Annotated in this window: 118 protein-coding genes (1 of these 118 running past the window's edge); 50 read left to right on the top strand and 68 right to left on the bottom strand. The window is 68.1% G+C overall.

What is annotated here, in order from left to right; genetic code table 11:
* The 3 genes from tuf to BMZ25_RS09170 form a co-directional block, all read right to left on the bottom strand.
* On the bottom strand, positions 1–1,172 hold a 1,172-nt coding region (tuf, locus tag BMZ25_RS09160; RefSeq protein WP_092692508.1), incomplete at its 3' end, for an elongation factor Tu.
* Positions 1,173–1,267: 95 nt separating this feature from the next.
* Positions 1,268–1,924: a hypothetical protein gene (locus BMZ25_RS09165; protein WP_092692511.1), complete on the bottom strand. Its 657-nt coding sequence runs from the start codon at positions 1,922–1,924 to the stop codon at positions 1,268–1,270.
* Positions 1,925–2,023: 99 nt separating this feature from the next.
* On the bottom strand, positions 2,024–4,411 hold the full coding sequence (locus BMZ25_RS09170) for a DNA topoisomerase IV subunit A (RefSeq protein WP_092693460.1): 2,388 nt from the start codon (positions 4,409–4,411) through the stop codon (positions 2,024–2,026).
* 131 nt (positions 4,412–4,542) lie between these two features.
* Between BMZ25_RS09170 and BMZ25_RS09175 the strand changes: the two genes are divergently transcribed.
* The 7 genes from BMZ25_RS09175 (at position 4,543) to BMZ25_RS09205 (ending at position 8,976) form a co-directional block, all read left to right on the top strand.
* Positions 4,543–5,055 (top strand): SH3 domain-containing protein, encoded by a 513-nt coding sequence (locus BMZ25_RS09175; RefSeq protein WP_092692514.1) that lies wholly within the window; start codon positions 4,543–4,545, stop codon positions 5,053–5,055.
* A gap of 69 nt (positions 5,056–5,124) precedes the next feature.
* Positions 5,125–5,955 (top strand): SDR family NAD(P)-dependent oxidoreductase, encoded by an 831-nt coding sequence (locus tag BMZ25_RS09180; RefSeq protein ID WP_092692519.1) that lies wholly within the window; start codon positions 5,125–5,127, stop codon positions 5,953–5,955.
* A gap of 86 nt (positions 5,956–6,041) precedes the next feature.
* On the top strand, positions 6,042–6,248 hold the full coding sequence (locus BMZ25_RS09185; protein WP_092692522.1) for a twin transmembrane helix small protein: 207 nt from the start codon (positions 6,042–6,044) through the stop codon (positions 6,246–6,248).
* A 1-nt stretch (position 6,249) separates the two neighbouring features.
* Positions 6,250–6,819, top strand: a complete 570-nt coding sequence (locus BMZ25_RS09190) for a cob(I)yrinic acid a,c-diamide adenosyltransferase (protein ID WP_092692525.1) — start codon at positions 6,250–6,252, stop codon at positions 6,817–6,819.
* A gap of 19 nt (positions 6,820–6,838) precedes the next feature.
* The gene (locus tag BMZ25_RS09195) at positions 6,839–7,177 is read left to right on the top strand and encodes a hypothetical protein (protein WP_092692528.1); all 339 of its coding nucleotides are present in this window, start codon (positions 6,839–6,841) and stop codon (positions 7,175–7,177) included.
* 114 nt (positions 7,178–7,291) lie between these two features.
* A complete protein-coding gene (locus BMZ25_RS09200) occupies positions 7,292–8,050 on the top strand; it encodes an electron transfer flavoprotein subunit beta/FixA family protein (protein WP_092692530.1) in 759 nt (252 codons plus the stop codon).
* Positions 8,050–8,976 (top strand): electron transfer flavoprotein subunit alpha/FixB family protein, encoded by a 927-nt coding sequence (locus tag BMZ25_RS09205; RefSeq protein ID WP_092692533.1) that lies wholly within the window; start codon positions 8,050–8,052, stop codon positions 8,974–8,976. Before BMZ25_RS09200 ends, BMZ25_RS09205 begins: the two co-directional genes overlap by 1 nt.
* On the opposite strand, the gene BMZ25_RS09210 is transcribed toward BMZ25_RS09205, so the two are convergent.
* Entirely contained in the window at positions 8,919–9,803 is an 885-nt protein-coding gene (locus BMZ25_RS09210; RefSeq protein WP_177190430.1) for a DUF6473 family protein, read from the bottom strand. The genes BMZ25_RS09205 and BMZ25_RS09210 overlap by 58 nt on opposite strands.
* 149 nt (positions 9,804–9,952) lie before the next feature.
* Here BMZ25_RS09210 and BMZ25_RS09215 point away from each other — a divergent pair, with 149 nt between their 5' ends.
* Positions 9,953–10,828 carry a 3-hydroxybutyryl-CoA dehydrogenase gene (locus BMZ25_RS09215; RefSeq protein ID WP_092692536.1) on the top strand — a complete coding sequence of 292 codons (876 nt, stop codon included), beginning with the start codon at positions 9,953–9,955 and terminating at the stop codon, positions 10,826–10,828.
* Between the two features lie 127 nt (positions 10,829–10,955).
* Here BMZ25_RS09215 and BMZ25_RS09220 read toward each other — a convergent pair whose 3' ends face one another.
* The 7 genes from BMZ25_RS09220 to BMZ25_RS09250 form a co-directional block, all read right to left on the bottom strand.
* A complete protein-coding gene (locus BMZ25_RS09220) occupies positions 10,956–11,831 on the bottom strand; it encodes a lysophospholipid acyltransferase family protein (RefSeq protein ID WP_092693461.1) in 876 nt (291 codons plus the stop codon).
* A 64-nt stretch (positions 11,832–11,895) separates the two neighbouring features.
* Positions 11,896–12,171, bottom strand: a complete 276-nt coding sequence (locus BMZ25_RS09225; RefSeq protein ID WP_092692539.1) for an HPr family phosphocarrier protein — start codon at positions 12,169–12,171, stop codon at positions 11,896–11,898.
* Positions 12,168–12,575, bottom strand: coding sequence for a PTS sugar transporter subunit IIA (locus BMZ25_RS09230; RefSeq protein ID WP_092692544.1), 408 nt, complete (start codon positions 12,573–12,575; stop codon positions 12,168–12,170). Before BMZ25_RS09230 ends, BMZ25_RS09225 begins: the two co-directional genes overlap by 4 nt.
* Entirely contained in the window at positions 12,572–13,498 is a 927-nt protein-coding gene (gene rapZ / locus BMZ25_RS09235; RefSeq protein WP_092692547.1) for an RNase adapter RapZ, read from the bottom strand. The genes BMZ25_RS09230 and rapZ overlap by 4 nt, the downstream gene beginning before the upstream one ends.
* Positions 13,495–13,965 (bottom strand): HPr kinase/phosphorylase, encoded by a 471-nt coding sequence (locus tag BMZ25_RS09240; protein ID WP_177190431.1) that lies wholly within the window; start codon positions 13,963–13,965, stop codon positions 13,495–13,497. Before BMZ25_RS09240 ends, rapZ begins: the two co-directional genes overlap by 4 nt.
* Entirely contained in the window at positions 13,962–15,680 is a 1,719-nt protein-coding gene (locus BMZ25_RS09245; RefSeq protein ID WP_092692559.1) for a sensor histidine kinase, read from the bottom strand. Before BMZ25_RS09245 ends, BMZ25_RS09240 begins: the two co-directional genes overlap by 4 nt.
* 3 nt (positions 15,681–15,683) lie before the next feature.
* A complete protein-coding gene (locus BMZ25_RS09250) occupies positions 15,684–16,385 on the bottom strand; it encodes a response regulator transcription factor (protein WP_092692562.1) in 702 nt (233 codons plus the stop codon).
* A gap of 358 nt (positions 16,386–16,743) precedes the next feature.
* On the opposite strand from BMZ25_RS09250, the gene BMZ25_RS09255 reads away from it, so the two are divergent.
* The gene (locus BMZ25_RS09255; protein ID WP_092692565.1) at positions 16,744–18,345 is read left to right on the top strand and encodes a phosphoenolpyruvate carboxykinase; all 1,602 of its coding nucleotides are present in this window, start codon (positions 16,744–16,746) and stop codon (positions 18,343–18,345) included.
* Between the two features lie 56 nt (positions 18,346–18,401).
* Here the strand turns inward: BMZ25_RS09255 and BMZ25_RS09260 are convergent, their stop codons facing one another.
* On the bottom strand, positions 18,402–19,151 hold the full coding sequence (locus BMZ25_RS09260; protein WP_092692567.1) for a sulfite exporter TauE/SafE family protein: 750 nt from the start codon (positions 19,149–19,151) through the stop codon (positions 18,402–18,404).
* Positions 19,152–19,322: 171 nt separating this feature from the next.
* Here BMZ25_RS09260 and BMZ25_RS09265 point away from each other — a divergent pair, with 171 nt between their 5' ends.
* From BMZ25_RS09265 to BMZ25_RS09275, 3 genes are all read left to right on the top strand, one after another.
* Positions 19,323–21,014: an acyl-CoA dehydrogenase family protein gene (locus BMZ25_RS09265; RefSeq protein WP_092693462.1), complete on the top strand. Its 1,692-nt coding sequence runs from the start codon at positions 19,323–19,325 to the stop codon at positions 21,012–21,014.
* A 102-nt stretch (positions 21,015–21,116) separates the two neighbouring features.
* Complete coding sequence (locus tag BMZ25_RS09270) at positions 21,117–22,145, top strand: SDR family oxidoreductase (protein WP_092692569.1); 1,029 nt, start codon at positions 21,117–21,119, stop codon at positions 22,143–22,145.
* Positions 22,142–22,525, top strand: coding sequence for an META domain-containing protein (locus BMZ25_RS09275; RefSeq protein ID WP_092692575.1), 384 nt, complete (start codon positions 22,142–22,144; stop codon positions 22,523–22,525). The genes BMZ25_RS09270 and BMZ25_RS09275 overlap by 4 nt, the downstream gene beginning before the upstream one ends.
* On the opposite strand, the gene recO is transcribed toward BMZ25_RS09275, so the two are convergent.
* The 13 genes from recO to folK form a co-directional block, all read right to left on the bottom strand.
* A complete protein-coding gene (gene recO / locus BMZ25_RS09280; protein ID WP_092692581.1) occupies positions 22,513–23,238 on the bottom strand; it encodes a DNA repair protein RecO in 726 nt (241 codons plus the stop codon). The two genes, BMZ25_RS09275 and recO, sit on opposite strands and share 13 nt — an antisense overlap.
* 47 nt (positions 23,239–23,285) lie before the next feature.
* Complete coding sequence (locus BMZ25_RS09285) at positions 23,286–23,909, bottom strand: hypothetical protein (protein ID WP_092692586.1); 624 nt, start codon at positions 23,907–23,909, stop codon at positions 23,286–23,288.
* Between the two features lie 130 nt (positions 23,910–24,039).
* Complete coding sequence (locus tag BMZ25_RS09290; RefSeq protein ID WP_092692590.1) at positions 24,040–24,372, bottom strand: DUF1491 family protein; 333 nt, start codon at positions 24,370–24,372, stop codon at positions 24,040–24,042.
* A gap of 11 nt (positions 24,373–24,383) precedes the next feature.
* Positions 24,384–25,298: a GTPase Era gene (gene era, locus BMZ25_RS09295; protein WP_092692593.1), complete on the bottom strand. Its 915-nt coding sequence runs from the start codon at positions 25,296–25,298 to the stop codon at positions 24,384–24,386.
* Complete coding sequence (rnc, locus tag BMZ25_RS09300; protein ID WP_092692596.1) at positions 25,291–25,980, bottom strand: ribonuclease III; 690 nt, start codon at positions 25,978–25,980, stop codon at positions 25,291–25,293. The genes era and rnc overlap by 8 nt, the downstream gene beginning before the upstream one ends.
* Positions 25,977–26,765 (bottom strand): signal peptidase I, encoded by a 789-nt coding sequence (gene lepB / locus BMZ25_RS09305; RefSeq protein ID WP_092692599.1) that lies wholly within the window; start codon positions 26,763–26,765, stop codon positions 25,977–25,979. Before lepB ends, rnc begins: the two co-directional genes overlap by 4 nt.
* 114 nt (positions 26,766–26,879) lie before the next feature.
* Complete coding sequence (gene acpS, locus BMZ25_RS09310) at positions 26,880–27,284, bottom strand: holo-ACP synthase (protein WP_092692602.1); 405 nt, start codon at positions 27,282–27,284, stop codon at positions 26,880–26,882.
* A gap of 31 nt (positions 27,285–27,315) precedes the next feature.
* Positions 27,316–27,798: a CAP domain-containing protein gene (locus tag BMZ25_RS09315; protein ID WP_092692605.1), complete on the bottom strand. Its 483-nt coding sequence runs from the start codon at positions 27,796–27,798 to the stop codon at positions 27,316–27,318.
* 101 nt (positions 27,799–27,899) lie between these two features.
* Positions 27,900–28,652: a pyridoxine 5'-phosphate synthase gene (locus tag BMZ25_RS09320; RefSeq protein ID WP_092692607.1), complete on the bottom strand. Its 753-nt coding sequence runs from the start codon at positions 28,650–28,652 to the stop codon at positions 27,900–27,902.
* A gap of 34 nt (positions 28,653–28,686) precedes the next feature.
* A complete protein-coding gene (locus BMZ25_RS09325; RefSeq protein ID WP_092692609.1) occupies positions 28,687–29,343 on the bottom strand; it encodes a DUF2062 domain-containing protein in 657 nt (218 codons plus the stop codon).
* A gap of 21 nt (positions 29,344–29,364) precedes the next feature.
* A complete protein-coding gene (locus BMZ25_RS09330; protein ID WP_092692612.1) occupies positions 29,365–31,485 on the bottom strand; it encodes a RelA/SpoT family protein in 2,121 nt (706 codons plus the stop codon).
* A 37-nt stretch (positions 31,486–31,522) separates the two neighbouring features.
* On the bottom strand, positions 31,523–31,879 hold the full coding sequence (rpoZ, locus tag BMZ25_RS09335) for a DNA-directed RNA polymerase subunit omega (protein ID WP_092692615.1): 357 nt from the start codon (positions 31,877–31,879) through the stop codon (positions 31,523–31,525).
* Positions 31,880–31,955: 76 nt separating this feature from the next.
* A complete protein-coding gene (gene folK, locus BMZ25_RS09340) occupies positions 31,956–32,546 on the bottom strand; it encodes a 2-amino-4-hydroxy-6-hydroxymethyldihydropteridine diphosphokinase (RefSeq protein ID WP_092692618.1) in 591 nt (196 codons plus the stop codon).
* 97 nt (positions 32,547–32,643) lie between these two features.
* On the opposite strand from folK, the gene BMZ25_RS09345 reads away from it, so the two are divergent.
* From BMZ25_RS09345 to rnhA, 5 genes are all read left to right on the top strand, one after another.
* Positions 32,644–33,225: a LabA-like NYN domain-containing protein gene (locus tag BMZ25_RS09345; protein WP_092692622.1), complete on the top strand. Its 582-nt coding sequence runs from the start codon at positions 32,644–32,646 to the stop codon at positions 33,223–33,225.
* Positions 33,226–33,250: 25 nt separating this feature from the next.
* Positions 33,251–33,688 carry a YqaA family protein gene (locus BMZ25_RS09350; protein WP_092692625.1) on the top strand — a complete coding sequence of 146 codons (438 nt, stop codon included), beginning with the start codon at positions 33,251–33,253 and terminating at the stop codon, positions 33,686–33,688.
* A 66-nt stretch (positions 33,689–33,754) separates the two neighbouring features.
* A complete protein-coding gene (gene ispH, locus BMZ25_RS09355; protein ID WP_092692630.1) occupies positions 33,755–34,711 on the top strand; it encodes a 4-hydroxy-3-methylbut-2-enyl diphosphate reductase in 957 nt (318 codons plus the stop codon).
* Positions 34,712–34,748: 37 nt separating this feature from the next.
* Positions 34,749–35,198, top strand: coding sequence for a DUF3429 domain-containing protein (locus BMZ25_RS09360; RefSeq protein ID WP_092692635.1), 450 nt, complete (start codon positions 34,749–34,751; stop codon positions 35,196–35,198).
* Positions 35,198–35,671, top strand: coding sequence for a ribonuclease HI (gene rnhA, locus BMZ25_RS09365; RefSeq protein WP_092692637.1), 474 nt, complete (start codon positions 35,198–35,200; stop codon positions 35,669–35,671). Before BMZ25_RS09360 ends, rnhA begins: the two co-directional genes overlap by 1 nt.
* A 115-nt stretch (positions 35,672–35,786) precedes the next feature.
* On the opposite strand, the gene fmt is transcribed toward rnhA, so the two are convergent.
* Genes fmt through def (BMZ25_RS09385) form a run of 4 tightly spaced genes read right to left on the bottom strand, consistent with a single transcriptional unit; the run spans position 35,787 to position 38,204 of the window.
* A complete protein-coding gene (gene fmt / locus BMZ25_RS09370) occupies positions 35,787–36,686 on the bottom strand; it encodes a methionyl-tRNA formyltransferase (protein ID WP_092692640.1) in 900 nt (299 codons plus the stop codon).
* A complete protein-coding gene (gene def, locus BMZ25_RS09375) occupies positions 36,683–37,180 on the bottom strand; it encodes a peptide deformylase (protein ID WP_092692645.1) in 498 nt (165 codons plus the stop codon). Before def (BMZ25_RS09375) ends, fmt begins: the two co-directional genes overlap by 4 nt.
* A complete protein-coding gene (def, locus tag BMZ25_RS09380; protein ID WP_092692647.1) occupies positions 37,177–37,683 on the bottom strand; it encodes a peptide deformylase in 507 nt (168 codons plus the stop codon). The genes def (BMZ25_RS09375) and def (BMZ25_RS09380) overlap by 4 nt, the downstream gene beginning before the upstream one ends.
* On the bottom strand, positions 37,683–38,204 hold the full coding sequence (gene def / locus BMZ25_RS09385; RefSeq protein WP_092692650.1) for a peptide deformylase: 522 nt from the start codon (positions 38,202–38,204) through the stop codon (positions 37,683–37,685). Before def (BMZ25_RS09385) ends, def (BMZ25_RS09380) begins: the two co-directional genes overlap by 1 nt.
* Positions 38,205–38,302: 98 nt before the next feature.
* Between def (BMZ25_RS09385) and BMZ25_RS09390 the strand changes: the two genes are divergently transcribed.
* Positions 38,303–39,496, top strand: a complete 1,194-nt coding sequence (locus BMZ25_RS09390) for a MalY/PatB family protein (RefSeq protein ID WP_092692654.1) — start codon at positions 38,303–38,305, stop codon at positions 39,494–39,496.
* 138 nt (positions 39,497–39,634) lie between these two features.
* Here BMZ25_RS09390 and BMZ25_RS09395 read toward each other — a convergent pair whose 3' ends face one another.
* Entirely contained in the window at positions 39,635–40,321 is a 687-nt protein-coding gene (locus BMZ25_RS09395; RefSeq protein WP_092692657.1) for a response regulator transcription factor, read from the bottom strand.
* A 155-nt stretch (positions 40,322–40,476) separates the two neighbouring features.
* On the opposite strand from BMZ25_RS09395, the gene ribA reads away from it, so the two are divergent.
* On the top strand, positions 40,477–41,565 hold the full coding sequence (ribA, locus tag BMZ25_RS09400; protein WP_092692661.1) for a GTP cyclohydrolase II: 1,089 nt from the start codon (positions 40,477–40,479) through the stop codon (positions 41,563–41,565).
* Positions 41,562–42,062: a L,D-transpeptidase family protein gene (locus BMZ25_RS09405; RefSeq protein WP_092692666.1), complete on the top strand. Its 501-nt coding sequence runs from the start codon at positions 41,562–41,564 to the stop codon at positions 42,060–42,062. Before ribA ends, BMZ25_RS09405 begins: the two co-directional genes overlap by 4 nt.
* Here BMZ25_RS09405 and BMZ25_RS09410 read toward each other — a convergent pair.
* Both BMZ25_RS09410 and BMZ25_RS09415 read right to left on the bottom strand, forming a co-directional pair.
* The gene (locus BMZ25_RS09410) at positions 42,053–42,706 is read right to left on the bottom strand and encodes a YggS family pyridoxal phosphate-dependent enzyme (RefSeq protein ID WP_092692671.1); all 654 of its coding nucleotides are present in this window, start codon (positions 42,704–42,706) and stop codon (positions 42,053–42,055) included. The genes BMZ25_RS09405 and BMZ25_RS09410 overlap by 10 nt on opposite strands.
* 100 nt (positions 42,707–42,806) lie before the next feature.
* A complete protein-coding gene (locus tag BMZ25_RS09415) occupies positions 42,807–43,715 on the bottom strand; it encodes a porin (RefSeq protein WP_177190432.1) in 909 nt (302 codons plus the stop codon).
* 247 nt (positions 43,716–43,962) lie between these two features.
* On the opposite strand from BMZ25_RS09415, the gene BMZ25_RS09420 reads away from it, so the two are divergent.
* The gene (locus BMZ25_RS09420; protein WP_092693463.1) at positions 43,963–44,451 is read left to right on the top strand and encodes a DUF3576 domain-containing protein; all 489 of its coding nucleotides are present in this window, start codon (positions 43,963–43,965) and stop codon (positions 44,449–44,451) included.
* On the opposite strand, the gene BMZ25_RS09425 is transcribed toward BMZ25_RS09420, so the two are convergent.
* Positions 44,408–45,694 (bottom strand): glycosyltransferase, encoded by a 1,287-nt coding sequence (locus tag BMZ25_RS09425; protein WP_092692681.1) that lies wholly within the window; start codon positions 45,692–45,694, stop codon positions 44,408–44,410. The genes BMZ25_RS09420 and BMZ25_RS09425 overlap by 44 nt on opposite strands.
* 178 nt (positions 45,695–45,872) lie before the next feature.
* Here BMZ25_RS09425 and leuS point away from each other — a divergent pair, with 178 nt between their 5' ends.
* From leuS to BMZ25_RS09445, 4 genes are read left to right on the top strand one after another with little or no spacing between them, the layout of a single operon-like run.
* Complete coding sequence (leuS, locus tag BMZ25_RS09430) at positions 45,873–48,431, top strand: leucine--tRNA ligase (protein WP_092692684.1); 2,559 nt, start codon at positions 45,873–45,875, stop codon at positions 48,429–48,431.
* Complete coding sequence (gene lptE, locus BMZ25_RS09435) at positions 48,418–48,936, top strand: LPS assembly lipoprotein LptE (RefSeq protein WP_092692688.1); 519 nt, start codon at positions 48,418–48,420, stop codon at positions 48,934–48,936. Before leuS ends, lptE begins: the two co-directional genes overlap by 14 nt.
* The gene (gene holA, locus BMZ25_RS09440) at positions 48,933–49,955 is read left to right on the top strand and encodes a DNA polymerase III subunit delta (protein ID WP_092693464.1); all 1,023 of its coding nucleotides are present in this window, start codon (positions 48,933–48,935) and stop codon (positions 49,953–49,955) included. Before lptE ends, holA begins: the two co-directional genes overlap by 4 nt.
* Positions 49,956–49,957: 2 nt before the next feature.
* Positions 49,958–50,554: a glutathione S-transferase family protein gene (locus BMZ25_RS09445; RefSeq protein ID WP_092692692.1), complete on the top strand. Its 597-nt coding sequence runs from the start codon at positions 49,958–49,960 to the stop codon at positions 50,552–50,554.
* Here the strand turns inward: BMZ25_RS09445 and BMZ25_RS09450 are convergent.
* Genes BMZ25_RS09450 through fghA form a run of 3 tightly spaced genes read right to left on the bottom strand, consistent with a single transcriptional unit; the run spans position 50,551 to position 52,491 of the window.
* Positions 50,551–51,174, bottom strand: a complete 624-nt coding sequence (locus BMZ25_RS09450) for an HAD family hydrolase (RefSeq protein WP_092692695.1) — start codon at positions 51,172–51,174, stop codon at positions 50,551–50,553. The two genes, BMZ25_RS09445 and BMZ25_RS09450, sit on opposite strands and share 4 nt — an antisense overlap.
* Before the next feature lie 46 nt (positions 51,175–51,220).
* Positions 51,221–51,661, bottom strand: coding sequence for a YaiI/YqxD family protein (locus tag BMZ25_RS21155; RefSeq protein ID WP_092692698.1), 441 nt, complete (start codon positions 51,659–51,661; stop codon positions 51,221–51,223).
* The gene (fghA, locus tag BMZ25_RS21160; RefSeq protein ID WP_092692701.1) at positions 51,658–52,491 is read right to left on the bottom strand and encodes an S-formylglutathione hydrolase; all 834 of its coding nucleotides are present in this window, start codon (positions 52,489–52,491) and stop codon (positions 51,658–51,660) included. The genes BMZ25_RS21155 and fghA overlap by 4 nt, the downstream gene beginning before the upstream one ends.
* Positions 52,492–52,663: 172 nt before the next feature.
* Between fghA and BMZ25_RS20835 the strand changes: the two genes are divergently transcribed.
* Both BMZ25_RS20835 and BMZ25_RS09465 read left to right on the top strand, forming a co-directional pair.
* Complete coding sequence (locus tag BMZ25_RS20835) at positions 52,664–52,831, top strand: hypothetical protein (RefSeq protein ID WP_177190434.1); 168 nt, start codon at positions 52,664–52,666, stop codon at positions 52,829–52,831.
* A 76-nt stretch (positions 52,832–52,907) separates the two neighbouring features.
* Positions 52,908–53,522: a TetR/AcrR family transcriptional regulator gene (locus BMZ25_RS09465; protein WP_092692705.1), complete on the top strand. Its 615-nt coding sequence runs from the start codon at positions 52,908–52,910 to the stop codon at positions 53,520–53,522.
* 13 nt (positions 53,523–53,535) lie between these two features.
* On the opposite strand, the gene BMZ25_RS09470 is transcribed toward BMZ25_RS09465, so the two are convergent.
* The 3 genes from BMZ25_RS09470 to BMZ25_RS09480 form a co-directional block, all read right to left on the bottom strand.
* The gene (locus BMZ25_RS09470) at positions 53,536–54,252 is read right to left on the bottom strand and encodes an NYN domain-containing protein (protein ID WP_092692708.1); all 717 of its coding nucleotides are present in this window, start codon (positions 54,250–54,252) and stop codon (positions 53,536–53,538) included.
* A gap of 124 nt (positions 54,253–54,376) precedes the next feature.
* A complete protein-coding gene (locus BMZ25_RS09475) occupies positions 54,377–54,862 on the bottom strand; it encodes a GNAT family N-acetyltransferase (protein WP_143071512.1) in 486 nt (161 codons plus the stop codon).
* The gene (locus BMZ25_RS09480; RefSeq protein ID WP_092692711.1) at positions 54,859–55,971 is read right to left on the bottom strand and encodes an S-(hydroxymethyl)glutathione dehydrogenase/class III alcohol dehydrogenase; all 1,113 of its coding nucleotides are present in this window, start codon (positions 55,969–55,971) and stop codon (positions 54,859–54,861) included. Before BMZ25_RS09480 ends, BMZ25_RS09475 begins: the two co-directional genes overlap by 4 nt.
* 55 nt (positions 55,972–56,026) lie before the next feature.
* Between BMZ25_RS09480 and BMZ25_RS09485 the strand changes: the two genes are divergently transcribed.
* Positions 56,027–56,293: an I78 family peptidase inhibitor gene (locus BMZ25_RS09485; protein ID WP_143071513.1), complete on the top strand. Its 267-nt coding sequence runs from the start codon at positions 56,027–56,029 to the stop codon at positions 56,291–56,293.
* On the opposite strand, the gene BMZ25_RS09490 is transcribed toward BMZ25_RS09485, so the two are convergent.
* Complete coding sequence (locus tag BMZ25_RS09490; RefSeq protein WP_092692714.1) at positions 56,281–56,775, bottom strand: MarR family winged helix-turn-helix transcriptional regulator; 495 nt, start codon at positions 56,773–56,775, stop codon at positions 56,281–56,283. The genes BMZ25_RS09485 and BMZ25_RS09490 overlap by 13 nt on opposite strands.
* 216 nt (positions 56,776–56,991) lie before the next feature.
* Here BMZ25_RS09490 and BMZ25_RS09495 point away from each other — a divergent pair, with 216 nt between their 5' ends.
* Positions 56,992–58,638, top strand: a complete 1,647-nt coding sequence (locus tag BMZ25_RS09495; protein WP_092692717.1) for a DUF6504 family protein — start codon at positions 56,992–56,994, stop codon at positions 58,636–58,638.
* Positions 58,639–58,683: 45 nt separating this feature from the next.
* A complete protein-coding gene (locus tag BMZ25_RS09500; protein ID WP_092692720.1) occupies positions 58,684–59,031 on the top strand; it encodes a DUF2794 domain-containing protein in 348 nt (115 codons plus the stop codon).
* Here BMZ25_RS09500 and BMZ25_RS09505 read toward each other — a convergent pair.
* The 3 genes from BMZ25_RS09505 to BMZ25_RS09515 form a co-directional block, all read right to left on the bottom strand.
* Entirely contained in the window at positions 59,012–59,851 is an 840-nt protein-coding gene (locus tag BMZ25_RS09505) for a C40 family peptidase (protein ID WP_092692725.1), read from the bottom strand. The genes BMZ25_RS09500 and BMZ25_RS09505 overlap by 20 nt on opposite strands.
* Positions 59,848–61,233: a leucyl aminopeptidase family protein gene (locus tag BMZ25_RS09510; protein WP_092692730.1), complete on the bottom strand. Its 1,386-nt coding sequence runs from the start codon at positions 61,231–61,233 to the stop codon at positions 59,848–59,850. Before BMZ25_RS09510 ends, BMZ25_RS09505 begins: the two co-directional genes overlap by 4 nt.
* A 68-nt stretch (positions 61,234–61,301) precedes the next feature.
* On the bottom strand, positions 61,302–61,670 hold the full coding sequence (locus BMZ25_RS09515; protein WP_092692735.1) for a hypothetical protein: 369 nt from the start codon (positions 61,668–61,670) through the stop codon (positions 61,302–61,304).
* 151 nt (positions 61,671–61,821) lie between these two features.
* Here BMZ25_RS09515 and BMZ25_RS09520 point away from each other — a divergent pair, with 151 nt between their 5' ends.
* On the top strand, positions 61,822–62,472 hold the full coding sequence (locus BMZ25_RS09520) for a carbonic anhydrase (RefSeq protein ID WP_092692737.1): 651 nt from the start codon (positions 61,822–61,824) through the stop codon (positions 62,470–62,472).
* A 1-nt stretch (position 62,473) separates the two neighbouring features.
* On the opposite strand, the gene BMZ25_RS20840 is transcribed toward BMZ25_RS09520, so the two are convergent.
* From BMZ25_RS20840 to BMZ25_RS09540, 5 genes are all read right to left on the bottom strand, one after another.
* On the bottom strand, positions 62,474–62,629 hold the full coding sequence (locus BMZ25_RS20840; RefSeq protein WP_177190435.1) for a hypothetical protein: 156 nt from the start codon (positions 62,627–62,629) through the stop codon (positions 62,474–62,476).
* Positions 62,630–62,875: 246 nt separating this feature from the next.
* Positions 62,876–63,838, bottom strand: a complete 963-nt coding sequence (locus BMZ25_RS09525; RefSeq protein ID WP_092692739.1) for a lytic transglycosylase domain-containing protein — start codon at positions 63,836–63,838, stop codon at positions 62,876–62,878.
* Between the two features lie 117 nt (positions 63,839–63,955).
* Positions 63,956–64,978 carry an aspartate-semialdehyde dehydrogenase gene (locus BMZ25_RS09530; RefSeq protein ID WP_092692744.1) on the bottom strand — a complete coding sequence of 341 codons (1,023 nt, stop codon included), beginning with the start codon at positions 64,976–64,978 and terminating at the stop codon, positions 63,956–63,958.
* A 72-nt stretch (positions 64,979–65,050) separates the two neighbouring features.
* Positions 65,051–65,854, bottom strand: a complete 804-nt coding sequence (locus BMZ25_RS09535; RefSeq protein WP_092692750.1) for a metallophosphoesterase family protein — start codon at positions 65,852–65,854, stop codon at positions 65,051–65,053.
* Positions 65,854–66,789, bottom strand: coding sequence for a diacylglycerol/lipid kinase family protein (locus BMZ25_RS09540; RefSeq protein ID WP_092692753.1), 936 nt, complete (start codon positions 66,787–66,789; stop codon positions 65,854–65,856). Before BMZ25_RS09540 ends, BMZ25_RS09535 begins: the two co-directional genes overlap by 1 nt.
* Positions 66,790–66,928: 139 nt before the next feature.
* On the opposite strand from BMZ25_RS09540, the gene BMZ25_RS21290 reads away from it, so the two are divergent.
* Positions 66,929–67,051, top strand: a complete 123-nt coding sequence (locus BMZ25_RS21290) for a hypothetical protein (RefSeq protein WP_268874205.1) — start codon at positions 66,929–66,931, stop codon at positions 67,049–67,051.
* Between the two features lie 13 nt (positions 67,052–67,064).
* On the opposite strand, the gene BMZ25_RS09545 is transcribed toward BMZ25_RS21290, so the two are convergent.
* The 3 genes from BMZ25_RS09545 to BMZ25_RS09555 form a co-directional block, all read right to left on the bottom strand.
* Positions 67,065–67,805 (bottom strand): metallophosphoesterase family protein, encoded by a 741-nt coding sequence (locus BMZ25_RS09545; protein WP_092692756.1) that lies wholly within the window; start codon positions 67,803–67,805, stop codon positions 67,065–67,067.
* Between the two features lie 106 nt (positions 67,806–67,911).
* Positions 67,912–69,507, bottom strand: coding sequence for a phosphoglycerate dehydrogenase (gene serA / locus BMZ25_RS09550; RefSeq protein ID WP_092692759.1), 1,596 nt, complete (start codon positions 69,505–69,507; stop codon positions 67,912–67,914).
* Between the two features lie 92 nt (positions 69,508–69,599).
* A complete protein-coding gene (locus BMZ25_RS09555) occupies positions 69,600–70,757 on the bottom strand; it encodes a phosphoserine transaminase (RefSeq protein ID WP_092692762.1) in 1,158 nt (385 codons plus the stop codon).
* Between the two features lie 294 nt (positions 70,758–71,051).
* Here BMZ25_RS09555 and serB point away from each other — a divergent pair, with 294 nt between their 5' ends.
* On the top strand, positions 71,052–71,924 hold the full coding sequence (serB, locus tag BMZ25_RS09560; RefSeq protein ID WP_092693467.1) for a phosphoserine phosphatase SerB: 873 nt from the start codon (positions 71,052–71,054) through the stop codon (positions 71,922–71,924).
* A 2-nt stretch (positions 71,925–71,926) separates the two neighbouring features.
* Here the strand turns inward: serB and BMZ25_RS09565 are convergent, their stop codons facing one another.
* Positions 71,927–72,916, bottom strand: a complete 990-nt coding sequence (locus BMZ25_RS09565) for an asparaginase (protein WP_092692764.1) — start codon at positions 72,914–72,916, stop codon at positions 71,927–71,929.
* Positions 72,917–73,087: 171 nt separating this feature from the next.
* Here BMZ25_RS09565 and BMZ25_RS09570 point away from each other — a divergent pair, with 171 nt between their 5' ends.
* Positions 73,088–73,645 (top strand): invasion associated locus B family protein, encoded by a 558-nt coding sequence (locus tag BMZ25_RS09570; protein ID WP_235859833.1) that lies wholly within the window; start codon positions 73,088–73,090, stop codon positions 73,643–73,645.
* Between the two features lie 112 nt (positions 73,646–73,757).
* Positions 73,758–74,933, top strand: a complete 1,176-nt coding sequence (rlmN, locus tag BMZ25_RS09575; protein WP_092692767.1) for a dual-specificity RNA methyltransferase RlmN — start codon at positions 73,758–73,760, stop codon at positions 74,931–74,933.
* Between the two features lie 3 nt (positions 74,934–74,936).
* Here the strand turns inward: rlmN and BMZ25_RS09580 are convergent, their stop codons facing one another.
* From BMZ25_RS09580 to BMZ25_RS09590, 3 genes are all read right to left on the bottom strand, one after another.
* Positions 74,937–75,296 (bottom strand): DUF2207 domain-containing protein, encoded by a 360-nt coding sequence (locus BMZ25_RS09580; protein WP_143071514.1) that lies wholly within the window; start codon positions 75,294–75,296, stop codon positions 74,937–74,939.
* A gap of 24 nt (positions 75,297–75,320) precedes the next feature.
* Entirely contained in the window at positions 75,321–75,683 is a 363-nt protein-coding gene (locus BMZ25_RS09585; RefSeq protein ID WP_092692774.1) for an ElaB/YgaM/YqjD family protein, read from the bottom strand.
* 110 nt (positions 75,684–75,793) lie between these two features.
* Positions 75,794–76,639 carry an LOG family protein gene (locus BMZ25_RS09590; RefSeq protein WP_092693469.1) on the bottom strand — a complete coding sequence of 282 codons (846 nt, stop codon included), beginning with the start codon at positions 76,637–76,639 and terminating at the stop codon, positions 75,794–75,796.
* A gap of 374 nt (positions 76,640–77,013) precedes the next feature.
* Between BMZ25_RS09590 and dapD the strand changes: the two genes are divergently transcribed.
* The 3 genes from dapD (at position 77,014) to BMZ25_RS09605 (ending at position 78,720) form a co-directional block, all read left to right on the top strand.
* A complete protein-coding gene (gene dapD, locus BMZ25_RS09595) occupies positions 77,014–77,838 on the top strand; it encodes a 2,3,4,5-tetrahydropyridine-2,6-dicarboxylate N-succinyltransferase (RefSeq protein ID WP_092693470.1) in 825 nt (274 codons plus the stop codon).
* 148 nt (positions 77,839–77,986) lie between these two features.
* A complete protein-coding gene (locus BMZ25_RS09600) occupies positions 77,987–78,235 on the top strand; it encodes a GlsB/YeaQ/YmgE family stress response membrane protein (RefSeq protein ID WP_092692779.1) in 249 nt (82 codons plus the stop codon).
* Between the two features lie 155 nt (positions 78,236–78,390).
* On the top strand, positions 78,391–78,720 hold the full coding sequence (locus BMZ25_RS09605; RefSeq protein ID WP_092692783.1) for a hypothetical protein: 330 nt from the start codon (positions 78,391–78,393) through the stop codon (positions 78,718–78,720).
* 4 nt (positions 78,721–78,724) lie between these two features.
* Here BMZ25_RS09605 and BMZ25_RS09610 read toward each other — a convergent pair whose 3' ends face one another.
* Positions 78,725–80,500: a sensor histidine kinase gene (locus tag BMZ25_RS09610; RefSeq protein ID WP_092692789.1), complete on the bottom strand. Its 1,776-nt coding sequence runs from the start codon at positions 80,498–80,500 to the stop codon at positions 78,725–78,727.
* Between the two features lie 241 nt (positions 80,501–80,741).
* Between BMZ25_RS09610 and dapE the strand changes: the two genes are divergently transcribed.
* The 4 genes from dapE (at position 80,742) to BMZ25_RS09630 (ending at position 86,069) form a co-directional block, all read left to right on the top strand.
* Positions 80,742–81,884: a succinyl-diaminopimelate desuccinylase gene (gene dapE / locus BMZ25_RS09615; protein ID WP_092692792.1), complete on the top strand. Its 1,143-nt coding sequence runs from the start codon at positions 80,742–80,744 to the stop codon at positions 81,882–81,884.
* Positions 81,881–82,303 (top strand): GNAT family N-acetyltransferase, encoded by a 423-nt coding sequence (locus BMZ25_RS09620; RefSeq protein ID WP_092692794.1) that lies wholly within the window; start codon positions 81,881–81,883, stop codon positions 82,301–82,303. The genes dapE and BMZ25_RS09620 overlap by 4 nt, the downstream gene beginning before the upstream one ends.
* Positions 82,304–82,354: 51 nt before the next feature.
* Positions 82,355–84,658: a ribonuclease R gene (rnr, locus tag BMZ25_RS09625; protein ID WP_092692799.1), complete on the top strand. Its 2,304-nt coding sequence runs from the start codon at positions 82,355–82,357 to the stop codon at positions 84,656–84,658.
* A gap of 100 nt (positions 84,659–84,758) precedes the next feature.
* Entirely contained in the window at positions 84,759–86,069 is a 1,311-nt protein-coding gene (locus BMZ25_RS09630; RefSeq protein ID WP_092692805.1) for a lytic murein transglycosylase, read from the top strand.
* Between the two features lie 209 nt (positions 86,070–86,278).
* Here BMZ25_RS09630 and BMZ25_RS09635 read toward each other — a convergent pair whose 3' ends face one another.
* The 8 genes from BMZ25_RS09635 to BMZ25_RS09670 form a co-directional block, all read right to left on the bottom strand.
* On the bottom strand, positions 86,279–89,290 hold the full coding sequence (locus BMZ25_RS09635; RefSeq protein ID WP_092692810.1) for an error-prone DNA polymerase: 3,012 nt from the start codon (positions 89,288–89,290) through the stop codon (positions 86,279–86,281).
* A gap of 96 nt (positions 89,291–89,386) precedes the next feature.
* Positions 89,387–89,881 (bottom strand): RNA pyrophosphohydrolase, encoded by a 495-nt coding sequence (locus BMZ25_RS09640; RefSeq protein WP_092692813.1) that lies wholly within the window; start codon positions 89,879–89,881, stop codon positions 89,387–89,389.
* Positions 89,878–91,227: a S41 family peptidase gene (locus BMZ25_RS09645; protein ID WP_092692816.1), complete on the bottom strand. Its 1,350-nt coding sequence runs from the start codon at positions 91,225–91,227 to the stop codon at positions 89,878–89,880. Before BMZ25_RS09645 ends, BMZ25_RS09640 begins: the two co-directional genes overlap by 4 nt.
* A gap of 8 nt (positions 91,228–91,235) precedes the next feature.
* Positions 91,236–92,357: a murein hydrolase activator EnvC family protein gene (locus tag BMZ25_RS09650; RefSeq protein WP_092692819.1), complete on the bottom strand. Its 1,122-nt coding sequence runs from the start codon at positions 92,355–92,357 to the stop codon at positions 91,236–91,238.
* Positions 92,354–93,874, bottom strand: a complete 1,521-nt coding sequence (gene gpmI / locus BMZ25_RS09655; RefSeq protein ID WP_092692822.1) for a 2,3-bisphosphoglycerate-independent phosphoglycerate mutase — start codon at positions 93,872–93,874, stop codon at positions 92,354–92,356. Before gpmI ends, BMZ25_RS09650 begins: the two co-directional genes overlap by 4 nt.
* Before the next feature lie 64 nt (positions 93,875–93,938).
* Positions 93,939–94,409 (bottom strand): 23S rRNA (pseudouridine(1915)-N(3))-methyltransferase RlmH, encoded by a 471-nt coding sequence (gene rlmH / locus BMZ25_RS09660; protein WP_092692825.1) that lies wholly within the window; start codon positions 94,407–94,409, stop codon positions 93,939–93,941.
* On the bottom strand, positions 94,409–94,780 hold the full coding sequence (gene rsfS / locus BMZ25_RS09665) for a ribosome silencing factor (RefSeq protein WP_092692831.1): 372 nt from the start codon (positions 94,778–94,780) through the stop codon (positions 94,409–94,411). Before rsfS ends, rlmH begins: the two co-directional genes overlap by 1 nt.
* A 158-nt stretch (positions 94,781–94,938) precedes the next feature.
* Positions 94,939–95,667, bottom strand: coding sequence for a Crp/Fnr family transcriptional regulator (locus BMZ25_RS09670; RefSeq protein WP_092692834.1), 729 nt, complete (start codon positions 95,665–95,667; stop codon positions 94,939–94,941).
* Between the two features lie 63 nt (positions 95,668–95,730).
* Here BMZ25_RS09670 and BMZ25_RS09675 point away from each other — a divergent pair, with 63 nt between their 5' ends.
* Positions 95,731–96,147: a response regulator gene (locus BMZ25_RS09675; RefSeq protein WP_143071516.1), complete on the top strand. Its 417-nt coding sequence runs from the start codon at positions 95,731–95,733 to the stop codon at positions 96,145–96,147.
* Positions 96,148–96,205: 58 nt separating this feature from the next.
* Positions 96,206–96,424 (top strand): DUF1328 domain-containing protein, encoded by a 219-nt coding sequence (locus BMZ25_RS09680; RefSeq protein WP_328586848.1) that lies wholly within the window; start codon positions 96,206–96,208, stop codon positions 96,422–96,424.
* A 46-nt stretch (positions 96,425–96,470) separates the two neighbouring features.
* Here the strand turns inward: BMZ25_RS09680 and BMZ25_RS09685 are convergent, their stop codons facing one another.
* Positions 96,471–97,292 carry a response regulator gene (locus BMZ25_RS09685; protein WP_092692840.1) on the bottom strand — a complete coding sequence of 274 codons (822 nt, stop codon included), beginning with the start codon at positions 97,290–97,292 and terminating at the stop codon, positions 96,471–96,473.
* 134 nt (positions 97,293–97,426) lie between these two features.
* On the opposite strand from BMZ25_RS09685, the gene BMZ25_RS09690 reads away from it, so the two are divergent.
* From BMZ25_RS09690 to BMZ25_RS09715, 6 genes are all read left to right on the top strand, one after another.
* Positions 97,427–97,546, top strand: a complete 120-nt coding sequence (locus tag BMZ25_RS09690) for a NepR family anti-sigma factor (RefSeq protein ID WP_092692842.1) — start codon at positions 97,427–97,429, stop codon at positions 97,544–97,546.
* The gene (locus BMZ25_RS09695; protein ID WP_092692845.1) at positions 97,536–98,093 is read left to right on the top strand and encodes an RNA polymerase sigma factor; all 558 of its coding nucleotides are present in this window, start codon (positions 97,536–97,538) and stop codon (positions 98,091–98,093) included. Before BMZ25_RS09690 ends, BMZ25_RS09695 begins: the two co-directional genes overlap by 11 nt.
* Positions 98,094–98,097: 4 nt before the next feature.
* Positions 98,098–99,828, top strand: a complete 1,731-nt coding sequence (locus BMZ25_RS09700; protein WP_092692850.1) for a sensor histidine kinase — start codon at positions 98,098–98,100, stop codon at positions 99,826–99,828.
* A 33-nt stretch (positions 99,829–99,861) separates the two neighbouring features.
* The gene (locus BMZ25_RS09705) at positions 99,862–101,430 is read left to right on the top strand and encodes a phospholipase D family protein (protein ID WP_092692852.1); all 1,569 of its coding nucleotides are present in this window, start codon (positions 99,862–99,864) and stop codon (positions 101,428–101,430) included.
* Positions 101,431–101,505: 75 nt separating this feature from the next.
* Entirely contained in the window at positions 101,506–102,477 is a 972-nt protein-coding gene (locus BMZ25_RS09710) for an amidoligase family protein (RefSeq protein WP_092692855.1), read from the top strand.
* Complete coding sequence (locus BMZ25_RS09715; RefSeq protein ID WP_092692859.1) at positions 102,474–103,187, top strand: gamma-glutamyl-gamma-aminobutyrate hydrolase family protein; 714 nt, start codon at positions 102,474–102,476, stop codon at positions 103,185–103,187. Before BMZ25_RS09710 ends, BMZ25_RS09715 begins: the two co-directional genes overlap by 4 nt.
* Here the strand turns inward: BMZ25_RS09715 and BMZ25_RS09720 are convergent.
* From BMZ25_RS09720 to BMZ25_RS09730, 3 genes are all read right to left on the bottom strand, one after another.
* On the bottom strand, positions 103,184–103,831 hold the full coding sequence (locus BMZ25_RS09720) for a hypothetical protein (RefSeq protein ID WP_092692862.1): 648 nt from the start codon (positions 103,829–103,831) through the stop codon (positions 103,184–103,186). The two genes, BMZ25_RS09715 and BMZ25_RS09720, sit on opposite strands and share 4 nt — an antisense overlap.
* Positions 103,832–104,026: 195 nt before the next feature.
* Entirely contained in the window at positions 104,027–108,847 is a 4,821-nt protein-coding gene (locus BMZ25_RS09725) for a translocation/assembly module TamB domain-containing protein (protein ID WP_092692865.1), read from the bottom strand.
* Positions 108,847–109,697 carry the 3' portion of an autotransporter assembly complex protein TamA gene (locus tag BMZ25_RS09730; protein ID WP_235859835.1) on the bottom strand. Its footprint extends 877 nt past the window's final position, so the window shows 851 of its 1,728 coding nt (coding positions 878–1,728); the start codon falls outside the window, past its right edge — the gene reads right to left on this strand; it ends in the stop codon at positions 108,847–108,849. The genes BMZ25_RS09725 and BMZ25_RS09730 overlap by 1 nt, the downstream gene beginning before the upstream one ends.

A 109,697-nucleotide genomic window follows, 5' to 3' on the forward strand; every position in this document is an offset into this window, starting at 1 on the left:
TCGATGATCTTCGAGACGACGCCGGCGCCGACGGTGCGGCCGCCTTCACGGATGGCGAAGCGCAGGCCGTCTTCCATGGCGATCGGCGCGATCAGCTCGACCGTGAAGCCGACGTTGTCGCCCGGCATCACCATCTCGGTGCCCTCGGCCAGCTGAACCGTGCCCGTCACGTCCGTCGTGCGGAAGTAGAACTGCGGGCGGTAGTTCGCGAAGAACGGCGTGTGGCGGCCGCCCTCTTCCTTCGTCAGGATGTAGGCCTCGGCCTCGAACTTGGTGTGCGGCTTGACCGAGCCCGGCTTCGCCAGGACCTGGCCACGCTCGACGCCCTCACGGTCGATGCCGCGCAGCAGCGCGCCGATGTTGTCGCCCGCCTCGCCGCGGTCCAGCAGCTTGCGGAACATCTCGACGCCCGTGCAGGTCGTCTTGCGCGTGTCGCGGATGCCGACGATCTCGATCTCGTCGCCGACGTTGATCACGCCACGCTCGACACGGCCGGTCACGACGGTGCCGCGGCCCGAAATCGAGAACACGTCCTCGATCGGCATCAGGAACGGCTGGTCCACCGCACGCTCCGGGGTCGGAACGTAGTCGTCGACCGCGGCCATCAGCTCGCGGATCTTCTCTTCGCCGATCTCGGGGTTGTTGCCTTCCATCGCGGCCAGCGCCGAGCCCGAGACGATCGGGATGTCGTCGCCCGGGAAGTCGTAGTCCGACAGAAGCTCGCGCACTTCCATCTCGACCAGCTCCAGAAGCTCGGGGTCGTCCACCTGGTCGACCTTGTTCAGGAACACCACGATCGCCGGGATGCCGACCTGGCGGCCCAGCAGGATGTGCTCACGCGTCTGCGGCATCGGGCCGTCGGCCGCGTTCACAACCAGGATCGCGCCGTCCATCTGCGCCGCGCCCGTGATCATGTTCTTCACGTAGTCCGCGTGGCCCGGGCAATCGACGTGGGCATAGTGACGGTTCTCCGTCTCGTACTCCACGTGCGCGGTCGAGATCGTGATCCCGCGCGCCTTCTCTTCCGGCGCACCGTCGATCTGGTCGTACGCACGGAAGTCACCGAAGTACTTCGTGATCGCAGCCGTCAGCGTCGTCTTGCCGTGGTCAACGTGACCGATCGTGCCGATGTTCACGTGCGGTTTCGTGCGTTCGTACTTTGCCTTTGCCATCGCCCTGGTAGCCTTTGTTCTCGTCAGGGGGCCACCGGCGGCCCCGTTTGCACTATCGGGCGCTCTTTATCGGCCGCCCCGGCCGAGATCAAGCGTCAGTTCTCGGCCGTTCCGGCAGCCCCATCCGGGCCCGGAGCATTGCCCGCCGCGTCGGTCGTCTCGCGCAGCTTGGCCTCCTGCTCCTCCCGGTCGAAGGGCACCCGCGCCTGGTCGGTATCGGGCTCGAACCACTCCTCGTTCTCCTCGAGCCATTCCTCGAGCATCCGCGCCCCCTCGGTCGTCAGGTTCTCGAGCTGCTCTTCCTTTGTCCGGGTGATGCCCGAGCCCAGCAACGGCACCGTGTTCTGCAGCCCCTCGAAGGCGGTGACGCGGAACGGCTCGTCGTTCAGCTTCTCGCCCGTGTCGTTGTCGTAGAGCGTCACGTCGAAGATCATCACGGATTTAGGCGTGTAGACGACGGGTACGCCCGGCTGAGCCAGCACGTAACCGCCGATCGAGATGCCCAGGTGATACAGCCCGTCGCCGTCATAAGGCAGCAGACGCTCCTCGATCGCGTCGGCAAGCGCCGTGGTCAGCTCTTCACGGGTGGCCTCGCGAGAGAACGGGCCCTTCGTCGGTTCCTGCGCCAGGACCACGTTGTGCCCGAGACGGAAGTCGCCCAGTTCGGGTGTCTCGCCGTTCTGGCCCGGCCCGGCACAGGCAGAAATCGCGGCAACGGCCCCGATGGCGACAAGGCGACGGATGGGCGTCATGAAACCTCCCCTGAAGAACGGTTCGTCGTCGCCTAGCCGAAGCGCCCTGCCCGTTCAACGGCCGGGCCGGAGAACATCGGCACCCGTGCCCCCGACGCCTCAGGTAAATGTGTTGTCCCGCGGGAAACCGCGCGGCGCCATCCGGCCCGCGCTGGCACGCTTGCCGATCCAGTCCGTCAGGTCGCTTTCGGTCCTGGTCCGGCCCGCCGGATCCTTCCACGACAGCCCGTCGGCGAGGTTGAAGGTCGTGACGTCGGACATCCCGCCGTCCTTGTACTTCTGCAGCCGCACGCCCTTGCCGCGCGTCATCTCGGGCAGCTCCTCGATGGGGAACACCAGCACCTTGCGGTTTTCGCCCACCACCGCGACGTGATCGCCGGTCACCGTCCGGCAGACCAGCGCCTTCGACGGGGTGCGGACGTTCAGCACCTGTTTGCCGGCCCGGGTCTGGGCCGCCACCTCGGATTCCTGCACGAGGAAACCGTTGCCGGCGTCGGAGGCCACGAGAAGCTTGCGCGACGGATCGTGGATCGACAGCGCGACGATGTCGGCCTCGTTCGGCAGGTCGACCATCAGGCGCAACGGTTCGCCCATGCCGCGACCGCCGGGCAGGTTGGCGGCGCTGAGCGTGTAGAACCGGCCGTTGCTGCCGAACAGAAGCAGGCGGTCCGTCGTCTCGGCATGGAAGATGAAGCGCGGGCCGTCACCGTCCTTGAACTTCAGCTCGCTGTTCAGCGGCTGGTGCCCCTTCAGTGCCCGAATCCAGCCCATCTGCGAACAGACGACCGTGATCGGCTCGCGGTCGATCATCGCCTCCAGCGGCACCTCCGCGACCTCGCCCGCCTCGGCAAAGCGGGTCAGGCGCGCGCCGCGGGCATAGTCGGCGCCGAACTGCTTTCTGGTGGCCTTCAGCTCTTCCGCGATGCGGTTCCATTGCAGGGACTCGTCCTCCATCAGGTCGACGAGTTCGACACGCTCTTTCAGCAGCTTGTCGCGTTCGTTGATCAGCTCGATCTCTTCGAGCCGCCGCAACGAGCGCAGGCGCATGTTGAGAATCGCCTCGACCTGGACGTCGCTCAGCGAGTCCTCGCGGTAGCGCTTGGGGGCGTCCTCGCCCATCCCCTCTTCGGGGGTGGCGGTGAGCGTGTCGGTGTCGACGCCCGCCAGCGGCGAGCGGTAGTCGGACTCGGAGGTCGCCCGAGTGATGCCGGACTGGTGCGCCTCGGACCAGTCCTCGACCATCAGCGCCATCTTGGGTGCGTCGTCGTAACGGATGATGTCGATCACCCGGTCGAGGTTCAGGAACGCGAGGATGAAGCCTTCCAGCACCTCGAGCCGGTGGTCGATCTTGCCCAGCCGGTGCGCCGAGCGCCGCAGCAGCACGTTGCGCCGGTGATCGAGGAAGGCGCGCAGCACCTCTTTGAGCGAACAGACCTTCGGCGTCCGCCCGTCGATCAGCACGTTCATGTTCATCGAGAACCGGACCTCGAGGTCCGACTGCTTGAACAGCGTCCCCATCAGCACCTCGGGGTCGACGTTGCGCGAGCGCGGCTCGAGGATCAGGCGGATGTCGTCGGTGCTTTCGTCGCGGATGTCGGCGAGGATCGGCACCTTCTTGCTCTGGATCAGCTCGGCCAGCTTCTCGATCAGGCGCGACTTCTGCACCTGATAGGGAATCTCGGTGACGACGACCTGCCACTGGCCGCGGTTCAGCTCTTCCTTTTCCCACTTCGCACGCACGCGGAAGGCGCCACGCCCGGTGCGATAGGCCTCGGCCATGCTCTCCTTCGGCTCGACGATGATGCCGCCGGTGGGGAAGTCCGGCCCCTGCACGTAGTTCAGCAGCGTGTCGTCGCGGGCCTCGGGCGTCTTGATCAGGTGCAGGCAGGCATCCACGACCTCGACCAGGTTGTGCGGCGGGATGTTCGTCGCCATCCCGACGGCAATCCCGCTGGCGCCGTTCGCCAGCAGGTTTGGGAAGGACGCCGGCAGGACCTCGGGCTCGGTCAGGGTCCCGTCGTAGTTCGGGCGGAAATCCACCGCGTCCTCGTCCAGACCGGCCAGCAGCGCCTCGGCCGCCGCGGTCATCCGCGCTTCGGTATAGCGTGAGGCGGCGGGGTTATCACCGTCGATGTTGCCGAAGTTGCCCTGCCCGTCGACGAGTGGATAGCGGACGTTGAAATCCTGCGCGAGCCGCGCCATCGCGTCGTAGATCGCAGAATCCCCGTGCGGGTGATAGTTGCCCATCACGTCGCCCGAAATCTTCGCCGACTTCCGGAAGCCGCCCGTCGAACTCAGGCGCAGCTCGCGCATGGCGAACAGGATGCGCCGGTGCACCGGCTTGAGACCGTCCCGCGCATCGGGCAGCGCGCGGTCCATGATCGTCGACAGCGCATACTGGAGATACCGCGCGCCGATTGCACGGCGCAGCGGCTCGCTGAAGTCGGTAACGGGCGGGGTCTGGTCGTCGTCTGTCGGATCGCTCATCCGTCCCGAATAGACGCGCCGCGCGATCCGGTAAAGCGACAAGCTACGGGGGAAATGTCGGAACTTTTCCGCCGAGAACCGCGTCAAGGTGGTAACATTGTCACGACAGCGCGATGAGCGGAGAGCCACCTATGATCCGACTGACGACCCTTCTGGTCACGGCCATTGGCCTGACGATGGTGATCGCCGGACGCGAGCCGGAAGGCCCGCAAGGCAGCGACCAGCCCGCGGGCGAAGTGGCCCGCATTCAAAGCGACATGAACAGCGGCGGCCTGATGGCCGCGCAGGCGGCCGAACCGAAGCGACTGCCGCTCGACGCCGAGGCCAAGGCGATCGAAGCCGCCATCAAGGCCACCCAGGCCGACCCCGAACCCAACGCCGAGCCCAAGCTCATCAAGGCGTCGGCCCCGGCCACCGAGGCCGCGGTCGCCTCGGACCGCCAGGCACGCGAGATGTGGGTCGTTACCGGCTCTGTCGTGAACCTGCGTTCGGGCCCGTCCACCGCGAACGAGGTGGTCGGCCAGGTGAGCCGCGGCGAGAAGGCCGAAGTGCTGGAAGAGACGACGGACGGCTGGTTCCGGATCCGCACCGAAAGCACCACCGCCTACATCTACGGCCAGTTCCTCGAGCCGCAGCGCGGCTGACATCCCTCGCCTTTTCGGCCCGCAGGCTTTATTGCCCCGCCCGGACACCAACTGGCGGGGCGATTTCGTATGAGCGCACGCAGCATCCTCATCACCGGCTGCTCCAGCGGCATCGGGCGCGACGCGGCCCACTCCCTGCGCGCGCAGGGCTGGCGCGTCTTTGCAGCCTGCCGGGCCGAGGCGGATTGCGCCGCCCTTCGTGCCGATGGCTTCGACAGCCTCCGGCTCGACTACGAGGATCCCGCCAGCATCGCCGCCGCCCTCGACGAGGTGCTCGCCGCGACCGGCGGCACGCTGGACGCCCTGTTCAACAACGGCGCCTACGCCGTGCCCGGCGCGGTCGAGGATCTGCCCACCGACGCGCTTCGCGCGATCTTCGAGGCCAACCTGTTCGGCTGGCACGACCTGACGAACCGCGTGATCCCGGTGATGCGGCGCCAGGGACACGGGCGCATCGTCAACTGCTCGTCCGTGCTGGGGCTGATGTCCGCGCCGTGGCGCGGGGCCTACAACGCCACCAAGTTCGCACTCGAGGGGCTGACCGACACGCTTCGGCTGGAAATGGCCGACACGCCCATCCGGGTCGTCCTGATCGAGCCCGGCCCCATCGACACCGCGTTCCGCCGCAACGCGCGGAGCCAGTTCGAGCGCTGGATCGACTGGCAAGGATCCGCCCGCCGCGCGCAGTACGAATCGCAATTGCTGAAACGACTCTACGACGAGGGCGGCGCTGACCGGTTCCAGTTGCCGCCCTCGGCGGTGACCCGTCAGTTGACCCGCGCCCTCGACAGCCCCAGCCCCCGCGCGCGATACTTCGTCACCGTCCCCACCTGGGGCGCGGAGATCGCCCGGCGCCTGCTGCCCACCGCGCTGCGCGACCGGATCGCCGGCGGCGCCTGATCGCCGCAGGCCGGGCGGCGGAAATCCATCGCCTTCGCGCGGTGCCCGCGCTATGTGGCGACGGCGTCTGACGTATCGGAGGTGCCATGTTCAGCGATCCGCTCTTCATTCTCGTCGTAATCGCGGCCCTACTGGTGCTGGGCATCCTCCTGTTCGGCATCGGCGGGTTCGCCAAGGGCGGCGATTTCAACAAGAAGCACGCCAACAAGGTCATGCGCTATCGAATCTACGCGCAGGCGGTGGCAATCGTGCTGGTTCTCGTGTTCGTTTTCTTCCGCAGGATGGGGGGCTGAAATGGTCGTACTGAACAAGATCTACACCAAGACCGGCGACGACGGCGAAACCGCGCTCGGCAACGGGGCGCGGGTGGCCAAGCACGGCCACCGCGTCACCGCCTACGGCACCGTGGACGAGGCTAACGCGACCGTCGGCCTGGCCCGACTGTATTCCGAGGGCGAGATGGACGAGCGGCTGGCCGCCATCCAGAATGACCTCTTCGACCTGGGCGCCGATCTCTGCCGCCCCGACATGGCCCGCGACGCCGAGGCCGAGTACACGCCGCTGCGCATCGTCGACAGCCAGGTCGACCGCCTGGAGGGCGAGATCGACGCGATGAACAAGGGGCTCGAGCCGCTGCGCTCGTTCATCCTGCCGGGCGGCACGCCGCTGGCCGCGAACCTGCACATGTGTCGCACCGTCGCCCGCCGGGCCGAGCGCCTGACGGTCGAGTTGGCCACCATGGAAGAGGTGAACCCGCTGGCGGTGAAATACCTCAACCGCCTGAGCGACTGGTTCTTCGTCGCCTCCCGGCTGGCCAATGCCGATGCCGGCGACGTCCTCTGGGTGCCCGGAAAGACCCGCTGAGCCGCCCGACGGAGACCCCATGCATCTGCGTTCCCGGCTCTTGCGGCGAACCTGGCACATCGCGGGACCGGACGAGGCCGGCTTCGTCCGAGCCCGCTGGATCGCGGCCCTCGTGACGGCCGTGGGGGCGTTTGCCTCCTTCGCGGTCCGCGGCGTGCCTTCGATCGCGCTGCTCGGGGTCACCACGCTCGTCGCGATGGGGCTGCTCCGGCGGCTCGACCGGTCCGGCGCCCGGCTCGTGGCCGGAGACGAGGACGTCTCGACCGCGCGGCAGGCGCCGGCGATCGACGCGCTGCTCCTCGCGCAGTTACTTCTGCTGGTGGCCATGGCGATGCGGATCCTCTCGCATTACGGCTGACGCGCCCGTCAAGAACGCGGCGTCCCCGGGCCACGGCGTGTCGATTTTGCCCTGTTTCCCCGCCGTCGAGCGGTCTACACCTGCCGCAACTGCATTTCGAGGAGGTACGACGCGATGAAGATACTCGTCCCCGTGAAGCGGGTGATCGACTACAACGTGAAGGTGCGTGTGAAGGCGGACGGGTCGGGCGTGGACCTGGCCAACGTCAAGATGTCGATGAACCCCTTCGACGAGATCGCGATGGAAGAGGCGATCCGCCTGAAGGAGAAGGGCGCCGCGGACGAGGTCGTCGCGGTTTCGATCGGCGTGAAGCAGTCGCAGGAGACGCTGCGCACGGCGCTGGCGATGGGCGCGGACCGCGCGATCCTGATCACCGCCGCCGACGACGTGCACCAGGACATCGAGCCGCTGGCCGTCGCCAAGCTCCTGAAGGCGGTGATCGACGACGAGCAGCCGGGGCTCGTGCTCTGCGGCAAGCAGGCGATCGACAACGACATGAACGCCACCGGCCAGATGCTCTCGGCGCTGCTGGGCTGGAGCCAGGCGATGTACGCCAACAAGATCGACATCGAGGGCGATCACGCCGTGGTCAGCCGCGAGGTCGACGGCGGCCTGCAGACGATTAAGGTCAAGATGCCGGCCATCGTCTCGGCCGACCTGCGCCTGAACGAGCCGCGCTATGCCTCGCTGCCGAACATCATGAAGGCGAAGAAGAAGCCGCTCGACGAGAAGACGCCCGCCGATTACGGCGTCGACGTCGCGCCGCGCCTCGATATCGTCAAGACGACCGAGCCGCCCGAGCGGGCCGCCGGCGAGATGGTCGGTTCGGTCGACGAGCTGGTGTCGAAACTCAAGGAAAAGGGGGTCGTCTGATGGCCGTTCTGCTTCTTGCCGAAGTGAATGACGGGGCGCTCTCCGTCGACTCGACCGCCAAGGCGGTCAGCGCGGTGAAGGACCTGGGCGAGGTCCACGTGCTGTGCTGCGGCGCCAGTTGCCGGACGGCGGCCGACACGGCCGCCACGATCACCGGCGTCGCCAAGGTGCGCTGCGCCGAGGCCGACCTCTACGGGCACCGCCTGGCCGAACCGGTGGCGGCGCTGGTCGTCAGCATCGCCGGCGACTATGACCACATCGCGGCCCCGGCCACGACGGACGCCAAGAACATCCTGCCCCGCGTCGCCGCGCTGCTCGACGTGATGATCCTGACGGACGTGTCGGGCATCGTCGACGCCGACACCTTCGAGCGCCCGGTCTATGCCGGCAACGCCGTGCAGACCGTCAAGTCGAAGGACGCCAAGAAGGTGCTGTCGATCCGCACGGCCAATTTCGACGCCGCCGGCCAGGACGGCAGCGCCGAGGTCGAGACCCTGAGCCCCGCCGAGGATCCGGGCCTGTCGGAATGGGTCGAGGACAAGCTGGCCGAGAGCGACCGCCCCGAGCTGACCTCGGCCGGGATCGTCGTCTCGGGCGGCCGCGGCATCGGCTCGGAAGAGAACTTCGAGCTGATCGAGAAGCTCGCCGACAAGCTCGGCGCGGCGGTGGGCGCCTCGCGCGCGGCGGTCGATTCCGGCTACGCCCCGAACGACTGGCAGGTGGGCCAGACCGGCAAGGTCGTGGCACCCGACCTGTATATCGCGGTCGGCATCTCGGGCGCGATCCAGCACCTCGCGGGGATGAAGGATTCCAAGATCATCGTCGCGATCAACAAGGACGAGGAAGCCCCGATCTTCCAGGTCGCCGATTACGGCCTCGTCGGTGACCTCTTCACCGTCGTTCCCGAGCTGACCGAAAAGCTCTGAGTCGCGTCGCGCCGCAGGGTCTCCAGGACCTGCGGCGCGAGCGCTTCGGCCAGCCGCCGATGCGTGTCCGCGCCGGGCAGCAGCCGCGCCGCGCCCCGCTCCGCTTCGCCATAGACCATGTCCTCGGACGGTTCGACCGGCCGGAACGGCACCTCGACCATGTCGACGATCCGCCCCCTGAGCCGGTCGATCATCCGGCGGGTCACGAACGCCGGCCCTCCGTCATCGAGCGCTTCGGCCGGCTCGTCCGCCCTGCGCGTGCCAATCCAGGCCAGCAGCACCTTCCGGTCGATCGTCGCGCTCAGCAGGTTCATCCGCGCCACCCAGACCTTTCTCAACTCGTCCCGGATCAGCGCGAACCGCTCCGGCGCCCGCGCGGCGAGCGCGCCCACGAGATGCCGGGTGAAATTGAACTCGGTAAAGTCGACCTCTGGGAACACCGCCTGCAGCATCGGCGTCGCTCGCAGGAACCGGTCGTTGCGCCGTGCATGCACCGTGTAGAACCGGTTCGACAGGTTCAGCGCCCCCGGCACCTGCAGGATCACCAGCCGCGCGCCCTTTGCCGCCGCGATCACCGTCTCGTCGCTCAGGAACACGTCGATCCCCGCGTTCGGATAGCCGAGGTTCACCATCTCGCACCCGGTCGCCTCCTCCAGAAGCTCCGGATACGGGTCCTCGACGAAGCGCCCGTATGTCTCCGTCCCTCCGAGCACGACGACGTAGTCGCCCTGCAACCTCTTCTGCGGCCCCCGGAAGACGAGCTTCGAGGCCCCGTACCGGCACGGGAAGTATTCCAGCTCGCTGCCCGCTACCGGTCTCATGTCCATCGCAAGTCCTTGCCGTGCCGCACACGAAGCGCACGATCGCAGCAACCCGTAATCATTTCCCTAACGGCCCAGCCCGATTTCTCGCCTTGCACGGCTGCGGCGGCGCCGAATAAGGTCGCGCGGACACTCGGCAAGGAAGGAACAGCGGCATGCAGATCGCAACGGTGGGCGTGATCGGCGCGGGCCAGATGGGGAACGGGATCGCCCATGTATTCGCCCTCTCGGGCTACGACGTGCTGCTGACCGACGTGAACACCGACGCACTGCACAAGGCGCGCGACCTGATCGAGAAGAACCTCGCCCGCCAGGTCACGCGCGAGAAGATCACCGAAAGCGACAAGGACGCCGCCCTCGCGCGGATCTCGACGACGCAGACCCTCGCGGATCTCGGCGGCACGGACCTGGTGATCGAGGCCGCGACCGAACGCGAGACGGTCAAGACGGCCATCTTCGAGGACCTCGTGCCCCATCTCAAGCCCGAGACGATCCTGACCTCGAACACCTCGTCGATCTCGATCACCCGCCTCGCCAGCCGCACCGACCGGCCGGAAAAGTTCATGGGATTCCACTTCATGAATCCCGTCCCGGTCATGCAGCTGGTCGAGCTGATCCGCGGCATCGCCACCGACAGGGAAACCTACGACGCCCTGCTCGCGGTGGTCGAAAGCCTGGGCAAGACCGCCGCCAGCGCCGAGGACTTCCCCGCCTTCATCGTCAACCGCATCCTCATGCCGATGATCAACGAGGCCGTCTACACGCTCTACGAGGGCGTCGGCAGCGTGATCTCGATCGACACGGCAATGAAGCTCGGCACCAACCATCCCATGGGGCCGCTCGAGCTGGCCGATTTCATCGGCCTCGACACCTGCCTCGCCATCATGAACGTCCTGCATGACGGCCTGGCCGATACCAAGTATCGCCCCTGCCCGCTCCTGACCAAGTATGTCGAGGCCGGCTGGCTCGGCCGCAAGTCCGGCCGCGGCTTCTACGACTACCGCGGCGACACGCCCGTCCCGACGCGCTGACCGCGCCTTCTTCTGCCGCGAAAAATCCCGGGGGGCCTTGCCGCAGGCAAGGCGGGGCAGAGCCCCCGTGCCGGTGCCGCCGCAGGCGGCAGCGGAGATCGGATTGCGCCGAAGGCGCTCCAACGGGTTAGTCGCCGAGCGCCAGGGTCCGCTCCCTGAGCCACGCCATGAAGCCGCGCGGATTGCCCGCCCAGCCCTCGATCTCGTCCCGCGCGACCGGCGTGCCGACCCGCGGCGCCTGCGGACGGTTCAGCGCATGGACCACCTCGTGCAGCAGCAGCCCCTGCCGCAGGGTCGCCGAGACGCGGTTGGCGACCTGGTACCAGCGCGAGTTCTGGCCAGGGAAGTAGATCGGCAGCACCGACGCGCCCGAGCGCTGGATCATCTTCGCGGTGAACGGGTTCCAGTCCGCCTCGACCGCGCGACCGAACCAGTTGCCCGACGCCGCGACCACGCCCGACGGGAACAGCACGATCGTGCCCCCATCGGTCAGGTGGCTCATCGCCCGACGCCGCATCTCGAGGTTCTGCTGCAGCGCGTCCTGCTCGTGGGCGAAGGGCACGGGGATCATGAAGCGCTCGATCTCGCCCACACCGGTCAGCAGCGAGCGGGTGAGGATCTTGTAGTCCTGCCGGACCCGGCCGACGAGCTCGGCCAGCACCATGCCGTCCACCAGCCCGTGGGGATGGTTGGCGCAGATCACCAGCGGTCCCTCCCGCGGGATGCGCGCGATCTCCTCCGCCGGGGTGGTGAGGTCGATTCCCATCACTTCGAGCGCCTGCGCCCAGAACGCCTGCCCCTCGGGCACGCCCATCGACTCGAATTTCCGGATCAGCCGCAGCAGGTGCATCTTGCCGGTCAGCAGTTCCATCGTCTGGATCGTGCGGGCCTGGAGCGGGTTGGTGAACGTGCCGGCATAGGACAGGCGTCGCCGGTCATAGGGCCGCTCCGCCAGATTGCCGCCGTCCCCCTGGCCCCGCAAGGCACCGGGATGCTGGTGCATCAGGACGCCCCTGGGATGCGAGCTGTCGACCAATCCGTCCCTCCTTGCCCGGACGGGACCGCTGCTACATCTCTTCGCCGAAGCGGTCCGCGACCAGAGCTTCCAGCGCGTCGGCGAGCTTTTCCGCTTCCGGACCGCTGATTTCGACCTCAATAGAGGTTCCCTTGGAAGCTGCCAACATCAAAAGCCCCATGATGCTGTCGCCCGAGGCGGACATCCCGTCGCGGCGGATCTCGGCGCGGGCATCGTGGGATTCGACGACCTCCACCAGCTTGGCCGACGCGCGGGCGTGCAGGCCCTTCTCGTTGGTGATGTCGAGCGTTCGGGTCACGTCACTCACCGAGACACCTCGGGCATCGCGGGAACCTCGAAACTGTCGATATACTTGCGCCCCGCCGCCAGCGCCGACGAAACGGCCTCGGGCACAGCGAGATGGCGCGACTTGGCGAGCTTGATGAGAAGCGGAAGATTGGCGCCATAGACGATCCGGCGGTTGTCGGGATTGCAGGCCAGGAGGCTGAGATTCGAGGGGGAGCCGCCGAACATGTCCGTGGCGACGACCACGCCGTCGCCCGTGTCAACGCTGTCGGCCGCGGCGCAGATCTCGGTCTCCTTGCGCGCGCGGTCATGGTCCGGTTCGATCGAAACGGCGCGGATGCCCGCCTGCTTGCCGACAACATGCTCGACAGCCGCAAGGAATTCCCGCGCCAGTCCTCCATGTGCGACGATCACGATCCCGATCACGCGCTACCCGTCCTCGTTTCAGTCCCCGCGGCGCCCCCCTTGCGCCGTTCCAGCTCCCGATGGCGAGTTGACACCCGCCATCCCTTTTCTGCAAGCGCGACCGACAGTTTTTCCGCGACGACAACGGATCTGTGTTGCCCTCCGGTACACCCAAAGGCGATCGCAAGGTGCGCCTTTCCCTCGTCGAGATAGGCCGGCAGCAGCATCAGCGCCAGATCGCACACCCGCGTGAAGAAATCGTCGAACCGTGAGTCGGCCGCGACGTAGGAGGCCACGCGCGGGTCCGTGCCGTCGAAGGCGCGCAGCTCTTCCTGCCAGTAAGGATTGTCGAGAAAACGCACGTCGAACACCATGTCGACGCCCCGCGGCAGCCCGCGCTTGAAGCTGAACGACTGGATCGACACCGCCAACCCGCCACCCGCCTCGGCGCTTCCCGCGAAGAGCCGCGTCATTTCGCCACGCAGGTCGTGCGGCGTCATCTCGGAGGTGTCCAGCAGGATGTCGGCGCGGGCGCGGATCGGCACCAGCAGGTCGAACTCCTTCGCCACGCCCTGCTCCGGTGTCTCCGCGGGGGCCAGGGGATGGCGCCGCCGCGTCTCGGAATACCGGCGCACCAGCACGTCGGGGCGCGCGTCCAGGAACAGGATCTCGACGGTCAGCCCCGGCCGACGGGCCAGTTCCTCGATCGCCTCGATCAGACCGGCGGTCGAGAAATCGCGGTTGCGCGTATCCAGCCCCAGGGCAAGCGGCCGCGACAGCGGCGGCCCGTCCAGCAGACGAGGCAGCAGGGTCAGCGGCAGGTTGTCGATCGCCTCGAAGCCGAGATCCTCCAGCGCGTTGATCGCCGTCGAACGGCCCGCGCCGGAGGGCCCGGTGACAAGCACCAGCCGGTCTGGTCCGGACGTGTCGACGGCTTCGATCATGGCATGGCATCCGGATTCGTGAGCGTGCCCTCGTTCAGCAGCAACCAGAGCGTATCTTGCAAGTGGGGGACACCGTAGCCCGGCAACAGGGGAAGAGACTGGCCCAGAATGTCGCAGTTTTGCAGCGGCGGCAGCCGTCCGTCCGGCGCCCCATCGAGGTCCACGACGAGCGTGACCGCCGCACGGGTCAGGTACGGCACGCGGATGAGCCCCACGCCCCGCGACTCGACAAGCCCCGCGATCGTCGGCGGGGCCTCGGCCAGCAGGCGCCCCCCCCGCACCTCCAACGCACACCGGTCGTCAGCGACCAGCGCGGCGCCGCGCGCCAGCAGCGCCAGAGCGAGGGTGGACTTTCCGCTGCCGCTGGCACCCCGGATCAGAACCGCGCGGTCGCCCAGCGCGACGCAGGAGGCGTGCAGGACGAGAGAGCCGGGCCGGTCGGTCGCGGTGCCCGGCCCGGCGCTCACACCGGCAACCCGACCACGAAGCGCGCCCCGAGCGGATCCGAGGTCGCGTCGGCTTCGGTCGGGCGGATGTTCTCTGCCCAGACGACGCCGCCATGGGCTTCGACGATCTGCTTCGAGATCGCCAGCCCGAGGCCCGAGTTGTTGCCGAACTGCTTGTCGGGCCGCTGGCTGTAGAACCGGTTGAAGATCTTGCCCAGCGCCTGTTCGGGAATCCCGGGCCCGGTATCCTCGACCACCACGAGCACGCGGTTCTCGCGCATCCGGGCCCAGAGGCGGATCGCGTCGCCGTCCTCGCAGAAGGAAATCGCGTTGGTGATGAGATTCACGAAGACCTGCGCCAGCCGGCTTTCGAGACCGTCGATCACGATCGGCTCGCCCGGAAGGTCGGTGATGAACTCGACGCCCTTCGACTCGGCCTCCTTGCCCAGGTGGTCGGCCAGCGTGCTCAGCATCTGGAGAAGGTTGAACCGGTTCTCTTCCTCTTTCACCAGCTCGGAATCGAGGCGCGAGGCGTTCGAGATGTCGCTGACCAGCCGGTCGAGGCGGCGCACGTCGTGGTCGATCACGTCCAGCAGCTTGTCCCGCTGGTCGTCCCGCTTGACGAAGCGCAGCGAGCCCACGGCCGAGCGGAGCGACGCGAGCGGATTCTTGATCTCGTGGGCGACGTCGGCCGCGAACTGCTCGTTCGCGTCGATCCGGTCGTAAAGCGCGGCCACCATGCCGCGCAGCGCGCCCGACAATCGTCCGATCTCGTCGGGACGGGCGGTGAGGTCGGGGATGCGCACGCGGCTCGGCTTGACGGATTTCGAGCTTCGGTCACGCCCGATCTCGGCCGCCGCGGCGAGGTCGCTCAGCGGGTTCGCGATCGTCGATGCCAGGACCAGGCTCAGTCCGATGGAGACCAGGATGGCGATGACGAACATCCGCAGCACCTGCTCACGCTCGGCCCGCACGAGGCTGTCGATATCGCCGGCGGCCGAAGTCAACGCGACGACACCGACCGGCGCACCGCCCTGCAGGATCGGCGTCGCCACGGCAAAGATTGTCGCCCCGTCGGTGATCAGCCCGGTCTCGACCCGGGTTTCGCCATCCAGGCCGTGCCGCAGCAGCTCGCGGGCCCGTCCTTCCGTCGCCGTGCCGTCCAGCTGGTCACGATGGGGCGCAAGGACATTGGCGAAGACCGACCAGACCCCGTTGAGGAAATCGGTGATCGGGGTCTCCCGCTCGTTGCGGTCGAGACCTTCGATCTCGCGCGCCGGCGTGTCGGTCGAGACGCGCCGCGCCGCCAGCAGCTCTTCGCGCCCGTCGAACACGAAGACCTCGGAACGCGGCGACAGGTCCATCGCGGCCAGCACCCGCTCGGAGGTACGGGCGTCCAGCGTGCCGCCGGTGCCCAGCTGCACCTCGAACACGTCGGCCACCAGTTGCGCCTCGGACACGAGGCCGGCCTCGCGCTGGTAGACGAGGCTGTCGCGGAACGGGTTGAGATACAGGACACCCGCCACCAGCACGACCAGCGCCAGCAGGTTGAAGGTGATGATCTTGCGGGCCAGCGGCGAGCGGTTGATCGGCAGGCCGCCGCGCCGCTCCTGCTTGGCGCGCAGCTCGCGCTCGATCGCGGCGTCCTGGCCGACCCAGTCCTCGCCCAGAACGACATCGGCCTTACGGGCAGGCCGAGCCGCCGTTTGTGGCCCGATACGGGGCGGCGCCGTCATCCGTCACTCTTCGTTATAGCGGTATCCGATACCGTACAGGGTCTCGATCGCCGAGAAGTCGCCGTCGACGCTGCGCATCTTCTTTCGCAGCCGCTTGATATGGCTGTCGATGGTGCGGTCGTCGACATAGACCTGATCGTCATAGGCGACGTCCATAAGCTGATCGCGGCTCTTGACGAAGCCGGGGCGCTGAGCAAGCGCCTGAAGCAGCAGAAACTCGGTGACCGTCAGGGAAACGTCCATCCCCTTCCAGCTGACGGCATGCCGCAGCGGGTCCATCGTCAGTTCGCCGCGCACCATCAACTGGCTCGTCTCGGCCTCGGCCGTCTCGTCGGCGGCCAGCACTTCCTGACGGCGCAGCAGCGCGCGGATGCGTTCCACCAGAAGGCGCTGGCTGAACGGCTTCTTGACGTAGTCGTCCGCGCCCATGCGCAGGCCCAGCACCTCGTCTATCTCGTCGTCCTTCGATGTCAGGAAGATGACCGGCATCGTGGACTTCTGGCGCACCCGCTGAAGCAGGTCCATCCCATCCATGCGCGGCATCTTGATGTCGAACACGGCCATGTCGGGCAGCCGCTTGTTGAACGCCTCCAGCGCCGCCTGTCCATCATTGTAGGTCTCCACCTCGAAGCCTTCCGCTTCGAGCGTCATGGCGACCGATGTCAGAATATTGCGATCGTCGTCGACCAGCGCGATCCTAGACATGCAGAGACATCCTTATCCTGCCCGAATTATTGTCAGCTAGTGCGACATAATCCTTTGTAGCATCAACAGAATCAATCAGTAACCGCGAATCATCGATGCATGTCCGGTCGTTCATCGCGCAATTTAATTGCGCATGGTTTAATTGCCGCAGTTTGGCCGTATTCCGGCAGCCGGATGCCGAGGCGGCGAAATTGGTTGCGCTAACTCCGAATTGGTTGCGCTAACCTTACCCTGCGGCCGGTTCCGACCCTGAAACCCCGTGTTATACCTCCTTGGCGAGATGGCGTGGCCGACGGCGCGCCTTGGCGAAGACGTGCGGTCGCGCATAGATGCGCGCCGAACGGAGGGAGCGAACGACATGACCACCACGGGACGGGTGAACCCCGAACATACACTCGAGACGCAGGGCCTGACCGAGCTCGGCGCGGTTCACTACAACCTGATCGAGCCCGCCCTGGTCGAGCAGGCCCTCGCCCGCGGCGAAGGGGAACTGGGACGCGGCGGCGCGTTCCTCGTGACCACGGGCAAGCACACCGGGCGCTCGCCCAAGGACAAGTTCGTCGTGCGCACTCCCAGCGTCGAGAACGACATCTGGTGGGAGAACAACGCCCCGATGGAGCCGGCGGCGTTCGATGCGCTGAAGGCCGACATGCTGGCGCACATGAAGGGGCGCGAGTACTTCGTTCAGGATCTCTTTGGTGGGGCCGATCCCGCCCACCGTCTCGACGTGCGGCTCGTGACCGAACTGGCGTGGCACGGGCTCTTCATCCGTCACCTGCTGCGCCGCCCGGACCGCGAAGAGCTCGACACCTTCACGCCGGACTTCACGATCATCAACTGCCCGAGCTTCAAGGCTGACCCGGCCAAGCATGGCTGCCGCTCGGACACGGTGATCGCCATCAACATGGACGACAAGACGATCCTGATCGGCGGCACCGAATATGCCGGCGAGAACAAGAAGTCCGTCTTTACCCTTCTGAACTACATCCTGCCCGAGCGCGGCGTGATGCCCATGCACTGCTCGGCCAACCACGCGCCGGGCAACCCGATCGACACGGCGGTGTTCTTCGGCCTGTCGGGCACGGGCAAGACGACGCTCTCGGCCGACCCGGCCCGCGTGCTGATCGGTGACGACGAGCACGGCTGGTCCGAGCGCGGCACCTTCAACTTCGAGGGCGGTTGCTACGCCAAGACCATCTCGCTCAGCCCCGAGGCCGAGCCCGAGATCTTCTCGACGACCGAACGCTTCGCCACGGTCATCGAGAACATGATCTACGACCCCGAGACGAAAGAGCTCGACTTCGAGGATGACAGCCTGACGGCGAACATGCGCTGCGCCTACCCGCTGGACTACATCTCGAACGCCTCGTCGACCGCGCTTGGCGGGCACCCCAAGAACATCATCATGCTGACCTGCGACGCCTTCGGCGTTCTGCCGCCCATCGCGCGGCTGACGCCGGCGCAGGCAATGTATCACTTCCTCTCCGGCTTCACCTCCAAGGTCGCCGGCACCGAGCGCGGTGTGACCGAGCCAGAGCCGACCTTCTCGACCTGCTTCGGCGCGCCGTTCATGCCGCGCCGTCCCGAGGTCTACGGCGAGCTTCTGAAAACCAAGATCGCCAAGCACGGCGCGACCTGCTGGCTGGTGAACACCGGCTGGACCGGCGGCGCCTATGGCGAAGGCAGCCGGATGCCGATCAAGGCGACCCGTGCCCTCCTGGCCGCCGCGCTGGACGGCTCGTTGGAACGGGCGCCGTTCCGCAAGGATCCGAACTTCGGCTTCGAGGTGCCCACCACGGTCAAGGGCGTGGCCGACATCCTGCTGGACCCGCGCCGCACGTGGGAGAACTCGGCCGCCTACGACCGGCAGGCCGAAAAGCTCGTCGCGATGTTCTCGGAAAATTTCGCCCAGTACGAGGCGCATATCGACGACGACGTGCGCGCCGTCGCCATCGGCTGAGCCAAGCGACAGTGTATCCAAGCGCGCCCGCCCTATTGTGGCGGGCGCGTCTCGTTTCAGACCATCAGCCCGCGCCGGACCAGGTTCGCCCCGACGACCACCAGAACGATCAGCGTCAGACGCTTGAACCGTGCTTGGTCCAGCCGGTCCTGGAAGAAGAAGCCGACGCCCATGCCGGTCAGTGCCGGCACGATCATCCCCAGCGCCAGCGGCGCCGTCTCGGCCCGCAGCACACCCGATTGCAGATGCGCCGCCAGCAGCATGATCGCGCCCAGCCCGTAGACGACGCCCTGGATGCGGATCGCCTCGACCTTGGGTGTCTCGAGCGCCGTCAGATACATCACCGTGGGCGGCCCCCAGACCCCCGAGAGCCCGCCGACGAACCCGGCGAAGGCGCCGATCGCAAGCTCGGCCACCCGTCGCTGCGCGGCCGCGATATGCAGCCGCCACCCGGCCAGCTGCGCGATCGAGAACAGCATCACCGGGATGCCGAGGATCAGGAACATCACGCTGGACGGCAAGACACTTATCAGCTGCGCGCTTCCGGCGATGAAGACGAGGATGATCGCGATGTAGCGCCAGTGCGTCCTGGCCGCCGCGACGGCCCCGGCCACGCCGCCGCGCAGGGCCTGCCACACGTTGCTCAGCACCGTCGCAGGGATCAGCGCGGCCAGCGCCAGTTCCGGCGACAGGACCGAGGCGAGCCCCGAGATCATGATCATCGGCATGGCGAAGCCGACGGTTCCCTTGACGAAGCCCGCCACGAAGGTGACGCCCACCGCGAAAGCCAGAACGGCGGTTTCCATGTTCCATCCCTCTTCCCGTGCCGCGACGGTCTAGCGCAGCGGGGAAGCCGCTGCACCCGCCGATTTCAACGCGCCATTATTGTGCGCAAAATTGACCTATGGCGAAATCTTCTTGCGAGGCGGCACTACGGAAGCTAGGTCTTTCGCAACCGCAGAAAGTGGAGGCCCATGATGGCACACGATGGACAGGCCCCGTCGCGCGACACCGAGGACGGCATCCGGCTGGCAGGCATCCTGGAACTGACGGGCGCGGCGCTCGGACCCGTCGACGCACTGCTGGATCGCGCCACGCAAGCCCTGCGCGACCTCGTGGTCGAGGACGGGCGCCCCTCGGGCGCCCGGATCGAGGCCGAGCAGACGGCGGCGCACGGCCTGGCCTGGCTCGCCACCTATGCCCGCGCCCTGCGCCAGATGCACGACTGGGCGCAGCGCTTGGAGACGAGCGGCACCTTCGCCGAGACCGAAGCCCTGATCCTGCAGATCGCGTTCGGCGAGTATCTCGACCAGATCGCCGGCGGCCTGCCGATGAGCCAGGGCGAGATCCTGCGGCCTGCCGACCTCGGGCTGCCGTCCGACGCCGTGCGCGATCTCGACATCGGCGCCTCCGCCACCCTGCGGGCCCACGGCAACACCCAGGCCGCGCGGACCCGGCTGGTCGAGCTGATGCAGGAGCACGCCGCCAACGTCACCGTCGGCAATCCCGGGCTCGACGACGAGATGGAGATGGTGCGCGAGCAGTTCCGCCGCTTCACGCTGGACCGCGTCGCGCCCCACGCGCATGCGTGGCACCTTAAGGATCAGCTGATCCCGATGGACGTGATCGAGGAGATGGCCGAGATGGGCGTCTTCGGCCTGACGATCCCCGAAGAATTTGGCGGCTTCGGACTGTCCAAGACCGCGATGTGCGTCGTTTCCGAGGAATTGTCGCGGGGCTATATCGGGGTCGGATCGCTCGGCACCCGGTCCGAGATCGCCGCCGAGCTGATCCTGGGCGGCGGGACCGAGGCGCAGAAATCGCACTGGCTGCCACGGATCGCCTCGGCCGAGACCCTGCCCACCGCGGTCTTCACCGAACCCAACACCGGCTCGGACCTCGGGTCGCTCCGCACACGGGCGACGCGGAACGGCGAGGACTGGGCGATCACCGGCAACAAGACCTGGATCACACACGCCGCCCGTACGCACCTGATGACGCTTCTCGCGCGGACCGATCCGGAGACGACGGATTACCGCGGGCTGTCGATGTTTCTGGCGGAAAAGACGCCCGGCAGCGACGACGCCCCCTTCCCCGATGACGGTATCTCCGGCGGCGAGATCGAAGTGCTCGGCTATCGCGGGATGAAGGAGTACGAGCTGGCCTTCGACGGCTTCCGCGTGAACGGCGACAGCCTGCTGGGCGGGGCCGAGGGCCAGGGCTTCAAGCAGCTGATGCAGACCTTCGAGAGCGCCCGCATCCAGACCGCCGCCCGCGCGGTCGGCGTCGCGCAATCCGCGCTCGACGTGACCATGCAGTACGCCAAGGACCGCAAGCAGTTCGGCAAGCCGCTGATCGCGTTCCCGCGCGTCTCGGGCAAGCTGGCGATGATGGCGGTCGAGATCATGGTCGCCCGTCAGCTGACCTATGACGCCGCACGGGAAAAGGACGCCGGCGAGCGCTGCGATCTCGAGGCGGGGATGGCCAAGCTTCTGGGCGCGCGCGTCGCCTGGGCAGCGGCGGACAACGGGCTCCAGGTGCACGGCGGCAATGGTTTTGCATTAGAATACGAGATCAGCCGCCTGTTGTGCGACGCACGGATTTTGAACATCTTCGAGGGAGCCGCGGAAATTCAGGCACAGGTGATCGCCCGCCGTCTTCTGGCATGAAACTCGACGGCGCGTGCGGGGTTGGGCGTCCAGAAGGCGGGCACAGGTCACGACCCGCCTGTCAGCACCTGAATCCCAGGATTCAGCCAAGGGGTTCTGTAAATGGCGCACTCCGTCCTCGTTACCGGAGCGACCGGCTTCATTGCGAAGCACATCGTTCTCAAGCTGCTCGACCGTGGGCACACCGTGGTGGCCTCTGCCCGCTCGAAGCGGCGCGAGGGTGAACTGCGCGCCGCGCTCGGTCCAAACCTGACCGACCAGAACGCGCTGGAGCGGCTGCACGTGGTTGCGCTCGACCTCGACAAGGACGAGGGCTGGGACGCGGCGATGCAGGACGTGGACGTGCTGATACACACCGCTTCGCCCTTTCCGATGGCCCAGCCCGAGGAAGAGTCCCTCGTCGTCCGGCCTGCCGTCGACGGCACCCTGCGCGCGCTCGGCGCGGCCCACCGGGCCGGCGTGAAGCGGACGATCCTCACCTCGTCCTCGGTGGCGGTGATGAACACCAGCCTGTCCGACGGCCGCCCCGCCTATGACGAGACGGATTGGAGCGACACCGACGACCCCCGCGCCACGCCCTACGTGAAGTCGAAGACGCTGGCAGAACGGGCGGCGTGGGACTTTGTCGAGACGGAAGCGGCAGAGATGCAGCTGACGACCATCAACCCCGCGCTGGTCGTCGGCGCGCCGCTCGACGGGAATTTCGGCACGTCGGTTCAGCTCATCCAGCGCATCCTCAACCACCAGGATCCGATCCAGCCGCCCCTGGGCTTTCCCTGTGTCGACGTGCGCGACGTGGCCGAGATGCACGTCCGGGCGATGGAGCGCGTGGAGACGGCCGGGCGGCGCTACATCGCCGCGGCAGAATTCCTGTGGCTGCGCGAGATGGCCGAACAGCTCAAGGCGACTTTTCCCGACCGGAAGATCGCGACGCGCGAGGCGCCATCCTGGCTGGTGAGGATCCTCGCGCGGGTCGACCGCACGATCGCCGCGGTGGCGCCGAACCTCGACCGCCGCGACGAGGTGTCGAACGCGCGGGCGCGCGACGAGATGGGCATGACCTTCGCCGATCCGCGCGAAAGCGTCGTGGCCTGCGCCCGCTTCCTGATCGAGAACGGCCTCGTGAAATGAGGGGTGCGGCCCTCGCACTGCTGGCTCTCGCCGCGTGCGCCGGGGACGAGACGGTGTCGCGCTTCGCGGACGGCGCAGCCACCTACCGCCTGTCGGAGATCGACGGGGCCAGCTTTCCCGCCCGCGCCACGATCCGCTTTGCCGAGGCGGGACGCGTCAGCGGCACCGGGCCCTGCAACAGCTTCACCGCCCCGCAGATCGTGCCGTACCCGTGGATCGAGATCGGCCCGATCGCCGCGACCCGCCGGGCCCGCCCCGCGCTGGAGGCCAAGCGGCGCTATTTCGCGGCGCTGCGCGAGATGACCCTGGCCGAGGTGGCCGAGGGGACCCTGATCCTGTCGACACCCGAGGGGCGCGAGATGGTGTTTCAGGCCGACTGACGCGCAAGCAGCGCCACGAACCGGGCCCGCGCGGCTGGCACGGGGCGGTCGCCCAACGCCGGCGCAAGCCGCGTGTCCAGGAAGTGCCCGATCAGGCGGAACCCCTGCACCAGTTCCTCGGGCGTCGCGGGTCCCTGCCCCAGCAGCGCCGGCGGCAGCGGCAGCAGGCGGGACGCCCAGTCGCCAGCCCCGTCGCGACTGACCGCCCGCCCCGTCCGCGGCGAGACATAGGCGAGATCCTCGCGGCTGCCGGTCGCGGCGCAGCGTGTCAGGTCGAGCCCGAAGCCCAACTCGTCCAGCAGTTCCATTTCCCACCTGAGATAGGCCAGCGCCCAGTCGTCTGCGCCGAGGTGGTCCGCCAGCGCCACGGTGCGCGCGTAGAGCGCCGGCACCGGCTCTCTCTCGGGCAGGGAGAAGGCTGCGAGCGACAGCATCGCCGACAGTCCAGCCAACGCGAACCGGTCCCCGAGCGCCGCCGCGGCGCGGCTCTTGACCGGCTCGAGCGTGAAGGTCCCGATGTGGTCTTCGAGCCGCGCCCTCCAGGTGAGGTCCAGCTGCGCGCCGGGTTGCAGCACCGCAGCCATTCGCCGCCCGCCACCGCCGCGCACCACACCCGCGTGACGGCCGTGCGCCAGCGTCAGCACCTCGATGATCGCCGAGGTCTCGCCGTGGGGTCGTTGGCTCAGAAGGATGCCCTGATCGCGCCATTCCATGCCGCGACTATCCGGCCCCGCGTGGCGGCGGGCAAGAGGTGGCAGGATCAGTCGTCGAGCTCGTCCTGGTGGCGGCACTCCAGCAGCACGGCAAGGAACAGCAACGCGAAGGCGATGGCGCTGTAGACGGACATCGCCGCGAAGCCGGGCACGCTCAGCGGCGAGGTCGGATCGAAGGAATGTCCGAAGAGGATGCTCAGGGTCGCCGCCATCCCGAACATTGCGCCGAGGAAGGCATACTCGTACCGCTCTCCGCGCCGGGCCAGCAGCGCGTAGATGCAGATCGCCGCCAGGATGAGGCCGAAGGACGTTCCCACGGACATCCGGTCCTTGGTTACGAAGGCGACGGTCACGTCCTGGGCCAGCACTTTCATCGCAAAGGGCGCCAGCAACGACAGCAGCGCCACGAGCGCGACCAGAATGGTGCTCCATCTTGCGGCGGTGCGTATGTCAGGGGACCCGGCACTGACCGCCAGAAGCGCGACCGAAAGACACATGAAGCTCGCGGCCGTGGCCGGCATCATCGCGTGGAACTCGGGGCGGAAGCGCACCAGCGTGTCGATATGAAGGCCCCAGCCACCAATGAGGACCGCCGCCGTCAGGGCCGCGCAGATCAGCGCAACGAGCTGTGCGGCAACGGAACGGCCTGAACGGGGAACATCAGGTGGCATCGGCACGCGTGTCCTTCCACTGAGGCCGGAGGCGCGGCGATTCGCAACTCTCGGTGTCCACGACTTTACGCGAGAACAACCGCAAACAGAGCGTCTTTTGACACCCTCGCAAAAGCTTCCGCCGCGTCGATCAGTCCGCGAGGCCGGGCTCGTCCAGCAGGTGCCGGCCTTCCTTGTCCTCGACCTCGATGACCCAGAGGTCCGGATCGAAGCCGCGCTGCCGCCCGATCGAGTCGTCGACGGCCGCCTCGTCGCCCTCGCTCAGGACCATCCAGCACCGCTCGCCCGTCTGCAGGTCGAACCCCCGCTGGAACGCGCGAGCCTGTCCGTCGAGTGTGTTCAGCTTGACCAGAACGGCGCCCGAGGTGGCATCGCCCCGCGCGGTGACGAAGGCCGGGATATCCGCCAGCCGCAGCCGCGCAAGGTAGGCCTTGACCCAGAACTCGGCCGCGAGACGCGCCATCCCGCCCGGCCCTAGTCCGGCGTGTCGAAGTCGAGGCCCATCTCGCGATAGCGCTCGGCCTCGTCCAGCCAGCCGGGCCGCACCTTCACCTGGAGGAAGAGGTGCACCTTGCGCCCTAGGAACTCTTCAAGCTCCAGCCGCGCCGCGCGGCTGACGGCCTTCGCCGTCTCGCCGCCACGGCCCAGAACGATGCCCTTGTGGCCATCGCGGGCGACATAGACCACCTGGTCGATCCGGGCGGAGCCGTCCTTGCGTTCCTCCCAGGTCTCGGTCTCGACCGTCAGCTGGTAAGGCAGCTCCTGGTGCAGTCGCAGTGTCAGCTTCTCGCGGGTGATCTCGGCGGCGATCTGGCGCATCGGCAGATCGGCGATCTGATCCTCGGGATACAGCCACGGCTCCTCGGGCAGCCCCTCGGCAAGCCAGGTGCGCAGGTCGTCCACACCGCTCCCCTTCTCGGCCGAGATCAGAAAGGTGTGCTCGAAGGCGAAGCGGTCGTTCAGCTCCTGCGTCAGCGCCAGCAGCCTGGGCGCCGCCACGCGGTCGATCTTGTTGATCGCCAGCGCCACCGTGCGGCCCTTGGTGACGTCGGGCAGCAGGTCGAGGATCTCGCTCACGCCCTCGGTGATGCCGCGATGCGCCTCGACCAGCAGCACGACGATGTCGGCATCCGCCGCACCGCCCCAGGCCGCCGCGACCATCGACCGGTCCAGCCGGCGGCGCGGCTTGAAGATTCCGGGCGTGTCGACGAAGACGATCTGCGACTGCCCTTCCAGCGCCACGCCCCGGATGCGGGAGCGGGTCGTCTGGACCTTGTGCGTCACGATCGACACCTTGGCGCCGACCATCCGGTTCAACAGCGTCGACTTGCCCGCGTTGGGCTCGCCGATCAGGGCAACGAAGCCCGCGCGGGTCGGTGTCTCAGCCACGTTCCGTCTCCACCTTGGTTAGCAGCGCTTCGGCCGCCGCCTGTTCGGCGGCCCGTTTGGACGAGGCCTCTGCCCGCGCCGTCTGTCCGGATTGCAGGGTCACCTCGATGGTGAAGACCGGGGCATGGTCTGGACCGGTCCGCGCCACCTCGGCATAGACCGGCGGCGGTTGCCTGCGGGCCTGGGCCCACTCCTGCAACGCCGTCTTGGGATCGCGCGAATCCGCCTCGACCGTTTCGATCCGGTCGCCCCAGAGCCGCAAGATCACTGCCTCGGCAGCCTCGAACCCGGAATCGAGATAGACGGCGGCGATCACCGCCTCCATCCCGTCGCCCAGCAATGCCTCTTTCCGCCGGCCGCCCGACATCCGTTCGGACCGGCCCAGCCGCAAGACCTCGCCCAGCCCGATCTCGCGGGCGATGGCCGCGCAGGTTTCCTTGCGCACCAGCGCGTTGTAGCGCGGCGCGAGCTGGCCCTCGGTCGCCTCGGGATCGGCCCGCAGCAGCGCCTCGGCCATCACGAGCCCCAGCACCCGGTCGCCCAGGAACTCGAGCCGCTGGTTGTCGGGGCGCGACGGACCAGAGATCGACCCGTGGGTCAACGCCTGGCTCAGAAGGTCGGGACGCGCGAAGTCGTGGCCGATGCGCGCGGCGAAATCCCGGATCTCGGTCGCGACCTTCACTCGATCCCCACAAAGAAGCGGTCGGGCCGCCAGGTCCAGAAGAACAGCATCGACCGGCCCGCGGACGAGAACATCACCCGGTCGGCGCGGCCGATCAGGTTCTCGAAGGGCACGAAGCCGACGCCCATCGCGTTCTGGCTGACGCGGCTGTCGGTGGAATTGTCGCGGTTGTCGCCCATGAAGAAATACTGGCCCTCGGGCACGGAATAGACGGGCGTGTTGTCCAGCCGCGAGGTCCGGATGTTCAGGATGTTGTGCTCGACACCGTTGGGCAGCGTCTCGACGAAGCGCGACTTGATGCAATCGCCGCCCAGCCCGACACCCTGGTTCTCGCATTGCGGCAGGTTGCCCGACGGGCCCTGCTTCTCGAACTCTTCGATGAACTCGCCGTCGGGCCGCTGCGGGGCCTCTTCGCCGTTGATGTAGAGCACGCCGTCGCGCACCTGGATCTCGTCTCCCGGCAGACCGATCAGCCGCTTGATGAAGTCGGTGCCGGCGACCGGGTGGCGGAACACGACGACATCACCACGCTCGGGCTGCGAGCCGAGCCAGCGGTCGTTGATGAAGGTGCACAGGCCGAACGGGCAGGAATACTGCGAATAGCCGTAGGCCATCTTGTTCACGAACAGGAAATCGCCGACCAGCAGCGTGTCCTTCATCGAGCCCGAGGGGATCCAGAACGGCTGGAAGAACAGCGTACGGAACACGCCCGCGATCAGCAGCGCATAGACCACCGTCTTGACCGTTTCGAGGATTCCGCCCTTGGTTTCGGCCTTGTCCGCCATGCGCTTGCCGCCCTGCCTGCTTTTGCCCACCGGCGTCTGATGAGCGGCGGGGCGCGCGGAGTCAAGCGAATGGCCCCCGCCCCGGCCGCACCGTTACCGGTTCCAGAGCGCGCGTCACTCCCGCCGCGGCAGCGCCTCGATGACGACGAAGGCCTGCGCCCACGGATGGTCGTCCGTCAGGGTGACGTGGATGATCGCCTCGTGATCCGGCGGCGTCATCTCGACCAGCCGGTCGGCCGCCCAACCGGTCACCTGCATCACCGGCTGGCCGGTGGCGAGGTTCGTCACCGCCATGTCCTTCCAGGCGATGCCCATGCGCAGACCGGTGCCCAGGGCCTTGGAACAAGCCTCTTTCGCGGCCCAACGCTTGGCGTAGGTGCCCGGCGTGTCCGCGCGGCGTTCGGCCTTGCGCTGTTCGATGTCGGTGAAGACGCGGTTGCGGAACCGATCGCCGAAACGCTCGAGCGTGCCGGCGATCCGGTCGATGTTGGCAAGGTCGGTTCCGATCCCGAGGATCATGGCGTCACCGCCGGACCCGGCCGCGACGGGATCAGCGCGCCAGCCGCCGCCCCAGCACCATCGCCCAGTAGGGGCGTCCGTCCGCACCCACGACCAGGGCCGAGCCGACCTCGGAGCCCTTGGCGTTCAGCAGGTTCTTGCGGTGCCCGGCCGAGTTCATCCAGGCCTTGACGATCGCGCGGGGCGAGCGCTGTCCGAAGCCGATGTTCTCGGCGATCCAGGCGAACGAATAGCCCTGCGCGCGGGCGCGGTCCGACACCTTGGACCCGCGCGGGCCGCGATGGGTCAGCGATTGCCGCTGCGCGATGTGGCAGGCCTGGGCTTGCGCGGCGGCGCTGAGTTCGCGGTTCGGCGCCAGCGCGGGAAGCCCGCGCGCCTGCCGTTCGGCATTGGAATACTGCAGGATGGCCTGCTTGATCTGGGCCGCGTTCTCGGGCGCCCGGCAGGGCGCCGCAACCGCGGCGCCGGCCGTGCCGACCAGGACGACAAGGGACAAGACGTGCGCGAGTCGCATGACGGGTGATAATCCTCTCAAGCCAGTTCATGTTCGCGCTGAAGTAGAAATGAGGCATGAAGAGGACAATCTGAGAGTTTAATTCGGGCAGCTGGCGGCGATCAGCCGCGCGCAACGTCCATCAGTCGGCGCATTTCCGCGATCGAGGCGTCGAGACCGCGGAAAATCGCCTCTCCGATCAGGAAGTGACCGATGTTCAGCTCGCGCACTTGGGGCAGCGCCGCGATGGGACCGACGCTGTCGTAGGTCAGACCATGACCGGCATGCACCTCGAGCCCGAGCTCGTGCGCATAGGCCGCCATGTCGGTGAGGCGCGCCAGTTCCGAGTCGCGGTCGTCCCACCGCTCTTCGGCCCAGGCGTCGCAATAGGCACCGGTGTGCAGCTCGATCACCGCGGCGCCGATCCGGTGCGCGGCCTCGATCTGGGGGCGGTCGGCGGCGATGAAGATCGACACGCGGCACCCGGCATCGCGCAGCGGGGCGATGAAGTGCGCCAGCCGGTTCTCATCCCGCGCGACTTCCAGCCCGCCCTCGGTCGTCCGCTCTTCGCGGCGCTCGGGGACGAGGCAGACGGCGTGCGGCACGTGGCGAAGCGCGATCGCCTGCATTTCCTCCGTGGCCGCCATCTCGAGGTTCAGCGGCAGGGACAGGGTATCCATCAAAGCCTGTATATCGGCGTCCGAGATGTGCCGCCTGTCCTCGCGCAGATGGGCGGTGATCCCATCGGCGCCGGCCTTTTCGGCCATGTCGGCGGCCCGCACCGGGTCGGGCACGGCACCGCCTCGGGCGTTCCGCACCGTCGCCACGTGGTCGATGTTCACACCAAGTCGCAGTCGCTCGCTTGTCGGGGTCACGCCGCCGGCCTCCTTACCTGTTGCGCCGTCCGTCTTAGTCGGCTTTGGCGCCGGCGTCAGCCTTCGCGGCCTGGGATTTGGCCATCCTCTTGGCAAAGCTCGCCTTCATCCGCTTGATCCGCGCCTTTTGGTAGGCCGAGATCAGCGGGCGCGAGGCGGCATAGGCGGCGATGGCGCAGACGAGGCCCGGGATCAGGCCGCCGACAAGGTAGGGCAGGAACAGGTCCGAGAAGAACTCGGACAGCTGGTACCAATGCGGCTCGGCCGAGGTGAAGATGGCGTGGAAGTTGGCCCAGATCTCTTGCGAGGCCTGGCTGAACGCCGATAGCACCCGGCTGAGCGGAAGCGCCTCTTCGCGGCCGAGAATGAAGTTGCCGAGATCGACGGACAGGGCCGCAATGATCGGGAAGGTGATCGGGTTGCCAAAGAACGTGGCCAGCAGCGCGGCGACGATGTTGCCCCGCATCGCCCAGGCCAGGCTGGCCGAGATCAGGAAGTGCAGGCCGAAGAACGGGGTGAAGCTGGTAAACACGCCCGCGGCGATCCCCCGGCTGATCTTGTAGGCCGGATCGGGCAGACGACGGAGACGATAGAGAACGTACTGACCCGCACGGCGCCATCCGCCGCGCGGATAGACGAAATCCGCTGCGATCTGCAGATAGGATCTCGGTGCACGCCGTTTGAAAACCACGTCTCCAGAGTCTCCCTTCCGTCAGGCCCCGACGGCCACCTTGCTGTGCCTTTCGAGCGTCGCCACGTCACTGTCCGCCTCGAGAGCGAGCATCACCGCGTGCATATGCTCCACGTCACGCAGATCTACGTCGATTATGAGCCGATAAAAGTCCGGCTTCCGGTCAAGGAAGCGCAAATCGGAAATATTTGCCTTCTGCTCACCGATCGCTGTGCAGATACGCCCGAGAACCCCTGCGTCGTTCGATATCGTAAGATCCAGACTAACGGTATGGACCGATGGGTGAATACCCGATTGCCAGCGGAGATCCACCCACCGATCGGGCTGGGCCTCGAACTCGGCGAGCGCCGGACAGTCGATCGCATGGACCACCACGCCCTTGCCGCGCTCGGTGATGCCTACGATGCGCTCGCCCGGTACCGGCTGGCAGCAATTGCCGCGGGTAAAGCTCTGTCCCGGCCCGAGACCGACCACGGCCCGCGCGGCGTCGATCTCTTCGCCCGGCCGCGCCGCGAGTTCGGGATACAGCGTCTCGACCACCTTCCGGGCGGTCAGCTCGGCCGCGCCCAGCTGCGCCAGCAACTCGTCCGCGCCCTTGAGCCCGAGCTGCCGCGCGGCCGTGCTGAGCGCCTTGTTGGTGACGCGCTTGCCGACGTGATCGAAGGCCACGCGCGCAAGTTCGTGCCCCAGCTTGATGAACCGCTCGCGATCCTCTTCCCGAAGGCTGCGCTTGATCGCCGCCTTGGCGCGGCCCGTGGCGACGATGTCGATCCACGTTGCCTGCGGTCTCTGACCCTCGGCCGTCATGATCTCGGCCGACTGGCCGTTCTTGAGACGGGTCCAGAGCGGCACGCGGATCCCGTCGACCTTGGCGCCCACGCAGGAATCGCCGATGCGGGTGTGGATCGCATAGGCGAAATCCAGCGGCGTCGCGCCCTTGGGCAGCTTCACCACGTCGCCCTTCGGCGTGAAGCAGAACACCTGGTCGGTGTACATCTCGAGCTTCACGGCCTCGAGGAACTCGTCGTGATCCTCGGCGGCGTCGAAGCGTTCGGTCAGCGTCGCGATCCATTTCGCCGGATCCACGGCGAACCGGTTCTCCGCCGGCACACCATCGCGGTAGGACCAGTGCGCGGCCACGCCGGTCTCGGCGACCTCGTGCATCTCGCGCGTGCGAATCTGTATCTCGACCCGCTTGCCGTCGCGGCCAGAGACGGTCGTGTGGATCGACCGGTAGCCGTTCGATTTCGGCTGGCTGATATAGTCCTTGAACCGCCCCGGCACCGCCCGCCAGCGCTGGTGGATCGCACCGAGCGTCGCGTAGCAGTCCGGTTCCGACTCGCAGATGATGCGAAAGCCGTAGATGTCGGACAGACGGGAAAAGCCCTGCTGCTTTTCCTCCATCTTGCGCCAGATCGAATAGGGCTTCTTCGCCCGGCCGAACACGTCGGCCTCGATCCCGGCCTGTTCCAGCTCGTACCGGATGTCGCCGGTGATCTTGTGGATCACGTCGCCGGTTTCGCGCTGAAGCATGATGAACCGGCGGATGATCGACTCGCGGCCCTTCGGGTTCAGCACCTTGAAGGCGAGATCCTCGAGCTCTTCGCGCATCCACTGCATGCCCATCCGGCCGGCCAGCGGCGCGAAGATGTCCATCGTCTCACGCGCCTTCTGGGCCTGCTTCTCGGACTTCATCGACCGGATCGTGCGCATGTTGTGCAGACGGTCGGCGAGCTTGACGAGGATGACCCGCAGATCGCGGCTCATCGCCATGAACAGCTTGCGGAAGTTCTCGGCCTGCTTCGTTTCGAACGAATTGAGCTGCAGGTTCGTCAGTTTGGTGACGCCATCCACAAGTTCGGCGATCTCGCCGCCGAACCGGCTCTCGATCTCGGAATAGGTGGACTTGGTATCCTCGATCGTGTCGTGCAGCAGCGCCGTCACGATCGTGGAATCGTCCAGCTGCATCTCCGTCAGGATGGCGGCCACGCTGACGGGATGCGTAAAATACGGCTCGCCCGAGTGGCGGTACTGGCCCTCGTGCATCTCGGCGCCGTAGGCATAGGCGCTGCGGATCAGCGCCTCGTCCGTCTTGGGGTTGTACAGGCGGACCAGGTCGATCAGGTCGTCGCAATCGATCATGGTCGGTCCGCCAAGGGGCGTTAAGGTCGTCGTGGCTTCAGCCCTGCTGACCTTGAGCTTCCATCAGGGCGCGCAACAGCTTCTCCTCGGACATGTCGTCCTCGGCCGGCTTGTCGCTCTCCTGCCCCATGAGCAGCGCCATCGCGTCCTCTTCGGGCTCGTCGACCTCGATCTGGGTCTGGTAGCTCTCGATCATCCGCTCGCGCAGCTCGTCGGCCTGCTGCGTTTCTTCGGCGATCTCCCGAAGGCTGACGACGGGGTTCTTGTCGTTGTCGCGGTCGACCGACAGCGGCGAGCCCGACGTGATCTCGCGCGCACGATGCGCGGCGAGCAGCACAAGCTCGAAGCGGTTCGGGACCTTGTCGACGCAATCTTCTACCGTCACGCGGGCCATATGAATCTCCAATCGGTCGGTAAGGTTTGCCTTCTAACGATCACCAAGAGCCTTGACAAGGCGAAACCACCATGGGTTACAGCCGCGTGATGCCGGCCCGCGCCTCTTCAGGCAGCGCCTCGCACATCTCGCGCACCGTCACGTCCAGCAGCGGATGCCGCCAGTCCGGCGCCACGTCCGCCAGCGGCACCAGCACGAAGCCGCGCTCCTGCAGGCGGGGATGCGGCAGGATCAGTTGCTCCGGCGTCGCGCGCGTCTGCTCTGCCAGCGGCAGGTCGATCCACTGGCGCACCGTGACGGCATCGGGACAGACCCGCTCCCCGACCGCCAGAAGGTCGAGGTCCAGCGTCCGGCTGCCCCAGCGCTCGACCCGCTCGCGGGAGAAGGCCGATTCGACACGGTGCAGCCGCGAAAGGACCTCCGACGCCGCGTCGGGGCCACAGAACACAGCCGCGGCGTTCACATAATCGGGACCGGCGCCCGGCGGAAAGCACGGCGTCCGGTAGAGCGGACTGGCCGCCACGAGCCGAAAGTCCTCGTCGGCAAGGCTCTCAACCGCTGCGCGAATTGTTGCCGAGGGCGTTTCATCCGCTCTGGGCAGGTTCGCCCCGAGAGCGACGAGGATTTCGGGACAGTCAGATACCCGAAAGGATACTTGCGCTACCATATATACGCCTTAGATATTCGAGTCCTTGGACGGTTTCGCACCACTCACTCACCACTCACGGAAGACCGGCCCGGGTTGATTAGGAGATATCATTTTCATGTTCTACCGTGACGAGCGGCTCGCGCTCTTCATTGATGGGTCGAATCTCTACGCCGCCGCCAAGGCGCTCGGCTTTGATATCGACTACAAGCTGCTCCGCCAGGAATTTATGCGCCGGGGCAAGCTGCTGCGCGCGTTCTATTACACCGCCCTGCTGGAGAACGACGAATACTCGCCGATCAGGCCCCTCGTCGACTGGCTGCACTACAACGGCTTTTCCATGGTCACCAAGCCGGCCAAGGAATACACCGACAGCCAGGGCCGGCGTAAGGTGAAGGGCAACATGGACATCGAGCTCACCGTCGATGCCATGGAACTCGCCCCCAAGGTCGATCACATCGTACTGTTCTCGGGCGACGGCGATTTCCGCCCGCTGGTCGAGTCGCTGCAGCGGACCGGGGTCCGCGTCTCGGTCGTCTCGACCATCCGCAGCCAGCCCCCGATGATCGCCGACGAGCTTCGCCGGCAGGCCGACAACTTCATCGAGCTCAATGAGCTGAAAGAAGTCATCGGCCGTCCCCCGCGCGACCGGGGCGGCGAAGAAGAGCGCAGCGAACGGCGCGACCAGGCCGCCGAATAGGCGCCGCGACGACAGCAGCTGACCGGTGACCGGAGCGCCCTCGCTTATCGGTCTGTTTCTTGCTGCGCTCGGCGCGGCCACGATCCTGCCGTTCCAGTCCGAGGTCGTCTTTGCCGCGCTCCAGGCCGCGGGCCGCGCGCCCGTCTGGCTGCTCGTGGTCGTTGCCAGCGTCGGCAACACGATCGGATCGGTGATCACCTATCTCATGGGCCGCGGGATCGAGCGGTTCCGCCATCGCCGCTGGTTCCCCTTCACCGAACGCCAGATCGACCGCGCCCAGACATGGTACCGGCGCTGGGGCCTCTGGTCGCTCTTGCTGACATGGGCCCCGTTCGGCGACGCCATCGCGCTCGCCGCCGGCCTCCTGCGCACCCCTCCGGGCATCTTCGTGCTGCTCGTCGCCATCGCCAAGACCGGTCGCTACATCGTGCTGGCGCTGATCACCGCAGGCCTGATCGGCTGAGCCGTCACTGGACGTACGGGCCTGCAATGGCTACGTGTCCCCAAGGATAAGACCGAAGGAAGTCCGATGCCGGAATCCCGCCCGCCCCTCACCATGCTCCTCGCCGCGCCGCGCGGCTTCTGCGCCGGCGTGGATCGCGCGATCAAGATAGTCGAGATGGCGCTCGAGAAATGGGGCGCCCCCGTCTACGTGCGCCACGAGATCGTGCACAACCGCTACGTCGTCGACGGCCTGCGCGACAAGGGCGCCGTCTTCGTCGAGGAACTGGACGAATGTCCGCCCGACCGCCCGGTGATCTTCTCCGCCCACGGCGTGCCCAAGGCGGTCCCCGCCAAGGCGGCCGAGCGCGAGATGGTCTATGTCGACGCCACCTGCCCGCTGGTCTCCAAGGTCCATATCGAGGCCGCGCGCCACCACGAGAACGGCCTCCAGATGGTGATGATCGGCCATGCGGGCCACCCCGAGACGCTCGGCACGATGGGCCAGCTGCCCGACGGCGAGGTTCTGCTGGTCGAGACGCCCGAGGATGTCGCCGGGCTCGAGGTGCGCGACCCCGAGAAACTCGCCTTCATCACCCAGACAACCCTGTCGATCGACGACACCGTGCACATCGTCGACGCGCTCAGACGGCGCTTCCCGTCGATCATCGGCCCGCACAAGGAAGACATCTGCTACGCCACCACCAACCGGCAGGAAGCGGTCAAGGCGATGGCCCCCCGCGCCGACGCGATGCTGGTGATCGGCGCCCCGAACTCGTCGAATTCCAAACGCCTGGTCGAGGTCGGCGCCAATGCCGGCTGCCGCTACTCCCAATTGGTCCAGCGCGCCGCGGACATCGACTGGCGCGCGCTCGAAGGGATTCGCACGATCGGCCTGACGGCCGGCGCCAGCGCACCCGAGGTGCTGGTGAACGAGGTGATCGACGCCTTCCGCGAGCGTTACGACGTCACCGTCGAGACGATCGAGACCGCGACCGAGGATGTCGAGTTCAAGGTGCCCCGCGTCCTGCGGGAGCCGGCATGACCGGCGCCGACCTGCGCCCGGCCCCCGGGACGTGCCCGTGAACCGTATCCCCGCCGCCGCTCTCGGGCTCGGCCTTGCAGGCCTCATCCCCTTCCTCTGGGGCGCCCTGACGCTCGTCCTGCCGGCTCTGGGGCAATGGGGGATGTCGACGCTCGGGCCGCGTTTCGTCGGGCCCTATGTCCAGCTCGCCTACGGCTCCGTGATCCTCGCCTTCATGTCGGGCGTGCTCTGGGGCTTCGCGACCAAGACCGACGGCCCCGTGGCCGCCACGGGCTACGCCCTCTCGGTCATCCCGGCGCTCTGGGCGTTCCTCTTCACCGGCGGCGGCCCCGTCTCCGCCGCCATGTATCTGATGATCGGCTTCGTCGGGGTCCTCGGCCTCGACTGGCTGTTCTGGAAACAGGGCCTGGCACCGGCCTGGTGGATGCAGCTCCGCGTGCTGCTCACCATGGTGGTCGTCGCCTGCCTTGCCGTGGGAGTGCTCTGATGACCGACCTTCTGGCCTTCACCGATGGCGCCTGCTCGGGCAATCCCGGCCCCGGCGGCTGGGGCGTGCTCCTGCAGGCCAAGGACGGCGACACAGTGGTGAAGGAACGCGAGCTTTCCGGGGGCGAGGCCGCGACCACCAACAACCGCATGGAGCTGCTCGCCGCGATCAATGCGCTCGAATCGCTCCAGCGCGCCTCCCGCGTCACCGTCGTAACCGACAGCGCCTACGTGAAGAACGGCGTCACCGGCTGGATCCACGGCTGGAAGCGCAACGGCTGGAAGACCTCCCAGAAGAAACCGGTCAAGAACGAGGAACTCTGGCGACGCCTCGACTCGGCCCAGCAACGCCACGACGTGACCTGGGAATGGATCAAGGGCCATGCCGGCCACCCCGAGAACGAACGCGCCGACGCGCTGGCCCGCGCAGGGATGGCCCCGTTCAAGCCCTCGCGCGAAAAGCGCGATGCCTGACATTCACCTGTCCTGAAATATCCTGGGGGAGTCGCCGCAGGCGACGGGGGCAGCGCCCCCGACGCGCCGCGCCGGCGGCGCCGGACATCGCGTGCGCCGCAGGCGCGCCGTTAGGTCAGCCCAGGCGGTCGGGCAGCCCGCTGCCGCGCAGGAACTCACCGGCCCCCATCACGCGCTTGCCGGGCCGCTGCGCCTCCAGCACCTCGACCGCGCCTTCCCCGCACGCCACGGAGAACCCGTCGAGCACGGCGCCCGGCGCGCCGTTGCCCGCGCCCACGCGGGAGCGAAGCAGCTTCACCCGCACGCCGTCGATCTCGCACCAGGCGCCGGGAAAGGGCGACAGGGCGCGGATCAGCCGGTCGATCTCGACCGCCGGCCGTGTCCAGTCGATCCGCGATTCCGCCTTGTCGATCTTCGCGGCATAGGTGACGCCCGCGTCGGGCTGCGGCTCGGCGGTCAGCGCGTCGATCCGCGACAGGGCCAGCACGACCAGCTGGGCGCCCATCCCGGACAGCCGGTCATGCAGGTCGCCGGTGGTGTCCTCAGACCCGATCGGCGTCGTCTGGCGCAGGTAGACCGGCCCGGTGTCCAACCCCGGCTCCATCGCCATGATGCAGACGCCGGTCTCGATGTCCCCGGCCAGAACCGCTCGCTGGATCGGCGCCGCACCCCGCCAGCGGGGCAGCAGGGAGGCATGGATGTTCAAACAGCCATGGGCCGGCGCGTCCAGGATCGCCTTCGGCAGGATCAGGCCATAGGCCACGACGACCGCCGCATCGGCCTGCAGCGCCGCGAAGGCCTCCTGTTCGTCCCGCCCCTTCAGCGACACCGGATGGCGCACCTCGAGCCCGAGCGCCTCGGCCCGCGCCTGCACGGGCGACGGTCGGGGCTTCTTGCCGCGGCCCGCGGGACGCGGCGGCTGGCAATAGACGGCCGCGATGTCATGGCCGGCCTCGACCAGCGCGTCCAGCACCGGCACCGAAAACTCCGGCGTTCCCATGAAGACCAGCCTCATCGCGCCCCCTTCTGCGCCCGTTTCAGCAGCATCCCGCGTTTCGTGCGGCTCAGGCGGTCAAAATACATCCGGCCGTCGAGATGGTCGATCTGGTGCTGCGCGCTCGTGGCCCAGAGCCCGACGAAGTCACGCTCCTCGCTCTCCCCGTCGGCGTTGAGGAACCGCACCGTCACCGCGCGCGGCCGGGTGATCGTGGCGGACACGCCGGGCAGGTTGGGCGACGCCTCGTCGTGCTCGCGCGGCTGCACGCTGGCATGCAGGATCTCCGGATTGGCCATCCGCACCACCTGTCCGCGCGCCTCGCTCGCGTCGACCACGGCCAGGCACAGCATTACTCCGATCTGCGGGCCGGCCAGCCCGACGCCGGGCATCGCCTCCATCGTGTCGATCATGTCCTGCCAATGCGCGCGGATCTCGTCGGTGACGGCGTCGACCGGTGCGGCGGCGGTCCGCAAGCGCCTGTCCGGCCAAGGCAGGCAGCGCCTGACCGTCATTCCGTTCCGGGGACGAAATACGCCGAGACGAGGTCCAGGCGCGCGGCCTGCGAGACGCGATCCAGTGTCAGGATACCGTTCAGGTGGTCGATCTCGTGCTGCGCGCAGATCGCCTCGAACCCTTCGAGCCGCGCGCGGTGCGTTTCGCCGTCGAGACCGATCCACCGCACGTCCAGCTCCGTCGGACGTGTCACCTCGGCCTCGATCCCGGGGAGCGACAGGCACGCCTCGGGCCCGGCAGCCGTGCCGTCCGAAACCCATTCGACGACCGGATCGATCATCACCCACGGGTCGGCGGGGCCGTCCTTCCAGCCCATGTCCATCACGAACATCCGGGCCATCACGCCCACCTGCGGCGCGGCAAGTCCCCGCCCCGGCGCGGCGTACATCGTCTCGAGCATCGCGTCGGCCAGTTCGGCGACGACCGGAGACGTCCGACCGAGAGGCGCGCTGGCCACGGACAGCCGGGGATCCGGCCACTTGAGGATCGTCATTACCGCCATCAGGCGCGGGCCTTCTCGCGTTTCAACTTCACCATCTTGCGGGTGATCATCTGCCGCCGCAATGGCTTGAGGTAGTCGATGAACAGCTTTCCGTCGAGGTGGTCGATCTCGTGCTGCACGCAGGTGGACCAGAGACCGTCGAACCGCTCGGTCCGCTCGGTCCAGTCCAGGTCGCGCCAGCGCACCTCGACCTCGGCCGGGCGTTCGACCTCGCCGTATTGCTCGGGGACCGACAGGCAGCCCTCCTCGTAGGTGCTGCGCTCGTCCGAGCTCCAGGTGACCTCGGGATTGATCAGCACCATCGGGCGGGCCGGCTCGCTCTCATCCTTGACGCAATCCATCACCAGCAGTCGCCGCAGCACGCCGACCTGCGGCGCGGCCAGGCCGATGCCGGGCGCGTCATACATCGTCTCCAGCATGTCGTCCGCAAGCTTGCGCAACTCGGGCGTCACCGTCTCGACGGGGCTCGCCGGCTTCTTCAGGCGCGGATCGGGGTGGATAATGATGTCGCGTAGGGCCATGAGCCAGCATGTAGGCAAAAGGAGCCGCTCCCGCAATCGCCTTGCACCTGACGCCGGTCGGCGTAGCCTCCCCGCCGGAAACTGGACAGGAGCCTTCCATGAGCCTCGACACCCACGGCACCCCCGATTTCGACGAGATCATCGACCGCCGCGGCACCCATTCCTCCAAGTGGGACCTGATGGAGCCGGTCTATGGTGTTTCGCCGGAGGACGGGCTGGCCATGTGGGTCGCCGACATGGATTTCCGCCCGCCCGCCTGCGTGGGCCGCGCGGTGCGCGACATGGCAGATCACGGCATCTACGGCTATTTCGGCGACGATTCGGGCTACAGGGCGGCGATCCAGTGGTGGATGGCCGAACGCCACGGCTGGCAGATCGAGACCGACTGGATCTTCTCGGTCCACGGGCTCGTCAACGGCACGGCGATGTGCCTCGACGCCTTCACCCGCCCCGGCGACGGCGTGATCCTGATGACGCCGGTCTACCACGCCTTCCACAAGGTGATCCGTGCCGCGGGGCGCGAGATCGTGGAATGTCCCATGCCGCAGATCGACGGCCGCTACGTTCTGGACACCTCGGACTGGGATCGGCACCTGACCGGCACCGAGCGGATGATCGTCCTCTGCTCGCCCCACAATCCCGGCGGCCGGGTCTGGAGCCGCGAGGAACTGGAGGACGTCGCGGCCTTTGCCCGAAAGCACGACCTGATCGTCGTGTCCGACGAGATCCACCACGACTTGGTGATGCCGGGCAACACGCATACGCCGATGTCGCTGATCGACGGCATCCGCGATCGGCTGGTGATGCTGACCGCGCCCACCAAGACCTTCAACATCGCCGGAAGCCATGTGGGCAACGTGATCGTGCCCGACACGACCCTGCGCGAGCGCTTCGGCGCAAGGATGGCGGCGCTTGGAATGTCGCCGAACTCGTTCGGCGTACACATGGCCACGGCCGCCTATTCGCCAGAGGGCGCGGCGTGGGTCGACGCGTTGACCGAGTATCTCGACCACAACCGCCGCGTGTTCGACGCGGGCATCGCCGAGATTCCCGGCCTGCGGTCGATGCCGCTCGAAGCGACCTACCTTTCGTGGGTCGATTTCTCGGGGACCGGCATGGACCGGGCCGAGTTCACGGCCCGCGTGGCAGAACGTGCGCGAATCGCGGCGAACCAGGGACCTAGCTTCGGAACCGGCGGCGAAAGCTTCTTGCGGTTCAATATCGGAACCCCCCGCGCACGCATCGAAGAGGCCGTAAGGCGCCTCAAGGACGCATTTTCCGACCTTCAATAGACGTCCGGCCCACGGGGCGCGCACAGGCGCCCGCGCCGCTCATGGACAAGAAAAAAAGGCCCGGGCGAATGCCCGGGCCAGTCCAACAGGGAGGTACGGTGTCATTGCCCGGACACCGCGGCGGGATCTCTGAGAACTTCAAGCGACAAGCCGGTAGCCGCCGCTCTCCGTCACAAGCAAACGCGCATTACCCGGATCTGGTTCAATTTTTTGTCTCAACCTATAGATGTGCGTTTCCAGAGTATGCGTCGTCACGCCTGCATTGTAACCCCAAACTTCATGCAGCAGCACATCGCGGGCCACGACACGCTCTGTGGCGCGGTAGAGAAACTTGAGGATGTTCGTCTCTTTCTCGGTCAGGCGGATCTTCTTGTCGGCCTCGTCGATGAGCAACTTCTGCGCCGGCTTGAACGTGTAGGGGCCAAGCTGGAAGGTCGCATCCTCGGACTGTTCGTGCTGGCGCAGCTGGGCGCGGATCCGGGCGAGCAGCACGGGGAACTTGAACGGCTTGGTGACATAGTCGTTCGCTCCGGCGTCGAGCCCGAGGATCGTGTCGGCATCGCTGTCATGCCCCGTCAGCATCAGCACCGGGCACTTCACACCCTGCTTGCGCATCAGACGGCAAAGCTCACGCCCATCGGTATCAGGCAGGCCCACGTCGAGGATCACCAGATCGAACAGGCCCGCCTTGACCTTTTCCATCGCCTCGTGGCCGTCGCCCGCTTCGAACACGTCGAAATCGTCGGTCATCACGAGTTGCTCGCTCAGCGCTTCGCGCAGGTCCTCGTCATCGTCCACGAGCAAGATTTTCTTCAACGCGCTCATGTCGTTATCCTCCGTCCGTTTCGTGGCAGATGCGGTGTGCTCTCGGTTCAGACAAGAATTGCTGCGAAACTCTCACGCGGACGTGTGAAGAATCCGCCGAATGTTTCATCTTTCGGCGGCTGGAGGTACAGCAGTGTGAAAACGAAGGACGCCGCATGAGCTTCGAGCCCACCGCCGCCGAAAGACTTGCCCGTGCGCGGTCCGATCTGCGCATCGGGCTGCCCGTGGTGATGGTCGTGGGCGGCCGCGCGGCCCTTGTCGCGGCACCCGAGGTGATTGCCCCAGACCGCCTGCGGGCCTTCCTGTCGGACGGAGACCCCGTGCTCGCCATCACCCACTGGCGCGCCGAGACATTGAAGATCCGCGTCTACGACGGCGACCTTGCGCGCCTGCCGCTCGACCCCGAAACGGCCGCCGCGGACCTGCGCGCGCTGATCGACCCGTCCGGCGACCTCGCCAACCCGATGAAGGGGCCGTTCTTTCCCCTGCGGGGTGGAGATGCCGAACTGCATCGCGCCGCGATCACGCTGGCGAAGTCGGCCCGGCTCCTGCCCGCAGCCCTGGTGCGCGAGGTCGAGGGCGAAGGGCCGGAGATCGCGGCACGGCATGGCCTGACGTGGCTGGACCCCGCCGCGCCGGAAGGAGAGCCGCTGGACCTGGCGCCCGTGTCTCCCGTCGTCTCGGCCCGCCTGCCGATGAGCGCCGGCGACGGCCGCCTGCACATCTTCCGCCCCCCGGATGGCGGCGAGGATCACTACGCCATTGAGATCGGGAAACCGGACCGCGGCGCCCCGGTTCTGACGCGGCTCCATTCCGCCTGTTTCACGGGGGACGTTCTGGGCTCGCTGAAATGCGATTGCGGCCCACAGCTCAACGGCGCTCTGGCGCAGATGGCCGAGGCCGGCGGCGGGCTGCTGCTCTACCTCAACCAGGAGGGCCGCGGCATCGGGCTCGCCAACAAGATGCGGGCCTATTCGCTTCAGGACCAGGGATTCGACACCGTCGAGGCGAACCACCGGCTCGGGTTCGAGGATGACGAGCGCGACTTCCGTATTGGCGCCGCAATTCTCGGGAAGATGGGCGTGCGGACGGTGCGGCTGCTGACCAACAACCCGCGCAAGGTCGACATGCTGACGGGCTGCGGCATCGAGGTGACCGAGCGGGTGCCGCTTCAGGTCGGACGCAATCCGCTCAACGCCGCCTACCTGGCGACGAAGGCCGCCAAGTCGGGGCACCTGCTGTGAGCCCCGAGGATATCGTGCTGACACCGGCCGGGCTGCGCTTTCGCGGGCGCCGCGTCCCCTGCACCATCGGCCGCGGCGGGGTGACCACCACCAAGAAAGAGGGCGACGGCGCGACGCCTGCCGGCCACCACCGCATCGTCGGGATGCTCTACCGGCCCGACCGCATGGCGCCGCCGACGGATTGGGCGCTGCCCATCGGCCCCGGCGACCTCTGGTCTGACGATCCGCGCGACCCGGATTACAACACGATGGTCCGCGCCCCGCATCCCTTCGGCCACGAAACGCTGCGCCGCCCGGATCCGCTCTACGATCTGGTCATCCTGACCGACTGGAACTGGCCCGAGGGGGTCGCCGGCTGCGGTTCGGCGATCTTCGTTCACCGCTGGCGCCGACCCGGCAAGCCGACGGAGGGCTGTGTGGCGATGGCGCCCGGTGACCTGCTGTGGCTGGCGCGGGGGATCACCCGCCGCACCCGGCTGATCGTGCCTCAGCCGTAGTCACGCTCACCGAAGATGGCCGAGCCGACGCGCACATGGGTCGCGCCCTGGGCGACGGCCTTTTCGAAATCCGCGCTCATGCCCATCGAGAGGCCCGACAGGCCGTTCCTCTCGGCGATCTTGGCAAGCAGCGCGAAGTGCAGCGCGGGCTCTTCCTCGACCGGCGGGATACACATCAGGCCACGCACCGGCAGGTCCATCTCGCGGCACTCGGCCACGAAGGCGTCGGCCTCGCCCGGCAGGATGCCGGCCTTCTGCTCTTCCTCGCCGGTGTTCACCTGAATGAACAGGTCGGGGCACTGGCCGATCTCCTGCGCGATGCGCGCGATGGCCTTCGCCAGCTTCGCTCGATCGACAGAGTGGATCGCGTCGAACAGTTCCATCGCGGCGCGGGTCTTGTTCGACTGAAGCGGTCCGATGAGATGCAGGTCGATATCGCCGAAGCTTTCGCGGAAGCCCGGCCATTTGCCCTGCGCCTCCTGCACCTTATTCTCGCCGAAACAGCGGTGGCCCTCGTCCAGAACCGCGCGGACCCGTTCGTCCGGCTGCACCTTCGAGACGGCGATCAGACTGGTGGAGCCTTCCGCGCGTCCGGCGGCGCGTTCGGCGGCATGCAGGCGGTCTTTGATTTCGGACAGGGACATCGGCGGCTCTCCTTCTTGCGGGGTCGTGATGCCCAAGCCGCCCGCAAAAGAAAAGAGCGGGCACGAAGGCCCGCTCTTCCAGATCAGACTGTGCGTCGGATCAGAACGTGAAGTTCACGCCCAGGTCGGCAACGGTCTGGTCGTTGACCGAGCCAACGGCGCCGGCCAGCGAAGCACCGCCGCCGAGGTCGTAGGCAGCGCCAACGCCGTAGGCGGTGTCGTCGTACTCGTCGCTGTCGCCAACGGTAGCCGACAGGGTCAGCGCGCCGACTTCGTACGAGCCGAGCAGGCCGTAAGAGTTGCCGTCGTCATCCGCGATGTCGTAGTTGGTGTAGGTCGCCTCGACAGCGAACGCACCGAAGGTCGCGCCACCCGACAGGGTGTAGGATTCGTCGTCGTTCACGTCGTCGTAGTCATAGCCCAGAGCGACCGAGTAGTTGCCCGGCGCATAGGTCAGCGCAACACCGTAGTCTTCGGTAACGGTGTGGGCCGAGACCAGCGCGGCGAAGTCGCCGAAGGCATACTCGTAGTTCATGTTGGCCGAGCCAACGACCTTGCCGTACTCGGCGACGTCGTCGAGGTCGGTCGTGGTGGTGCCCAGCTCGTCGAAGCCGATGTCGCTGATGCCCAGGCCGTCGGTGGCCGGGTCCAGGTTACCAACGGTCAGCGTGCCGAAGTTGCCGGAGATGAAGACCTCGGGGTCGAAATCTTCGTTCAGGCCGTTCTGGTTGCCCGAGTCACGGTCGATCGAGGCGTCGAGGTCGATCGACGCACCGAAGGTCAGGCCGCTGTCGGTGGTGCCCGAGCCGACGACGTTCAGGTCGATTTCGTACTGCAGCGCCAGCTCACCGTCGGTGGTGTCGCCCAGGTTGTCCAGAACGTCTTCGCTGTCGAACTCGTCGTCGACGTAGGTGACGCCCATGTTGGCCGAGCCGGTCAGCTCGAGGTCGGCAGCGGCCATACCAGCCGAAGCGACCAGCGCGCTCGTGGCAAGGAGAAGCTTTTTCATGATTTTCCCTCGTGTTCTCAGAGATGCACCCGAACCCGACATCTCCGGGCTGGATATGCTTTTCATTCGCCCTAACCCCCCTCGATTGCAAGCGAAGCCCAAGCGGCCGAATTCGTCTCCGTCGCGATGATGCAGCTTTGCCACACAGCTCCAGACCCCCGGAAATCCGCCGAAAAGGGAAACATCTTGAGGCCCCGGTGCGCCTCGTCTAACACGGGAGCGCGAAACGAGAGGGGACGCGATGCGCATGAACCGGAGCGGTCTGGGAAAGGGCCTGATCGCGGTGGCGCTCACCGCCACGCTGGCCGCCACGGGATGCGGGGATCGATCCGCCCCCGGCGAGCAATCGCAGTTCGAGCGTTCGCGCATCGGCCAGACGCTGGACCCCGAGCGTGAGACGATCGCCGACCTGTTCGGCGGCGGCGACGACCCCAACCGCACGGTCGAGGTGAACCGCTACATCTGGAACGCCGCGCAGGACGTCCTGGACTTCCTGCCCGTCGAGGCAGCCGATCCGTTCTCGGGCGTGCTGGTCTACGGATACGGCACGCCGCCCGGCGGCGCGCAGACCTATCGCGCGACAGTCTATGTCCGCGACCCCGCGCTCGACGCCCGCTCGCTGAACGTGGCGCTGGCCACGCGCTCGGGCCCGGCCAGCCCGGACACCGTGCGCGCGATCGAGGACGCGATCCTCACCCGTGCGCGGCAGCTTCGGATTCAGGACTCCAACCTGTAAACGGCTTTCCGGCGGCCAGCGCCTCGAACCAGCCGAACTGCCGCGGCAGGCACACCGTCTCGAGATCGTAATTCTCGACCACGTGCTTGCGCGCGGCCGCGCCGAGGCGGGCGCGCAGCGCCGGGTCCGAGCACACCTCGTCCACCCGATCGACCAGCCCAGCCCCGTCGAAGAAGTCGACCAGCAGGGCGCTGTGCCGGTCGCGCAGCACCTCGCGGACCGGGGCGGTGTCGCTCGCCACGATCGGGGCGCCGGCGCTCATCGCCTCGAGCAGGCTCCAGCTCAGGACGAACGGATAGGTCAGGTAGACGTGCGCGGTGGCGATCTGCATCAGCGCCACGAACGAATCGTACGGCACCTTGCCGACGAAATGGACACGCGCCCAATCCGCCTCGGTCAGCCGGTGGCCCATCTCGGCCAGCATCACGTCCTTCCAGCTGCCCCCCTCCTTCGGCGCGCTGCCATAGCTGACGCCCTCTCCACCGATCAGCACCACGCGGGCCTTCGGGCGCCGCGCCAGCAGCTCGGGCAGGTTGCGCATGAACACGTGGAAGCCCCGGTAGGGTTCGAGGTTGCGGTTGATGAAGCTGATGACCTCGTCCCCCGCGGTCAGCCGCGGCGCGCCATCGACCTCGAACACGGCGTCGGGATCAGGCGTGACGGCCTGCGTGTTGATTCCCTCGTGGATCACCGAAATCTTCCGCCGCAGTTCCGGCGGATGCGAGTCGGCCTGCCACTGCGTCGGCGTGATCCCGGCATCGGCCTGTTCAAGCTGGAGCCGCCCCGACAGGTTGCGCAGCATCAGCCGCCCGCCGTCGGCCAGGGCGTCGCGGCCCGGAAACTCGGGGTCGAAGCCGATGTCGGCGCCCTCGCTCTGGTAGTAGAGCTCGCTGAAGATGCCGAACCGCGCGTCCGGCCAGACCTCGCGCAGGAACAGCGCCTCGCCCCAGCCGGAATGGGCGATCACCACGTCCGGCTCGACCCCGCGCTTCTTCAGCGACATCGCCGCCCGCAGGCACGTCTCGCCCCGGTGCGTCGCCCGGTTCAGCGTGGTGAGCCAGGGGTGGTGGCGCTGATCGGACGGCTCTTCCCACCTGTAGGAGAGGATCTGCACGCCCTTCCACACCCGCGATTCATCGAGTCGGCTGCTGAGCGCGTAGACATCATGCCCGGCCCTTGCCAGAGCGGGGGCGAGATGCAGGAACTGCCCCGGAAAATTCTGGTGAAAAAACAATACCTTCATGCCACACACACCTGCCCGGGGTCACCGCCGTCGACCTTAGCGCGGCCGACCGCGCCGCGTCACCGCCAAATTCGCCCGCCGCACGGCATTTTCCCCGCAGCCTCTGGACCCGCGCCGACGGCGACCGTATCAGATGGCGGGCCCGCCCATCGCCATCAGACAAGGCCGAAGAGAACACATGTCGCGTTATTCCGCCGCCGAGATCGAACCGAAATGGCAGTCGACGTGGGAGGAGGCCGGGGTCTTCACCGCCACCCGCGACGAGAGCCGCCCGAAATACTACGTGCTCGAGATGTTCCCCTATCCGTCGGGGAACCTGCATATCGGCCACGTCCGCAACTACACGATGGGCGACGTCGTGGCGCGCTACAAGCTGGCCACCGGCCACGCGGTGCTGCACCCGATGGGCTGGGACGCGTTCGGACTGCCGGCCGAGAACGCCGCACAGGAGCGCAAGGTGCATCCCGGCGACTGGACCTATGCGAACATCGACAACATGAAATCGCAGTTCGCGCGACTCGGCCTGTCGCTGGACTGGTCGCGTGAGTTCGCCACCTGCGACCCCGAATATTACGGCCAGCAGCAGGCGATGTTCATCGACTTCCTCGAAAAGGGGCTCGTCTATCGCAAGAACGCGGTGGTGAACTGGGACCCGGTCGACATGACCGTGCTGGCGAACGAGCAGGTCGAGGACGGCAAGGGCTGGCGGTCCGGGGCCCCGGTGGAGCGGCGCGAGCTTACGCAGTGGTTCTTCCGCATCTCCGACTATTCCGAAGAGCTGCTCGACGCCCTCGACCGGCTCGACGAATGGCCCGAGAAGGTCAAGTCGATGCAGCGCAACTGGATCGGCAAGAGCCGCGGCCTGCAATTCGCCTTCTCCGTCATCGACGGCCCCGAGGGGCACGACCGGGTCGAGGTCTACACGACCCGGCCCGACACGCTGTTGGGCGCGTCCTTCATCGGTATCTCGCCCGATCATCCGCTGGCCCGACAGCTGGAAAGAGACGACGCCGACCTCGCCGCCTTCAACGCCGAGTGCCGCCGCATGGGCACCAGCGAGGAAGAGATGGAAAAGGCCGAGAAGAAGGGCTTCGACACCGGCCTGCGCGTGCGCCATCCCTTCGATACCGGGTGGGAGCTGCCGGTCTACGTCGCCAACTTCATCCTGATGGATTACGGTACCGGCGCGATCTTCGGCTGCCCCGCGCACGACCCGCGCGACCTGGAGTTCGCGCGCAAGTACGAGCTGCCGGTGGCCACCGTCTTCGCCCCCGCAATGGGCGAGGAAGGTACCTTCATCCTGCCCGAGGACGGCGGCCCCGCCTATGTCCCGCCCAAGCCCGAGACGGTCCGCTACATCAAGGGCTTCGCCGGGGACGAGGCGCAGACCGGCGACCAGGCGATCAACGCCGCTATCGCCTTTTGCGAGGAGAACGGCGTCGGCCACGGCGTCACCAAGTTCCGGCTGCGCGACTGGGGCCTGTCGCGCCAGCGTTACTGGGGCTGCCCGATCCCGGTGGTGCACTGCGACTCCTGTGGCGTGGTCCCCGAGAAGAAAGAGAATCTTCCGGTCGAACTGCCACGCGACATCGACTTCGACCAGCCGGGCAACCCGCTGGACCGCCACCCGACCTGGCGCGACGTGCCCTGCCCCGCCTGCGGCGCCTCGGCCCGGCGCGAGACGGACACGATGGACACCTTCGTCGATTCGTCCTGGTATTATGCCCGCTTCACCTCGCCCCGCGCGGCGACGCCCACGGACGAGACGGACGCGCGCTACTGGATGAACGTCGACCAGTATATCGGCGGGGTCGAGCACGCGATCCTGCACCTGCTCTATTCCCGGTTCTTCGCCCGCGCGATGAACGAATGCGGCCATCTGCCCGACACCGCGCGCGAGCCGTTCGACGCGCTGTTCACGCAGGGCATGGTGACGCACGAAATCTACCAGACCCGCGACGATCAGGGCCGACCCGTCTATCACTTCCCGCACGAGGTGACGAACGGACGGCTGGCCGACGGCACCGAGATCGAGGTGATCCCCTCGGCCAAGATGTCCAAGTCCAAGCGCAACGTCGTCGACCCGGTCGCCATCATCGAACGCTTCGGCGCGGATACCGCCCGCTGGTTCGTGCTGAGCGACTCGCCGCCGGACCGCGACGTCGAATGGACGGATGCCGGCGCCGAGGCCGCGTCGAAGTTCCTCGGCCGCGTCTGGCGCCTGGCGCAGGACGTGCCGGGCGCGCCCGAACAGGGCGAGGGCGATTCCGATCTGCTGCGCGAGATGCACCGCGCGATCCACGACGTGACGATGGGAATCGAGAGCTTCGGCTTCAACACCTCCGTCGCGCGGCTCTATGCCTTCGCCAACACCTTCGCCAAGTCCAAGGCCGGCCGCGCCGCCAAGATGCAAGCGATGCGCACCATGGCGCAGCTGATGGCTCCGATGACCCCGCACCTCGCCGAGGAAATCTGGGAGATGCTGGGCGGCGAGGGCCTGATCGCGCAAGCCGACTGGCCGAAGGCGGACGAGGCGATGCTGGTGGACGACACGGTGACGATGCCGATCCAGATCAACGGCAAGCGCCGCACCGAGATCGAGGTGCCCAAGGACATGGACAAGACCGAGATCGAGTCGCTCGCGCTGGCCACGGATGCCGTGCAGAAGGCGCTCGCCGGAGGCGAGCCCAAGAAGCTGATCGTCGTGCCGGGCCGGATCGTGAATGTCGTGGTATAGCCGCCGCTCCGCCCTTCTGGGCCTGACGCTGCTGGCGGGCTGCGGCTTCACGCCGGTCTACGGCCCCGGCGGCGCGGCCGAAGGCCTCTGGGGCCGGATCGAGATCGACGCCCCCGAGGACGCGGCGGGCTATGCGCTGGTGCAGCAGCTCGAACAACGGCTCGGCCGCGCCTCGGCGGCCGAGTACCAGATGTCGGCCGTCATCGGTCTGGACCAGGACGGGCTGGGGGTGACGCCGGACCAGGAGATCACGCGCTACCAGCTGCGCGGCCAGGTCACCTATGCGCTCGAGCATACGCCCTCCGGCGACACCGTGACCGAGGGCGCCGTGAACAGCTTCACCAGCTATTCCGCCCCCGTGTTCACCGCCGACCGGGGCGCGATCGCGGGCAACACCGTCTCGGTCCTGTCGGCCGAGGAGGACGCGGTCGACCGCCTGATGGTGATCCTCGCCGATCAGATCGTCGCCGAGCTTCTGGCCACCGCGCCGGAGTGGCGCCGGTGAAACTGACGGGGCGCGAGGCCAAGGGGTACTTCGCCCGTCCCGAGCCCGACCGGACCGGGCTGCTGATCTTCGGCAGCGACGGCATGCGCGTGGCGATGAAGCGGCAGCAGGTCATCGCCGCCCTTATCGGCCCCGAGGGCGAGACCGAGATGCGCCTCACCCGGATTCCGGCGGCCGAGCTGCGCAAGGATCCCGCGATGCTGCTCGACGCCGTGAAGGCGCAGGGCTTCTTTCCCGGTCCGCGCGTGGCCTTCGTCGAGGATGCGACCGACGGGCTGACCGACACCATCGCCGCCGCGCTGTCCGAGTGGAAGCCCGGCGACGCGCAGGTGATCGTCACCGCCGGGCAGCTCAACGCCAAGTCCAAGCTGCGGAAGCTGTTCGAAAGCCATTCCAACGCCTACGCCGTCGGCATCTACGACGACCCGCCCGGACGGGACGAGATCGAATCGATGCTCAAGGACGCGGGGCTCGCCGCGCCGGGGGCCGACGCGATGGCCGATCTGACCGCGCTGGCGCAATCCATCGACCCCGGCGATTTCCGCCAGACGGTCGAGAAGATCGCGCTCTACAAGCTGAACGACGACACGCCCCTGACCGGGGACGAGATCACGGCGCTCGCCCCCACCTCGACCGAGGCGGCGCTGGACGACGTGCTGAACATCGTCGCCGAGGCGCGGACGCCCGAGATCGGCCCGATGATGCAGCGGCTCGAGGCGCAGGGCGTGGCGCCGGTCACGCTGTGCATCGGGGCGACCCGTCATTTCCGCCAGCTTCACGCCGCCGCGAGCGATCCAGGCGGCGCCAGCGCCGGCATCGCCAGGCTGCGCCCGCCGATCTTCGGCCCGCGCCGCGACCGGATGACCCGTCAGGCACAGGCCTGGGGCGCGGTGAAGCTGGAACAGGCCCTGGCGCTCTTGACCGATACCGACCTGGGACTGCGCTCGTCGACGCGGGCCCCGGCGATGGCCGTCATGGAACGCGCGCTGATCCGGCTCGCGATGATGGGAAGGAGATGACCATGTACACGCTGATCGGCATCCCCCAGAGCCGCGCGTTCCGACCGCTCTGGATGCTTCATGAACTCGGACTCGAGTTCGAGTACCGCGCCGAGGCGCCGCAATCCGACCCGGTGCTGCGGCACAACCCGCTGGGCAAGGTGCCGGTGCTTCTGGTGGACGAGACGCCGCTGACCGATTCCACGGCGATCCTGATGTATCTCGCGGACCGCCACGACGCGTTCACCCGCCCCGCGGGGACGCTGGACCGGGCGCGGCAGGACGGCGTGACGCACTTCCTGCTGGACGAGCTCGACGCCGCGCTCTGGACCGCAGCGCGGCACAGCTTCATCCTGCCCGAGGAGCGCCGGGTGCCCGCGATCAAGGACAGCCTCAAGTGGGAGGTCGAGCGTGCGCTCACGCGGCTGTCGGAACGGCTCGGGGCGCATCCGTTCCTGATGGGGGACGACATGACCGTTCCCGACATCATCGCCGGCCACTGCCTCGGCTGGGCCGAGGTCGCCGGGTTTCCCACCGGCGACGCCAACCTGTCGTCCTATCTCGAACGGCTGCGCGACCGGCCGGCCTACCGCAAGGCGGCCGAAGCGGGCGAGGTCTAGGCCGCCGCTTCCGCGGGCGTCAGCAGGCCCTCGTCCACCAGCCGGTCGGCCCAGCCCTGCGGGCCCTCGAACAGGTGGGTCTGCCAGCCGCGGGTTTCGGCCATCGCGATGTTGTCGGCCTTGTCGTCGGTGAACAGAAGCCGCTCGGGGCGGATCTCGATCTCGGTCTCGAGCTGGCGATAGATGCCGGCATCGGGCTTGATGACGCCCATATGCCCCGAGATGAACCGCCGGTCGAACTCGGCCAGGAAGGGATACTGCGTCTCGGCATAGGCAAAGCTGCCGATTCCGAAATTGGTCAGGGCGTAGACGGGAACCCCCTTGGACCGCAGCGCTCGCAGGAGCGAGACGGAATAGGGAATCACCGGCTGCGCCAGTTCGATCCAGTTGTCGTGCCAGTCGCGGATTTCCCGGCGGAAATGGGGATACTGCTCGGCCGTGGCATAAATCGTGTCGCGGAAGTCGGCGCCGCGGTCGACCTCGTCGTTCATGCCGTGCAGGTCGACCTCGGCGAACATCTCGCGCCGCCGGTCCTCGCCGTAGACCCGGTCGTAATAGGTCTCTGGCTGCCATTCGATCAGCACGTTGCCGATATCGAAGATCACCGCATCCACCGCCACGTCCGCTCTCCTTTACCTTGTCATCTCGGGACCGCCTGCCACCGGCTCATCCCAGCCGCAAGACCCGCTCGAGGGCCTCGGCGAAACGCGATCGGTCGGCCTTGCCGAAGGCCCGGCCGCCGCCGCCCGTCGCCAGCGGATCGGCCGCGCGCAGATCCGCCATCAGGTCGCGGGTCGCCAGGGCCGCTCCCACATTCGCCTCGGTCAGCCGCTCGCCTGTATGGGTCAGGACCTGCGCCCCCGCCTCGACGCACCGCGCCGCCAGCGGGATGTCGGCGGTGATCACCACGTCGCCGGCCGAGGCCTGCGCGGCGATCCACTTGTCGGCCTCGTCCGCGCCCGCGTCGACGAACACGACCTCGATCAGCGGATTGGCCGAGGGACGCAGCCCGCCGTTGCAGACGAAGGCCACACGCTCGCCGCGCCGCGTCGCGACCCGTTCAACCTCGGCCTTCACCGGGCAGGCATCGGCATCGACGTAGATCACGCCAGCCCCATCGCCCCCGCGTGAAAGGCGACGTGCTCTTCCATGAAGGAGGCCACGAAGAAATAGCTGTGATCGTAACCGGGCTGCATCCGGAACGCGCCGTGCTGCCGCCGCGCCGCCATCGCCGCGGCCAGCGTCTCGGGCTTCAGGCGGTCGGCGAACTGATCCTTGGTGCCGGTGTCGCACAGGACCGGCCCGTCGAAGCCGCGCTCGGCCATCAGCAGCGAGGAATCGTGCGCGCTCCACGCCTCGCGGTCGTCGCCCAAGTAGGCGCCGAGCTGCTTGATGCCCCACTCGCTGTCGACGGGATTGCAGATCGGCGAGAAGGCCGAGACGCTGGAGAACCGGTCGGGATAGGTCATCGCCAGGGTCAGCGCCCCGTGGCCGCCCATGGAATGTCCCGTGATCGCCTGCATCTCGCGGTCCAGCGGGAAGGCGTCGAAGACGAGGTCGGGCAGCTCCTGCGCGATGTAGTCCCACATGCGATAATGCGGCGCCCAGGGCTTCTCGGTCGCGTTGACGTAGAAGCCTGCGCCCTTGCCCAGATCGAACGCCTCGTCGTCGGCCACGTCGTCGCCCCGCGGCGAGGTGTCGGGAAAGACCAGCGCCAGGCCATGCTCGGCCGCCCAGCCCTGGGCGCCGGCCTTGGTCATCGCGTTCTCGTGCGTGCAGGTCAGGCCCGACAGGTACCACAGCACCGGCACCGGCCCGTAGGCGGCCGCCGGCGGCAGGTAGAGGCCGAACGTCATCTCGCACGCGCAGACCGAGGACTGGTGCGCGTACACCCCCTGGGTGCCGCCGAAACTGGCGGTCTCGGAAACTGTCTTCACGGTGCCATCCCTTCTGCATGCCTGTGTCGTCCAGAGGGCTAGCGCGGCACCGGGGCCGCGGCAAGCGCCGTCCCACCGGCCGCGGAAGCCATGTGAACCGATCAGTTCAGTTATGCCTTGCGAAACTGAACTGAACTGTTCATATCAGTGCGACAACAAACCGGAGACAGCCATGAAACGCCTTGCTCTCGCCACCCTTCTGTCCCTGACCGCCGGCGCCGCCGCGGCCGGACCCGTCGTCGACCTGCCCCGGCTCGACTTTCCCGACACGCAGACCCAGCCGGTCACCCGCGACGCCACGACGGCGACGCAAGGAGCGGGTTGCGCGGAGGGCCGCTGATCCCCATTCTTCCTGACACGACCCGGCGTCCGCCGCCGCCCCTGCGGCCCGCGCGCCGGGGACAGGAGAGAAGTGGATGAACGCACTCGACGGGATCCGGCGCGGCCGCAAATTCGATCAGGTTCTCGAAGGCGCGCGCGAGGTCTTTCTCAACGACGGCTTCGAAGGCGCCAGCGTCGACGACATCGCCAAGGCGGCCTGCGTGTCGAAGGCGACGCTCTACAGCTATTTCCCCGACAAGCGCCTGCTGTTCACCGAGGTGGCCAAGTGCGAATGCCGCCGCCAGGCCGAGGAGGCGGTGACGCGGATCGACATGAGCCGCCCGCCCCGCGACGTGTTGGCCGAGGCCGGGCGCCACATGATCCGGTTCTACCTGTCGGATTTCGGACAGCGCGTGTTCCGCATCTGCGTCGCGGAATCGGACCGGTTTCCCGATCTGGGGGAAAGCTTCTACGACAGCGGGCCGCGGCTGGTCGAAAAGCGGCTGACCGACTACTTCCAGCTCGCCATGTCGCGCGGGGAACTGGCGATCGACGACCTGCCGCTGGCCGCGCACCAGTTCGCCGAGCTGTGCAAGGTGGAGCTGTTCCCGCGCATCGTCTTCGGCGTGCAGGCGACCTTCACCACCGACGAGATCGAGCGCGTCCTGACCGGCGCCGTGGACATGTTCCTGGCCCGCTACGGCGCCTGACGCCGGGCCCGCGTCAGTCGACGCGGCGCACGAACAGCTGGTTGCCGATGCGCTTGGTCTCGAACCGCTTCAGATCCTGCACGAGGTCGCTGAGTTTGCGCTTGCCGTAGGTCCGCGTGTCGAAGTCCGGCGTGTCGGCGACGATGTACTGGCCGAGCGGGCCCAGCGCGTACCATTCGTCGTCCTGCTCGATCTTGTCCATCGCCCGCAGGATCAGCGGCACCGCGTCCATCGGATCGCGCTTGCCGCCCGACCCCTCGTCCTTGGTCTTGGGCGAGCTCTCGGGCTCGTCGACGATGTTCTCGATCAGCACGAAACGGTTGCAGACATTGCGCAGGCTCTCGGGCGCCTTGCGCTCGCCGATGCCGATGACGTCGAGGCCCTGCTCGCGGATGCGGTTGGCGAGCGCGGTGAAGTCGCTGTCCGAAGACACCAGCACGAAGCCGTCGAACCGGCCGGTGTGCAGGATGTCCATCGCGTCGATCACGAGGCCGATGTCGCTGGCGTTCTTGCCCTTGGTGTTGGCCGTCTCCTGGTGCGCCACGAGGCCCAGCTCGCGCACCGTCTCTGTCCAGCCCCGGAGCTGGCCCGAGGACCAGTCGCCGTAGACGCGCCGCAGGGCCGGCTCGCCGAAGGTGGTGATCTCGGTCAGGATCGCGGCGGCGTAGCGCACGGGGATGTTGTCGGCGTCGATGAGGACGGCGTAGAGCGGTCGGGAGCGGTCGGGCATCGTGACGGGCCTTGTCTCTGGCGGAGGACCCCGGGGGCTGTCTGCCCCCGGACCCCCGAGGATATTTCCGGGCAGAAGAAGTTGCCGCGATGGTTAGCAGGCCGGAGCCCGGCGCGACAGGGGCTCAGAGGTGGCGATACATCACCAGGGCGTCGACCGTGCCTTCGACGGGGTGGCGGAACGCGCCCGGCAGGCGGCCCACCGTCTCGAACCCGTGGTCCTGCCAGATCGCGATCGCGCGGGTGTTGGTGGCGACGACGCAGTTGAATTGCATCGCCGCGAAGCCCTGCCGCCGCGCCTCGTCGAGCGCGTGGGCCAGCATCGCGCGGGCGACGCCGCGACCCCGCGCCGCCGGGGCGGTGACGAAACCGGCGTTGCAGACATGGTCGCCGTTCCCCGCCTGGTTCGCCTTGAGGTAATAGGTGCCGAGGGGCGTCTCGTCGGCGGCGACGAAGACGCTGTGGGCGGGCGACAGCCAGTGGGCCATCGCCGCCTCCTCGGACCAGTCCGTGGGATAGGCGTAGGTCTCGCCGGCGCGGATCACCGGTTCGAGCATGGCCCAGAGCGCGGGACGGTCCGCCGCGATGGCGGGGCGGACCGTGAGGGTCAATAGGTCACCACCGAGCGGATCGACTTGCCCTCGTGCATCAGGTCGAAGCCGTGGTTGATGTCGTCGAGGCCCATCGTGTGGGTGATCATCGGATCGATCTCGATCTTGCCCTCCATGTACCAGTCGACGATCTTCGGCACGTCGGTCCGGCCGCGCGCGCCGCCGAAGGCGGTGCCCTTCCAGACCCGGCCCGTCACCAGCTGGAACGGGCGCGTCGAGATCTCGGCCCCGGCGGGCGCCACGCCGATGATGATCGACTCGCCCCAGCCCTTGTGGGCGGATTCGAGCGCCTGGCGCATGACGTTGACGTTGCCGGTGGCGTCGAAGGTGTAGTCGCCGCCGCCGCCGGTATAGTCGACGAGATAGGGCGCGAGCGGGCCGTCGACGTCGTTGGGGTTCACGAAGTCGGTCATGCCGAACTTCTCGGCCAGGACCTTCTTCTCGGGGTTCAGGTCCACGCCGACGATGCGGTCGGCGCCCGCAAGCCGGAGACCCTGGATCACGTTGAGGCCGATACCGCCGAGGCCGAAGACGATCGCGGTGGCGCCGATCTCGACCTTGGCGGTGTTGATCACCGCGCCGACGCCGGTGGTGACGCCGCAGCCGATGTAGCAGACCTTGTCGAACGGCGCGTCCTCACGGATCTTGGCCAGCGAGATCTCGGGCAGGACGGTGTGGTTCGCGAAGGTCGAGCACCCCATGTAGTGGTGCAGCTTGGTGCCGTCCGGCATCGAGAAACGCGAGGTGCCGTCGGGCATCACGCCCTGTCCCTGGGTCGAGCGCACCGCCTGGCAGAGGTTGGTCTTGGGGTTGAGGCAGTATTCGCACTCGCGGCATTCGGCGGTATAGAGCGGGATCACGTGGTCACCGGGCTTCAGCGACCTGACTCCGGGGCCCACCTCGACGACGACGCCCGCACCCTCGTGCCCCAGGATCGAGGGGAACAGGCCCTCGGGGTCCCCGCCGGAGCGGGTGAACTCGTCCGTGTGGCAGATGCCGGTCGCCTTGATCTCGACCAGGACCTCGCCCTCCTTCGGTCCCTCAAGCTCCACATCCATGATCTCGAGGGGCTTTCCCGCTTCGAGGGCGACGGCGGCACGTGTTCTCATGGGGGGCTCCTTCATGCGAGTGTCGGCCGAAACCATTTCCTGAAAGGAGACCCGAATGCAACCGAAGACGATCCTCTGCGCGGCGCTTCTGGGGCTGTCCGCCTGCGCGCCGCCGATGACCGGGGACGCGCCGGTCGAGACCTGCCGGGAGGGCGCCTATGACGGGCTGGTCGGCCGGCCGCTGGCGGCGGTCACACTGCCGCAATCGCTGGACACGCGGGTGATCCGGCCGAACGAGATGGTGACGCAGGATTACCGTCCCGACCGGCTGAACCTGGAGCTGGACGGCGAGGGCACGATCATCCGCGCCTATTGCGGCTGATCGCGTTCGTAGTTGGTGGAGAGGCCCGCCGGGCCCTCCGCCGCGTTCATCCGGGACAGCAGCGCCTTGAGCTCGTCGCGCAGGGCCGACAGCGCCTCGGGCTGCAGGCCGGTCTCGCAGACCACCTGCGCCTGCGCGGCGGCGGCGTCGGCTTCCAGCCGGCGGCCCTCGTCCGTCAGGCGGACCAGGGTGCGGCGGCGGTCGCCGTCGTCGCGGCGGCGCGAAACGAAGCCGGCCCCCTCGAGCCGGTCGATCATCGGCACCAGTGCGTTGTGCGGCAGCGACAGGCGGGCCGCGATGGCGCCGACCGGGCTTTCGCCGTCCTGCCAGAGCACGAGCATCACCAGGTATTGCGGATATGTCAGCCCCAGCCGCTGCAGCAGCGGGCGGTAGGCGCGCGTCACGGCATTCGTCGCCGCGTAGAGGGCGAAGCAGAGCTGGTCGTCGAGACGGAGGGCGGGACTGTCGTGCTGCATGCTCATGTCGGGTTCGAGTGATCCATCAATCGGGGCGGAGATTCCAGCCGTCTTCGCAGCGCCGTCTTTTCGGCCGCCTGTCCCATAAGATAGCTCCCCGCGGCGCCGCGTCACGTCCCGGCACGGGTCCGTCGGCCCGCGGGACAGCGGACGGTGGACTCGACTCCGGGCCGGGGGGCCGCTAGATCGGAACATAACAGGAACATTTGCTGCCGCACCGAAATGCCCAACCGCCGCATCCTCTCCCTCTGGTTTCCCCGGATGGGGGCCGAACGCCTGCTGCGCGCCCAGCGGGGCACCACCGACGGCCCCCTGGCCGTGGTGGGCGAGTCCGGCGGGGCGCAGGTGCTGGTCAGCCTGTCGCAGGCGGCCGAGGCGGCCGGGTTGCGGCGCCACCAGCCGCTGCGCGACGCCACCGCGATGTGCCCCGCCCTGGTGACCCGGACGCACATGCCGCGCGCCGATGCCGACTTCCTGACCGCGCTGCGGCGGTGGGCGACGAAGTTCAGTCCCTGGGTCGCCGAGCATCCGCCCGACTCGTTGGTGATCGACCTGACCGGCTGCGCCCATCTCTTCGGCGGCGAGCCCGAGGTGATGCGCCAGGTGACGGAGGATTGCGAGGACCTGCGGCTGACCGTGCTGGCCGGCATCGCCGACACGGTGGGCGCGGCCTGGGCGCTGGCCCGCTATGCCGGTCGCGGAGCCGCGTCCGCGCGCTCCGGCGACGCCATCGACCAGGAGGCGCACGCCACCCGCTCCCGCGCCGCCAAGCGCCGCCGGTGGGAGCGCGACGTCGCCGACATGGTGCCGGTGGCGCCCGATTCCCGCATCGCCCAGCCGGGGCAGACGCGGCAGGCGCTGGCCGCGCTGCCGCTGGCGGCCCTGCGCCTGCCGCCCGACACCGTGGCCCAGCTCGGGCGGCTCGGGCTGCGGCGGGTCGAAGAGCTCGTGAACCAGCCCCGCGCCGGGCTGGCGCGGCGGTTCGGGCGGCCGCTGGTCGACCGGATGGACCAGGCGATGGGCGTGTCGCCCGAACCCGTCTCGCCCTCGAAGCCGCCGGACCATTTCGGCGTGCGCCTCAGCCTGCCCGACCCGATCGGGCTGGAAGAGGACATGCTCGCCGCGATCGACCGGCTGCTGCCGCCCCTGTGCGACAAGCTCACGAGGAAGGCCAAGGGCGCGCGACAGGTGCAGCTGATCTGCCACCGCACCGACGGGGCGATGGAATGGGCCGAGATCGGGTTGGCCCGCGCGGCGCAGGCGCCCGACCGGATTCGCCCCCTGCTCGAGTTGAAGCTGGCCGAGATCGACGCGGGTTTCGGCATCGACGTGATCCGCCTCGTCGCCACGGTGACCGAGCCCGTCTCGCTCCGGCAGCATGGCGGCCATGCCGAGGCCACCGCCCGCGCCCTGCGCCAGCAGCGCGGCGAGACCGCGATGGAGGACCTGATCGGCCGCCTCGGCGCCCGCGTCGGGATGGACGCGATCACCCGCCGCCATCCGGGGGACAGCCACATTCCCGAAAAGACCTGCATCGTGCTGTCCGCCGCGTGGTCGGAACCGGCGCACGACTGGCCCGAGCCCGAACAGCCGCGCCCGCTGATGCTGTGGCGGCCCGAGCCGGTGCAGGCTCCCACGCGCCCCACCCCGCCCGAGACCTTCCGCTGGCGCGGGCGCGACTTCACCACCGCCGCCGTGCTGGGACCCGAACGGATCGCGCCGGAATGGTGGCTGGACGAGCCCGAGTGGCGCTCGGGCGTGCGCGACTACTGGCGCGTGACGGCCACCTCGGGCGACCGGCTGTGGCTGTTCTACGCCCATGGCGGGGCGATGTCGGCGGGCTGGTTCTGCCAGGGGACCTTCCCCTGACCGTCGCGCTTGATTTTACCCAGCGGCGGCGCCACTCTTGACGGGATGACAGTGCAGACGCCCACGCCGTTCCCGCAGCCCGCCTCGCCCGACCACACCGTCGCCTTCGACAAGCGGGAGCTCGGGGTGATCCTGACACTCTACGGACAGATGGTCGCCGCAGGAGAATGGCGCGACTACGGCATGTCCTTCCTGCGCGAAGTTGCCGTGTTCTCGGTCTTTCGCCGCGCGGCCGAGCATCCGCTCTACCGCATCGAGAAGCGCCCCAAGCTGCGCAACCGGCAGGGGCAGTATTCCGTGATCGGCATGGACGGCCAGATCCTCAAGCGCGGGCACGATCTCAGGACCGTGCTCCGCGTGCTCGAGCGCAAGCTCATCCGCCCGGTGGAGTGATCCGCCGCCGCGCGGTGACCGGTCCGTCGCCCTGCGCGGCGATCCGCGCCACGGCCGCGCGCGCATCCTCGTGAACCACGGCCATCGCGTGGGCATTGGCGTGGATCAGCGTCCCGCCGTCCACGGCCATCGCCACGTGGCCCTTCCAGAACACCAGGTCGCCCCGCCGCAGCGGCGCCTCGTCCCCTAGCGGCTCTCCCAGCGCCTCCTGCAGATCGCTGTCGCCCGGACAGGCGATGCCGCAGGCCAAGAGCGCGGCCTGAACCAGGCCGGAACAGTCGATCCCGTCGCCGGTGTTGCCGGCCCAGAGATAGGGCGTGCCAAGGAACGTCTCGGCCACCGCGACCGGATCGCGCCACGGCCGCCCGATGCGACGCAGATGCGCCGCCTTCACATGCCCGCCGTCCGCCAGGGCCGCCCATGTCTCGCCCGTATCGGCACACGCCACGGCGGCCCCGAACGGCAGCCGCCGGTCCGGGGGCTGCTTGATGTCGGGCGCGGGATAGACATGGGTGTGCCGCAGGGCGACGACGTGGGTCGGCGTCTCGGCCGGGCCCAGCGCCGCCGCGTCGACATAGCCGCAATAGGAATCCTTCGCCGCCTGCACGAAGGCCCAGCCGTCCCGCCGCTCGAACACCTGCACGGCGTCGCCGTGCAGCAGCTCGCGGTCCCGCGCGCCGCCGGGGGTGGCGTGCAGGAAGGCCGCGAAGGGCACGACGCGCGCCGCCTCGCCCGCGACATAGCGGTCGGCCGTCACCGTGCCGCGCAGGGTCTCGGCCGCGACACGGCCATTGGCCGGCGTCAGGCGGCGGTCGCTCACAGGCCCAGCGCCCCCGGCAGCGCCTGCAGGATCGCCCGCGCGCCCTGCGCGACACCGCCCTTGGGCCGCGCCGGGGCGGCGGTGGGCTGCCAGCCGTAGATGTCGAAATGCGCATAGCGCGGCGCGCCCTCGGCAAAGCGGCGCAGGAACAGCGCGGCGGTGATCGACCCGGCGAACCCGCCCTTCGGCGCGTTGTCGAGGTCGGCGATGCCCGGCTCGATCATCGTCTCGTAGGGCTCCCAGAACGGCATCCGCCAGACCGGATCGCGCACCGCCCCCGCGGATTCGGCGAGGAGCGCGGCAAAGGCGTCGTCGTCGGTGTAGAACGGCGCGATGTCCGGCCCCACGGCCACCCGCGCGGCGCCGGTCAGCGTCGCCATCGACACCAGAAGGTCGGTATCCTCCTCGGCGGCCAGCGCCAGCGCGTCGGCCAGCACGAGCCGCCCCTCGGCGTCGGTGTTGTTGATCTCGACCGTCAGCCCCTTGCGCGAGGTCAGGATGTCCCCTGGCCGGAACGACGCCCCCGAGACGCTGTTCTCGACCGCGGGGACCAGCACCCGCAGGCGCACGGGCAGCTTCAGCGCCATGATCATCCGCGCCAGCCCCAGTACCGCCGCAGCGCCGCCCATGTCCTTCTTCATCAGGCCCATCGAGCTGCCGGGCTTGAGGTTCAGACCACCGGTATCAAAGCACACGCCCTTGCCGACAAGCGTGACGCGCGGGCCGGACTGGCCCCATTCCATGTCGATCAGGCGCGGGCTGCGCGGGCTGGCCCGGCCGACGGTGTGGATCAGCGGCAGGTTCTGCGCCAGCAGGTCGTCGCCCGCGGTCACGCGCACCCCGGCGCCGAAATCCGAGGCCAGGTCCCGCGCCGCCGCTTCCAGCTGGTCGGGGCCCATGTCCTCGGCCGGAGTGTTGATGAGATCGCGGCTCAGCGCCTCGCCCGCCGCGATCGCCTCGATCCGGGCGGCATCGCAACCCTCTGGCGCGACCAGCTGCGCCGGCGGCACGCTCTGCGAGGCGTAGCGGTCGAAGCGGTAGCCCTCCAGCAGCCAGCCCAGCGCGGCCTCGTCGAGGGCCTCGGGCTCCAGCGTACCTTCCAGCCGCCACGTCCCCGCCGGCAGCGCCGCGCGGGCGCGCGCCAGCACGAACCGCTCGCGGCCCGCGCGGGCCGGATCGCCCAGCCCCACCAAAGCGCCGGCCGGGGCGCCGTCCTCGCCAGGCAGGACGCAGACCGCGCCCGGCCCCGCGGCAAAGCCGGCCGCCGTGACCCAGGCGGCCTGCGCCCTGGGCGCCGACGCGATCCAGCCCTCGACATCGGCGGGACGCAGCGGCGTCAGCGGCAGGGCATCTGCGGTGGGCTCGGCAAAGGTCAGTGTCATCGGGGATCCTGCGGTGCGTTCCGGAATGTCGCCACCCTAGTCCGCAGCGCCGCACCCGCAAGCCCCGCTCAGCAGAGCGGCTCGCGCACCGACCAGATCACGCAGAGCGTCGCGTCGCCCAGCCGGTCCAGCCGCGCCACGTTCGCGGCCAGCGCGATCTCGTCCCGGCCGCCCGCCAGCGCCACCACCGTCCGCGCCACCAGCGCCATGCGGTCCAGCCGGGCGTCCGACGACAGCTCTGCCACGCGGCCCGCGGCCCGGCGCAGCCGGTCGAACCGCGCATCGCGATAGGCCAGCGCCACCCGTGCCAGTTCCAGTGCCAGAAAATCCATCGTATCGCCGCGGGCGAGTTCTTCGGCCCGACCGGCGGGCGCCGACACCACCGCACAATCCCATCGGACCTGTTCTAGCGGCTGCAGCACCGTTACCTTCCCCATGTGACCCGCCCGTCCATCGTTCCCCACGACCGGTCTAGGCGGCTTTTCTCAAGAATCCCTTGCGCTCGGGGTGTTGCCACGCGCAGAAATCGCGCGAATTTCAGACGAATGGCCATCGATCCGGGCCGCATCACGCGAAAGGAGGGCGGGAATGGAGCATGTCAGGCCGCTGCCGACATATCTTGCGCAACGCTATCATGGCTGGAAGGCGACGACCTTTGCCGAGAACCGCGCCTGGTACAAGCGCCTCGCGGACGAAGGCCAGCGCCCGCGCGCGATGGTCATCTCGTGCTGCGACAGCCGGGTGAACGTCACGTCGATCTTCGGCGCCGATCAGGGCGAGTTCTTCATCCACCGCAACATCGCCAACCTCGTCCCGCCCTACGAGCCCGACGGAAACCAGCACGGCACCTCCGCCGCGGTCGAGTTCGCGGTCACGTCGCTCAAGGTCGCGCACCTGATCATCCTGGGTCATTCCAGCTGCGGCGGCGTCGCGGGCTGCTACGACATGTGCTCGGGCCACGCCCCCGACCTGGAAGAGAAAAGCAGCTTTGTCGGCCGCTGGATGGACCTGCTGCGCCCCGGGTTCGAGCGTCTGCCGGCCGAGGCCGACGAAACGACGCGCCGCCGCGCGCTCGAGCATGAGGCCGTCAACGTATCGCTCGAGAACCTGATGACCTTCCCGTTCGTGCGCAGCGCGGTCGAAAACGGCAGCCTGTCGCTGCACGGACTGTGGACCGACATCGGCGAGGGCCAGCTCTACTCGCTGGGCATCTCGGGCGAGGGCTTCGCCGCGGTGTGACTCACGCGGCAGAGACAAGTTCCGGCCGTTCCCGACGCCGCACGGCCGGGGCCTCGTCCTCATCGTCGAGACCGGTGAAGATATTGGTCTGCGGCGCGCGCAGCGCCTTCAGCGCGGCAACGCGACGGGCGCGCGCCTTTTCCATCAGCTCGGACATGACGTCCTCCTCTCAAGGGCCGGACCGGGCCGGCATCCGCATATCGGAACCCGCCACCGGGGCGGCCCGACCTTCACCCGTGAAACACGTAAAGAACGGGGCAAAGTTTCACGCAGGCCCGGTTGTTTTCCGCCTTACGCGAGCCCCGCGCGATGCCGGGCCTTTGCGGTTAACGCGCAACGCATTGAAATACCTGCGCTTATCGCGCCGGCTCCCGTGCGGAAAAATCATCGTGAATATCGCGTCTCAGTTCCGCGTCACCAGGCAGAACCCGCCCCGCGCCTGAAGCCGGCGGCACAGGGCGCGGGCCTCGTCGCGGCTCTGCGCCGGAACCTGCGCCGTGTACTGCCGGCCGCTCCCGCGGCCCGGCAGCGCGGACCGCACGATGTTCACCTCGACCCCGTCGAGGATGCCCGCGCTGTCCGACCGCGCCCTCTCGGCAAAGACCTCGGCGGTGCCGGGGCGCCGGGCGGCGGCGACGATCACGCCCCAGGGCGGCACCGGATCGCGGAACTCGCGGATCGAGCGGCCCTCGGCCTGGGTCAGGCACGCGTTCTCGAACGGGGTCTCTCCGTCCAGCCGGTAGTCCACCGTCTCGGGCGGGGTGTCGCGCCAGGCCCGCGCGGTATGCCCGGTGATCGAGGCGACGTAATCCTGCGTCTCGCCCGGCAGGATCGTGTCGGAATTGGCCAGGAACCGCTCCATCCGCGCCTCGCCCCCGTTGTAGGCGGCGGCGGCAAGGCCCAGGTTGCCGAACCGCTCCGACAGCTCGGCCAGGTAGGTCGCCGAGGCAAAGATCGCCTCGGCCGGGTTGAACGGGTCGGCCAGTCCCCGCAGGACCGCCGTGCCCGGCATGAACTGCGCGATGCCCTGGGCGCCCGCCGGGCTGATCGCGGTGGCATCGAACAGGCTTTCCTTCCACAGGAGCCGTGCAAAGAACCCAGTGTCGATCCCGACCTCGTCCGAGGCGGTCTCGATCAGGCCGCAGACATCGTCGAGATAGGTGTCGAGCGCGATGCAATGATCCCCGCCCTCGGTGCAGCGGACCTCGCGCCCAAGGTTCTCGGGCCGCTCGCGCGGCCGCAGCTCGGGCACCATCGCGCCCTCGGCCGCGGGCGTCGCGTCCTGCGCGCGGACCTCCGGCACCGGGGCCAGACCGCAGACAACGAGGAAAAGGCACAGGACACCGCGGCGCATGGCCGGGAACATGGGCCGCGCCCCGAAAGCTGGCAAGCCCGCGCGGTGTCGCCCCCACAAGCGAAAGACGGCGCCCCCGATCCGGGGACGCCGCCATGACTCCGTGACCGTCGCGGTCGCGTGCGGGCCTCAGCCCTTCTTCAGCACGCGCTGGCCAAGCGTCTCGGCGATCTGCACCGCGTTCAGCGCCGCGCCCTTGCGGAGGTTGTCGCTGACGCACCAGAAGTTCAGGCCGTTATCTATCGTCGAATCCTGGCGGATGCGGCTGATGAAGGTGGCGAAGTCGCCCACGCAATCGACCGGCGTGGCATAGCCGCCGTCCTCGCGCTTGTCGACGACCATGATCCCCGGCGCCTCGCGCAGGATGTCGCGCGCCTCGGCCTCGTCCAGGTGATCCTCGAACTCCAGGTTGATCGCCTCGCCGTGGCCGACGAAGACCGGCACGCGCACGCAGGTCGCCGTAACCTTGATCGACGTGTCGACGATCTTCTTGGTCTCGGCGACCATCTTCCATTCCTCCTTGGTCGAGCCGTCCTCGAGGAAGACGTCGATATGGGGAATGACGTTGAACGCGATCTGCTTGGGATAGACCTTGGGCTCGTACTCGTCGGTCGGGTTGTAGATCGACTTGGTCTGATCCCACAGCTCGTCGATCGCCTCTTTCCCCGAGCCCGAGACGGACTGATAGGTCGAGACCACGACGCGCTTGATCTTGGCGCGGTCATGCAGCGGCTTCAGCGCCACGACCATCTGCGCGGTCGAGCAGTTGGGATTGGCGATGATGTTCTTCTTGGAATAGCCCTCGACCGCCTCGGGGTTCACTTCCGGCACGACCAGCGGGACGTCCGGGTCGTAGCGGTAGAGCGACGAGTTGTCGATCACCACGCAGCCGGCCTTCGCCGCCTTGGGCGCGTATTCCTTCGTCGCGTCCGAACCGATGGCGAACAGCGCCATGTCCCAGCCGGCAAAGTCGAACTGCTCCAGGTCCTGGGTCTTCAGCGTCTGGTCGCCAAAGCTCACCTCGGTGCCAAGACTGCGGCGCGAGGCCAGAGCGGCGATTTCGTCGATCGGGAACTGGCGTTCTGCCAGAATGTTCAGCATTTCGCGGCCCACATTGCCCGTGGCGCCGACGACGACGACTTTGTAGCCCATGTTTCTCTCCAAATTGGTTCGCGGGGTGATAGCGGAAGCCCGCCCGAAACGGAAGCCTGCCATGCCTCCGGGTCACTCCAGCCGCTGCCATTCCGTCGCTTCCCGGCGATAGGTGACGCTGCGCTGCAGGTCATAGGCCGCTCGCCCCCCGGCGACATAGCGGTCGATGGTGACCCGCGGCCCGTCCACCGTGAGCAGGTTGAAATCGTTGCCCTCGCCGCGGACGCGGTCCGACAGCACGGTGCCCGCCTGCACCAGCAGCGTGCCCCGCCCCCGCTCTCCGGCGACGCGATAGCGGTCGGCCCGCCAGGTGTGCAGGTGGCCGCACAGCACGATGTCCGCGCCGTGATCGCCCAGGCTGCCCGCGGCGTCCTTGGCCCCGCTCATCTCGCGCTTGTCGACGCCGGGCGGGTGCGACAGCGGGTGATGCAGCACCACCAACCGCATCCGGTCGCCCGCATCGCCGAAGCCCCGCTCAAGCCGTTTCAGCGCGCGGTTGCCCAGCCGCCCGGTCTGCCAGGACAGGGGGTTCACCGTGTTCATCCCCTGCACGCACAGCTCCGCATCCTCGAACCGCGGCTCCAGCGCACGGTCGATATGGCGGCGATAGCGGCGGAACGGCGCGGTGAAGCGCTGCAGCGGCTCGTCCAGCGGCACGTCGTGATTGCCCGGCACCGTCAGCACCGCCGGCACCTCCAGCCGGTCGAGGAAATTGCGCGCCTGCGCGAACTGCCGGTCCCGCGCCCGCTGGGTCAGGTCGCCGGACACCACCACCAGGTGCGGCATCATCCCCGAGACCGTGTCGATCAGGGGCCCCACCAGCTCGGGGCGGATGCGGTCGAAATGCAGGTCCGAAAGATGCACCACACGCCGCATCACGCCTCCGTCTCTGGCCGCGCGGGCGCGATCACCCGCAACGCGTCCTCGTGCCGGACGAAACGGAACGGCGGCGTCATCTTCTCGCGCTCGCCGTCCCGCGCCACCAGCCGCGAGCCGGGGCCCGAGATCTCGATCTTGCGGCCGTGCAGCACCTCGATGTCGCGATGCTTGCGCACCGACCGGCCCAGCAGCAGCACGGCGAACTTCATCAGCCCCAGCCGGCCGACATCGGGCGCCAGGAAGACGGCGAAATGCCCCTCGCGGATATAGGAGGCGCCGTCGAGATCGTATTCCTGCAGCTGGTAGGCCGAGTTCGCGACGAAGACCAAAGGCGTCCGCCGCCGCCGCTCGACGCCGTCGACGCTGACCCTCAGCGTCCGCGCCCGGCGAAAACCCGCCAGCGTCAGCAGCACCGACCAATAGGCCGCAAGACGCGACCGCCCCCAGCGCCGATAGACCTTCTCGCGCCGCTCCAGGATCGCGGGATAGATGCCGAGGCTCGCGTTGTTCAGGAACGGCACGCCGTTCACCTCGCCGATGCTCATCGGCATCGCCTCGCCGGTCACCAGCACCTGCAGCGCCTCGTCGATGTCCATCGGAATGCCCAGGCTGCGGGCGAAGAAGTTGAACGTCCCCATCGGCAGGATGCCCAGCCGGGTCTCGCCCCCCGCCTGCAGCAGCGCCGAGGCCACGGCCCCGATCGTGCCGTCGCCCCCGGCGGCCACCACGATGTCATAGCCCCCCGCGACGACCTCACGCGCGACGTCGCCCAGCGATTCGCCTTCGGCGGGCTCGCGCAGGGTGACATGGGGCCGCTCCTCGGCGAACGCGCGGACATGGTCGTCCATGCCGCTGCGGCCGCCCTGCTTACCCGAACCGGGATTCATCAGGATGCAGAGGCGCGGCTGCTCTGTCTGCGGTTGCGTGGACATCGGACAGGCTCCTCGGCACTCGGACTTGCACGAACGTGCGGCAGCGCGGCACAGTTCCGCAAGCGGAACCGCTCACGCCCCTTCGGCTTTCCCTCAGTCCGGACTTGATCGCGGGCCGGCCTCTGGTCACGATGACCGGGTGGTGCCGACCCGCCGCGCCACGGAGGAAAGGAAAGATTCCATGGGCTACTTTCTCGGCATCATCATCCTGCTCGCATTGCTGGGCTTCAGCGTCTTCAACTACATGAAGTATTCGCGCTGAGCGGCCAGCGGCCTCAGTAGGGCGGGCGCAGTTTCCGGCGGCCGTCCTCTTCCAGCACGTAGACATCGCGCCCCTCGATGACCGCGGCGGTCATCGGGTCGCCATAGCCTGCGCCGGTGTCCAGGTCGACGCGGTTGCCGAAATGCGTCGCCCTCTCGACGACGGTGTGCCCGTGCACGACCAGCCGCCCGTGACTGCGGTTGTCGTTCAGGAACCCGTCGCGGATCCACACGAGATCGTCCTCGACCTGCCGGTCCAGCGGCACGCCGGGCCGGATGCCCGCGTGAACATAGATGATCTCGTCGGTGACATGCATCAGCGGCAACCCCTGCAGGAACCGCAGATGCGCCTCGGGAACGGCGCCCTGCGCCTCGTCCCAGACCTCGCGCGATGCGCGCTGGTCGGCATCCTCCACCCCGTAGCTGCGCAGCGTCTCGGTGCCGCCCAGCCGCGGATCCAGCCAGCCCAGCTCGGGCCTCAGCCGCGGGTCCTGGAAATCCGGCGTCTCGAGGAACCCCTGGAACATCCGGTCGTGGTTGCCCTTCAGAACGATCCACGGCGCGCCGGCGCCGATCCCCTCCAGCAGCAGCTCGATCACCCCGCGCGTGTCCGGTCCCCGGTCGCACAGGTCGCCCAGGTGGATCACCGGCGCCGTCTCGTCGTCGCAGGCGGCGCGGTCCGCCGCGATCCTCTCGTGGGCGTCGCGCAGCAAGCCGAGCTGCCCGTGAATGTCGCCGATCGCATAGGTCCGCATGGGGAACTCCCTGGAAACAAAAAAATGGCGCCGGGGCGCACCATACGCGCCCCGGCGCCATTGAAAAGCGTCGGCGCCGGGCCCCGGCGGCCCGGCGCGCGCACGATCAGGCGACCGTGAACTGCAGCGGCCGGATCTGCTCGAACAGGCCGGTGTCGCGCAGCTCCTTCAGCACGTTCTCCGGCGGCGTGTCGTCGAGATACAGAAGCGCGATCGCGTCCTTGCCCCGGTCCGACCGGCCGAGCGTGAAGTTGGCGATGTTCACGCCGCCCTCGCCCAGAGTCCGGCCCAGCGTGCCGATCATGCCCGGCTGGTCCTTGTTGGTGGTATAGAGCATGTGCTCGCCCACCTCGGCATCGATGTTGATGCCCTTGATCTGGATAAAGCGCGGCTTGCCGTCGCTGAACACCGTGCCCGCGATCGAGCGCTCACGCTCGGCGGTCTTGACCGTCAGCTTGATATAGGCGTCGAACACCCCGGTCTTGCCCTGGGTCGTGGTGGTGATGTCCACCCCGCGATCCTTCGCCATGACCGGCGCCGAGACCATGTTCACGTCCGGGTTGGTCGCGGTCATCACGCCCGCGATGACCGAAGCGTTCAGCGCCGCGGTGTTCATCTCGGCGACATGGCCGTTGTAGAGGATGTTGATCGCCTTGATCGGCTCGTCGGTCATCTGGCCGACGAAATCGCCCAGGTTGCCGGCCAGCGTGACCCACGGCCCCATGACCTTGGCCTCCTCGGCGGTGACCGACGGCATGTTCAGCGCGTTGGTGACGGCGCCGGTCATCAGGTAGTCCGCCATCTGCTCGGCCACCTGGATGGCGACGTTCTCCTGCGCCTCGGTCGTGGCCGCGCCCAGGTGCGGGGTGCAGACGACGTTCGGCAGGTTGAAAAGCGGGTTGTCGGTCGCCGGCTCGTCGATGAACACGTCGAAGCCCGCGCCGCCGATCCGGCCCTCCTGGATCGCCTCGGCCAGCGCCGCCTCGTCCACGAGACCGCCGCGGGCGCAGTTGATGACGCGCGCGCCGCGCTTCATCTTGGCGATGTTCTCCTTCGAGAGGATGTTCTTGGTCTTCTCGGTCAGCGGCACGTGCAGGGTGACGAAGTCCGCCTTCTGCAGCATCTCGTCCAGCTCGACCTTGCGCACGCCCAGCTGCGCCGCGCGCTCCTCGCTCAGGAACGGATCATAGGCCAGCACCTTCATGCGCAGCCCGTTGGCGCGGTCGATCACGATCGAGCCGATGTTCCCGGCGCCGATCACACCCAGCGTCTTGCCGGTCAGCTCGACGCCCATGAACTTCGACTTCTCCCACTTGCCCGCATGGGTCGAGGCGCTCGCCTCGGGGATCTGGCGGGCCACGGCGAACATCATCGCGATGGCGTGCTCCGCCGTGGTGATCGAGTTGCCGAACGGCGTGTTCATCACGATGACGCCGTTCTTGCTGGCGGTCGGGATGTCGACGTTGTCGACGCCGATCCCGGCACGGCCGACGACCTTCAGGTTCACGCCGGCCTCCAGCACCTTGTCGCTGACCTTGGTGGCCGAGCGGATGGCGAGACCATCGTACTGGCCGATCACCTCCAGCAGCTTGTCCTTGTCCTTGCCGAGGCCCGGCTCGAAGTCGACCTCGATGCCGCGGTCGCGGAAAATCTGCACGGCGGTTTCGCTCAGCTTGTCGCTGACGAGCACTTTCGGAGCCATGTCTGGCACTCCTTCGATTGTCTGGTTGTATGACGTTCTGTGCACGCCCCGTGCACGGATGGTGCACGGGCCGTGCATGGCCGATTGGGCGATCAGGCGGCTTTCGCCTGCGCCTCCAGCTCGGCATGGAAGGCCCACTCGATCCAGGGCATCAGCGCCTCCAGATCGGCCGCCTCGACGGTCCCGCCGCACCAGATCCGCAGACCCGCGGGCGCGTCCCGATAGGCGCCGACATCATAGGCAACGCCTTCTTTTTCCAGCCTTTTCTGGACCGCCTTGGCAAAGGCGTCCGGCTCGGCGATCCGGTCGTCGTCGAATTTCAGGCAGACGCTCGTGGTCGACCGCGTCTCCGGCGTCTCGGCCAGGAACTCGATCCAGTCATGCGCGGCCACGAACCGGTCGACCACCGCGAAGTTCTTCTCCGCCCGATCGATCAACCCCTTGAGACCGCCGACTTTTTTCGCCCAGTCCAGCGCCTGCAGGTAATCCTCGACGCACAGCATCGACGGCGTGTTGATCGTCGCGCCCTCGAAGATGCCCTCGTTCAGCTTCCCGCCCTTGGTCAGCCGGAACACCTTCGGCAGCGGCCACGCCGGCGTGTAATTCTCGAGCCGCTCCACGGCCCGCGGCGACAGGATCAGCATCCCGTGCGCCGCCTCGCCGCCCAGCACCTTCTGCCAGGAGAATGTGACCACGTCGAGCTTGTCCCAGGGCAGTTCCATCGCGAACGCCGCCGAGGTCGCATCGCACAGGGTCAGCCCCTGCCGATCCGCCGGGATCACGTCCCCCGACGGCACACGCACACCACTCGTCGTCCCGTTCCAGGTAAAGCAGACATCCCGGTCGTAATCGAGCGACGCCATGTCGGTGATCTGGCCGTAATCGGCCTCGTGCACCCGCGCATCGAGCTTCAGCTGCTTGACCGCGTCGGTCACCCAGCCTGCGCCGAAGCTTTCCCAGGCAACCATCTCGACCGGGCGCTCGCCCAGCATCGACCACATCGCCATCTCGTAGGCGCCGGTATCGGACCCCGGAACGATGCCGATCCGGTAATCCGCCGGCACGCCGAGGATCTCGCGGGTCTCCTCGATGGCCTGCTTCAGCTTGGACTTGCCCGCGGCGGCACGATGCGAGCGCCCAAGCGGCGCGTCGGCAAGCGAATCGAGGGTGAAGACGGGGGGTTTGGCACAGGGGCCGGACGAAAAACGCGGATTTGCCGGCCGCGCGGCCGGGGTCGTCAGGTCAGACATATCATACCCTTCCAGATATTTGCCCCTCGTTGGGGAGGGGTGTCCCGCCGCTGGAGCTAGGCCAAGTGTCGCAAACAAGCAAGACCTTTCTCCCTCCGACCCCGCCACGCCTCTTTGGTCCCCGAAAATATCCCGGGGGAGTCCGCCCCCGGCGGACGGGGGCAGCGCCCCCGCAACGCGCCGCCCGAAGCGGCGCCAACCATCGCGCGCGCCGAAGGCGCTCCGCCCGGATCCCGCCGGCTGGTGCCCGCGCGAAATTCGTGGTTCAAGCCGCGCGACGAACGGAGGACGATGATGCACACCGCCATTCTGATCGCCGCGCCAGGCGGGCTCGAACCCGCGCTGGTCGATTCGCTGCGCAACGCCTGGGGCGGCGGCGATGCCCAGTGGCTGTCGCCGGACGAGGCGGCCGAGTTTCCCCTGGCGCGATTGCCGGACAACCTGGCGAGCGTGCAGGACGACCTGCGCCCCGGCGGCGTCGACATCGCGGTCGTGCCGGCCGACAACCGCCGCAAGCGCCTGCTTCTCGCCGACATGGATTCGACCATGATCGGGCAGGAATGCATCGACGAACTGGCCGCCGAGGCCGGCGTCGGAGAGCGGGTCTCGGCGATCACCGCCCGCGCGATGAACGGCGAGCTGGGTTTCGAAGGCGCCCTGCGGGAGCGTGTCGCGCTGCTCGACGGGCTGCCCGAATCGATCATCGTCGATGTGCTGGAGCGGCGAATCACGCTCGCGCCGGGCGGGCCGGAGCTGCTGGCGACCATGCGGGCGCACGGGGCCCACGCGGCCCTGGTGTCGGGCGGCTTCACCAACTTCTCCGGCCCGATTGCCGAGCGTCTGGGCTTTCACGAACACCGCGCCAACACGCTTCTCGCCGAGGGCGGGCGGCTGACCGGCGGCGTGGCCGAGCCGATTCTCGGGCGCGAGGCCAAGATCGCCGCGCTCGACGACCTCACCGCCCGGCTGGGGCTCACGGATGCCGACGTGCTCGCCGTGGGCGACGGCGCGAACGACCTGGGCATGCTGCAGCGCGCGGGCCTCGGTGTCGCGCTCCACGCCAAGCCCTCGGTCGCGGCCGAGGCGCAGGTGCGGATCGACCGGGGCGACCTGACCGCGCTTCTCTACATTCAGGGCTACAGCCGCGACGAGTTCGTCCGGCCCTGACCTCAGCCGAAGCCGGGCGCGGGGCGCAACATCCCGACCTCGGCGGCGCGCCGGTTCCGCACCGGGGCGTTCCACCGCTTGCGCGTGGCCGCATGGTCGGGGTCGAGCACCCCAAGCCGGATCAACAGCGCGGCGACCGCACACTCGGCCGCCCGCCTCGCACCGTCCGCCGCCTTGACCGCCAGGCCGATACCCTTGTCCGGCAGGATCGCCACGAAGACCCCTTCCGCCCCGGTCTTGATCGCGACGGTGCCGGTGGCCTCCATCAGTTCGGTGCAGGCGCGTCCCTCCCCGGCGACCAGGAGTGGATGGTCGATCATCGCGCAGGTCAGGCGGCGCATGGCACGGTCCCGCGCGTCCGTCTCGTCCGCCGTGGCGAAGCGGGCCATCGCGCGGGCCAGCCCGTGCATCGTGGTGGCGAAGTTCGGCGCCGAGCAGCCGTCGAACCCGTATCCGGGGCTGGGGACGCCTGTGAGGTCTTCGAACGCGGCGCGCACCCGTTGCTGCACGGGATGGTCCGGCGCGACATAGTCCGGCCCCGCACCCAGGTGCTTGGCCAGGGTCAGAAAGCCGGCATGCTTGCCGGAACAGTTGTTGTGCACCTGGCCGGGTGCGGCATGCTCGCGGATCAGCGAGAATTTCAGCGCCTTGTCGCGCGGCGGTTCCGGGCCGCACAGCAGGTCGTCCTCACCCAATCCCAGATCGCCCAGCCACGCCCCGACGGCGTCGGCGTGCAGGGCCGCGCCCTCGTGGCTGGCGCAGGCCAGCGCCAGCTGCGCCTCGCTCAGGCCAAAGGCATCCGCCGCGCCGGACTCGACCAGGGGCAGCGCCTGGATCATCTTGCACGACGACCGGGGATAGATCACCGCCTCTGGGTCGCCCCAGGCGTCGAGCACCTCCCCGTCCGGACCGCAGATGACGGCGTGTCCCACGTGCACTGATTCGCGCAGATCGCCGCGCCACAGCTCGGCCAGCGGATGCGGGTCGGGCATTGGCGGCCCTCCTTTCACGTATCGGAGAATTCGTGCCCCGAGGGCTTTCACAAATCGGCCGGTTATCGTTACTCTTTGCGTTCAGACATGGAAAGGGATTGATACCGCGCAGGCACGTCTGGCAAACGCGGTTCCGCCCAGAGGCAGAGGCAGTTGGAGGCACTTATCAAGATGAAATCCGGTATCCGGCAGTCCCTCGCAGGCGCCGCACTGACGACCCTCGCCGCGGCGCTGCCCGCCGCAGCGCAGGACGAGTCGACCAATCGCGTCTCGGTCGAAACCGCCTGGAGCGTCTTCGTCGAGGACGATCCAAAGGAGTGCTGGGGCGTCTCGGCCCCGACAGAGACCGTCAACACCCGCAACGGCGAGGTCGTCTCGGTCACGCGGGGCGACATCCTGCTGTTCGTCACGTTCCGCCCCGGCGAGAGCGGCGAGGTCACGTTCACCGGTGGCTATCCGTTCGCGGACGATTCGACCGTCAGCGTCGACATCGGTGGTCGCGAGTTCGAGATGTTCACCGAGAACGTCCGCGATTCCGAGGGCGACATGATCGGCTGGGCCTGGCCGGCCAGTTCCTCGGGCGATTCCGAGCTGATCTCGGCGATGCGCGCCGGCGCCGACGCGACGATGACCGCGCGCTCCAGCCGCGGCACGACCACGGCGGACACGTTCTCGCTCTACGGCTTTTCCGCCGCGATGGAGGATGCCGAGCAGCGCTGCTCGGAGTGACAACCGACACCTTCGACGACCGAGCGCCGCGCGGCCGCCGCGTGGCGCTCACCTTTTTCTGAAGGGCGATAGGCCCTATATCCCGCTGACAATGCCAGCCAAGAGAGCCGCCATGACCGCGCCGATCACACAGGATGTCGTCACGTTTCCGCGCAAGCTTCCGGACGAGGAGCGTCCGAACCTTGTCGGGATGACGCGCGACCAGATGCGCGAGGCGCTGATCGCCGCGGGCACGCCCGAAAAGCAGGCCAAGATGCGGACCGGACAGGTCTGGCAGTGGATCTATCAGAAGGGCGTGCGCGACTTCGCCCAGATGACCAACCTCGCCAAGTCGTACCGCGCGATGCTGGAAGAGAACTTCAGCATCGAGGTGCCCGAGATCGTCACCCGCAACGTCAGCCTCGACGGAACGCGCAAGTACCTGCTGCGCATCGCCGGCGGCCACGAGGTCGAGGCGGTCTACATCCCGGAAAGCGACCGCGGCACGCTGTGCATCTCCAGCCAGGTCGGCTGCACGCTCACCTGCTCGTTCTGCCACACGGGCACCCAACGGCTTGTCCGCAACCTGACGCCGGGCGAGATCGTCGGACAGGTGATGGTCGCCCGCGACGATTTGGGGGAATGGCCCAAGGCCGGCGAACCGAAGAACGAGACGCGGCTTCTGTCGAACATCGTGCTGATGGGAATGGGCGAGCCGCTCTACAACTTCGACAACGTCCGCGATGCAATGCGGATCGTTATGGACGGCGAGGGCATCTCGCTCTCGCGGCGCCGCATCACCCTGTCGACCAGCGGTGTCGTCCCCGAGATCGCCAAGACCGCCGAAGAGATCGGCTGCCAACTGGCCGTGTCGTTCCACGCGACCACGGACGAGGTGCGCGACCGCCTGGTCCCGATCAACAAGAAATGGAATATCGCGACGCTGCTGGACGCGCTGCGCACATATCCGCGGCTGTCGAATTCCGAGCGGATCACGTTCGAATACGTGATGCTCAAGGATGTGAACGATTCCGACGAGGACGCGCGGCGTCTGGTCAAGCTGATCGAGGGTATCCCGGCCAAGATCAACCTGATCCCGTTCAACGAATGGCCCGGCAGCCCACATGAACGTTCGGACTGGAGCCGGATCGAGGCCTTCGCCGACATCGTCTACAAGGCAGGGTATGCCTCGCCGATCCGCACGCCACGGGGCGAGGACATCATGGCCGCCTGCGGCCAGCTCAAATCCGCCAGCGAGCGGCAGAAGCGGGCGCGCCGCGCGCCGATGACGCAGCAGCCGCCCGCCTGATCCTCAGTCTTGGCTGCGCGGCCGGCGCATCGCGCGCCGCGCGGCCATCCCCTGCGAGATCCCCATCGCCAACGCGGCGATGACCGGCGTCAGGATGGCGACGGGCGAACCCGCACCAGCTCCGGCCATCGGCATCGGCGCGGGCGCCACGGCAACGGGCCGACGTCCGACGAGCATCGCGATCCCGAAGAGGATCAGCGCGACGCCGAGGAACACGACCCCAATCACGGTGGCTGCGAAGATCGCGCCGTGGGAAGCGGCCAGCATCAGGAAGGCCGCGACACACAGAAATGCGATGCCGGCCAACAGGAACAGCACCGCGACGAACGAAAACGCGGCCCGCCGCGCCATGCGGCGAGCCATGATCTGCATCCCGTACATCGGCGCTTACCGGCGCGTTGCGATGAGACCGATGAGAAAGCCGATGCCCGTGGCGATCCCCACCGCCATCGTCGGGTTGCGACGGATGGATTGCTCGGCCTCGGTGTAATAGCCCTCGGCTACGCGCAGGGCGTCGTCATACTGCCGCCCGGCGGTGTCACGGGCTTGACGGGCGTGATCGCGGGCAGCGCCGCGGGCGCTGTCGTACTGTTCGCGCGCGCCGCGGCCCAGAAGACCGGTCAGCGCCTCGATGTCGCTACGCAGCTGCTCGACCTGGCCCTTCAGGTCGTCTTGGCTGACGTTCTTGGAGGCCTTCGCCTCGTGCGGGATGTGCTTGACGCTGGTGTCGGTGTCTTCGGTCCGTGCCATCTCTTTTGCCTCCATTGCCCGTTCAGGCGCCACTCCGGCGCCGGGTTCGAAAATCCAACGGCACATCGGGCGAATTGTTCCGCTGCCGCGCGCCATTGGCGGAATGAGTCTCAACGCCCCGGAATCGTGCCCCTCTTGCTGCGCGGATGGGGCCAGTTCGCGATCTGGTCCAGGGCCTCGTCGGCGCTTTCGACGAACCGGAACAGGTCGAGATCCTCGTCCGAGATCGTGCCCGCCCGCGACAGCGAATCCCAGTTGATGATCTCTTCCCAGAAACTGCGACCGAAAAGCAGGAACGGCACACGCTCCATCCGGCCCGTCTGGATCAGCGTCAACGCCTCGAACGTCTCGTCCAGCGTGCCGAAGCCGCCGGGGAACACGCAGACCGCGTTCGCCCGCATGAGGAAATGCATCTTGCGCAGCGCGAAGTAGTGGAAGTTGAAGCACAGCCCCGGCGTCACGTAGGCGTTCGGCGCCTGTTCGTGCGGCAGCACGATGTTCAGCCCCACGGACCGCCCGCCGGCATCGTCGGCGCCGCGGTTCCCGGCCTCCATCACGCCCGGTCCGCCGCCGGTGACGATGATGTTCTCGCGCCCGCCGCGCGCCAGCGACGCCTCGGTGATCCGGCGCGAGAATTCGCGCGCCTCGTCATAGTACCTGGTCAGCTCGGCCAGCCTGGCCGTCCGGGCCCCGTCCTTGTCCTTGGGCTCGGGGATGCGCGCGCCGCCGAACAGCACCACGGTCGAGTCGATGCCCGCCTCGGTCAGCACCATCTCGGGCTTCATCAACTCGAGCTGCAACCGCACGGGCCGAAGCTCGGGCCGGCACATGAAGTCGTCGTCGGAAAAGGCGAGACGGTAGGACTCGGCCCGCGTCTGCGGCGTGTCCGGCACCTCGCGGGCCGTGCGACGATCCTCTCCGGCGTCGCGGAACGGGCCCTGGCGGTCGTCCCGCATCGCTTCCGAGCGCAGATCGTCCGTCATGCCGCCTCCTTCCGGCGCGCGGGCCGTGCCGGGCGGGTTGTGGTGACCTCTGGTTCCATTCACTGATCCATGTTCCGAGGGTTTCCGATGGCCGGCTGTTCGTCTTGCCGGACGCGCCCGGTCGACGGCCCGGCCGTCGCCGCCGTCCCGACATCTACGTATATCCGGGCGACGGCCACAAGCATGCGCCGCCGCATCCTGACAGGCCGCCCGTGCCGCCATTGTTCCGCCCACGCGTCGCGGCAAGGCTCTTCCCCCGCATCTCGGGGCATGCGGCCATTGCGCCGGGCGGACACCGCTGCCTATAGATGCCGCGCAACCGAAAGCCGGGAAGGATGCCGATGTCGATGTCGAACGCACAGCTGGAAACCGCGATCGAATCCGCTTGGAAGAACCGCGACTCGATCACGCCCGAGACCAAGGGCGAGACACGCGATGCCGTCGAGGCGACGCTCGAAGCGCTCGACAGCGGCAAGCTGCGAGTGGCCGAAAAGCGCGGCGACGACTGGCACGTCAACCAATGGGCCAAGAAGGCGGTCCTGCTGGGCTTCCGCCTGAAGGACATGGAAAAGCACTCGGGCGGTCCCCAGGGCGGCACCTGGTGGGACAAGGTCGACAGCAAGTTCGAGGGCTGGAAGAAGAAGGACTGGCAGGACGCCGGCTTCCGCGCCGTGCCGAACTGCATCGTGCGCAAGTCCGCGTTCATCGGCAAGGGCGTCGTGCTGATGCCGTCCTTCGTGAACCTCGGCGCCTATGTCGACGAGGGCACGATGGTGGACACCTGGGCGACCGTCGGGTCGTGCGCGCAGATCGGCAAGGGCGTGCACCTGTCCGGCGGCGCCGGGATCGGCGGCGTGCTCGAGCCGCTTCAGGCCAACCCGACGATCATCGAGGACAATTGCTTCATCGGCGCTCGCTCCGAGGTGGTCGAGGGCGTCATCGTCCGCGAGGGCGCGGTCCTGGGCATGGGGGTCTATATCGGCCAGTCGACCAAGATCGTCGATCGGGAAACGGGCGAGGTCTTCCAGGGCGAGGTGCCGCCCTATTCCGTCGTCGTCTCGGGCTCGATGCCGACAAAGAACAACCTCAACCTCTACTGCGCGGTGATCGTCAAGCGCGTGGACGAGCAGACCCGCTCGAAGGTCGGGGTGAACGAATTGCTGCGCGACTGATCCACGCCAACAGGCGTCTTTCCCGGGCCGGCACACCCGCCGGCCCGGGCAGGTGTTCCGGCCCGCCGCGTCTTTTGACGGCTCGAGGGAACCTGCCGGGCATGTCGTTGTTGAGACCGCGACAATTTGCCTTGAACCGGAGAAGAACATGGGCTGGCTCATTACAATCATCCTCGGCGGCCTTGCCGGCTGGATCGCGGAAAAGATCATGAAGGCGAACCACGGCCTTCTCACCAACATCATCCTGGGCATCGTCGGTGCGTTCGTGCTGAACCTGATCCTGGGTCCGGTGCTGGGGCTGTATACCGCCGAGACCTGGATCGCGTACCTGATCGTCGCGATCATCGGGGCCTGCGGTCTCATCGCCATCTGGCGCGCAGTGAAGGGCCACGCCTGACGCCCCATAGGACATGATATCGACCTGAACGGCGTGGAGTGATCCTCCGCGCCGTTTTTTCGTGCGCACCTGCCGAGGGCGCAGCTTTCCTACGCCGCGCAGGCGTGACAGAAGCCCCTCCGACGACACACGCCCACCGCCGCGACGAGGTTCCGATGGCCAAGGAGAAAAAGCCCCACCAGGTCTACACCCTTCTGGTCGAAGTGGGCCGCAAGGACGGCGACGGCCTGCCCAGGGAGGCCACTGGCGCGGCGCTGATGGTCTATGCCTCGGGCGTGGACGAGGCCGAGGCCGTGCGCGAGACGGTGGCGATCCTGAAGCAGGCCGACATGGCCCCGCTGGACGTGTCGGGCTATGGAACGCTCGAAGAGCGGCTGGCCGAGGGCCACGACATCGAGGACGACGAACGCGCGCTGATGGACCGGGCGCTGGACGAGAACGCGGTGATCGTCGCGCAGATGACGCCGTTCTACGACAAGGCGTGAGACCTCAGATCGACGGCAGCGTGACGTAGAAATCCGTCCCCTCGCCCAGGGTGCTGCGATAGTAGATGTCGCCGCCCAGCATCTCCATCAGCCGTTTCGCAACGTTCATCCCCAGCCCGGCGCCGCTGTGGCTTCGGGTCGGCGAACTGTCGACCTGCGTGAACCGCCCGAACACGCGGTCCTCGACCCCCTCGGCGATGCCGATGCCACGGTCGCTCACCCGGACCTGTATGTCCTGCTCGGTGCGATGCAGCACGACGTCGACGACCCCGTCCCGTGGCGAGAACTTCACCGCGTTCGACAGCACGTCCGCGAGCACCTGCTTGACCTTGGCCCGGTCGGCGACCGCCGTGCAGGGACCAATCGGCTCGGTCAGGCGCACGCACACGCCGCGTTCCTCGGCAAAGAGCTGCAGATCCTCCACGGCCTCCTGCACGATGTCGGCCAGGTCGACCTCTTCGGACCGCATCTCGACTGCGCCGGTCTCGATCTTCTGGAAGTCTAGCAGCGCGTCGATGATCGTCTGCAACCGCTCGCCGTTGCGGCCGGCGACCTCGAGGACGTCCTGCGCGGACTCGGACATCGGCCCCAGCGAGCCGCTGCCAAGGAGCCGCAGGCTGCCGTTGATCGAGGTCAGCGGCGTGCGGAGCTCGTGGCTGACATTCGCGATGAACTCCGCCTGCAGGCGCGAGGCGCTTTCGGCCTTTTCCTTGGCACGGCGGAGGGCGCGCAGCGTGGTCTCCTCGACCGTCACGTCCGTCAGTTCCAGCGTCCAGCCCAGGATGCTGCGGCTGGCGCGGAACGGGGACTCGATCGGGTGCGCCGCGGGACGGTAATGCGCCCCCGCGATGGCGAAGTGGCTCACCTCGTCGATGCGGCCCTGCCGAACCAGCTGACCGGCGAGGTGCCGAACCGCCTCGCGCAGCGCAGACCCGCCGTCCGATCGCAGAAGGGACTCGGCACTCGCATTGGCACTGACCGGCGCGCCGTCGCGGTCGATCACGAGGATCGGCTGCACGAGCGTCGAGAACAGGTTGCTGTGGGCGATGTGCTGAATGTTCATCGTCTGCTGGCTGAGGATCATCCAGCCATAGGCAACGAGCGAGAGCGCGAAGGCAAAGGGCGTCGGGTCGAACCCGAACAGGGTGATGCCGGCCAGAACGTAGCCGAGGCTGACCAGAACCGGCACGGAGGTGATCAGCAGGAGACCGCTGTAGAACGGCCGCAGCGGGCCGCCGGACCGCCGCAGCGCCCGGATCACCGCGGCAAGAGCGCCTGCCACCCATAGGTAGTGAAACAGCACGAACAGGTAGAAGAGCGGCCCGTGCCAGTACAGCACCGAGACCCGTCCGTCGATGATTGCGGCCTCGGACCGTACGCCGTAGAGGGCGTGGTGAAGGGGATTGGTGACCGCCACGAGCCCGATGACGACCGGCGCCAGCCCCAGGACCACGCCGCGCCAACGCCCGCCACCCTCGCCCGAGAGAAGGCTGTAGTCGAACAGGAACAATGACCACGCCACGACCGTGAGCGTGATCCCCGGATAGGCGAGCCCGGCGAAGAACAACTTGCAGTCGAGCGGCCGGGCGACGAGTTCGCCGATCGAGGCCGACAGCCACCACAGCAGGCCGAGCTGGCACAGCAGGAACACGCGGTGACCGGGGTCGAAGCGCTCGTTCCGGGCCCACCATGCCACAGCGGCGAACCCGACCAGAATGACCAGAGCAAACAGCACCGCATTGTCGATCTGGGGATCGCTGAAACACTGCGTTGGAAACATGCGGGTCAACGGCACTTGATTATCAAAGAAATATTCCGTTGCCCGAAGGCGCGGAGCAGTCCCGGAAATTCCCGGTGCGCAACGCCTTACGCCCTGCGGCGCGACGCCGCAACGAAAGCCGGCAACCTTGCGCGGGATATGCGGAACGGTAACCCGAGCGCAACACTCGGGAATTTTTGCCGACGTTGCGCCCACCCCGCGCCGGCGCTAGGCAGAGGCCGATTTCGCCACAGGATGCGCCATGTCCCACACCGTCGATCCGGTCGAGCTGACCGCCCGCCTGATCCGCTGCCCCTCGGTCACGCCGGACGAGGGCGGTGCGTTGGCCCTGATGGAAGATCTCCTGTCCGCCGGCGGCTTTGCCTGTACTCGGGTCGACCGCGGCGGGGTGGCCAACCTCTATGCCCGGTGGGGCAACGAGGGGCCGGTGTTCGGCTTCAACGGGCACACCGACGTGGTGCCGGTGGGCGATCCGGCCGACTGGACGCATGGCCCCTTCGACGCGGACATCGAAGACGGGGTCCTCTTCGGCCGTGGCGCCACCGACATGAAGTCCGCCGTGGCCGCCTTTGCCGCGGCCGCGATCGGTTTCGTGCAGGAGCGGGCGCCCGACGGCTCGATCGTGCTGGCCCTGACCGGCGACGAGGAAGGGCCCAGCCTCGATGGCACCCGGGCCCTGCTGGACTGGATGGGCGAGAAGGGCGAACGCCTCGACGTGTGCCTCGTGGGTGAGCCGACCTGTCCCGACCGGATGGGCGAGATGATCAAGATCGGTCGGCGCGGGTCGATGAATGTCCGACTGACCGCCACCGGTCAGCAGGGCCATTCCGCCTATCCGAAACGCGCCCGCAACCCGGTGCCGGCGCTGGCGCGGCTGGTGGACCGGCTGGCGACCGCGACGATCGACACGGGCACCGCGCATTTCGATCCCTCGACGCTCGCGGTCACCACCTTCGACACGGGCAACACCGCGACGAACGTGATCCCGGCCACCTGTCACGCCGGCCTGAACATCCGCTTCAACGACCTGCACTCCGGCGACACGCTCACCGAGTGGCTGCGGAAAGAGGCCGAGGCCGTGACGGACGAGACCGGCATCGACATCGCGCTGGACGTCCGCGTGTCCGGCGAGGCGTTCCTGACACCGCCCGGACGGTTGTCCAACCTTGTCGCGCGGGCGGTCGAGGCCGAACTGGGCGTGACGCCCGAGCTGTCGACGACCGGCGGCACGTCGGATGCCCGCTTCATCAAGGAGCACTGTCCGGTGGTCGAGTTCGGGCTGGTCGGCCGCACGATGCACGCGGTCGACGAACGGGTCGAGATCGATCAGATCCGCCAGCTGACCGCCGTCTATCACCGCATCCTTCGGGACTATTTCGCATGAGCCGCGTGATCGCGCGGACCGACGACCTCGCCGCGTGCCACGATCTGCGCCGCGCCGTCTTCATGGACGAGCAGGACATCTCCGAGGCAGACGAGTTCGACGATCTGGACGACACGGCGATCCACCTGCTCGCGACCGAGGGCGGCCGGCCGGTCGGCACGGCGCGGCTTCTCTTGGCGCCCCCATTGGGCAAGATCGGGCGGGTCTGCGTGCTGCCGGACCACCGGGGCACCGGACTGGGCGCGGCCCTGATCCGGGCCGCGATGGACGAGTTGCGCCGCGAAACCGGCGTGATCCGCGCGCGGCTGGGGGCTCAGGTCCGCGCAATGGGCTTCTACGCGCGGCTCGGCTTCGCCCCGACCGGCGAAATCTACGACGACGCCGGAATTCCGCACCGCGACATGGAACGCAGCCTTTGATCCGCGCCTTTCGGGATGAAAGCCCCTCCCCCGCGTGCTAGGTCGCATCCCATGAGCGCCATTCCCTCCAAGTCCGAGATCCTAAACTGGATCGCCGACAACCCCACCCTCACGGCCAAGCGCGACATCGCCAAGGCCTTCGGCATAAAGGGCGCCGCGCGGATCGACCTCAAGCGTGTGCTCAAGGAACTCGAGGAAGAGGGCCACCTGTCGAAGCGCGGCAAGACCTACCGCGACCCCGAAAAGCTGCCGCCGGTCAGCGTCTGCCAGGTCCTGGCACCCGATGGCGACGGCGACATCTACGCCCAGCCCCTCGAATGGCATGGCGAGGGGCCGGAACCGCGCATCCTGCTGGTCCTGCGGCACTCCGACCCCGCCGTCGGCGAAAACGACCGCATCCTTGCGCGGCTGACCGAGGTGTCTGGCGAGGACCACGCCTACGAGGGCCGCCTGATCCGCAAGATCGGCACCAATCCCCGCAAGGTGCTGGGCGTGTTCCGCAAGGAGACCGAGGGCGGGCGCATCGTCCCCATCGACAAGGGCGCCGACAAGGAATGGACCGTCCGCGCCGACGCGACCCACGGCGCGAAGGAAGGCGAGCTTGTCGAAGCCGAACAGGCCGGCCCGAAGGACCGGATGGGCCTGCCCCGCGCGCGCATTCTGCAACGGCTCGGGGATCCGTCGGCGCCGAAGGCCGTCTCTCTCATCGCGATCCACCAGCACGGCATCCCCGACGAGTTCCCCGACGAGGTGATCGCCGAGGCCGACCGGATGAAACCGGCGGGGCTGAAGGGACGCGAAGATCTGCGGGACATCCCGCTGATCACCATCGATCCCTCGGATGCCCGCGACCACGACGACGCCATCCATGCCGCGCCCGACGACGACCCGAACAACCCGGGCGGCCATGTCGTATGGGTCGCCATCGCCGACGTCGCCCACTATGTCCGCCCCGGCAGCGCGCTGGACCGCGAGGCGTGGAACCGCGGCAATTCCAGCTACTTCCCCGACCGCGTCGTGCCGATGCTGCCCGACCGGCTCTCGGGTGATCTCTGCTCTCTGCACGAGGGTGTGCCCCGCGCCGTCCTCGCCGTGCGCATGGTGCTGGATTCCGAGGGCAACAAGATTCGCCACCGCTTCGTCCGCGGACTGATGCGCTCGGCCGCCTCGCTGAGCTACGAGCAGGCGCAGGCCGCGGCCGACGGCTCCCCCGACGACAAGGCCGGGCCGCTGACCGAGGACGTGATCAAGCCGCTCTTCGCTGCGCATGCGGCGGCGAAGAAGGCGCGCGAGCAGCGGCAGCCGCTGGATCTCGAGCTGCCGGAACGAAAGATCGTCCTCAGCCCCGAGGGCCGCGTCACCTCGGTCGCGTTCCGCGACCGGATGGAGGCGCACAAGCTGATCGAGGAGTTCATGGTGATGGCCAACGTGGCCGCCGCCGAAGAGCTCTTCAAACGCCGCTACCCCCTGCTCTACCGGGTGCACGAGGAACCGGCCGCCGACAAGCTGGACGCGCTGCGCGAGGTCGCCCAGGCCTCGGGCTTCACGCTTGCCAAGGGCCAGGTCCTGCAGACGCGGCACCTCAATCACCTGCTGACCCAGGCGCAGAACACCGAGTTCGACGAGCTGGTGAACATGTCCACCCTGCGCTCGATGACGCAGGCCTACTACTACCCCGAGAACTACGGCCATTTCGGTCTGGCGCTGCGCAGCTACGCGCATTTCACCTCGCCGATCCGCCGCTATGCAGACCTCGTCGTCCACCGCGCGCTGATCTCGGCCCATGGCTGGGGCGACGACGGGCTGTCCGAGGCCGAGACCGAGCGGCTGGACGAGACGGCCAAGCACATCTCAGAGACCGAGCGTCGCTCGATGGCGGCGGAGCGCGACACCACCGACCGCTACCTCGCCGCCTACCTGTCGGACCGGATCGGGGCCGAGCTGAGCGGCCGGATCTCGGGCGTGCAGCGCTTCGGCGCCTTCGTCCGCCTCGACGAAACCGGAGCCGACGGCCTGATCCCCGTGCGCGCCCTCGGACGCGAGTTCTTCCACTTCGATGCCGACGCGCAGTCGCTGATGGGCTCCGATACCGGCCTGACAGTCGAGATCGGCCAGCGCGTGACGGTCAAGCTGGCCGAAGCTGTGCCGGTCACCGGCGGGCTGATTCTCGAACTCGTCGCGCTCGACGGCACGCGCGTCGCCCGCGGCCCGGGGCCGATGCGCGGGCGGGGGAAACCCAAGCCGAAACCGAAGGGCAAGAAGCCCAAGAGCACCGTCGAACGCGCGCGCAAACCGGCGCGCGAACACAAGAAGAGCGAAAAGACTGCCCGGAAGGTGACCCGCAAGCGAAAATGAGCCGGGGCGACAAATCGCGCGGCGACAAGTCGCCGCTTCAACGAAGGCGCGGTTTTCGCTACGGTTACGTCGAAGCAGTCAAAAGACCAACAGGCCGATCATGCGCAGTATCCGCGCTCTCACGCTCGTCTCTCTCATGGTGACGACAGCCGCCCCCGCGCTCGCGCAGGCGCCCGACGCCTCGCCCCGTCCCGCCGCCCGCGGAGAGCAGGCCGCGCCGGCGGTCAGCGACGTCTCAGAGGTCAGCCCGGAACCGGCACCCGAAGACGGGAACATGCGCCTCAGCACGATGAACCTCGATTTCCGCCGCTGGATCGACACGTTCCGCGGCCGCGCGCTGGCGCAGGGCGTCGATCCCGACACGTTCGACCAATCGTTCGAGGGTGTGCAGTACAATACCGACGTGATCCAGCGCGACAGGAACCAATCGGAATTCACCAAGACGATCTGGGAGTATCTCGACAGCGCCGTCTCTGAATCCCGCGTCGAGAACGGCCGTGCGGCGCTCGACGAATATGCGGATACCCTCGATGCGATCGAGGCGCGTTACGGCGTCGAGAAAGAGGTCGTGGCCGCGATCTGGGGGCTGGAGAGCGCCTATGGTAGCTACCGCGGCGATACCCCGATCATCGAGGCACTGGCGACCCTCGCCCATGACGGCCGCCGCGGCCGGTTCTTCGAGGCGCAGCTCGTGGCGGCCCTGAAGATCGTTCAGAACGGCGACACCGCACCGGGCAACATGACCGGCAGCTGGGCCGGCGCGATGGGCCACACCCAGTTCATCCCGACCTCGTACCTGACATACGCCGTGGATTTCACCGGCGACGGCAAACGGAACGTGTGGTCAGAGGATCCGACCGACGCGTTGGCCTCGACGGCCGCCTACCTCGCACGGTTCGGCTGGGAAACCGGCCAGCCCTGGGGTGTGGAGGTGCAGGTTCCCGACAGCTTCGACTACACTCTGGCCAGCCGCGACGTCACGCGGCAACCTTCGGAATGGGCCGAGATGGGGATCGTCGGCATGGACGGCCAGCCGGTAGAGGATCACGGCGAGGCGTCCGTCCTGCTGCCCGCGGGGGCCGAGGGCGCGGCCTTCCTCATCTTCGACAATTTCGGCGTGATCGAACGCTACAACACCGCCGATGCCTACGTCATCGGCGTCGGTCACCTGAGCGACCGGCTGGCCGGAGACGGCCCGCTCAAGGCCGAATGGCCACGCGACGACCGCTCCCTCACCTTCGCCGAGCGCAAGGAGATGCAGCGCCGCCTGACCGAGGAAGGCTTCGACACCAAGGGCGTCGACGGCAAGGTCGGCCCGCTGACGATCCGCGCAATCCGCGGGTTCCAGCGCTCGGCCGGCTTCGTCCCGGACGGCTACGCTTCCCTGACCCTGCTCGACCGCCTGCGCTAATCCAGCGGTGCGCCCTACGGGCGCACACGATTGTCCGCGGCCGCCTGCGCCGGCCGTTTCGCCTTCGGCGAGGATATTTTCAGGCAGAAGAAGCCCCCGGTCTCTTTGGTCCCGTCAAATATCCCGGCGTGCCGCCGCAGGCGGCGGGCCGAACCGCGCGGCGGCCAAGGGCCGGCGCCATGATCGCGTGCGCCCGAAGGGCGCGCCTTTCAGGTGAGGGCCGAGGCGCAGGCGAGGGCGCCGCCGGGGGCCGTCTCCCATGCATCGGAGCGGGTCACGCGCCGGACGGCGGCGAAGGGGCGGCCGAGAGGGGCACCGTGGGGCGGCGGGGCGGCGCCGGGTGTCAGTCGGGGCCGCAGGAAGGCGATCGGGTGGGCGCGGAGAGTCATGCGCATCGCGACGTAGTCCTCGACCACCTCCTCGCCCGGCGCCATGTCTGGCAACTGCGGCGCGGGTTCGACGATGGCCTCGCCGTCGAGGTCCCCCGCGAAGAGCGGCAGCGGACCGGTACCGGCGAAGGCCTTCGCCTCCCAGATCGCGCTGCGCCGGGGCAGGCCCGCGGCGGCGAAGGCGTCGGCCTCGGCCAGGACCAGGAGCGTGTCGGGCTCCACCCCCGCCTTGCGCCAGACATCGGCCACCGCCTGATAGCCGTTGCCGCGCGCCGCGGTGATCCAGGTCGCTTCATCCTCGGCCACGCCGCGAACCTGGCGAAAGCCCAGGCGCAGCGCCAACCCGCCCTCTCCGTCGGGCTCCATGCGATTGTCCCAGGCACTCGTGTTGATGCAGACGGGCCGGACCTCGACCCCGTGCGCGCGGGCGTCGCGCACGATCTGCGCCGGCGCGTAGAACCCCATCGGCTGGGCGTTCAGCAGGGCGCAGGCGAAGATGCCCGGATGGTGATACTTCAGCCAGGCCGAGGCGTAGACGAGCAGTGCGAAGCTGGCGGCGTGGCTTTCGGGGAACCCGTAGGAGCCGAACCCCTCGATCTGGGCAAAGCAGCGTTCGGCGAAGTCGCGGTCGTAGCCGTTGCGCCGCATCCCCGTCAGGAACCGGGTCCGGAATTCCGACACGCTGCCGTGCTTCTTGAAGGTCGCCAGCGCCCGGCGCAGGCGGTCGGCCTCGTCTGGGGTGAAGCCGGCGCCCAGGATGGCGATCTGCATCGCCTGCTCCTGGAACAATGGCACCCCCATCGTCTTGCCCAGCACGCGGCCGAGCGCGTCGGAGGGAAAGGTGACCTCTTCCTGCCGGTTCCGGCGACGCAGATAGGGATGCACCATGTCGCCCTGGATCGGACCGGGACGGATGATCGCCACCTCGATCACCAGGTCGTAGAAGGTGCGCGGCTGCATCCGGGGCAGGAAGTTCATCTGCGCCCGGCTCTCGACCTGGAAGACGCCCAGCGAGTCCGCCGCGCAGAGCATGTCGTAGACGTCCGGATCCTCCTGCGGCAGCGTCGCGAGATCGTAGACCGTGTCGTGGTGGCGCCGGACCAGGTCGAAGGCCTTGCGGATGCAGGTCAGCATTCCCAGCGCCAGCACGTCGACCTTCAGGATGCCGAGGCTGTCGATGTCGTCCTTGTCCCAGCAGATCACCGTGCGGTCGGCCATGCTCGCGTTCTCGACCGGCACCAGTTCGTCCAGCCGCCCCTCGGTGATGACGAAGCCGCCGACATGCTGGCTGAGATGGCGCGGGAAGCCCTGGATCTCGTAGATCAGCTCCATCGTGCGGACGAGGCGCGGATCGTCGGGGTCGAGCCCGATCTCGGTCATGCGCTGCCGTTCCAGCCCGTCGGCCCCGAAAAAGCCCCAGAGCTGCGAGGAAAGCGCCCCCAGCGTGTCCTCGCTGAGCCCCATCGCGCGGCCGACCTCGCGGATCGCGCGCTTGCCGCGATAGTGGATGACGGTGGCGCAGAGGCCCGCCCGCTCGCGCCCGTAACGGTGGTAGATGTGCTGGATCACCTCCTCGCGCCGCTCGTGCTCGAAGTCGACGTCGATGTCCGGCGGCTCGTCGCGGGCTTCCGAGACGAAGCGCTCGAACACCATGGTGCCGATCTCGGGCGAGACGCTGGTGATGCCGAGGCAGTAGCAGACCACCGAGTTCGCGGCGCTGCCCCGCCCCTGGCAGAGGATCTGCCGTGACCGGGCGAAGGCGACGATGTCGTTCACGGTCAGGAAATAGGGCGCGTAGTCGAGCTTGCCGATCAGCTCGAGCTCGTGCGTCAGAAGCCGGCGCACATCGTCGGGCGCCCCTTCGGGATACCGCCAGGCGAGGCCCGCATGGGCCAGCCGGTTCAGCCGCGCGATGGCGGTTTCCCCCTCGCCCACCTCGGAGGGATATTCATAGCACAGCTCGTCGAGCGAGAAGGTGCAGGCTTCGGCGACCGTGCGGGCCTGCTCCAGCGCCTGCGGAACGCCGGCAAAGAGGCGGGCCATTTCCGCCGGGTCGCGCAGGCGCCGCTCGCCGTTGGCGAGCGCGGCGCGGCCCAGCTCGTCGACCCGCTGGCCGGTGCGGATCGCGGTGAGCACGTCGGCCAGCCGGCGCCGCCCGCCGTGATGCATCATCGGCGCCGCGGCGGCGAGCACCGGCAGGTCCAGCGCCGCGGCCTGCCGCGCGAGCCGCGCGAAGCGGGGGGCGTCCTGCCCGTCGTAGCGGGGCGAGAGCACGAGGCTGACACGGCCGGGAAACCGCCGGGCCAGCCGCTCTGCCAGCACCCGCCAGCCATCGCCCCTGCGCTGGCGGCGGCGCCCGGCCGGGGGATGCACCAGCAGCTCGGCCCCGTCCCCCCAAGCCAGCAGATCGTCCAGGGACAGATCGCAGTCGCCCTTTTCGACCCGGCGGCGGCCCGTCGTCAGCAGACGGCAGAGCCGGCCCCAGGCCGCCCGGTCGCGCGGGATCATCGTCACCGGGCCGGCATCCCGCAGCACGATCCGCGCCGCCGGGATCAGCCGGGGGACGTTGCGGATGTCGGCCCCGCCGGGATGGGGCACGTCCGCCGGTCGCGGCGGACCGATGGGGTCGGCATCCGCCGCCGCGCGCAGGCGGACGAGGCGCGCGATCTCGCGGGCCCGCAGATGGGCCCGGACGATACCGGCGACGGAGTTGTCGTCGGCCACCGCCACCGCCGGCAAGCCCAGAAGCGCCGCCCGCTCGACGTATTCCTCGGGGTGGGAGGCGCCGGTCAGGAAAGTAAAATTCGACGTGATGCAGAGTTCGGGGGTCATGCCGCCAGTATATTCACGTTTTGTTCTCAGGTGGAGTCTGCAATTGCGAAATCCGCCGGGCCGGATCGTCGCGGACCCGGCCCGGCGGAACGCCCGTCACAACTGGCTGCGAAAGACCTCGAGCACCTGCGCGTAGACCGGCCGCTTGAACGGCACGATGCTGTCCAGCACTTCGTCCGGGCCGAGCCACGTCCATGCCGAGAACTCGGGATGCGCCGTCTCGATTCGGATGTCCGAATCGCGGCCTTCGAACCGCATCAGGAACCAGCGCTGGGTCTGGCCGCGGAACTTGCCGCCCCAGACCCGCCCGATCAGGTCGGGCGGCAGGTCGTATGAGATCCAGTCGGGATGCTCGGCCTCGACGGTGACGAGGTCCGGCATCACGCCGATCTCCTCGCCGAGTTCGCGCAGGGCGGCGTCGCGCGGGGTCTCGCCCGGATCGATCCCGCCCTGGGGCATCTGCCAGGCACCGGGCGTGTCGATCCGTTCGCCGGCGAACACCCGGCCGCCCGCGTCGGCGAGCATCACGCCGACGCAAGGACGGTAGGGCAGCGTCTCGGGGGCCACGGCCCGGTTGCCCTCCCGGCTCATTGCGCCGAGGCGGTTTCGAGCGCGGTCAGGCCCTTGAGGATGTCGATGGCATAGGCCAGCTGGTAATCCTCTTCGCGCAGCTTCGCGGCGTCCTCGGCTGCCTGCTGCTCGTCCAGAAGCTGACGCCGCTCGTCCTCGGACACCGAATCGTTGTCGAGCGCGCCGCGAAGGTCCGCCTCCGAGCGCGAGGGCCGCATCGGCGTGCTCTCTTCGTCCTCTTCGGTCGTGTCCTCGCCCGGCGCGGGCTGAGCCACCACGATGTCGGGCGAGACGCCGAGCGCCTGGATCGACCGGCCCGAGGGCGTGTAGTAGCGCGCGGTGGTCAGGCGCATCGCGCCGTCGCCCCTGAGCGGCATCACCGTCTGGACCGAACCCTTGCCGAAGGACTTGGTGCCCACGACGATCGCCCGGCGGTGGTCCTGAAGCGCGCCGGCGACGATCTCGGACGCGGAGGCCGAGCCGCCGTTGATCAGCACGACCATCGGCTTGCCCTCGGCCAGGTCGCCCTCGCTCGCGTTGTAGCGATCGCTGTCCTCGGGGTCGCGGCTGCGGGTCGAGACGATCTCGCCCTCGTTCAGGAACGCGTCCGACACCTTGATCGCCTGGGTCAGCAGGCCGCCCGGATTGTTCCGCAGGTCCAGCACGAAGCCGTTGACGTTCTCGATGCCGCCGGCGGCCTCGATCTGTTCGTTGAGACCCTCTTCGAGGTTCGGGAAGGTCTGGTCGTTGAACGTGGTCACCCGCAGCACGACGGTGTCGCCCTCGATCCGGGTGCGCACCGCCTCAAGCGTGATCGTGTCGCGGACGATGGTGACGTCGAACGGTTCCTCGCGGCCCTCGCGGACCACGGTGATGACAATCTCCGAGCCGACCGGCCCGCGCATCATCTCGACCGCCTCGTCCAGCGTCAGGCCCAGCACCGATTCCCCGTCGACATGGGTGATGTAATCGCCCGCCTCGACGCCCGCATTGTCCGCCGGGGTGCCGTCGATCGGCGAGACGACCTTCACGAAGCCCTCTTCCTGGGTGACCTCGATGCCGAGCCCGCCGAACTCGCCGCGGGTCTGGACGCGCATGTCCTCGGCGTCGTCCGGCGAGAGATAGCTGGAATGGGGATCGAGGGAGGTGAGCATGCCGTCGATGGCGGCCTCGATGAGCTCACCCTCTTCGACCTCTTCGACATATTGCGCGCGGATGCGCTCGAAGATGTCGCCGAACAGGTCGAGCTGTTCGTAGACGCTCGCGCTGTTCTCTTTCTCCTGCGCGAGCAGCGGGCCCGCGACCTGCGTGGTCAGCGCGATGCCGGCGAGAATGCCCCCGGCGGCTGCGATGGCGAATTTCCTCATGTGGCGTCCTAGTCCTCTGTGCGTCTGAACCACTCGGCCGGGTCGAGGGGCGTGTCGCCCTGCCTCAGCTCGATATAAAGCGTGTCGATGCGGCCCTGACCAGCCTCATCGCCGCTGTCGCGCGGGATCGCCGCGCGACCCGGGTCGCCGACCAGACCGACGGGAGCGCCCGCCGGCAGCACCTGCCCGGTCTCACCATAAACCTCCCTAAGCCCGGCGAAGACCATGAGATACCCCGCCGTGGGCTCCAGAACGATCACGTTTCCGTAGTCGAGAAGCGGCCCGCGGTACCTGACAGTCGCCGGCCAGGGCGTCGTGACCAGGGCGCCGGGGGTCGTGGCCAGCAGCCATCCGGGCCGCTGTACGCCGGCGGCGTCGGCCTCGTCGAAGGCGCGCAGCAGGTTGCCCTCGACCGGCAGCGCAAGATCGCCCTGGGCGGCGGCAAAGTCGGGGATGGCGGGCGCCTCGGGATCGGCGGGCAGTTCGCTCAGCCCCTCGGCGAAGCCCGCCAGCGTCTCGGTGCCGGCGATGATATTGCGCATGGTGCCTTCGTCCTCGACCACGCGCCGCGGCAGATCCGTTCGCTCGGACACCGCGCGGCTGAGCTCCACCCGCGCCTCCTGCAGCGTGCGCAGCCCCGCCTCGAGATCCTCGCTGGCGTCCTCCTGCAGCCGCCGCAGCGCCGCGATTTCCTCCAGCCGTCCACGCAGCCGGTCGATTTCGGACTGCAGCGCCGGAGTGACGTCGCTCATCATCATGCCGGAGCGCGCGGTGCCGACCGGCCCCGAAGGATGCAGCAGAAGCGTCGCCTCGGGCGCCGTCTGCATCGTCTGGAGCGCGCCGACCAGCTGCGACAACCGCCCGCTTTCCGCATCGAACACCGCGCGGATCGAGGCTTCGCGCAGCGAGGCACGCCGCAGGCCCTCCCGCAGCGAAGCGAGGCCGGATTCGTAGGCGCGAATGGCTTCGGTCAGGGCGGCGACACGGTTTTGCGCGCCTTCCGCGCGGGCCAGCTCCACCGCGGCGGCGTCCAGCGCGTCGGCGGCCCTTCGCGCGGCGGCACCGGGATCGGTCTGCGCCGCCAGGGGCCCTGCGATGAACAGGGCAAGGCAGGCCGCCAGTCGCCTCATTCCCGGATCAGGCTCTCGCCGGTCATCTCGTCGGGCTGTTCCAGCTTCATCAGCGCCAGCAGCGTCGGCGCAAGGTCGGCCAGCCGGCCATCCGCCAGCGTCGCCCCCTCGGGTCCGCCATAAAGCGCCACCGGCACGTGATTGAGGGTATGGGACGTGTGCGGCCCCCCGGTCTCGGGGTCGACCATGGTCTCGCAATTGCCGTGGTCCGCGGTGACGATCATCGCGCCGCCCGCGGCCTCCAGCGCCTCGACCACGCGGCCTAGGCCGTGGTCCACCGCCTCGCAGGCGGCGATGGCGGCATCGAGATCGCCGGTATGGCCCACCATATCCGGGTTTGCGTAGTTGCAGACGATCAGGTCATAGCCCTTCTCGATCGCCTCGACGAAGCGGTCGGTGACCTCGGCCGCCGACATCTCGGGCTGCAGGTCGTAGGTGGCCACCTTCGGCGAGTTCGGCATCGCCCGGTCCTCGCCCGTCTCGGGGGTTTCCTTACCGCCGTTCAGAAAGAACGTGACATGGGGATACTTCTCGGTCTCGGCCACGCGGAACTGCGTCCGATCGTGCTTGGCCACCCATTCGCCCAGGGTGTTCACCAGCTTGCGCTTCGGAAACACCGTCTTGAAGTAGGCGTTGTGGGCGTCGGAGTATTCGACCATCCCCAGAAGCGAGGACCAGCGCGGCCGCCCCGACACATCGAAGCCGTCGAAATCCGGGGCGCCGATCGCCTGGAGTATCTCGCGCGCCCGGTCGGCGCGGAAATTCAGGCAGAAGAAGCCGTCACCATCCTTTGCCCCATCGTAGCCACCGATCACCGTGGCCGGGATGAATTCGTCCGTCTTGCCGGCCTCCCACGACCGGGTCACGGCGGCCCCGGCCGACTCGGCGCTGTCGCCCTTGCCGCGCACCATCGCGTCATAGGCCGTCTGGACCCGCTCCCAGCGCTTGTCGCGATCCATGGCGTAATAGCGGCCCGTGACGGTGACGATCTCGGCCCCGTCGGGCAGCTTGCGCTGCAACTCGGCCACGAAGCTGTCCGCCGATTTCGGCGCAACGTCGCGGCCGTCGGTGACGGCGTGGATCGCCACCGGTACGCCCGCATTGGTGATCGTCTTGGCCGCGGCGACGATATGGTCGAGATGGCCGTGCACGCCGCCGTCCGACACGACGCCCATCAGGTGCGCCGTGCCCCCGCTGTCCCAGAGGTCCGAGATGAAGGTCCGGATCGAGGCGTTGTCGAAGAAGCTGCCATCCTCGATCGCCAGGTCGATCTGACCCAGGTCCATAGCCACGATCCGGCCGGCGCCGATATTGGTGTGGCCGACCTCGGAATTGCCCATCTGGCCCGAGGGCAGGCCGACGTCGGGCCCGTGCGTCACCAGCTGCGCCGTCGGGCAGGTCGACATCAGCGTGTCGAAGGTGGGCGTGTTCGCCAGGGCGGGGGCGTTCGCCTCTGTCTCGTCCCTGAGACCCCAGCCGTCGAGGATGCAGAGAACGACGGGTTTGGGTGTGCTCATGACTACCTCCGATTGCCGCGCGCCGCGATGCTAGCGCAGCGTCCCGGGAACGTAAAATGCCCCCCTAGGCCCGGTGATAGGGCGTGCCGGAAAGAATGGAAACCGCACGATACAGCTGTTCGGCCAGCATCGCCCGCACCAGCATGTGCGGCCAGACCATCTTGCCGAAGGACAGGAGCTGGTCGGCGCTGTCGCGCAGCGCCGGGTCGATCCCGTCGGCGCCGCCGATGACGAAGGTGGCATCCTGGCGACCGGAATCGCGCCAGTCCCGCAGAAGTTCGGAGAAGTCGGGCGAGGACATGGTCCGACCGCGTTCGTCCAGGGCGCAGACCAGCGATCCGTCGGGAATGGCCCGGCGCAGCAGCGCCGCTTCGCCGGCCATTCCGCCGCCCTTGCGGTCGTCCACCTCGTGCAGGATCACGGGGCCCAGCGACAAGGGACGCCCGGCCCGGTCGACACGGGTGGTGTAGTCATTCACCAGCGAGGCTTCGGGCGCCGTCTTCATGCGCCCGACCGCGCAGATGTGCAGCCGCATCAGTTGCGCTGCGCGCTCGCCTGATCGGCCGGGCTCTGCCACATCTTCTCGATCTGGTAGAACTCCCGCACCTCGGGACGGAAGACGTGGACGATCACGTCGCCCGAGTCGATCAGGACCCAGTCGCCGGCATCCTTGCCCTCGATCTTGCAGAGCCGGCCGTGCTCACGCTTGAGCCGGTCGACGACGTGCTCCGACATCGAGCTGACCTGACGCGACGAACGGCCCGACGCGATCACCATGTAATCGGCCATCTCGGACTTGCCGCGCAGGTCGACCTGCACCACGTCCTCGGCCTTGTCGTCTTCCAATGATGTCAGGATGTGCTGCAGAAGCTCTTCGCTCGACAGCGTGTGGCTCGGGGCAGTCATGCCCGCGTCCAGTGCGGCGGTGTTGTCGGCCGCGTGCGATGAAAGAGACAGGACATCGTCCTCCTTCGTTGCGCGCCGAAAGCGCCCCGGCGCAGGGCATATCGTTAAGATAGCAACGCCACGGGCTTTTCTCAATGGATCTCGCAGCGTCCGTGACGCTACATCAGCGGCCGCGGCTCGGGAAGCTCAGGGTCGGTTTCCGCGATCTCGGCCAGCGTCTCCAGCTCCATCACGTGAATACGACCGTCCCGCCACGATGCGAGCTGCCGGTCGCGCAGCTTGGCCAGCGTCTTGTTCGTGTGCACCAGTGACAGTCCCAGCGCATCCGCCAGATCCTGTTGGCGATAGGGAAACGGAAACGACGATTTCTCGACCATTCCCAGCGCCTTGGCCCGCATGAACAGTCGCACCACCGCCCAGCACAACCGTTCCAGCGCCGTGCGTTGCCCGACCGTCGCCAGCGCGTCGCCGAGGAAATGCTCTTCGGTGGCGGCGATCCAGGTCAGGTCGAAGGCCCGTCTCGGGTGATTCTTGAAAAGGTTGAAGACATCCGCCCGATTGAACACGCACAGGGTCATCCGCGTCGTCGCCTCGACGGAGTGCTGCATCTCGCGCATGATCCCGGCCTGCAGTCCCAGGAAATCTCCGGGGAGCACGAAGTTTATGATCTGGCGGCGCCCATTCTGCAGCGTCTTGTAGCGAAGTCCCTGGCCCCGCAGCACGGTAAACAGCTGCGGGCTGTTCGAACCTTCGAGCAGAAGCGTCGCGCCGGGCTCGACCGTCAGTTCACCGGACTTGAACCGTTCCATGACCCGGATTTCGTCGTCGGTGCAGCTCTCGAACTGATCGAGTTTGTGGAGCGGACAGGCCCTGCAGCGCGTCGACATTTTTTACCCTCATGTATGTCACAGATTAATGCAGGCTTCCGCAGCTTGTTCCAGAACGGCACCATGAAAGGTGAATCACAGCTTGGGGTCACCCCCGAGGTAGAAGGCATGCATGCCGAGCACCTGACATTCCTCGTCGTGGAACGCGACGTGCTGGTTGCAGACGATCTGGTCGAATCGCTGTCGGAATTCCATCCCGACAGCACGCTGATTGTGTGTCGCAGCATAGAGGATGCGCAGGAACGGCTAGAGGCCGGCCTGGTCGTGGACCTGGCCGTCATCGGGGTACGTTCGCGTGACGGCGACGTCGAGCGCCTGTTGGCGCAGCTCGATGGTATCTCGGCCCGGCGCATCATGATGTCAGACAAGCTCGACAACGAGATCGAGGGCCGGCAGGTGACGATCACCCGGCCCTTCGTCACTTCGACCCTGAGGGCGGCGCTCGAGCGCCTGCTCGGCACCCCCGGCCCGGTCGCCTGACGCGACCCGGAGCGCCAAAGCGCCGATCTTCCAAAATGCTGCGGACCCGCGATGCTCGGTGCGCGTTCCCATCCTGCTGATGGATGCGGCGTGCCAGAGCAGGCGAGGCAACATGTTGATTTGGGCGGTCATTCTGTTGATCTGTGCGTTGCTCGCGGGCCTCGTCGGCTTTGGCGGCACGGCCACCGCATTCGCCGGCATGGCCCAGATCGTGTTCATGGTGTGCATCGCATTGTTTGCGATCGTGATGATCGTCGTCATCGTAAAGCGCCGGTAGGGCGCGGGCGGGCGGCGCGTCGAAACACACCGCCCGGCAGGGTGGCTCAGGCCACGAGGGTCTCTGTCGAGGCGAAGAACATTGCCTGGCTCACCGCCGAACGGACCTGCTCTTCGCTGTAGGGCTTCGAGATGAGGAACGCCGGCTCGGGCCGGTCGCCGGTCAGCAGACGTTCCGGGAACGCCGTGATGAAGATGACCGGTATGTCACCGAACTGCTGCAGAAGATCGTTCACGGCGTCGATGCCCGACGAATTGTCCGCCAGCTGGATGTCCGCAAGGATCAGATCGGGCCGGTCCTTTGCGCCCAGTTCGACGGCCGCCGCGCGGGTCCGTGCGATGCCGGTGATCGTGTGGCCCATCTCGTCGACGATCGAATGGATGTCCATCGCGATGATCGCCTCGTCCTCGATGATCATCACCTTGCCGGTCATCGAGCGCTCCATCTCGGAGATCGCGATATGCACGAGGTTCTCGGCCTCGCCCTCCTCAATCTCCATGATCTGCGCGACCTCGGCGAAGGTGAACCCCTCGATCGTGTTCAGCAGCAGGGCCTCGCGGCTGTTCGATGTCAGCCCGGCCATATGATCCAGAGCCTTCTGTTCCAGCCCGGCGCTTTCGCTCTCGGACGTGGCGGTCGGGGCCCCTGCGGTGGACCAGATCATGTGAAACGCATGGAAGAGCGCTGTCTTGGGGCTAAGTTCCTCGGAGAAGATCGACCTGTCCTGAAGAATGGCTTCCAGAGTGGCAGCGGCATAGCGATCGCCGGTTTCCTGACTGCCCGTCAGCGCACGCGCGTAACGGCGCAGATACGGAAGCTCTCCGGCAATGCTTTCCGAAAAACCGCCGGCGCCGGTCGTCGTATTCATGTTCCGTGTCCTAGAAATTGTTATGCGTCCAGGGAACCGAACGCGATCAAGGCAGGTTGGTTCCCGTTCGGACTTGAAATAGATCTATTGGACCTGGGCCACGAATGGGCGAAAGACAGAAGACCTCATCCGCCATGAGGCAGATCGACGAGAACCTGAAACGCGTCTACAAGGACGTGGAAGAAGGGGAGATCCCCGACCGGTTCAAGGACCTGCTGGACCGGCTGAAAGAGCAGGACTCCAATGAAAAGTAACGACGACCCGCGGGAAGAGCTGGTCGAGCACCTGCCGGCGCTGCGCGCATTCGCCATGTCCCTGACACGAAACTCGGCGGCTGCTGACGATCTCGTCCAGGACACGATCGAGAAGGCGTGGAAGAACCTCGACAAGTTCCAGGCAGGGACGAACCTTCGCGCCTGGCTGTTCACGATCCAGCGTAACGCGTTCTATTCGTCGCGCCGCAAGGCCAAGCGCGAGGTCGAGGATATCGACGGAGTCATGGCTGCCGGGCTGTCCGAGAAGCCGCACCACGACGGCCGTCTCGCGATGCAGGATTTCCGCGAAGCCTTCGAACTGCTGCCGGACGAACAGCGCGAGGCGCTGGTGCTCGTCGGCGCGTCGGGCTTTTCCTACGAGGAAGCGGCAGAGATGTGCGGCTGCGCGATCGGCACGATCAAGAGTCGGGCCAACCGGGGCCGCCGCCGCCTGGCCGAAATCCTCGGGCTGGCCGATGGCGAGGATCCGGTCATCTCGGATGCCACGAATTCGTCCGTAATGGCGTCCAGTAACGGCCAGGGGTAGCGACATGGTCCCCGGCGGGCGTGGAATCGGACGGCTCGACCGTCTCGATATACGGCTGGTTCTTGTGCTGGGACTGGCCCTTCTTCCCGTCGGCCTGATCGCGGTGGTCCAGACCTATCGCATCATCGACCTCGCCGAGAACCAGTTCCGCGCCGCGCTCGTCGGCGAAACGCTGAGCGCCGCCCGCTCGGAGCGCGACATCCTGCTGCGCGAGATCGGCGCCTCCCGCGCCCTCGTCCCGATCGTCGAGAACGATCTGGATTCGCCGGACCAGTGCTCTTCGGTGCTCACCGACCTCGTGCAGCGGAGCGAGAACATCGCCTTCGCCGGCGTCATCGACACCGACGGCAGCGTGTTCTGCGGCTCGGAGGGGCTTGGTGCCAGCGTGGCGGACAGCCCGCTGTTCACCTCGTACATGGAGGACCCGCGCGAGCAGGTGGTCTTCACGCCGCGCGCCGGCGTGAGCGGGACCACGGGCCTCGTCATCCGGCAGCCGCTGCGGAGCGAGGACGACTCGGTCTTCGGCTATCTCGCGTTGACCGTCCCGGTCGAAGCCTTCGACCTGCGCCCGCCGGAAACCAATGTCGCCGTGGCCGAGGACATCCTCACGGTGAACCAGGACGGCGAGATCCTGACCTCCTTCGCCGGACCCGACGGGCTCGAGGATCGCCTGCCCCGCGACCGCGCCCTGCCCGCCTTGATGGGTCCCGAGCGACTGACCTTCGAGACGACCGACCAGATCGGGCGCGAGCGGGTCTATACCGTCGTGCCGCTGCTGGACGGCGTCGCCTACGTCATGGGCATCTGGCAGCCCCAGTCGGTCTGGCCCATCGCCGCGACTGCCGCATCTGCGACGATCTTCCCGCTGCTGATGTGGCTTGCCAGCCTTGCCGTCGCCTATTTCGCCGTGCACCGATTGGTGGTGCGGCACATCCGGGCGCTCCGTCGCCGGATCCGCGCCTTCACGATGACGCGCAAGCTGATCCCTGACGCCGACGACAGCAGCATGCCCGCCGAGTTGCGCGAAGTGAACGCCGCGTTCCAGAGCATGACCGAGCGTATCGTGCGCGACGAGGCCGACCAGGAGAACTCGATCCACGAGAAGGACGTGCTGCTGAAGGAGGTCCACCACCGGGTGAAGAACAACCTCCAGCTCATCGCGTCGATCACGAACATGCAGATCCGCAAGTCTCCGAACGTCGAGACGCGGTTCATCCTCAAACGCCTGCAGGACCGCGTGATGGGGCTGGCGACGATCCACCGGAACCTCTACGCCACCGGCGCGCTGTCCGAGATCGGGGTCGACAGCCTGCTTCTGGACCTGACGCAGCAACTGACGGCGGCGAGCCATCTGGGCGAAGACCAGGTCGCCGTTACCACCGACATCCGCCCGCTGACGCTCTATCCCGACCAGGCGGTGCCGCTTGCGCTGCTCCTGACCGAGGCGCTGACCAACGCGGTCAAGTATCTCGGCCGGCCGCAGGACGGCAGCACACCATGGATTTCGATCCACCTGATCACCCACGACGATGGCGAGATCGAGCTCTGCGTCGCAAACTCGACCGGCGATCCGGTCAGTGACAGCGATCCGGTCGCGGTGTCCGGCCTTGGCAGCCAGCTGATCGCGGCGTTCACCCTTCAGCTGGGTGGAAACGATACTTCACATGACGCACCGGACAGACACGAAATCCGAATTACGTTCCGCCCTTCGGACTTCTCTGCTGAAATAGCCTGAGTCCTCTGCGCGAACGTCAAAAGGAGCCATTGATTGAGCAAGGACTCGGATCGACATACGGACACCGGTCCCCAACTCCTGCTGACCGCGGCCGAAGCCTTCCCGGCATTCGAGGAACTCGTGCTGGAAGCACGCGAGCGGCTGCGCCTTGGCTTTCGCGTCTTCGACCTGTCCACGCGGCTTCGGTCCGAGGCGGGCCGCGCGATCGGCGAGGACTGGTTCGACCTGATGGCGCACCTGATGGGCCGCGGCGTGTCCGTGGACCTGCTGCTGTCGGACTTCGATCCGATCACCCATCACGACATGCATGCCGCGACATGGCGGTCGCTCCGCCAGTTCTGGGCCGCGGCCGAGATCTCGGGTCAGCCCGACCGCCTGACGGTCCATGACGGGCTGCATCCGGCCAAGGTCGGGTTCCTGCCGCGCCTGCTGTTCTGGCCGATGATCCGCAGCGAACAGTCCGAGGTCTGCGAGCAACTGAACGAAATGGAGCCCTCCAGGCGTGACGCCGCGCTGCGCGACATGCCCTTGCTGGCGCCCCTTCTGAAAAGCGACGACGACGGCACGCTGCGGCCCAAGAGCCACTTTCACGGGCTGCCCACGCTCTATCCCGCGACGCATCACCAGAAGATCGCGGTGGTGGACGAGGACGCGCTGTATATCGGCGGGCTGGATCTCGACGAGCGGCGCTATGACACGCCCTCGCACGAACGTCCTGCCGCCGAGACCTGGCACGACGTCCAGATCATCGCCCGCGGCGAGCCGGCCGTGGCGGCGGCCCGCCATTTCGACACGCTCCCCCAGCGGATCCGCGGCCGGATGCCGGCGCGCCAGACCGAGGGCGGCATCGTGACCACGGCCTCGGCGATGCGCGACCGCTCGGCGCTGGTGACATTCGGCCCGCGACCGCTGGAGAACTCGATCCGCAAGGCGCTGTTGCAGGAGATCGCATCGGCGCGGTCGATGATCTTCATCGAGACGCAGTTCTTCCGCGACCGCTATGTCTCGCATGCGCTGGCCAAGGCGGCGCGCAAGCATCCGAACCTGCGGCTCATCATGGTGCTGCCCGCCGCGCCGGACAAGCTTGCCTTCGAAAAGCGCAAGAAGCTCGACGTGCGGTTCGGCGAGTACCTGCAGGCCCGCTGCGTCCGCAAGGTCCGCCGCGCCTTCGGGCGGCGCTGCTTCATCGCGGCGCCGGTGCAGACACGCCGTCGCGACACCGGCGGGCGCGACAGCTATGCCGCCGCGCCGCTGATCTACGTCCACGCCAAGCTGGCGGTGTTCGACGATCACGCCGCCGTCGTCAGTTCGGCCAACATGAACGGCCGCAGCATGAAGTGGGACACCGAGGCCGGCATCCGCATCAGCGACGCAGCCGACGTCGCCGGCATCCGTCGCAAGACGATGGAGCACTGGCTGCCGGACGACATCTCGGAAGACTGCTTCGTGGACGAGACCGCCGTCACCTGCTGGCGCGAGCTGGCCGAGGACAATCTGGCGCGCAAGCCGCAGGACCGGCGCGGCTTCCTCCTGCCCTACGACGCGGCGCCGGCGGAACAGCTTGGGATGCCGCTGCCGGGCGTGCCCGAAGAGATGGTCTGACGCGATGCGCGGGAAAACCTGCCGCGCCGCCGCGCTCCGCGGGAACCGCCGCGCACATTGCACGGTTGCCGCTGCATGACCGCGCCCGTATCCGACCTGCCCCGCCCGAACGATTCCTCCGGCACGCCCCGACGCGTCGGCATCGAGGTCGAGTGCGGCGGCGTGACCGAGACGCGACTGGCCGAGATCTTGACCGAGCTGTTCGGCGGCACCGTCTCGCAGACGGCTCCCTATGAACGCGTCGTCGAGGAGACCGAGATCGGCGACGTGAAGGTCGTGCTCGACACCGCCTATCGCGACAAGGCGGACAACTGGATCGCGCAACGCGGCCTGGACCTGAGCCGCGCGGTCGTCCCGGTAGAGTTCGTGACCGACCCGATTCTGCCCGCGCAGATCCCGCAGGTCGACCGCCTGTGCCGCGCGCTCGCCCAGCATGGCGCCACCGGCAGCCGCGACGGCGTGTTCCTAGGCTTCGGGCTGCATCTCAACGTGATGATCGCGGGCACGGCAGTGGGCGACCTGCTGCCGACCCTGCGCGCCTTCGCGTTTCTCGAGGACTGGCTGCGGCTCGAGGATCCGATCGACCCGTCGCGCCGCCTGCTGCCCTTCGTCGAGCCCTATCCCAGCGCCTTCGTCGAGCGTCTCGCAGCGCCCGAGGCCGCCGACTGGTCGCGAAACGACCTGATCGACGTCTACCTGCACGAGACGCCGACGCGGAATCGCGGGCTCGACATGCTGCCGATCCTGCGGCACCTGGCCGAGGATCGCGTCATCGCCGCCCTGCGCGACGCCAGCGCGGTCTCCGCCCGCCCCGCCTGGCATTACCGCCTGCCGGACAGCCGCATCGACGAGCCCGACTGGTCTATCGCGCGTGAGTGGAACCGCTGGTGCCTGATCGAACGCATCGCCGCCGACCCGCCCGCTCTGGAAGGCCTGCGCGAGGCGTGGCTGAGCCATCACCGCGGCTTTGCCGCCACGCGGCACGGCTGGGCGCACGAGGCCGACCGCCTGCTGAAATCCACCGATCTGGCGAAGGCCGGGGCATGAGCCGTCCGCTGATCGGTGTCACGACCTCGCGCCGGTCGGGGTGGCGCATCTTTCCGCTGGTGCAGCTGAATCTCCTGCTGGCTGGCGGGTGGGGCGTGCGCTGGGTTGCCGGGCGGCCCTCGGACATCGCCGGTGTGGACGGGCTGATCATCGGCGGCGGCGACGACATCTCGCCCGATCTCTATGGCGGAGAGCTGATCACCAGCGCCCGGCTCGACCCCGAGCGCGACGCGATGGAGCGGCGGCTTGTCGAAGAGGCGCTGACCCGCAACGTCCCCGTGCTGGGGATCTGCCGCGGCGCACAGATGCTGAACGTGGCGCTCGGCGGCGATCTTCACCAGAACGCCTACGGCGTCTACACTGCCAGCCGCCATTACTGGACGATCCTGCCAAGGAAACGCGTCAACGTACTGCCGCAGACCCGGCTGTCGGAGCTGACGGGCACCCAACCGATGCATGTCAACGCGCTGCACAGCCAAGCGGTGAACACGCTGGGGGACGACCTCCGCGTCGCGGCGCGGGACAGCGGGGGCATGATCCAGGCGGTCGAACGGCTGCGCGATCCCTTCGCGATCGGCGTGCAATGGCACCCTGAGCACCTGTTCTACGCCCACCGGCAGCGCTCCATCTTCCGCGCCCTCGTCGAAGCGGCGACCGCGCGGCGGGAAAGCCGCACACAGATCGCCGCCCCGGACGTCGCCGCGACCTAGGCGTCCTGCTCGGCGTAGACGCGTTCCGCCGCTTCCGTGCGGAACACGAAATGCCCCTGCTCGGCCGCGTATTCGAGATCGGTGAACGGCACGCGCAGTTGCGTTCCGTCGTGGTCGATCAGCGCGTGGGTCAGGCGGAACGGTCCCGGCTCGACCTCGAGATCCATCAGCTTGCCCAGCTCGCCCGCATCGGTGAAACAGTCCGATCCGATCCAGCTGCCGCTCTGCTCCATCCGCGAGAAGCCCGCCGGCGCGTCCGGCGCGCTCTCGCCGCTTTCGCGTTGGGATTCCTCGTGGGCCTGCACCCACAGCAGAAGCGGGGAATACGTTCCGCCGAACGGCCCCACCACCAGCGGCGGCCAGTCCAGCGGCATGTCGGCAGCCTGATCCTCGTGCGACCAGCTGGGGGCGTGGGTCACCTCGTCGTGGGTCAGGCTCAGCGGCCAGCGTCCTGCGTCGACATCCGGGGTCCCGAAACGGTCGATCTCGACGAGAACCTCGTGGCTCTCCAGCCAGCTGCCGATGTCCAGCGCGACATAGGCGATCTTCAGGGTTTCGGGATCGTGAAAGATCTCAACGACCGAGAATTCTTCGTCCGCGGTCGCCGCCGAGAGCGACATCAGGTCCGTCAACGTGTATCTCATCGCGTCCTCCAGTGGTTCGACCGCCGGAGCGGCACTTCACCACGGGAACAGCGCATGACGCGCTTTCGTTCCGCGCCGGTGGCATGCCCCGGACAGGTCACCGGCCTTCATCGACCGGCCCCGGAACGATAGCCGCCGGGCGACACACGCCCAGCGGGAATTGCGACGGATAGAGGCGCTTAGCGACGCGCGGCGTCAGTAATCGCGCTCGAAGAACACGCCCAGGCTGGTTTCGCCGTCGTTCTTGGCGCTGCCCGTCACGGTGACCGATTCGCTGACATCGAGGTTCAGGTTCACCTCGGCCTCGCCCTCGGAATCGACGGTGACGTCGGTATAGACGTTCTCCGAGATATAGGTCCCGGCTCGCACTGCGGCGTTGCCCTCGTCGGTGGTCGTGATGTCCAGGTCGTCCAGCCCGAAGCTGTTGCGCAGGTTGTTGATCACGCCGCCACCGCCGCGCCCGGCCAGCGTCGCCACGGCCGAGGCCAGCTGCGCCGCCTGGAGCGGAGAGATGTTGCTGATCGACCGGCCGAACAGCAGCCGCGACAGAACCTCTTCCTCTGGCAGTTCCGGCGACGAGGTGAACCCGATCTCGGGGCTCGTCGCGGTGCCCTCGACGACGATCCGCACGACCGTGTCGTCGGCGTCGGTCTCGGCCACCAGCCGCACCACGGGGCTGAAGTCGCCCTGCAGCGTGACGCTGCCCTCGACCAGATCCAGCCGCTGCCCCAGGATGTCGAGCCGGCCGCGGATCAGGTCGAACTGCCCCGCCGGGATCACGTTCGCCGTCGTTCCCTCGATCGTCAGCTCGCCGCCCAGCTCGGCATCCAGCCCCCGGCCGCGGATGAAGATCCGGTTCGGCGCCGAGATCGTGATGTCGAGCGGATAGGCGACACCGCCGCCACCGCCGCCCGAACCGCCGTCTCCGTCCTCGTCGATCAGCCCCGCGCGGCGACGCGTGGCGCGCACGTCGGCGGGCTCGTTCAGGTGCGTGATGTCCTCGGGGATCGGGCCGGTCGCGCCCAGCCCGGTCGAGGGGATGCGCAGCTCGGTTTCGCCCAGTTGCAACGTTCCCGCGATCGACGCGCCGCCGGTCAACGGGCCGTCGATGCCGAGTTCGCCGGAAACGGACGTGCGATAGAGCGACGGATCCTCGACCACCAACGAATCGGCCACGATGTCGAGCGCGGCGTCGAACCCGCCCGACAGCTGGATCGGGCCCGACACGGTGATCGTGCCGCCCTCCTGCTTGGTGGCGTTGCCCTGTAGCTGCGCCGTCCCGTTCGAGATGTCGGCGCTCAGGTTGACCGAGTCGAGCACCAGCGCCAGCGACGGCGCCACGAAGCGGGCGTTCGTCGTCGTCACCCGGCCCGACACGGCGTCGAGTCCCGGCGGCCCGTCCACCGCGATGTTGAAGTTCAGCGTCCCGGCCACCGACCGCGGCTCGATGAACCGGTTCGCCAAGCCCAGCGGCGCCTGCCCCGTCACGTCGAGGTCGAGCTGCCCGAAATCGTTCGACACCGTGCCCGAGACCGCGGCACTGGTGCCGCCGGGTCCGGTCGCATCGATGTCGAGGCTATAGCCCGAGCTGGTCTGCGCCGCGGTGCCGTTGGCCGTCACCGGCCCGCTGATCCCGGCGGCATAGGGCGCGATGTCGGCGAGCCGCGCGTCGAAGTTGACGCGGCTCTGCCCGTCCACGACCTGCCCGTCGGCGGTCACCCGCAGCGTCGGCGTCTGGATGCGCGCGGTCTCCAGCTGGATCGGCGCGTTCGGCGCCTGCTTCGAGGCGTCGACCACGACCTGCGTGCTCGACCCCAGCAGCCGATCAACGTCAGGGATGCCGACCGACAGGTTCTGCCCGTCCACGTTCGCCTCGACGTCGAAGGCGCTGGCATCGGCCCGCGCCTGCCCGGTCGCATCGACCCTAAGCGAGCCACCCAGCTGGCGCCCCGCCAGCCCCGAGAACCGCGACAGGCCGTCGACCGCCAGCGTCAGCTCGCCGTCGACGAGCGGAGTGTCGGCAAGGTCGGTGATCTCGGCCACCGCGTCGAGCACGGCATCATCCGCGTCGGCATTGACCTCGACCGACCAGCCGTTCTCGATCTCCTGCGCCGCCACCGTAGCCTCGGCCGGACCCGACAGGCCCGGATCGACATCGGCCAGATCGCTGAGCGAAAGCTCGGCGTCGAGCACGCTCTGCCCCGCGCCATAGCGGCCCTCGGCGGCCAGCGTCAGCTGCGGGTTGGACAGCTCCAGTCGTGGCAGTTCGATCGCCGCGTTCGGGCTGCTCCGCGACGCCTCGGCCGACAGTTCGGTCGTTCCGCCCAACAGGCCGTCGGCCTGCGGGATGCCGGTTTCGACGTCCCGCGTGGTGCCGTTCACCGTCACCTCGAACGTGCTCGCGTCGCTCCGCGCGCGGCCCTCGACCCGCAGATCGGCGGCACCGGCAAGCGGGCGGTTCGCGATCGCGGCAAAGTTCGACAGGTCGGCAGCGTCCAGTCGCGCGGTCCCCTCGATCAGGGGCGTGCCGCTGTCCAGTTCGGTGACGTCGGCCATGGCCTCCAGCACCGCTTCGGCGGCCTCGGCATCGACCGACACCTGCCAGCCCTCGGCGATCTGCTGGGCCACGACGTCCGCCGTGACCGGCCCCGAGAGGCCCTCGACGATCTCGGACAGCTCTTCCAGACGCAGCGTGCCGGTCACCCGGCTTTCACCGTCGGAATACTGGCCCTGTCCGTTTACCGTGATCTGCGGGTTCACGATCTGCAGCCGCGACAGCTGGATGACCGAGTTCGCGCCCTCGCGCGCCGCATCGAGGCCAAGCTCGGTCTCGCCCTGCAGCAGCGCGTCGACCTGCTCTATCCCCACCTCGACCGATTGCAGCGTGCCGTCCAACTGCACGTCGAAGATCGACGCGTCCGTCAGGCCGCTCGCCGTGGCCTCGGCCTCGATTGAGCCGTCGAGCGGCAGCCCGGTGAGCAGCGCGAACTGCTCGAGGTCGCGGGCGCTGAACGACAGGTCGGCAGAGACCTGCGGCACACCTTCGGGCGGCGCATCCGTCGCATCCTCGGGCGGCTCCGGCAGGTCCAGCGTGCCGCTGGCCCGCAGGTCGGTCATCAGGCCCTCGCCGGTCAGGTCGAACTCCCAGTCGGCACCGGGCTGCTCGGCGGTAAAGGCGACGTTCAGGCCGCCTTCCAGCCGCTCGTCCACGACGCTTGCGTCGGGCAAGCTCAGCTCGGCCTGCGCGGTGCTGTCCTCGCTCCGCAGGTCGGCGCTGCCGGTCAGGTTGATCTTGTCGTTGCCGAGGAACAGCTCGGACACGCGGGTGCCTTCGCCGTCGCGCTCGGCCCGAAGCGTCAGGTCGGTCTCGCCCGACAGCAGCGCGTCGGCCTGCGGGATCGCCACCGACAGGTCGGTGGTCTGCCCGTCCACGGCCACGTTGAAGCTCGCGTCGGTCAGCCCGATTGTGGCGTCGAGCGACACCTGGCCCGCCCCGCCGAGGTCGCGCCCGGCCAGCTGCGAAAAGCGTTGCAGATCGTCGGCGTCGAGCTGCGCCTGAAGGCTCGCCGTCGGAGCGTCGCCCGTGGCGTCCACCTGCCCCGAACCGGTCAGCGCGAAGGCGCGGCCGCCGATCTGCAGATCCTCCAGGTCGACCGGCGCTCCGGCCTCCCAGGCGATGCGCGCGGTGCCGGTCACGTCCTCGCCCAGAGCGGCCTGAAGGCCCGCGTCGTTCAGCGACAGGCCCTGCGCCCCGAAATCCAGATCGGCAGTGACCGATTGCGTGCCCTCGACGACGATCTGTCCAGTGCCGTCCAGCCGCAGCGTGGCGATCTCGACGCCCGGCTGCTGCAGTGCCTCGACCACGATCTCGCCGGTCCAGTCCTCGCCCTCGGCGGCGTCATAGCCCACGTCCAGGCCGACGCGCTGAACGCTGGTCTCGCCGCCGCCGAACGGCAGCACCACGCGGTCGCCCTCGGGCGACGCGATCTCGCCCTCCAGCGCGATCTCGCGCGGCAGGCCGTCCGGTCCGATCAGCACCGAGCCGTCCAGCGCGAGCGCCTGCGCCGACAGCGCCAGCTGGTCGACCGACACGCGGCCGTCGGCAAAGGTCTGTCCCTGCGCCTGCAGCTGGATGTCGGGACCGAAGAACGGGCGATACTCGGGCGCGACCATCGCCGCCACGTCGCCGCCCAGATCGACGTCGAAGCTGCGCACCAGATCCTCGCCCGACCCCTCCGAGGCAAGTTCGACCGTGCCCGCCAGGCGATCCTCGCCCGCGGTATCCACGTCGATCTCGGCGGTGAAGTCCGAGAGCGGCCCGCTGCCCTGCACCGTGGCCGACACCGCCGGCTGGTCGGGGATGTTCATCAGCGTCGCAAGGATGCCGCCCGGCCCCTCCTGCACCGCCAGATCGACGTTCAGCACGCTGTCCGACGACTGGAACCCGGCGTCGAGCGACAGGCTGCCGTCCTCGCCGTCGATCCGGTCCACCTGGATGTCCGCCGAGCCGTCGCCGTCCGCCAGCTGCACCTGGCCCTCAAGGCTGACCACCGCGGATTCACCGAACAGCGGCTCGCCCAGTTCGACCCGGTCGATGGCCAGCTGGCCGATATTCACCGACACCGGCAGGTCCGGCAGGCTGAAGGGCTGCGCCTCGGGGGTGGGCAGGTTCATCTGCGGCTCCGCCGGCAGCGGCGGACGCTGCACCGAGAGGCGCTCGGCCGACAGCTCCTCGACCTCGAGCCGCCCGCGCAGCAGCGCCGAGCGGTTCCAGTCCAGCGCCGCGTTCTCGAGCGTCAGCCACACGCCGTCGGCGTCCGAGATCGTCATCGTCTCCAGCGTGGCGCGGCTCGACAGCGCGCCCTGGAAGCCGCGGATCGTCACGTCCCGGTCGTCGCTCGACAGCAGACGTTCGAGCTGCCGTTCCAGGAACCCGCCGCCGTCGTCCTCGTCCTCCTGCGCCAGCGCTGGAACAGCGGCGAAGAGGCAGAGCGTAAGCGCGAGGAGGTGTCTCATCAGAATGCCTGTCCGATCCCGACATAGAACTGAACGTCCGAGCCGCTGTCGGGCCCGCTGACGGGCGTCGCCACGTCAAGCCGGATCGGACCGATGGGAGTGAGATAGCGCAGGCCCAGGCCCGCGCCCGCATGGCTGTCGGCATCGCTGCCGGGGAAGGCGTCGCGGCTGACCGTGCCCCAGTCGTAGAAACCGACCACGCCGATCGAGTCGGTGACCTCGGTGCGCACCTCGGCCGAGGCCGAGATGTAGGACCGGCCGCCGGTCTCGACCCCGTCCACCAGCACGCCGAGCGACTGGTAGGCCTGGCCGCGCACGGTGCCGCCGCCGCCGGAATAGAAGCGCCAGTCGTTCGGCACGCCCAGGATGTCGGCCCCCAGGATCGAGCCGCCCTGAAGCCGGCCGGCCAGGACGAAGCGGTCCTCGCTGCCAAACCCGTAATAGCCGCGGGTGTCGAAGGTCAGCCGCCCGCCGTTGTCGCTTTCCTGAAGGCCGATGAACGGCGTCGCGGTGACGTCGATGTAATAGCCGCTCTTGGTGTTCAGGGCCGTGTCGCGCTTGTCGTAGGTGGCGCTCAGCGGTGCCGTCAGCAGGTGGAAGTTCCGCGATCCCAGGTCGTCGGTGACGCGGCTGAAGCGATAGGCGACGCCGGCCTCGGTGACCAGGTCGTCCCCGATCCGGCGGACGATGCCGCCGCCGATGCTGCCGGTGTCGCTGTCGAAGTCCGGCTCCTGCAGACGTTCGATCGACGTCTCGAGATAGAGGTCGGTATCGGGGCCGAAGGTCGCCGGCCGCTCGAACCGCGCGCCGAAGGAATAGTCCACGCCGCCGGTGCCGCCGCCCAGGCTGC

Source organism: Tranquillimonas rosea, from assembly GCF_900111315.1.
Taxonomy (GTDB): domain Bacteria; phylum Pseudomonadota; class Alphaproteobacteria; order Rhodobacterales; family Rhodobacteraceae; genus Tranquillimonas; species Tranquillimonas rosea.

Excerpts from the sequence above, each read along its gene's own strand:
- fmt (WP_092692640.1), bottom strand. The coding sequence starts at position 36,686 with ATGAGGCTGGTCTTCATGGGAACGCCGGAGTTTTCGGTGCCGGTGCTG.
- BMZ25_RS09390 (WP_092692654.1), top strand. The coding sequence starts at position 38,303 with ATGAGCCTCGACACCCACGGCACCCCCGATTTCGACGAGATCATCGAC.
- lptE (WP_092692688.1), top strand. The coding sequence starts at position 48,418 with ATGTCGTGGTATAGCCGCCGCTCCGCCCTTCTGGGCCTGACGCTGCTG.
- BMZ25_RS20840 (WP_177190435.1), bottom strand. The coding sequence starts at position 62,629 with ATGTCCGAGCTGATGGAAAAGGCGCGCGCCCGTCGCGTTGCCGCGCTG.
- BMZ25_RS09175 (WP_092692514.1), top strand. The coding sequence starts at position 4,543 with ATGATCCGACTGACGACCCTTCTGGTCACGGCCATTGGCCTGACGATG.
- rapZ (WP_092692547.1), bottom strand. The coding sequence starts at position 13,498 with ATGATCGAAGCCGTCGACACGTCCGGACCAGACCGGCTGGTGCTTGTC.
- BMZ25_RS09480 (WP_092692711.1), bottom strand. The coding sequence starts at position 55,971 with ATGAGAACACGTGCCGCCGTCGCCCTCGAAGCGGGAAAGCCCCTCGAG.
- BMZ25_RS09520 (WP_092692737.1), top strand. The coding sequence starts at position 61,822 with ATGGAGCATGTCAGGCCGCTGCCGACATATCTTGCGCAACGCTATCAT.
- BMZ25_RS09495 (WP_092692717.1), top strand. The coding sequence starts at position 56,992 with ATGCCCAACCGCCGCATCCTCTCCCTCTGGTTTCCCCGGATGGGGGCC.
- BMZ25_RS09465 (WP_092692705.1), top strand. The coding sequence starts at position 52,908 with ATGAACGCACTCGACGGGATCCGGCGCGGCCGCAAATTCGATCAGGTT.
- BMZ25_RS09630 (WP_092692805.1), top strand. The coding sequence starts at position 84,759 with ATGCGCAGTATCCGCGCTCTCACGCTCGTCTCTCTCATGGTGACGACA.
- BMZ25_RS09610 (WP_092692789.1), bottom strand. The coding sequence starts at position 80,500 with ATGTTTCCAACGCAGTGTTTCAGCGATCCCCAGATCGACAATGCGGTG.
- BMZ25_RS09620 (WP_092692794.1), top strand. The coding sequence starts at position 81,881 with ATGAGCCGCGTGATCGCGCGGACCGACGACCTCGCCGCGTGCCACGAT.
- BMZ25_RS09525 (WP_092692739.1), bottom strand. The coding sequence starts at position 63,838 with ATGTTCCCGGCCATGCGCCGCGGTGTCCTGTGCCTTTTCCTCGTTGTC.
- BMZ25_RS09275 (WP_092692575.1), top strand. The coding sequence starts at position 22,142 with ATGAGGGGTGCGGCCCTCGCACTGCTGGCTCTCGCCGCGTGCGCCGGG.
- def (WP_092692645.1), bottom strand. The coding sequence starts at position 37,180 with ATGACGGTCAGGCGCTGCCTGCCTTGGCCGGACAGGCGCTTGCGGACC.
- BMZ25_RS20835 (WP_177190434.1), top strand. The coding sequence starts at position 52,664 with ATGAAACGCCTTGCTCTCGCCACCCTTCTGTCCCTGACCGCCGGCGCC.
- BMZ25_RS09650 (WP_092692819.1), bottom strand. The coding sequence starts at position 92,357 with ATGAGGCGACTGGCGGCCTGCCTTGCCCTGTTCATCGCAGGGCCCCTG.
- BMZ25_RS09715 (WP_092692859.1), top strand. The coding sequence starts at position 102,474 with ATGAGCCGTCCGCTGATCGGTGTCACGACCTCGCGCCGGTCGGGGTGG.
- BMZ25_RS09420 (WP_092693463.1), top strand. The coding sequence starts at position 43,963 with ATGAACCGGAGCGGTCTGGGAAAGGGCCTGATCGCGGTGGCGCTCACC.
- BMZ25_RS09185 (WP_092692522.1), top strand. The coding sequence starts at position 6,042 with ATGTTCAGCGATCCGCTCTTCATTCTCGTCGTAATCGCGGCCCTACTG.
- BMZ25_RS09285 (WP_092692586.1), bottom strand. The coding sequence starts at position 23,909 with ATGCCACCTGATGTTCCCCGTTCAGGCCGTTCCGTTGCCGCACAGCTC.
- BMZ25_RS09530 (WP_092692744.1), bottom strand. The coding sequence starts at position 64,978 with ATGGGCTACAAAGTCGTCGTCGTCGGCGCCACGGGCAATGTGGGCCGC.
- BMZ25_RS09645 (WP_092692816.1), bottom strand. The coding sequence starts at position 91,227 with ATGAGGAAATTCGCCATCGCAGCCGCCGGGGGCATTCTCGCCGGCATC.
- BMZ25_RS09205 (WP_092692533.1), top strand. The coding sequence starts at position 8,050 with ATGGCCGTTCTGCTTCTTGCCGAAGTGAATGACGGGGCGCTCTCCGTC.
- BMZ25_RS09510 (WP_092692730.1), bottom strand. The coding sequence starts at position 61,233 with ATGACACTGACCTTTGCCGAGCCCACCGCAGATGCCCTGCCGCTGACG.
- BMZ25_RS09640 (WP_092692813.1), bottom strand. The coding sequence starts at position 89,881 with ATGAGCCGGGAGGGCAACCGGGCCGTGGCCCCCGAGACGCTGCCCTAC.
- BMZ25_RS09165 (WP_092692511.1), bottom strand. The coding sequence starts at position 1,924 with ATGACGCCCATCCGTCGCCTTGTCGCCATCGGGGCCGTTGCCGCGATT.
- def (WP_092692650.1), bottom strand. The coding sequence starts at position 38,204 with ATGGCCCTACGCGACATCATTATCCACCCCGATCCGCGCCTGAAGAAG.
- ribA (WP_092692661.1), top strand. The coding sequence starts at position 40,477 with ATGAGCTTCGAGCCCACCGCCGCCGAAAGACTTGCCCGTGCGCGGTCC.
- BMZ25_RS09190 (WP_092692525.1), top strand. The coding sequence starts at position 6,250 with ATGGTCGTACTGAACAAGATCTACACCAAGACCGGCGACGACGGCGAA.
- rlmH (WP_092692825.1), bottom strand. The coding sequence starts at position 94,409 with ATGCGGCTGCACATCTGCGCGGTCGGGCGCATGAAGACGGCGCCCGAA.
- BMZ25_RS09180 (WP_092692519.1), top strand. The coding sequence starts at position 5,125 with ATGAGCGCACGCAGCATCCTCATCACCGGCTGCTCCAGCGGCATCGGG.
- BMZ25_RS09250 (WP_092692562.1), bottom strand. The coding sequence starts at position 16,385 with ATGTCTAGGATCGCGCTGGTCGACGACGATCGCAATATTCTGACATCG.
- BMZ25_RS09490 (WP_092692714.1), bottom strand. The coding sequence starts at position 56,775 with ATGAGCATGCAGCACGACAGTCCCGCCCTCCGTCTCGACGACCAGCTC.
- BMZ25_RS09545 (WP_092692756.1), bottom strand. The coding sequence starts at position 67,805 with ATGCGGACCTATGCGATCGGCGACATTCACGGGCAGCTCGGCTTGCTG.
- BMZ25_RS09515 (WP_092692735.1), bottom strand. The coding sequence starts at position 61,670 with ATGGGGAAGGTAACGGTGCTGCAGCCGCTAGAACAGGTCCGATGGGAT.
- BMZ25_RS09695 (WP_092692845.1), top strand. The coding sequence starts at position 97,536 with ATGAAAAGTAACGACGACCCGCGGGAAGAGCTGGTCGAGCACCTGCCG.
- dapE (WP_092692792.1), top strand. The coding sequence starts at position 80,742 with ATGTCCCACACCGTCGATCCGGTCGAGCTGACCGCCCGCCTGATCCGC.
- BMZ25_RS09425 (WP_092692681.1), bottom strand. The coding sequence starts at position 45,694 with ATGAAGGTATTGTTTTTTCACCAGAATTTTCCGGGGCAGTTCCTGCAT.
- BMZ25_RS09710 (WP_092692855.1), top strand. The coding sequence starts at position 101,506 with ATGACCGCGCCCGTATCCGACCTGCCCCGCCCGAACGATTCCTCCGGC.
- BMZ25_RS09445 (WP_092692692.1), top strand. The coding sequence starts at position 49,958 with ATGTACACGCTGATCGGCATCCCCCAGAGCCGCGCGTTCCGACCGCTC.
- BMZ25_RS09395 (WP_092692657.1), bottom strand. The coding sequence starts at position 40,321 with ATGAGCGCGTTGAAGAAAATCTTGCTCGTGGACGATGACGAGGACCTG.
- BMZ25_RS09690 (WP_092692842.1), top strand. The coding sequence starts at position 97,427 with ATGAGGCAGATCGACGAGAACCTGAAACGCGTCTACAAGGACGTGGAA.
- rlmN (WP_092692767.1), top strand. The coding sequence starts at position 73,758 with ATGACCGCGCCGATCACACAGGATGTCGTCACGTTTCCGCGCAAGCTT.
- BMZ25_RS09255 (WP_092692565.1), top strand. The coding sequence starts at position 16,744 with ATGACCACCACGGGACGGGTGAACCCCGAACATACACTCGAGACGCAG.
- BMZ25_RS09585 (WP_092692774.1), bottom strand. The coding sequence starts at position 75,683 with ATGGCACGGACCGAAGACACCGACACCAGCGTCAAGCACATCCCGCAC.
- BMZ25_RS09470 (WP_092692708.1), bottom strand. The coding sequence starts at position 54,252 with ATGCCCGACCGCTCCCGACCGCTCTACGCCGTCCTCATCGACGCCGAC.
- dapD (WP_092693470.1), top strand. The coding sequence starts at position 77,014 with ATGTCGAACGCACAGCTGGAAACCGCGATCGAATCCGCTTGGAAGAAC.
- BMZ25_RS09260 (WP_092692567.1), bottom strand. The coding sequence starts at position 19,151 with ATGGAAACCGCCGTTCTGGCTTTCGCGGTGGGCGTCACCTTCGTGGCG.
- BMZ25_RS09410 (WP_092692671.1), bottom strand. The coding sequence starts at position 42,706 with ATGTCCCTGTCCGAAATCAAAGACCGCCTGCATGCCGCCGAACGCGCC.
- BMZ25_RS09700 (WP_092692850.1), top strand. The coding sequence starts at position 98,098 with ATGGTCCCCGGCGGGCGTGGAATCGGACGGCTCGACCGTCTCGATATA.
- BMZ25_RS09635 (WP_092692810.1), bottom strand. The coding sequence starts at position 89,290 with ATGACCCCCGAACTCTGCATCACGTCGAATTTTACTTTCCTGACCGGC.
- BMZ25_RS09485 (WP_143071513.1), top strand. The coding sequence starts at position 56,027 with ATGCAACCGAAGACGATCCTCTGCGCGGCGCTTCTGGGGCTGTCCGCC.
- BMZ25_RS09500 (WP_092692720.1), top strand. The coding sequence starts at position 58,684 with ATGACAGTGCAGACGCCCACGCCGTTCCCGCAGCCCGCCTCGCCCGAC.
- acpS (WP_092692602.1), bottom strand. The coding sequence starts at position 27,284 with ATGATCCTCGGGATCGGAACCGACCTTGCCAACATCGACCGGATCGCC.
- BMZ25_RS09600 (WP_092692779.1), top strand. The coding sequence starts at position 77,987 with ATGGGCTGGCTCATTACAATCATCCTCGGCGGCCTTGCCGGCTGGATC.
- BMZ25_RS09590 (WP_092693469.1), bottom strand. The coding sequence starts at position 76,639 with ATGCGGGACGACCGCCAGGGCCCGTTCCGCGACGCCGGAGAGGATCGT.
- BMZ25_RS09580 (WP_143071514.1), bottom strand. The coding sequence starts at position 75,296 with ATGGCTCGCCGCATGGCGCGGCGGGCCGCGTTTTCGTTCGTCGCGGTG.
- BMZ25_RS09720 (WP_092692862.1), bottom strand. The coding sequence starts at position 103,831 with ATGAGATACACGTTGACGGACCTGATGTCGCTCTCGGCGGCGACCGCG.
- leuS (WP_092692684.1), top strand. The coding sequence starts at position 45,873 with ATGTCGCGTTATTCCGCCGCCGAGATCGAACCGAAATGGCAGTCGACG.
- BMZ25_RS09315 (WP_092692605.1), bottom strand. The coding sequence starts at position 27,798 with ATGCGACTCGCGCACGTCTTGTCCCTTGTCGTCCTGGTCGGCACGGCC.
- BMZ25_RS09330 (WP_092692612.1), bottom strand. The coding sequence starts at position 31,485 with ATGATCGATTGCGACGACCTGATCGACCTGGTCCGCCTGTACAACCCC.
- BMZ25_RS09565 (WP_092692764.1), bottom strand. The coding sequence starts at position 72,916 with ATGCCCGACCCGCATCCGCTGGCCGAGCTGTGGCGCGGCGATCTGCGC.
- serA (WP_092692759.1), bottom strand. The coding sequence starts at position 69,507 with ATGGCTCCGAAAGTGCTCGTCAGCGACAAGCTGAGCGAAACCGCCGTG.
- BMZ25_RS09215 (WP_092692536.1), top strand. The coding sequence starts at position 9,953 with ATGCAGATCGCAACGGTGGGCGTGATCGGCGCGGGCCAGATGGGGAAC.
- ispH (WP_092692630.1), top strand. The coding sequence starts at position 33,755 with ATGCCGGAATCCCGCCCGCCCCTCACCATGCTCCTCGCCGCGCCGCGC.
- gpmI (WP_092692822.1), bottom strand. The coding sequence starts at position 93,874 with ATGAGCACACCCAAACCCGTCGTTCTCTGCATCCTCGACGGCTGGGGT.
- rnr (WP_092692799.1), top strand. The coding sequence starts at position 82,355 with ATGAGCGCCATTCCCTCCAAGTCCGAGATCCTAAACTGGATCGCCGAC.
- rnhA (WP_092692637.1), top strand. The coding sequence starts at position 35,198 with ATGACCGACCTTCTGGCCTTCACCGATGGCGCCTGCTCGGGCAATCCC.
- BMZ25_RS09270 (WP_092692569.1), top strand. The coding sequence starts at position 21,117 with ATGGCGCACTCCGTCCTCGTTACCGGAGCGACCGGCTTCATTGCGAAG.
- BMZ25_RS09290 (WP_092692590.1), bottom strand. The coding sequence starts at position 24,372 with ATGGCGCGTCTCGCGGCCGAGTTCTGGGTCAAGGCCTACCTTGCGCGG.
- BMZ25_RS09245 (WP_092692559.1), bottom strand. The coding sequence starts at position 15,680 with ATGACGGCGCCGCCCCGTATCGGGCCACAAACGGCGGCTCGGCCTGCC.
- BMZ25_RS09265 (WP_092693462.1), top strand. The coding sequence starts at position 19,323 with ATGGCACACGATGGACAGGCCCCGTCGCGCGACACCGAGGACGGCATC.
- BMZ25_RS09220 (WP_092693461.1), bottom strand. The coding sequence starts at position 11,831 with ATGCACCAGCATCCCGGTGCCTTGCGGGGCCAGGGGGACGGCGGCAAT.
- BMZ25_RS09415 (WP_177190432.1), bottom strand. The coding sequence starts at position 43,715 with ATGAAAAAGCTTCTCCTTGCCACGAGCGCGCTGGTCGCTTCGGCTGGT.
- BMZ25_RS09200 (WP_092692530.1), top strand. The coding sequence starts at position 7,292 with ATGAAGATACTCGTCCCCGTGAAGCGGGTGATCGACTACAACGTGAAG.
- BMZ25_RS09725 (WP_092692865.1), bottom strand. The coding sequence starts at position 108,847 with ATGAGACACCTCCTCGCGCTTACGCTCTGCCTCTTCGCCGCTGTTCCA.
- BMZ25_RS09540 (WP_092692753.1), bottom strand. The coding sequence starts at position 66,789 with ATGTCCACGCAACCGCAGACAGAGCAGCCGCGCCTCTGCATCCTGATG.
- rsfS (WP_092692831.1), bottom strand. The coding sequence starts at position 94,780 with ATGACTGCCCCGAGCCACACGCTGTCGAGCGAAGAGCTTCTGCAGCAC.
- BMZ25_RS09685 (WP_092692840.1), bottom strand. The coding sequence starts at position 97,292 with ATGAATACGACGACCGGCGCCGGCGGTTTTTCGGAAAGCATTGCCGGA.
- serB (WP_092693467.1), top strand. The coding sequence starts at position 71,052 with ATGCACACCGCCATTCTGATCGCCGCGCCAGGCGGGCTCGAACCCGCG.
- BMZ25_RS09535 (WP_092692750.1), bottom strand. The coding sequence starts at position 65,854 with ATGCGGCGTGTGGTGCATCTTTCGGACCTGCATTTCGACCGCATCCGC.
- BMZ25_RS09195 (WP_092692528.1), top strand. The coding sequence starts at position 6,839 with ATGCATCTGCGTTCCCGGCTCTTGCGGCGAACCTGGCACATCGCGGGA.
- BMZ25_RS09345 (WP_092692622.1), top strand. The coding sequence starts at position 32,644 with ATGTTCTACCGTGACGAGCGGCTCGCGCTCTTCATTGATGGGTCGAAT.
- folK (WP_092692618.1), bottom strand. The coding sequence starts at position 32,546 with ATGGTAGCGCAAGTATCCTTTCGGGTATCTGACTGTCCCGAAATCCTC.
- BMZ25_RS09570 (WP_235859833.1), top strand. The coding sequence starts at position 73,088 with ATGAAATCCGGTATCCGGCAGTCCCTCGCAGGCGCCGCACTGACGACC.
- BMZ25_RS09210 (WP_177190430.1), bottom strand. The coding sequence starts at position 9,803 with ATGGACATGAGACCGGTAGCGGGCAGCGAGCTGGAATACTTCCCGTGC.
- BMZ25_RS09605 (WP_092692783.1), top strand. The coding sequence starts at position 78,391 with ATGGCCAAGGAGAAAAAGCCCCACCAGGTCTACACCCTTCTGGTCGAA.
- BMZ25_RS09670 (WP_092692834.1), bottom strand. The coding sequence starts at position 95,667 with ATGTCGACGCGCTGCAGGGCCTGTCCGCTCCACAAACTCGATCAGTTC.
- BMZ25_RS09170 (WP_092693460.1), bottom strand. The coding sequence starts at position 4,411 with ATGAGCGATCCGACAGACGACGACCAGACCCCGCCCGTTACCGACTTC.
- recO (WP_092692581.1), bottom strand. The coding sequence starts at position 23,238 with ATGGAATGGCGCGATCAGGGCATCCTTCTGAGCCAACGACCCCACGGC.
- def (WP_092692647.1), bottom strand. The coding sequence starts at position 37,683 with ATGGCGGTAATGACGATCCTCAAGTGGCCGGATCCCCGGCTGTCCGTG.
- BMZ25_RS09675 (WP_143071516.1), top strand. The coding sequence starts at position 95,731 with ATGAAAGGTGAATCACAGCTTGGGGTCACCCCCGAGGTAGAAGGCATG.
- lepB (WP_092692599.1), bottom strand. The coding sequence starts at position 26,765 with ATGGCGGACAAGGCCGAAACCAAGGGCGGAATCCTCGAAACGGTCAAG.
- rpoZ (WP_092692615.1), bottom strand. The coding sequence starts at position 31,879 with ATGGCCCGCGTGACGGTAGAAGATTGCGTCGACAAGGTCCCGAACCGC.
- BMZ25_RS09555 (WP_092692762.1), bottom strand. The coding sequence starts at position 70,757 with ATGTCTGACCTGACGACCCCGGCCGCGCGGCCGGCAAATCCGCGTTTT.